This window comes from Agarilytica rhodophyticola (genome assembly GCF_002157225.2).
Taxonomy (GTDB): domain Bacteria; phylum Pseudomonadota; class Gammaproteobacteria; order Pseudomonadales; family Cellvibrionaceae; genus Agarilytica; species Agarilytica rhodophyticola.
Genome location: NZ_CP020038.1, coordinates 3205109 through 3320451, shown reverse-complemented (window position 1 = coordinate 3320451; position 115343 = coordinate 3205109). Strand labels below are relative to the sequence as shown.

Annotated in this window: 83 protein-coding genes (2 of these 83 running past the window's edge); 29 read left to right on the top strand and 54 right to left on the bottom strand. The window is 39.6% G+C overall.

The window, feature by feature from the left end; genetic code table 11:
• The 7 genes from BVC89_RS13880 to BVC89_RS13850 form a co-directional block, all read right to left on the bottom strand.
• Positions 1-1054 carry the beginning of a TonB-dependent receptor gene (locus BVC89_RS13880; RefSeq protein ID WP_086931760.1) on the bottom strand. It extends 1415 nt beyond the left edge of the window, so 1054 of the gene's 2469 nt are visible here — the first part of the coding sequence; its start codon is at positions 1052-1054; the stop codon falls past the left edge of the window.
• A 108-nt stretch (positions 1055-1162) separates the two neighbouring features.
• Positions 1163-3166 carry a hypothetical protein gene (locus BVC89_RS13875; protein WP_158657934.1) on the bottom strand — a complete coding sequence of 668 codons (2004 nt, stop codon included), beginning with the start codon at positions 3164-3166 and terminating at the stop codon, positions 1163-1165.
• Positions 3167-3171: 5 nt separating this feature from the next.
• Positions 3172-4254, bottom strand: coding sequence for a glycoside hydrolase family 88 protein (locus BVC89_RS13870; RefSeq protein WP_086931758.1), 1083 nt, complete (start codon positions 4252-4254; stop codon positions 3172-3174).
• A 14-nt stretch (positions 4255-4268) separates the two neighbouring features.
• Positions 4269-5660, bottom strand: coding sequence for an MFS transporter (locus BVC89_RS13865; protein WP_086931757.1), 1392 nt, complete (start codon positions 5658-5660; stop codon positions 4269-4271).
• Between the two features lie 57 nt (positions 5661-5717).
• The gene (locus BVC89_RS13860) at positions 5718-6944 is read right to left on the bottom strand and encodes an aminotransferase class III-fold pyridoxal phosphate-dependent enzyme (protein ID WP_086931756.1); all 1227 of its coding nucleotides are present in this window, start codon (positions 6942-6944) and stop codon (positions 5718-5720) included.
• Between the two features lie 107 nt (positions 6945-7051).
• Positions 7052-7720, bottom strand: coding sequence for a class II aldolase/adducin family protein (locus BVC89_RS13855; protein WP_086931755.1), 669 nt, complete (start codon positions 7718-7720; stop codon positions 7052-7054).
• A gap of 33 nt (positions 7721-7753) precedes the next feature.
• A complete protein-coding gene (locus BVC89_RS13850) occupies positions 7754-8695 on the bottom strand; it encodes a carbohydrate kinase family protein (protein WP_086931754.1) in 942 nt (313 codons plus the stop codon).
• Between the two features lie 219 nt (positions 8696-8914).
• Here BVC89_RS13850 and BVC89_RS13845 point away from each other — a divergent pair, with 219 nt between their 5' ends.
• Positions 8915-9922 carry an AraC family transcriptional regulator gene (locus tag BVC89_RS13845; RefSeq protein ID WP_086931753.1) on the top strand — a complete coding sequence of 336 codons (1008 nt, stop codon included), beginning with the start codon at positions 8915-8917 and terminating at the stop codon, positions 9920-9922.
• Between the two features lie 38 nt (positions 9923-9960).
• Here BVC89_RS13845 and BVC89_RS13840 read toward each other — a convergent pair whose 3' ends face one another.
• On the bottom strand, positions 9961-10518 hold the full coding sequence (locus tag BVC89_RS13840; RefSeq protein ID WP_086931752.1) for a DUF6817 domain-containing protein: 558 nt from the start codon (positions 10516-10518) through the stop codon (positions 9961-9963).
• 43 nt (positions 10519-10561) lie between these two features.
• Entirely contained in the window at positions 10562-11176 is a 615-nt protein-coding gene (locus tag BVC89_RS13835; protein WP_086931751.1) for a TetR/AcrR family transcriptional regulator, read from the bottom strand.
• Between the two features lie 156 nt (positions 11177-11332).
• On the opposite strand from BVC89_RS13835, the gene BVC89_RS13830 reads away from it, so the two are divergent.
• The 4 genes from BVC89_RS13830 to BVC89_RS13815 all read left to right on the top strand — a co-directional run bounded on the left by BVC89_RS13830 (position 11333) and on the right by BVC89_RS13815 (position 17445).
• Positions 11333-11962 carry an HD domain-containing protein gene (locus BVC89_RS13830; protein WP_086931750.1) on the top strand — a complete coding sequence of 210 codons (630 nt, stop codon included), beginning with the start codon at positions 11333-11335 and terminating at the stop codon, positions 11960-11962.
• Entirely contained in the window at positions 11962-13425 is a 1464-nt protein-coding gene (locus tag BVC89_RS13825; RefSeq protein ID WP_086931749.1) for a 2OG-Fe(II) oxygenase, read from the top strand. The genes BVC89_RS13830 and BVC89_RS13825 overlap by 1 nt, the downstream gene beginning before the upstream one ends.
• A gap of 850 nt (positions 13426-14275) precedes the next feature.
• Positions 14276-16051 carry a DUF1800 domain-containing protein gene (locus BVC89_RS13820; protein WP_086931748.1) on the top strand — a complete coding sequence of 592 codons (1776 nt, stop codon included), beginning with the start codon at positions 14276-14278 and terminating at the stop codon, positions 16049-16051.
• 23 nt (positions 16052-16074) lie between these two features.
• Positions 16075-17445, top strand: coding sequence for a DUF1501 domain-containing protein (locus BVC89_RS13815; protein WP_086931747.1), 1371 nt, complete (start codon positions 16075-16077; stop codon positions 17443-17445).
• Positions 17446-17589: 144 nt separating this feature from the next.
• On the opposite strand, the gene BVC89_RS13810 is transcribed toward BVC89_RS13815, so the two are convergent.
• Positions 17590-18270 carry an AraC family transcriptional regulator gene (locus BVC89_RS13810; protein WP_245929396.1) on the bottom strand — a complete coding sequence of 227 codons (681 nt, stop codon included), beginning with the start codon at positions 18268-18270 and terminating at the stop codon, positions 17590-17592.
• 306 nt (positions 18271-18576) lie between these two features.
• Between BVC89_RS13810 and BVC89_RS13805 the strand changes: the two genes are divergently transcribed.
• The 6 genes from BVC89_RS13805 to BVC89_RS13780 are packed head-to-tail and all read left to right on the top strand — an operon-like array spanning position 18577 to position 25402.
• Complete coding sequence (locus tag BVC89_RS13805) at positions 18577-19746, top strand: Gfo/Idh/MocA family protein (protein ID WP_086931745.1); 1170 nt, start codon at positions 18577-18579, stop codon at positions 19744-19746.
• A gap of 18 nt (positions 19747-19764) precedes the next feature.
• Positions 19765-20820, top strand: coding sequence for a sugar phosphate isomerase/epimerase family protein (locus tag BVC89_RS13800; RefSeq protein WP_086931744.1), 1056 nt, complete (start codon positions 19765-19767; stop codon positions 20818-20820).
• Positions 20821-20825: 5 nt separating this feature from the next.
• Positions 20826-22091, top strand: coding sequence for an MFS transporter (locus BVC89_RS13795; protein ID WP_086931743.1), 1266 nt, complete (start codon positions 20826-20828; stop codon positions 22089-22091).
• 16 nt (positions 22092-22107) lie between these two features.
• Positions 22108-22725: a gluconate 2-dehydrogenase subunit 3 family protein gene (locus BVC89_RS13790; RefSeq protein ID WP_086931742.1), complete on the top strand. Its 618-nt coding sequence runs from the start codon at positions 22108-22110 to the stop codon at positions 22723-22725.
• 56 nt (positions 22726-22781) lie between these two features.
• Complete coding sequence (locus BVC89_RS13785; protein ID WP_086931741.1) at positions 22782-24515, top strand: GMC oxidoreductase; 1734 nt, start codon at positions 22782-22784, stop codon at positions 24513-24515.
• An 11-nt stretch (positions 24516-24526) separates the two neighbouring features.
• Positions 24527-25402 carry a sugar phosphate isomerase/epimerase family protein gene (locus BVC89_RS13780; protein WP_086931740.1) on the top strand — a complete coding sequence of 292 codons (876 nt, stop codon included), beginning with the start codon at positions 24527-24529 and terminating at the stop codon, positions 25400-25402.
• A gap of 5 nt (positions 25403-25407) precedes the next feature.
• On the opposite strand, the gene BVC89_RS13775 is transcribed toward BVC89_RS13780, so the two are convergent.
• The 4 genes from BVC89_RS13775 to BVC89_RS13760 all read right to left on the bottom strand — a co-directional run bounded on the left by BVC89_RS13775 (position 25408) and on the right by BVC89_RS13760 (position 30260).
• Complete coding sequence (locus BVC89_RS13775; RefSeq protein ID WP_086931739.1) at positions 25408-26331, bottom strand: ABC transporter substrate binding protein; 924 nt, start codon at positions 26329-26331, stop codon at positions 25408-25410.
• Positions 26321-28444 (bottom strand): TonB-dependent receptor plug domain-containing protein, encoded by a 2124-nt coding sequence (locus BVC89_RS13770; protein WP_086931738.1) that lies wholly within the window; start codon positions 28442-28444, stop codon positions 26321-26323. Before BVC89_RS13770 ends, BVC89_RS13775 begins: the two co-directional genes overlap by 11 nt.
• A 142-nt stretch (positions 28445-28586) precedes the next feature.
• Positions 28587-29450: a hypothetical protein gene (locus BVC89_RS13765; protein WP_086931737.1), complete on the bottom strand. Its 864-nt coding sequence runs from the start codon at positions 29448-29450 to the stop codon at positions 28587-28589.
• Between the two features lie 3 nt (positions 29451-29453).
• Positions 29454-30260, bottom strand: a complete 807-nt coding sequence (locus BVC89_RS13760; RefSeq protein ID WP_086931736.1) for a citrate synthase family protein — start codon at positions 30258-30260, stop codon at positions 29454-29456.
• 239 nt (positions 30261-30499) lie between these two features.
• Between BVC89_RS13760 and BVC89_RS13755 the strand changes: the two genes are divergently transcribed.
• From BVC89_RS13755 to BVC89_RS13740, 4 genes are all read left to right on the top strand, one after another.
• Entirely contained in the window at positions 30500-31405 is a 906-nt protein-coding gene (locus BVC89_RS13755; RefSeq protein WP_245929395.1) for a transposase, read from the top strand.
• Between the two features lie 538 nt (positions 31406-31943).
• The gene (locus BVC89_RS13750; protein ID WP_158657933.1) at positions 31944-33545 is read left to right on the top strand and encodes a methyl-accepting chemotaxis protein; all 1602 of its coding nucleotides are present in this window, start codon (positions 31944-31946) and stop codon (positions 33543-33545) included.
• Positions 33546-33691: 146 nt separating this feature from the next.
• A complete protein-coding gene (locus tag BVC89_RS13745; RefSeq protein WP_173780731.1) occupies positions 33692-34120 on the top strand; it encodes a type 2 periplasmic-binding domain-containing protein in 429 nt (142 codons plus the stop codon).
• A 17-nt stretch (positions 34121-34137) separates the two neighbouring features.
• Positions 34138-35256 carry a porin gene (locus BVC89_RS13740; RefSeq protein WP_086931733.1) on the top strand — a complete coding sequence of 373 codons (1119 nt, stop codon included), beginning with the start codon at positions 34138-34140 and terminating at the stop codon, positions 35254-35256.
• A 181-nt stretch (positions 35257-35437) separates the two neighbouring features.
• On the opposite strand, the gene BVC89_RS13735 is transcribed toward BVC89_RS13740, so the two are convergent.
• Positions 35438-36127, bottom strand: coding sequence for a GntR family transcriptional regulator (locus BVC89_RS13735; RefSeq protein WP_086931732.1), 690 nt, complete (start codon positions 36125-36127; stop codon positions 35438-35440).
• A 416-nt stretch (positions 36128-36543) separates the two neighbouring features.
• Between BVC89_RS13735 and otnK the strand changes: the two genes are divergently transcribed.
• The 8 genes from otnK to BVC89_RS13695 all read left to right on the top strand — a co-directional run bounded on the left by otnK (position 36544) and on the right by BVC89_RS13695 (position 46451).
• Complete coding sequence (gene otnK, locus BVC89_RS13730) at positions 36544-37815, top strand: 3-oxo-tetronate kinase (protein WP_086931731.1); 1272 nt, start codon at positions 36544-36546, stop codon at positions 37813-37815.
• A complete protein-coding gene (gene otnC / locus BVC89_RS13725) occupies positions 37812-38447 on the top strand; it encodes a 3-oxo-tetronate 4-phosphate decarboxylase (protein WP_245929394.1) in 636 nt (211 codons plus the stop codon). Before otnK ends, otnC begins: the two co-directional genes overlap by 4 nt.
• Before the next feature lie 74 nt (positions 38448-38521).
• A complete protein-coding gene (locus BVC89_RS13720) occupies positions 38522-38806 on the top strand; it encodes a putative quinol monooxygenase (RefSeq protein WP_086931730.1) in 285 nt (94 codons plus the stop codon).
• A gap of 100 nt (positions 38807-38906) precedes the next feature.
• Positions 38907-40001, top strand: a complete 1095-nt coding sequence (locus BVC89_RS13715) for an isocitrate/isopropylmalate dehydrogenase family protein (RefSeq protein ID WP_086931729.1) — start codon at positions 38907-38909, stop codon at positions 39999-40001.
• 174 nt (positions 40002-40175) lie between these two features.
• Positions 40176-42854, top strand: coding sequence for a TonB-dependent receptor plug domain-containing protein (locus tag BVC89_RS13710; protein ID WP_086931728.1), 2679 nt, complete (start codon positions 40176-40178; stop codon positions 42852-42854).
• Between the two features lie 208 nt (positions 42855-43062).
• A complete protein-coding gene (locus BVC89_RS13705) occupies positions 43063-44355 on the top strand; it encodes an MFS transporter (RefSeq protein ID WP_086931727.1) in 1293 nt (430 codons plus the stop codon).
• A gap of 28 nt (positions 44356-44383) precedes the next feature.
• On the top strand, positions 44384-45451 hold the full coding sequence (locus BVC89_RS13700; protein ID WP_086931726.1) for a Gfo/Idh/MocA family protein: 1068 nt from the start codon (positions 44384-44386) through the stop codon (positions 45449-45451).
• Entirely contained in the window at positions 45444-46451 is a 1008-nt protein-coding gene (locus BVC89_RS13695; protein ID WP_216825139.1) for an SMP-30/gluconolactonase/LRE family protein, read from the top strand. The genes BVC89_RS13700 and BVC89_RS13695 overlap by 8 nt, the downstream gene beginning before the upstream one ends.
• Here BVC89_RS13695 and BVC89_RS13690 read toward each other — a convergent pair.
• The 34 genes from BVC89_RS13690 to BVC89_RS13525 all read right to left on the bottom strand — a co-directional run bounded on the left by BVC89_RS13690 (position 46448) and on the right by BVC89_RS13525 (position 104756).
• Positions 46448-47317 carry an AraC family transcriptional regulator gene (locus tag BVC89_RS13690; RefSeq protein WP_086931724.1) on the bottom strand — a complete coding sequence of 290 codons (870 nt, stop codon included), beginning with the start codon at positions 47315-47317 and terminating at the stop codon, positions 46448-46450. The genes BVC89_RS13695 and BVC89_RS13690 overlap by 4 nt on opposite strands.
• A gap of 29 nt (positions 47318-47346) precedes the next feature.
• On the bottom strand, positions 47347-47721 hold the full coding sequence (locus BVC89_RS13685; protein WP_086931723.1) for a hypothetical protein: 375 nt from the start codon (positions 47719-47721) through the stop codon (positions 47347-47349).
• A gap of 121 nt (positions 47722-47842) precedes the next feature.
• Positions 47843-50584: a response regulator gene (locus BVC89_RS13680; protein ID WP_158657932.1), complete on the bottom strand. Its 2742-nt coding sequence runs from the start codon at positions 50582-50584 to the stop codon at positions 47843-47845.
• Between the two features lie 215 nt (positions 50585-50799).
• Entirely contained in the window at positions 50800-56052 is a 5253-nt protein-coding gene (locus BVC89_RS13675) for a VCBS domain-containing protein (RefSeq protein WP_086931721.1), read from the bottom strand.
• A gap of 251 nt (positions 56053-56303) precedes the next feature.
• The gene (locus BVC89_RS13670; protein ID WP_086931720.1) at positions 56304-57698 is read right to left on the bottom strand and encodes an HlyD family type I secretion periplasmic adaptor subunit; all 1395 of its coding nucleotides are present in this window, start codon (positions 57696-57698) and stop codon (positions 56304-56306) included.
• Between the two features lie 45 nt (positions 57699-57743).
• Entirely contained in the window at positions 57744-59435 is a 1692-nt protein-coding gene (locus tag BVC89_RS13665; protein ID WP_086931719.1) for an ATP-binding cassette domain-containing protein, read from the bottom strand.
• A gap of 43 nt (positions 59436-59478) precedes the next feature.
• A complete protein-coding gene (locus tag BVC89_RS13660; protein WP_086931718.1) occupies positions 59479-60846 on the bottom strand; it encodes a TolC family protein in 1368 nt (455 codons plus the stop codon).
• A gap of 192 nt (positions 60847-61038) precedes the next feature.
• Positions 61039-63963: a mechanosensitive ion channel domain-containing protein gene (locus tag BVC89_RS13655; protein ID WP_086931717.1), complete on the bottom strand. Its 2925-nt coding sequence runs from the start codon at positions 63961-63963 to the stop codon at positions 61039-61041.
• 56 nt (positions 63964-64019) lie between these two features.
• Entirely contained in the window at positions 64020-65288 is a 1269-nt protein-coding gene (locus tag BVC89_RS13650; protein ID WP_086931716.1) for a hypothetical protein, read from the bottom strand.
• A gap of 402 nt (positions 65289-65690) precedes the next feature.
• Positions 65691-67040, bottom strand: a complete 1350-nt coding sequence (locus BVC89_RS13645; protein ID WP_086931715.1) for a hypothetical protein — start codon at positions 67038-67040, stop codon at positions 65691-65693.
• Between the two features lie 465 nt (positions 67041-67505).
• Complete coding sequence (locus BVC89_RS13640) at positions 67506-68477, bottom strand: transposase (protein ID WP_086931714.1); 972 nt, start codon at positions 68475-68477, stop codon at positions 67506-67508.
• A gap of 233 nt (positions 68478-68710) precedes the next feature.
• Positions 68711-69769 carry a hypothetical protein gene (locus BVC89_RS13635; protein WP_158657931.1) on the bottom strand — a complete coding sequence of 353 codons (1059 nt, stop codon included), beginning with the start codon at positions 69767-69769 and terminating at the stop codon, positions 68711-68713.
• 420 nt (positions 69770-70189) lie between these two features.
• Positions 70190-70567: an eCIS core domain-containing protein gene (locus tag BVC89_RS13630; protein ID WP_245929393.1), complete on the bottom strand. Its 378-nt coding sequence runs from the start codon at positions 70565-70567 to the stop codon at positions 70190-70192.
• 55 nt (positions 70568-70622) lie between these two features.
• Positions 70623-71375, bottom strand: coding sequence for a hypothetical protein (locus BVC89_RS13625; RefSeq protein WP_086931711.1), 753 nt, complete (start codon positions 71373-71375; stop codon positions 70623-70625).
• Positions 71376-71481: 106 nt separating this feature from the next.
• Positions 71482-75354: a contractile injection system tape measure protein gene (locus BVC89_RS13620; RefSeq protein WP_086931710.1), complete on the bottom strand. Its 3873-nt coding sequence runs from the start codon at positions 75352-75354 to the stop codon at positions 71482-71484.
• Positions 75355-75426: 72 nt separating this feature from the next.
• Entirely contained in the window at positions 75427-80379 is a 4953-nt protein-coding gene (locus BVC89_RS13615; RefSeq protein WP_086931709.1) for a hypothetical protein, read from the bottom strand.
• Positions 80380-80463: 84 nt separating this feature from the next.
• Complete coding sequence (locus tag BVC89_RS13610) at positions 80464-83334, bottom strand: hypothetical protein (protein WP_086931708.1); 2871 nt, start codon at positions 83332-83334, stop codon at positions 80464-80466.
• Between the two features lie 391 nt (positions 83335-83725).
• Positions 83726-86929 carry a baseplate J/gp47 family protein gene (locus tag BVC89_RS13605; protein ID WP_086931707.1) on the bottom strand — a complete coding sequence of 1068 codons (3204 nt, stop codon included), beginning with the start codon at positions 86927-86929 and terminating at the stop codon, positions 83726-83728.
• 70 nt (positions 86930-86999) lie between these two features.
• A complete protein-coding gene (locus BVC89_RS13600) occupies positions 87000-87392 on the bottom strand; it encodes a GPW/gp25 family protein (RefSeq protein ID WP_086931706.1) in 393 nt (130 codons plus the stop codon).
• Positions 87392-89029: a phage baseplate assembly protein V gene (locus tag BVC89_RS13595; protein ID WP_086931705.1), complete on the bottom strand. Its 1638-nt coding sequence runs from the start codon at positions 89027-89029 to the stop codon at positions 87392-87394. The genes BVC89_RS13600 and BVC89_RS13595 overlap by 1 nt, the downstream gene beginning before the upstream one ends.
• A 24-nt stretch (positions 89030-89053) precedes the next feature.
• Positions 89054-89620 carry a CIS tube protein gene (locus BVC89_RS13590; RefSeq protein WP_086931704.1) on the bottom strand — a complete coding sequence of 189 codons (567 nt, stop codon included), beginning with the start codon at positions 89618-89620 and terminating at the stop codon, positions 89054-89056.
• 3 nt (positions 89621-89623) lie between these two features.
• The gene (locus tag BVC89_RS13585; RefSeq protein WP_086931703.1) at positions 89624-89905 is read right to left on the bottom strand and encodes a protein kinase family protein; all 282 of its coding nucleotides are present in this window, start codon (positions 89903-89905) and stop codon (positions 89624-89626) included.
• A 14-nt stretch (positions 89906-89919) separates the two neighbouring features.
• Positions 89920-90390 carry a phage tail protein gene (locus tag BVC89_RS13580; RefSeq protein ID WP_086931702.1) on the bottom strand — a complete coding sequence of 157 codons (471 nt, stop codon included), beginning with the start codon at positions 90388-90390 and terminating at the stop codon, positions 89920-89922.
• Between the two features lie 101 nt (positions 90391-90491).
• On the bottom strand, positions 90492-90938 hold the full coding sequence (locus tag BVC89_RS13575) for a phage tail protein (RefSeq protein ID WP_086931701.1): 447 nt from the start codon (positions 90936-90938) through the stop codon (positions 90492-90494).
• 48 nt (positions 90939-90986) lie between these two features.
• Positions 90987-92417 (bottom strand): phage tail sheath family protein, encoded by a 1431-nt coding sequence (locus tag BVC89_RS13570; protein WP_086931700.1) that lies wholly within the window; start codon positions 92415-92417, stop codon positions 90987-90989.
• 100 nt (positions 92418-92517) lie between these two features.
• Positions 92518-94260 (bottom strand): phage tail sheath family protein, encoded by a 1743-nt coding sequence (locus BVC89_RS13565; protein ID WP_216825138.1) that lies wholly within the window; start codon positions 94258-94260, stop codon positions 92518-92520.
• 31 nt (positions 94261-94291) lie between these two features.
• Positions 94292-94702, bottom strand: a complete 411-nt coding sequence (locus tag BVC89_RS13560) for a hypothetical protein (RefSeq protein WP_086931699.1) — start codon at positions 94700-94702, stop codon at positions 94292-94294.
• Positions 94703-94802: 100 nt separating this feature from the next.
• Positions 94803-95420, bottom strand: a complete 618-nt coding sequence (locus tag BVC89_RS13555; RefSeq protein ID WP_086931698.1) for a Pvc16 family protein — start codon at positions 95418-95420, stop codon at positions 94803-94805.
• A gap of 54 nt (positions 95421-95474) precedes the next feature.
• Positions 95475-97595 (bottom strand): ATP-binding protein, encoded by a 2121-nt coding sequence (locus tag BVC89_RS13550; protein ID WP_086931697.1) that lies wholly within the window; start codon positions 97593-97595, stop codon positions 95475-95477.
• 285 nt (positions 97596-97880) lie between these two features.
• A complete protein-coding gene (locus BVC89_RS13545; RefSeq protein WP_086931696.1) occupies positions 97881-98531 on the bottom strand; it encodes an RNA polymerase sigma factor in 651 nt (216 codons plus the stop codon).
• 49 nt (positions 98532-98580) lie between these two features.
• Positions 98581-99360, bottom strand: a complete 780-nt coding sequence (locus BVC89_RS13540; protein WP_086931695.1) for a hypothetical protein — start codon at positions 99358-99360, stop codon at positions 98581-98583.
• 544 nt (positions 99361-99904) lie between these two features.
• The gene (locus tag BVC89_RS13535) at positions 99905-102544 is read right to left on the bottom strand and encodes an ATP-binding protein (protein WP_158657930.1); all 2640 of its coding nucleotides are present in this window, start codon (positions 102542-102544) and stop codon (positions 99905-99907) included.
• Between the two features lie 392 nt (positions 102545-102936).
• Positions 102937-103224: a hypothetical protein gene (locus BVC89_RS13530; protein WP_086931693.1), complete on the bottom strand. Its 288-nt coding sequence runs from the start codon at positions 103222-103224 to the stop codon at positions 102937-102939.
• Between the two features lie 452 nt (positions 103225-103676).
• Positions 103677-104756, bottom strand: coding sequence for an NAD(P)/FAD-dependent oxidoreductase (locus BVC89_RS13525; protein ID WP_086931692.1), 1080 nt, complete (start codon positions 104754-104756; stop codon positions 103677-103679).
• 123 nt (positions 104757-104879) lie between these two features.
• Between BVC89_RS13525 and BVC89_RS13520 the strand changes: the two genes are divergently transcribed.
• Positions 104880-105227: a MerR family transcriptional regulator gene (locus BVC89_RS13520; protein ID WP_086931691.1), complete on the top strand. Its 348-nt coding sequence runs from the start codon at positions 104880-104882 to the stop codon at positions 105225-105227.
• Between the two features lie 34 nt (positions 105228-105261).
• Complete coding sequence (locus tag BVC89_RS13515; RefSeq protein ID WP_086931690.1) at positions 105262-105528, top strand: LysR family transcriptional regulator; 267 nt, start codon at positions 105262-105264, stop codon at positions 105526-105528.
• Here the strand turns inward: BVC89_RS13515 and BVC89_RS13510 are convergent.
• Positions 105525-106415 carry a LysR family transcriptional regulator gene (locus tag BVC89_RS13510; protein WP_086931689.1) on the bottom strand — a complete coding sequence of 297 codons (891 nt, stop codon included), beginning with the start codon at positions 106413-106415 and terminating at the stop codon, positions 105525-105527. The genes BVC89_RS13515 and BVC89_RS13510 overlap by 4 nt on opposite strands.
• Before the next feature lie 131 nt (positions 106416-106546).
• Here BVC89_RS13510 and BVC89_RS13505 point away from each other — a divergent pair, with 131 nt between their 5' ends.
• Positions 106547-107281, top strand: coding sequence for an SDR family oxidoreductase (locus tag BVC89_RS13505; RefSeq protein ID WP_086931688.1), 735 nt, complete (start codon positions 106547-106549; stop codon positions 107279-107281).
• Positions 107282-107291: 10 nt separating this feature from the next.
• Positions 107292-107780, top strand: a complete 489-nt coding sequence (locus tag BVC89_RS13500) for a DUF1097 domain-containing protein (protein WP_086931687.1) — start codon at positions 107292-107294, stop codon at positions 107778-107780.
• A gap of 486 nt (positions 107781-108266) precedes the next feature.
• On the opposite strand, the gene BVC89_RS13495 is transcribed toward BVC89_RS13500, so the two are convergent.
• The 3 genes from BVC89_RS13495 to BVC89_RS13485 form a co-directional block, all read right to left on the bottom strand.
• A complete protein-coding gene (locus BVC89_RS13495) occupies positions 108267-108968 on the bottom strand; it encodes a hypothetical protein (RefSeq protein WP_086931686.1) in 702 nt (233 codons plus the stop codon).
• 249 nt (positions 108969-109217) lie between these two features.
• Positions 109218-109547: a hypothetical protein gene (locus BVC89_RS13490; protein ID WP_086931685.1), complete on the bottom strand. Its 330-nt coding sequence runs from the start codon at positions 109545-109547 to the stop codon at positions 109218-109220.
• Positions 109548-110000: 453 nt separating this feature from the next.
• Positions 110001-110795, bottom strand: coding sequence for an SDR family NAD(P)-dependent oxidoreductase (locus BVC89_RS13485; RefSeq protein ID WP_086931684.1), 795 nt, complete (start codon positions 110793-110795; stop codon positions 110001-110003).
• A 108-nt stretch (positions 110796-110903) separates the two neighbouring features.
• On the opposite strand from BVC89_RS13485, the gene BVC89_RS13480 reads away from it, so the two are divergent.
• A complete protein-coding gene (locus BVC89_RS13480; RefSeq protein WP_086931683.1) occupies positions 110904-111782 on the top strand; it encodes a LysR substrate-binding domain-containing protein in 879 nt (292 codons plus the stop codon).
• Between the two features lie 208 nt (positions 111783-111990).
• Here the strand turns inward: BVC89_RS13480 and BVC89_RS13475 are convergent, their stop codons facing one another.
• A complete protein-coding gene (locus BVC89_RS13475; RefSeq protein WP_086931682.1) occupies positions 111991-113415 on the bottom strand; it encodes a hypothetical protein in 1425 nt (474 codons plus the stop codon).
• A gap of 773 nt (positions 113416-114188) precedes the next feature.
• On the opposite strand from BVC89_RS13475, the gene BVC89_RS13470 reads away from it, so the two are divergent.
• Positions 114189-115343 carry the 5' portion of a hypothetical protein gene (locus BVC89_RS13470; RefSeq protein WP_158657929.1) on the top strand. 51 nt of this gene lie beyond the right edge of the window, so 1155 of the gene's 1206 nt are visible here — the first part of the coding sequence; its start codon is at positions 114189-114191; its stop codon lies off the right edge, out of view.

The window sequence follows — 115343 nt, the reverse complement described above, 5'->3', positions numbered from 1 at the left end:
TATAAAAAATATTTGAATCTTCAATATTATCCGTATCAAGATATCGAGTAACATCTATTGTTCCATCTTGATCAGCACGATTGGTGGTCTCGAAATCTCGATAGTTAATGATATAATTCATCGACCATTGATCATTAAATATATGATTGATTTTACCACTTACAGAATACATATCTCGTGTTTCTTGTCCATTGACAACGTCATTGGCTACTCGATCATTAAAAGGATCTGTACTCAAAGCAAAGGCACTCACACCAATGGCTTGTGGAGGTGCCTGATCAACATGATCCCAATCATAAGAAATCTGCAGCTGCGTTTGTTGTGATATATTCCATAAAACCGAACCACGTGCAGTAATAGAATCCTGATTGCCAGGGTCACCTCCCGATGGGCCAATATTATCAATAAATCCATCTCGTTGATTACTCAAGATATTAAAGCGGGCATAAACTTCATTACTTATGGGAATATTTAACATCCCTTCAAACCGGCGTAAACCTAGGTTAGCAATTTTCGCACTGATAAAACCTTCGGGCTTATCATTTGGTTTGTTGGGTATAATATTGACAACACCCAAAGCGGCGTTACGTCCAAACAAGGTTCCCTGCGGCCCCTTTAATACTTCAATCCTTTCTATATCAGAAAATGCGACTGTCGCACTTGCCCTTGGCACATAGGCACCATCGTAAAAGGTGGCAACAGAAGGATCACCACCGACACTGATGTTGGATGCTTCAATTCCACGAATTGAGATACCCGCTTGTGTCACCTGCCCTTCTTCAATCTCTAGACCAGGAATATAATTATGAATATCTATTAGAGAGAGTGCACCCGTTGTTTTAATATCTTGTGTACTAAAAGTATTAATAGCAATAGGTACATCCATCTGACTTTGAATACGCTTTTGTGAGGTCACCAGTACTTCTTCTAAAACAAAACTTTCAGTTTCTTGTGCATCAACAATAGCAGATAAAAAAATACACATGCCGATCATGACATTCAATAATAGTGGCTTACTTCTTAAACTTTCCTTATCATGAAAGAGAATAATCATTGAATTTCCCACCTTTATTTTTATTGTTTATTATTTTTTAAATATTAAAACATCCGTATACATCCTCTATTTTTCTACAACCATCAGTGTGAACAGGCCATAGCAAACCTAATATTTTAACAACAATTCTTCATCGTTATGCTTGATATATATTTCTTTAGCGCCAAAATCTGTAACACTGGATTCATTGTCATAACGCCTATAATTTGACGTGCTTATCACCTGACGATTAACTTTTAATGGCCGCGACCAACCAGTATCTATAACACCTATGGAAGGAGAATAGTAATGTATGTTCAACCCCCTAAATATCAGGGTCGCTTGCTGTATTAGATAAACAAAATTATTAAAACAACCATAATCCTGCTGTCTTCCCATCTCTACTAACCATATATTCTTATAGCCATGAGAAATTATCTCAGCACCCCGATATTCGCCTTCTTGTTGCCAAAAATAAGGATTACGGGAATATAGTGCGATATAGCCTTCATCTTTTTTACCAAATATCCAGCCATTTCTCTCAATCACATGATCAAACCTGTTACTGGGGAAAAAAGCATGAGTAAATTTTATTTTCTTTTGCAAAAGGATTGTGGGAATACAAGGTGTATTATAAATAACTACAACAACATTTTTATGCTGAATCGCCTTGGGCATGAAACCATTACCATGCCAGTAGGCATTAGGTGCTTGCATCCCGTAGCCTCCTGGATGGGTAGTAAAGCAGACAGCCTGATCGTTAAGGGTTGCCTGCCATATGTGCTGTTGATCGCCGCCATAACCCTTGCGATAGTTTTGGGAGGTGCTAAGCATGTAATCAGGAGTGCGATAAGTATAAATATTGTTTTCGCTCAAAACATTACGCGACATATCCTTACGTAATAGCCAAGCAATTATTGTAGTAAGACCTATTTTATCACCAAATTTTATTGCTTTCTTAAAGGGAACAAACTCTAAAAAGAATTTATTCTTCCACCAGTTGAATTTATCTAACAATAAAACCATATGTGAGAAAGTACGTGGATGACAATAACCACCGAATAAAAGTAAGCCCATGGCACTATCAAGATCTTTGTTACCATATCCCCACTTCGCCGCATCTTTGAAATTAATACTCACGCGTTGCTTATTAATCCATTCTTTTTTTTGATTGTCATGTGCAATATCAATAATAACTTTAGGAACACGATACCCTGTGCTAAGGGTGAACATAACCGCACTCATATTATCCTTATTAGCGAAACACCCCATACCAAATAATAATTTAGCAGTATCACTGGTAGACTCCACATAAGGGTTTATTTTTTCCTTAGTGTAGGTGCGTCCATGAGTGCAGGAAAACATTCCATAATAACTATTGATCGCCATATCATAGAGCATGAGATCAATTATTATTTGTGCCCGTCGGGAAACTTCATAGTCATCTGAGAAATCCACTAAATTTAATAATGGTGCAAAATCTTCATCATAGTAAACATTGGAAAGCCATTCACTAAAACCAGTAAAAAAACGCATCTCCAACCATTTTTCAATACGTTTTTTTGCCTCTTGCTTTTTATCTTTCCCTAGTTTATTAGAATTTTTAAAAATACTATCGGGAAATAGCTGACCTGCCAAAAACTCATTAACACTGAAAATAATGTGGTGATTCTCAGTCCAATAACACATAGAATCAATACCGGGTTCATCAGGCCAATATTTAAAGTTTAAAATTGTTTGTTTAGACTTTTCACGAAACTCATCAGACAATAGCCCATTATCGAAGAATTGGTAGTACAAGCGAATAACACCTGTCAATAAAAAGTCGGCACAATCACGTCGTTGATCAATATAGTCTAAGGTAGAAAACAATAAGCGTTCGTGTATAGGTTGATGATATTGCTGCAGCCTTATTAATTCATAGAAGAAGCATTTAATGGAGTCAGCACCGGGATTCTTCAACACATGAGAAATAAAACATGCCTTCCTTTGCTCATAAGGTTTAGCAAAAACACTCTTCGAATATCGATCTTCTACTCTGTATAGGGGGTAACCTTCAGGTGCTTTACCTACGTTACTTAACTTAAAATCTTGGACACTTGTAGTGGCAATAAAGACCTTATCTCGTGACATGGTATTCATGCCGAGAGAGATAAATGTGTTCTATTATTAATATATTCTTCGTAGGCGATAGCAGCAAAAATTAACGCGGCTATACCATAGGAAATATTCTCTCCTTTTTTAACATATTTATAGCCAGGATAAGGGCCGTATTTTAAACGATAGGGCATAAGAAACATGGGAATTGTCCAGCGACTAATTTCTGTCATATAACTTCCGTCGCTCTGATGGCGGACATTATCTAATACTGCACGAAATGCTTTTATCGCAGGTGTCGCAAATTCTTGCCCGAGATAACCTCTGCTTACTCCATTTAACCAACCCGCAGCGATAAGTGCCGTAGCACTAGATTCTCGATAATTATCGTTAGGTTTATTAAGTACAGTATCAAAGTAATAATCCGGGCGCTGGTAAGATAATAAAGCATAGGATACTTCATTTAATATTCTTGTAGCATAGATATCATCAACATAGTTTAAAAACAATGACAAACCTGCAACCACCCATCCGTTACCCCTTGCCCAGAAAATATTACGAGGATAAGGTCTACGTAATATTTTCCAATAGGAATGGTGGAATAATTTGCCTTTTGGATCTTGTAAGTAGTTGGCAAAATCGCGTGGTTGAGTTAATGCAAAATTCAATAAATTTTCATCTTTAAAATCTTTTGCTGCAATAGCACTGAAGACGCCGCTCATCATAATAGAGTCCACCCAAATGCTTTTGGGGTAGTCTTTAGCATCCTGACTATGCCCATTATGATTAATGAGATTACCGATAAGTCTCGGTTCGTATTTTAAGTAATGAATACCTTGCTGTGTCATGGCAAGATATTTAATATCAGCTGTTTTTTTATATAATTCATTCGTGATTAATACTGGTGCACAGGTGTCCGACTGATCCACCACGATACCTTTTTTGTAGTGGCAATCAACATAACTTTGATAAAAATGAAAATACCTTTCGTCACCTAGTAAATCGTCTAGTAGACTAAGGCTATACATAAGCAAAGCCTCCCCCCAATTCCAATTTAGGGATTCGGGCTTATGTTCTACAATATAGGTATCAGCGACTTTTGTCACACATTCTAAGTGGTGCATAAAAGCTCCAAATATTATTTTGTGTAGGTCAAAATCTCTTTTTCATCGTAGTATATTAAAAATACAACACCAAGTAGCGAAACCACAGCACCAACCATAGTAGCGAGACGGATTCCCATATCGTCTCCGATATCCTTGCCGAACAAAAGTAATGAAGTAAATATAATCATTCCAAGGCTACTACCACACTTGATGCAAAAGCCATTAATACCAATATACATCCCCGCTTGGTCATCACCATTTTTATAGGTGTCATAGGCAGCACAATCGGATGTCATGACATTAGGCAGGATACCGAAAGACGCTTGTGCAAATGGTGAAAATAAAATAACCAGAAGAAATAAAATATAGGGATGAATATCTGTCATACCAAAGCATGAAATAACCACGAAAGTCGTAGCAAATAGCAACAAACTAATTTTTAAAACATAGCTTTTGCCTTTGCTCTTTGCTAGCCGATTAATTAGTGGGTAACATGCGAGTGTTAAGCCGCCTATAACAACTGTCAAAGGACCTTGCACAAGGCCAGCATCCAACACCGCTAATACCGTAATAAAGTAGATCAAGCCCGCTTCGAAAATATATGTTGCGATGGTATAACTGGCATTACTCGCTAAAAAAAAGCGAAAACTCCGGTTTTGCATGACCTTCTTTAATGAAGGTAACATTTTGTGACTTTTTTTAATCGCGCCACTGGCAAAATCCCGTTCATCTATAAATAGCGCCGGCACCATTAGCGCTATGAAACCTAAGCATGCTGTGATTGAAAAAGTGATACGTATCGCCCAAATCTTTGAGACGCCGAACAAATTCATAACCACATCCCACATAGTGGGTGTAAAAGAAACAAGCAAAAATCCAATAAACCAAAATGCGCTGCTAATAGTACCCAAATCTACTTTATCGTCACTGGATTTGGCCAAATCTACCATGAGAGAATAAAAAGGTATCATATAAGACGTGAAAGCGACGGCACTCAATAGCAAGCAAACAAACAGCCAAACGACATTGTAATAACTGACTGCATTACTTATAGGAACGAAAAATACTAATACATAGAAAAAAGCAAAAGGCAGCGCAGCGCAACGCATGATAGGAATTCTTTTACCGAGAGGATGATTTAGCCGGTCACTAAAATTGGCTAGCACCGGGTCAAGCATGGCATCGAGAATACGACTAAGGGACATGATGACACCTAAGACCGTTAAACCAATAAAGAAACTTGTTTGCGGGATAAGATAGGCAATTCCCGCCTCTTTAGGTGGAAAAAAGAAATACACGAGGTAAAACATGTGCATAACAGTCAGCATGCCAATACCCATATTTCCCATGGAATAGATCAATTTCAGCTTCAGTGGCAACCCATTTACCTCTGTCGACACTGGTAGTGATACAGAAAAACTCATGGTTGCCGGCACACTAATGGCGAATTAAGCAATATTATTTCCCCCAGCGGTAAGCCGCTATGCAAACTTTTTTCTTAAAGCACTAAAAGCGCCATCCGTTCTTTCTAAAGCTTCGACAATATCATTGTGATGATGGGCTGCACACATAAACATATTGTGCCAAGGATGTAGGTAAACGCCTCTCTTAGCAGCTTCATTACAAAAAAAGTTATTTTTTTCCCACATGGGATCATTGTCAATCAGCACGAGAGGCATTTGGCAGGGCCCCGTCTGCCTTAGTTTAAAACCGTGGGATTTGGCTTGTTCATCGAGTCCAGCTCTAAATAGATCTCCCGCTAGCTTCATTTTTTCTATAGCCCCCTCTTCTTCAACGACCGCGATCGTTTCCAAACATGCGGCAAATGATACTGAAGCAAACCAAAAAGATCCTGTGGTATAAATATCTCCAGCGCCCTGTCTAAAATTGTTATTTCCTGTGACAACAGCAAGGGGATAACCATTAGCGATAGATTTACTCATGGCGCATAAATCAGGAGATACGCCAAGGGTTTCCCAGGTTGCTCCTAAAGTGAAACGAAAAGCGCAACGAACATCGTCGAGGATAAGTGCAGCATTTTTCTCATCACAAAGCTGGCGTGCAGCGTTAGCAAAAATGTCGGTTGGCCATTGCTGATCAACAAATACGTCATGTTTAAATGGCGATACCATGATGGCGGCTAAATCATCACCAGCTTGTGCCACTGCTTTACGCAAACTCGTCACATCATTGTAGGTATAGCTAATTTGGTTATCCCGTTCGCCCGCAGTGAAACCGACAGGCCCAGGAGTGCACCAACCACTAGCTCCATGGTAAGCACCATCGGCAATAACAAGAGTATTTTTACCCGTTTGTGCACGTGCGGTCATAACGCAGATACTCACAGCGTCGGTACCGTTTTTGGCAAAGATAACCCAGTCGGCATGCGCTATGTTAGCCTTTAGTTTTTCCGCAAGTTCGAGCATTAATTCAGAAGGGCCCGTAGCACAATCTATTTGTTGTTGTTGACGCGCGGCTGCCGCGTCAATCCGCGAATGGCCATAACCGAGTAAATTAGTGCCATAGCCGCACATAAAGTCAATATATTCATTGCCATCGGTATCCCATAGTCGACACCCTTTGGCCTTGGCAAAAAACTGGGGATGATTGGGCGATAAAGAGCTGGAGGCTTGATGACCGTATATACCCCGAGGAAAGGCTTTATTGGCTCGATCACGTAAACGTAGGTCATTATCTAGTTGCTGCATAGAAAACTTCCTTTCAATATTTTATTATTATTTCGCCAGCAGATATGGGTTATTAGCTTCCTTGCCAAGCGATACGCTAGAGCCAATTGATTACGCTAAAGCTCTAATTATTCGCTATCCTTGTGGTCTTGTTGCCCATAAGTTAGATAGGCATCAAGCACATGATTCATTTGAGAAGAGTTCAGCAGTTCAGGGCCGCCAATCGCAAGTGTCCCCCAGTAGCTATGTGCCATCTCCTCTACAATCGCCGCTAGTTTCATAGCGCCATCCAAATCAAAACCAATCGCCAGTTGTCCATGGTTAGCCATTAGACAAGCAAGAGATGTATCTAAAGCTTTTAAATTAGCTTCAGAAAGTTCTTTCGTTGCAAAGGTTGCGTACTCAGCCAGTGGGATCTCAAAACTGCCGCAAGCTGCAATCATGTAGTGCAAAGGCGGTATCGCTTTTCTTGCACAGGCCAAAATAGTGGCGTAAGGCGAATGGCAGTGAACCACCGCATTAATTCCAGGTTTATTGCGATAAATATCAGCATGCATCTGCCATTCACTTGACGGTTTCAATTGATCGGCTGGAGCTTCACCATTTAATTTCATATACACAATATGTTCAGGTAAAGTCTGATCGGGTGTCATACCTGTTGGCGTAATTATCATGCCCTCATTAACACGCAAGGATATATTGCCTGAAGTGCCACTGGTCAGTTTATTATCCACCAATGATTTTAATGCATCGATGACACGTAGGCGGTCTTGTTCGTTATTTTGGTAAGTCTCCATTAGCTCTTTCCTGCACTGGACGATGAGTTTGACCTACATCGTACCAGATTGCATGATTTTAAATGTAGTGTCATAGTCCTTTACCCCAGCATCTGAGCCGACGCCAGTTGCCACTTGTGCAGCAGTAGCGCATGCAAAATGGGCGGCCTGCTCGGCATTCATTCCGCGGGATAAAGCGACATGAAAACCCGCACAAAAAGCGTCACCACAACCACTGGTATCGACTACTTCTACATTTTTTATAATCGGGATATATTCACGTGCACCAGATCGTGTCGCTAAAAAAGCGCCCTCGCTTCCACACTTTATTAGACAACCTTCACACCCCTGCTCTAAAAATACACTGGCAGCTGCTTCGACTGTGGTTTCACCTGAAATTTCTATTGCTTCATCAATGGAGGGCATAAAAAAGTTTAAGTAAGGCGCTAAGGCTTTAACAGCTTCAGGCGTTTGCGAGCCAGGGGCAATAAGGTCGCCAGTTATTAGCGCACCGTTTGCACGTGCTTCAGCGAGTATATCTGCGGCGACGGCGCCATCTAAATTAAATAATAAACCTATCCCACCCCAATGGAGATGCTCAGCACTGACAATACACTCTCGCGCACGCGGGTCTATTTCCATCATCAAAAAGGCGCCAGGCATGTGCCAATTTGGACGCTTGCCCTCACGATTTATCGGCAAGATTGTAGCTGCGCTTGGTAAGTCACTGCGACAGGTGACTAAGGAGATGTCTACCTTCTCACGTTCCAACTTTAAACGGATCATATGACCTATGTCATCGTCAGCAATCGCGCCAACAAGTGTACTTTGCATTCCCATACGAGACGCAATAACCGCTGGAGCAGCAGCGGTACCGGCGGCACATACATGAATTTTTTCTATAACCTCAGTATTTTCTTGGTCAGGGATAGATGAAATCGGATAACCCAGTATATCTAAAATAGTGACGCCCACACTTACAAACGATGTACTCATACTGCTCTCCGGTCAAGTGTAATTTTGCCTGCCATAAAGCCATTGTAAAAAGTGATTCAATAAAAAAGTAGTTCCAAAAAAGGCAAAAAGTGGTCAATTTCAGCCAAATTATTTAAACTGCAATAGCGCATTTTAAGAGATGATTAAAAAATATCTTAGCGAGGAATTTTTGTCTGCTGAATTATAAATAAAATAAGTAAATAATTAGAAGAATAATAAATGAGTATTGATAAAAAATGCATCGCACCATTTATGTTTAACCTTGTGGTCAGAGTATTTGATAACAAAGGTTTAGACACAGAGGGCCTCGTACATGAGCTCGATCTCCATTTGTCAGATTTGGCAAATCAAGATACACGCATATCCTATAGTGATGCTTTAAAGATTATCGATAATGCTTATGCGATTAGCCAAGACCATAGTCTTGGCATCACTATTGCCCAAGAGCTTAATATTAGCGACTGGGGTATGATGGGCTACGCTGTCATAAGCTGTGACAACTTGTGGGACTCTTTAATTGTTGGCCAACGCTATAATCGCGCAGCAACACGCTTAACTAATAATATTGTCAACCAGGGAGCATCTGAATTCAGTCTCCAATCAATGCCACTATACAAGGCCTGTGGCAAGGAGCGTTTTTTGATAGAAGAAGATCTAGGTGGTGTAGTGGGCATGCTGCGCCGTTATTTAGGGGATAACATAAGCCCCAAAGAGGTTCATTTCAGCTATCCAGCGCCTGAGTATATACAGCGTTATCATGCACATTTTCGCTGTCCGATAAAATTTGAACAAACATATAATCGCATTATTTGGCCTATTTCAGACCTTAAGCGCCCTCTTCCCCTACGCAATCCCGCGGCCACTAAAATGGCAATTCAGCACTGTGAAAAATTAATTGCCGAAGATGAAGAGCCGGGAGGCATTGCCGAACAAGTACGCGCACAATTAGCGCAAACACCAGGCGAATATCCTTCGATAAAAGAGATTTCTTCTCATTTCAACATGAGTGAAAGTAGTCTGCGCCGTGCACTTAAAACGTTCAATACATCATATCAAGAAATACTAAATAATGTACGCAAAAAATTAGCCATTGAATACCTAAGTACTTCAAATCTCAAATTAGAAGATATTGCCCTACTTCTGGGATACAGTGACCTTAGCAATTTTAGGCGTGCTTTTCGCAGCTGGACAGGAAAAGCGCCGGTGGAGTATCGAGCGAAGAAATAAATTTATACGCTACTTTTATATATTGACATAACAAAGCCCTAGTTATCTTGAATGTTAAGATCGTAGTTGTCAAAAACCTCTTGGTATTTTGATATGGCATTTACACTTAAATAAGGTGTCATTTGAGCTAACAGTTTACTAATGCCTTTACCATGTTCGGCAATAAAGGCGGGATTATCAATGGCAATTTCGGTTTCGTTAGCCGCGGTTAATTCACAAAAATTTTTCACCATTGCAAAAGGCAAATGATAGTGCTCGCCAGTGAATCGATTTTTAAAAAGCGGATTATCCTCAACACCTATTCTAGTGAAATAATATTCACGGTCGCAGGCACAGTATTGATAAACAATTTCTTCTGCTTGTTTACCAATAATAACCGCAATTGTATTTCGCTGGTCGGTGCCAACAAAATTCTCATCGAATCCTGCTGTTCCATAAGCAGCATGGTATAGCCCCGCATCTTGTAACACTGAAGATGCACCCCATTGTTGCAACAATTGCTTCGTGCCTAATAAGTGCTCGGTTAAAGTACCGTCAAGATGTTCAAACTCTCCGGCGCCTAGTTCTGCAAGCTGATTAAATTTTTGATTTGTCATTTTTTACCTTATTTTGTTTATACCCTAGGCTCTTTCTTATAATTTAAATAGTCTCTCGCTGTTCAAGCAAAGCAAATATAGTCGACTTAAGAATTTGTGCTGCGTAGTTTTGTGGCATTACCTCTTTGGTGGTGACGGCTAACTGATAAGCTCCAGCGATGGCAGCAAGAGCAATACCCGTAACATGCTCCAGGAGTTCTTCAGAGTACTCTTGTTGACTATGCTGAGCGTAGGCTTGGAATAAACTGATTAATTGACGTTTATTTTTTGCCACAATTATCTGGTAGTGAGCCTGAATTTCTTTCTGTCTTATTGACTCCGAGCCGACGATCACCCAAGCCACCACAGCATCTTGATCCGCGCCTTTTCCCATACCCAAGGCAGCATCGATATAGGCTTCAATACGCGCTTTAGGTGTATCTGCCTGCTCTGCCAAAGAGCAATAGCGATGCTGAGCTTTTTCATCCAAGTACTTAATAAGCTCTATAAAAATCTCTTGCTTGGTTTTGAAATGATAATGAATGAGACCACTGCGAAGTTCTGCTTCTTTGGCAATCAGTTGAATAGAAGCGCTTTCATAGCCACATTTAGCCATTACTCGCAGCAGCGCCTGTACAATTTCTAAACGACGCTGAGCCTTGTTCGAGGGACGAGGCATAACATTTACTCTCAATAAAAAATTTTAGATCTATCTTACCACAGTAAATTGGTTATATGCCCAAAATACCTTGACAGCAAAGACCCAAAGACGTATAAATTGGTTAAACGACCAATTTATACGTCTTAAGGCCACTTGTACTTAGGTATTGAGCCAATGCAACAAGCGATAAAAGCAGAACTAAGAGATGAATGGATAAGCCTTTGTGGTGAGCTATCAGAGCACAAAGGGTGCGCTCAAAGATGGTTTAACACACTGTGTAATGCCTATGAAAATCCGCAAAGAAGCTATCATAACCTTGCGCATATTAAGCAGGTGCTCGATATTGCCAAGGCACATAGAAGCTATTTTTCACAATGGCATAGCGTGTTTTTTGCTAGCTGGTTTCACGATTTTATTCAAGGACGTGGACAAAAAAACGAAGTTCTCAGTGCACAGCTTGCTACCCGAGCATTGTCGGAATTAGCGCTGTCACCGGAGCTTATCGAAAACACTCGTCAGATGATATTAAGCACTAAAGATCATCTCGTAAAAGAAAATTCAGACTGTGCGCTTTTCGTAGACTGTGATCTCTCAATTCTTGGGGCAACACCAGAGTTGTATGAAAACTATAGTAAGCAATGCCGTTTAGAATACACCGTCTCTAATTTTAAGTACAAAATAGGACGACGTAGGTTTTTAACAAAAACTCTTGCCAAAAAAAGTATCTATCAAACATCATTACTTGGTGATCAATTGGAACACAAAGCACGAGTCAACATTATCAATGAATTGGAGAATCTATAATGACACTGTGCGTCCCTGCTACAAATACAGCTCTCTCAGTAGTTGATCTCTTACCTCAGCTGAAAGAAACATGCCTTATTGTAAAAGGTTTATTTACACCAGAAGAGTGCCAAAACCTTAAAAAGCAAGCGATCAAACACGGTTTTGCCAGCGCTCACCATAAGTATCCCACAAGTTATAGAAATAATAGTCGAATTGAAAAAGATGATCCCTTACTTGCCAATATTCTTTATAAAAGGTGTCAAACATTCTTACCTAAAAAACTTAAGATTATAGACCAAGAATACACTCCCAACGGCCTTAACCCACGTTTGCGTTATTGTCGATACTCTCGCGGAGAACAATTCTCGATTCATCGAGATGGTGTCTTTTATCAAGATGACAATCATCAATCAAAATTAACATTTTTATTATATTTAAATTGCACCAATGAATTTAAAGGAGGTGCAACCACATTTTATCAAGATCAGTACGGGGAAAAATTATTAGCTAGCTACACTCCAGAAGTTGGTGATGTGGCTATTTTTGATCACGGCATTTGGCATAGCGGCAATACAGTAACCCAAGGTAGTAAGTATATTCTCAGAAGTGATTTTATATACAAGCAGTGTATCAACAAGAATTCTATAGAGAATACATCATCGCAACATAAAGGCTATATATGGAATACTCTCGCAGTTGATAAAAATGTATTTGCCTCAGCATCAAGGGACAAAAGTATAAAATTATGGGATAGACAACTAAAATGTCTACAAACTTTAAGGCAGCATAAAAACTCGATTTTTAACTTAGCCGTTGATGTAAATAAAAATCTCTACGCCATTTCAAGAGATGGTTATATGACAAAATGGAAAAAGAAGAATAGCCAGTATCAACTCGACTGGAAAATTAACACTCTACATCCTAGCGTATTAGACGTTATCGCGTTGGATAATAAAAATATTCTTACTTCGGGCTCCGATGGCATTATTAGAATGTGGCAAGAGCAAAAACAAGTGTCATCATTCAAATATCACAGGCAATGGTGCTGGTCATTAGTTGATCGAGATGGAAAAAGTTTTATCAGTTGTGATGCAGGCGGAGTCGTCAATATTATCAATATTGCAACAGGGGAACTAATCTCTAGTCAACAACTAAGCTGCGCGCTCAGATGTATGAAAATCTATAAAGACGATATTTTTATAGGAGACGAGAAAGGAAGAGTTCATCAACTGAGTACTAAAGATTTGGTGATAAAAAACACACAACAATTACATAAGGGGATTGTGAGAGACATAGTTACAAACGATAACGGCATCATAAGCTGTGGCGAAGATAATAAGGTGCTCTTATCTGATATAAAACTAAATAACGTGCGGGAACTTTATACTCACGATGATTTCGCAACTTCTCTAACACTCATAAATAAAGATGAGCTAATTTCTTCATCATATAGCGGTACTATAGTCAAAATATGCCTGTGAAAGAGAGAATGCTTTTCTACTTCTATCCATCGCGAAATAGTAAATTCCCGATTAAAGTGCCACACCTTACTTTTCACGCCAAAAAACCAAATTTAAGAAAATACAAAGCCCTACAATATTAACATAATACTTCTATCTCGTATAAACCGTCATATATGCATGAATATAGCAAATGCTTAATCTTATATTAATGCATTTCACATTGAGTAGTTAAATGCATTAAAACTTTCGCTTTTGTAGATTCACAATTTTTAACAAAATATCTTACTGTTTAGTTTAAGACAAAATAAATAATTATTTAACACACTTAAACAGATTAGATCTATAGAAATAGATTATATTAACAATTACTTAATACTTGTTAACATTAATTTTTAGCACAAATAAAACGATAAAATAAATATAAACTAAAAAAACAAAACATAGTGTCAGATTTTTTTACACAAAAAAATTTATTAAATAAAAGGCCATATGCACCCTATTGCTGTTATTAAGATGCACTTAACAATACGCACTTTATAAAGCAGATATAATTAATAAAAAATAATTTTATTCTTAACATATCTAGTAATTATCTAATAATTTATAAAAATCAAAATTGATGGCACCCTATTGTTTTATTAAAGCATTTAGATTATGCGAATTTGATACAGTACTCACTAAGACGTTAAGTATTGTTAACTGTTTTGCTTATATAAAACTACTGTCATAGCATTTGATTGCACTTAGTTATTTTTTAATAGCTAATTATCCAAGGAGATGTTTCTTTTCATAATGGAGGACACTATCAGTGAAAAATAATGTATTTGTTTTTTAAAATCTAACTCATCAATAAATCAAGCCAAAAACTATGACTAAAATTAAACTATTATTCAAAAGTTGCACTTCGATTTTTGTACTTTTCGGCTCAATTTCTTACGCGACGGAGGTGAATACTGCTAATGCTCCACCCGATCCGTCGGTGCCATCATTACCTTCAATAAAGCCTACATTACTGGCGGCTGCATCCAATAATTCGGCTGTCAATGCAGCGGCAGCAAATGACGAGCTTGTTAAAGCAGCAACCAAAGAAGATGCCGTCAGATTTTTAATGCGTACCACCTTTGGCCCTAAGGCAGAAGAAGTTGATGCTCTTATGGCAACGACCTATGAGACGTGGCTGGAGGAGCAATTCAATGAATCGCCTAGCTATCAAACCCGACCTGTTAGTAGATTAATCGATAACACCAATACCCCCGCCAGTGATCCGGGAGTACGTCAACGCTTAAGAACTGACGTTTGGTTTAACACAGCAATAAGAGGCGACGATCAGCTTCGTCAAAGAGTCGCCTTTGCACTGAGCCAAATATTAGTGGTCTCAGAAAGAGATACCAGTATACGTTTTCGCACGACCGGCTTAACCAGCTACCACGATGTCTTGATCCGTAATGCATTTGGCAACTTCAGGGAATTGCTTGAAGAAGTTACCTTACACCCTGCCATGGGCGATTACTTGGATATGCGTAGTAATCGAAAAGCCAGCGACGACGGTAACGTACAACCTGATGAAAACTATGCACGCGAGATTATGCAGCTATTCACCATCGGTCTAAATGAACTCAATAAGAATGGCACTAATAAGTTACGTAACGGAAAAGTAATTCCTACCTATAGTATGGATGAGGTTATCGCTTTTGCCCGTGTATTTACAGGGTGGAGTTATCCCGGTGTTACGATTTCCCGCAAACGCCCATTTGCTACATTTGCTAGAGCCAAAACAAATGATCCTAATGCCGATACAAAACCTATGGTGCCCTATGAAAGTATGCACGATCAGGGCGAGAAAAAGTTATTTAACGGCACCGTACTACCAGCAGGTCAAACTGCACGTGAAGACTTGGAAATGGCTCTCGACAATTTATTCCAGCACTCAAATGTCGGGCCTTTTATTAGTAAACAACTCATCCAACGTCTCGTTACCAGTAATCCATCACCCGCTTACGTAGCACGCGTAACTTCTGTATTTAATAATAATGGCAGTGGTGTAAGAGGAGATTTAAAAGCAACGATTAAAGCAATACTATTAGACCGTGAAGCACTTCTGGGTTATAAGCGAGCTAATTTCGGTAAGCTAAAAGAACCCGTACTAAAATTAACGCATATTTGGCGAGCGTTTGATGGACGCGGTACCGACAATCGCTTCCGCTACGACCAAGGCCCCGATGAATTAGGTCAGGAAATATTATCAGCGCCTTCAGTATTTAATTTCTACTCACCCTTCTTTTCAAAACCCGGTGCACTGGAAGATAGAGGTCTCGTTTCTCCAGAATTTGAGCTTTATGATGAAGGTAAAACTATCAGCATTCAAAACCGTCTTATCAGTTACGTTACAGATATGGTTAACGCGAATCCTAACGTGAATAAAATCGCATTGCGTTTTAACGATGAAAGACCTTTGGCGAGTGATCCCGCGGCACTAGTTGATCATTTCAATGAATTCTTATTTGCCGGCCAGATGTCTCGTAAAACAAGAGATATTATTATTAATTATATTACCCAAATACCACTCAACGACAACGGCACAACGCGTGTGCAAGAAGGCTTACTTTTTGCCGTTTTATCACCTGACTTCGCCTACCAACGTTAACAGAATATTTAAGGGTTATACTAATGTCTCAATTTAAATCAAAACGACGTGATTTTCTAAAATCTTGCGCTTCAACCACACTTGGAGGCGCAGGTGCTTACGCCAGTTTATCAAGTCTGGGAATGATGAACGCCTTCGCCCAGTCCAATAATGATTACAAAGCCCTGGTTTGTTTATTCCTTGGTGGTGGTAACGATGGCTACAATACAATTATCCCAACAGATAACAGCGCGTATCAACAATACTCTGATGCTCGTGGCCCACTGGCCATTCCTAAAGGACAAGTGCGTGCTATACAAGGTAGAGCATCCGATGGTAATTCCTATGGGGTTCACCCCAGTATGAGAGAAGTACAGGAATTGTATAATAATGGAGATTTGTGTTTTATTGGTAACGTCGGCTCGCTGATTGAACCAATCACACGTGATAATTTCATCAGTAAAAATAAGCAATTACCGCCCTTTTTATTTTCTCATAACAATCAAACACGATTTTGGCAGAGTTTAGATATCGATGTTCCCAGACCCCGTGGTTGGGCAGGAAAAATGGCTGACGCGATGATGGCGCATAATCAAGATTCACCTATCTCCATGAATATTTCTGTCGCCGGACAAAATTTATTTCAGTCAGGCAATAGAACTCAACCCTATATCATGTCCCGTAAAGGGGTCGGCAGGATGAATTTATTCAACCGCGACAGACGTCGAGATGAAGCACGTATTCCAGTGTTTGAAGAAATGATGTCCAATTCTTATCAAAATATTTATGCTAATGAATATGCTAAGACGGCACGTCGCGCAGAAGAGTTAAGTGTTTCTGTCGGTGCCGCGTTGGATGAAGTACAAACGTTCACCACACAACCGGCACAACCATCGGCATTAACAGATACTTTCTCTACTATTGCTAAAGTTATCGCAGCACGCTCTACTTTAAAAATGTCACGGCAAATATTTTTTGTGAGCCTTGGCGGCTGGGACACCCATAATGATCAACTCTCTCGCCACAGCGAATTGCTGTCTAATTTAAGTAAAGGGCTGAAATATTTTTATGATTTAACGAAAGAACTTAATGTTGCTAACAAAGTAACCACATTTACTGCGGCTGACTTTGGTAGAACGCTGAGCAGTAATGGTAGTGGTAGTGACCATGGTTGGGGGAATCATCAGTTAGTAATGGGTGGCGCTGTACGAGGTCGTAGAATTTATGGTGAAATGCCAGAACTAGATTTTGGCGGATCACTGGATGCTGGCCGAGGTCGCTTAATCCCCACTACGTCAATCGATCAATACGCCGCAACACTCGCAAGCTGGTACGGCTTATCAGCATCAAACGTTGCAGAAATATTTCCTAATTTAGGTAATTTTAATAATGTTGACTTGGGCTTCATGCGCTAGCGCTTGATTGTTTTGATCAAATGAAATAGATCATGGAAGGTGTTATTGACCAAGTAATCCAATAGTTCGCCCTGAACTATTGGATTAACCAAGAAAACATCATCAACAAGTTTGCCTGGCTAATTTAACTCTATTTTGTTGAGGTTATTCCTGCGTGCGTATGGCCAATCTTAATTCTGATGGTAACTCATCAAACAAGGCTTTAAATTGTCGACTGAAATAACTGTGGTCGGAAAAGCCGCTGCGATAAGCGATTTCTGAAATAGTGAGAGATGTATCAACAATCAAACGGCGAGAATTTTCCAGGCGTACTTCATTAATAAATTGATTGGGAGTTTTTGCCAAGTATTTACGAAAACGTCGTTCTAATGCGCTTACAGATAAATGGGCATGCTGGGCTAGCTGTTCCACTGTAATATTGTGTTGAAAATTTTCCCGAATAAAATCTACAGGACCTTTGATTTCTTCGATATCAGATAATATTTTTGCACTTGGCTCAAGATAACGAGTAATACCATACGAACCAACAATTTCACTTATATCGTTGTACACAGGCCTTTTAGATGTAACAAACCAAGCAATTCCTCCATCATCGGAAGTATTCATTTCCAAGCGCTCGGTCACTAACTCACCGGCCATCACTTTTTGATCATCCGTAATATATTGCTTCGCTAGATAAGCCGGTGAAAAAGCATAGTCTGACTTACCCTGAATATCTTTTAGGGATTTAAAACCAAAGCGCTCAATATAAATTTCATTGGCATGTACGATACAACTATTCTTATCTTTGATCCAAAATAATACATCAGGTAATAAATCAAACATCGAGATTAGTTGCTTAACCCCTATTTGCTCTAAGAATCTCGTGATATGGCTTCTGTCTGTCATGGCACTTTTAAATCAATATTTTTGATGTGTACAAAAATAACACAAACGCCGATTTTATTGCAATGAATGGCCGATTTTTTCATACTCTCTTCACATTAAATGGGTATAGGATGGCTGCAGGTAGTGAAATACATATCGATAGAAACAATCTCGATAATGGCGTTATTATGGTTTTGAGATAACTTCTAGCTAATTGGCGTCATTTCACACAATTATTATTATAAAAATAAATAGCAGCTTAATATGTCTAACAAAAAAATCCGTATGGGAATGGTTGGCGGCGGAGATGGCGCATTTATTGGTGCAGTACATCGCATTGCAGCACAAATCGATGGCGAAATAGAATTAGTCTGTGGCGCTTTTAGTTCTGACCCTGCAAAAAGTTTAGCCTCAGGGCGCAAATTATATTTACCCGAACAGAGATGTTACCAAAGTTACGAGCAAATGTTTGCAGGTGAAACAAATTTACCCGCCGCCGAAAGAATGCAGTTCGTAGCTATCGTCACGCCGAATCATTTACATTATCCCATTGCCAAACAAGCACTGCTCAGTGGTTTTCACGTACTGAGCGACAAACCTGCAACCTTTAATTTACAAGAGGCGATAAGCCTATCTGAAATTATTGTGCAAAGCGGTAACTTGTATGGTTTAACACATACTTATACGGGCTATCCGCTGGTTAAACAAGCTAAGCATATAGTGGCCAGCGGAGAACTTGGTAATATCACAAAAGTGGTTGTGGAATATTCTCAAGGTTGGCTAGCTAACAAAGAAAATGAAGACGGCAAACAAGCAAGCTGGCGACTAGATCCTAAACAAGCAGGCATTAGTTGTTGTGTGGGGGATATTGGCGTTCACGCAGCTAACCTTGCAGAATATGTATGCGGCGCACAGATTCATTCTATTTGTGCTGATCTCGGTTCTGTTGTTGCAGATAGACAACTGGACGATGACGCCATGGTATTGCTGCGTTTTGATAACAACGCTCGCGGCGTATTGCTCGCTAGCCAAATTTCCAGTGGTGATGAAAACGACTTGCGCTTAAGAGTATATGGCGATAAAGCAAGCCTTGATTGGTGCCAATTAGAACCCAACAGTTTGTGGTTAAAGTATAACAACAAACCCGCTCAACTTATTCGTTCAGGTGTGGGAGATTTTTGCCAAGCGGCCTCTTCTGCTATGCGCACTCCCGCCGGCCACCCGGAAGGTTATCTTGAGGCCTTCGCTAACATTTATGTCAACTTCGCTGCGCAGATTAGAGCTTTTGAAGCAGGACAAGTGAGTGACAATGACACATTTGACGTTCCAGGAATACAGGAAGCCATAAGAGGTATGGCATTTATAGAAAACACCGTAGAAGCAAGCCAATCTTCGCAAAAATGGCATGTTATTAATATTGATTCGAATAATTAACCATAAGGCAGTGAGTCAATGAAAAAGATACAAGGTCCTGCAATTTTCATCGCACAATTCGCAGGCGATGAGGCACCGTTTAATACACTGGAAGACATTTGTGGTTGGGCTGCTCAACTGGGCTTTAAAGGTATTCAAATTCCCTCATGGGATAGCCGCTACCTAGATTTGCAAAAAGCTGCGCAAAGCAAAGACTACTGTGATGAAATTAAAGGCATCGTCAATCAAGCTGGGCTAGAAATTACCGAATTATCAACCCATCTGCAAGGTCAGCTGGTTGCCGTTCATCCCACCTACGATAAAATGTTTGATGGCTTTGCTCCGGAGTATGTTCGCAATAAACCTAAAGCGCGTACCGAGTGGGCAATTCAACAAATGTACTACGCAGCGAAAGCCAGTGAGCACCTCGGCCTTAAAAATCATGCGAGTTTTTCAGGTGCCCTACTCTGGCCAACATTTTACCCATGGCCACAACGACCTGCAGGCTTAGTGGAACAAGGATTTGAAGAACTCGCGGAACGCTGGTTACCAATACTTAATGCATTCGATGACGCAGGGGTCAATGTCTGCTATGAATTACATCCAGGCGAAGACTTACACGACGGCATTACATTTGAACGCTTCCTCGACGCGGTAGATCAACACCCTCGCGCCAATATTTTGTACGACCCCAGTCATTTTGTTTTACAGCAGTTGGATTATTTATCTTTCATCGACTTTTACCACGACAGAATAAAAGCTTTTCATGTTAAGGATGCAGAATTTAATGTCTCAGGTAAATGTGGCGTCTATGGTGGCTATCAAAGTTGGGTCGACCGACCTGGGCGTTTTCGCTCTTTAGGTGACGGACAAATCGACTTTAAAGGCATTTTTAGTAAGTTAACTCAATATGACTACGATGGCTGGGCAGTTATGGAATGGGAGTGCTGTATTAAGCACCCTCTTACTGGTGCAGCTGAAGGCGCAAAATTTATTGCTGATCATATTATCACTCCCACAGAAAAAGCTTTTGACGACTTTGCCAGCGTTGATGCTGACAGCGCACTTAATAAACAAGTACTGGGTATAGGGTGAAACACATGAACGATCATTCTACCAATAGCTTAAAAGTATTTAACTTGTGTTGTATTGCGCTGACAGTCACGTCTATGACCTTTGCTATCCGGGCAGGTATTTTGGGACAGTTGGGTACACAATTTGGGTTAAGTGATACAGAATTGGGCTGGATTAATTCTATGGCCTTTTTGGGCTTTCCTCTGGCAATGATGGTTGGAGGTGCTCTTTACAACATGCTTGGCGCCAGAATGCTTGTTTCGTTGGCGTTTATATGTCATTTGCTCGGTTTAATACTTACCATTATTTCTGATGGCTTTTGGGGATTACTCATTTCCACCTTCCTAGTAGGGTTTGCCAACGGAGCTGTAGAGGCCGGTTGTAACCCGCTCGTAGCAGAGCTTTATCCTCAGGAAAAAACCCGTATGTTAAATCGCTTTCACGTATGGTTCCCCGGAGGCATCGTGATCGGCGCACTGTTATCAAAAATAATGACCAGCATGGGCCTAGGCTGGCAATGGCAGGTGGGAATCATTTTACTGCCGACTTTGCTCTATGGTGCCCTATTACTAAGAAGTACCTTCCCACAGTTTGATGCTGCAGAGCACTCGACAGTTTTAAACTTTAAGCACTTATTTTCGCCTATCTATTTATTCTTGGCATTATGTATGACGCTCACTGCTACCACAGAGTTAGGTACCCAACAATGGATAGAACGAATTCTTGGTGCAAGTGGTGCATCACCAATGATTATTCTCGCTATGATCACTGGGTTGATGGCCATCGGTCGCTACTTTGCAGGGCCGTTAATACATCGCCTTAACCCTGTGGGTGTTTTGTTAGCTTCGTCCATCTTTGCCGCAGCGGGAATATTTGCCTTAAGCCAAGCACAGGGGCTTATGGTGTATCCTTCCGCTATTTTGTTTGCGATTGGTGTTACTTATTTTTGGCCAACAATGATTGGTTGCGTCGCAGAATATACCCCTAAGACCGGCCCGTTAGGCTTATCTATTATGGGGGGCTTGGGCGTATTCGCCGTGAGTATTTGGAATCCGATTATAGGTAGTTGGATAGACACAGCCCGCAATCACTCCCAAGCACTTAACCTAAGCCCTGAAGCTGTGGAATTAGCTACTGGCCAAGCAGTATTAATTAAACTCTTTATTTTTCCTGTTATTTTGATCGTTGCCTTTTCTATTTTTTATTGGTGGATGAAAAAATCAAAGATTTTTTCATCAGAAGATACGCAAGCTGAGCACGCCACAAGCTCTGTTAACATGAATATTAAATAACTCACAAGGAATAAATATGTCTAAGAATAATGATCTTGTCGAGGATGCAACGAAACGTGAATTTTTATATCGCCTCGGAAAATTAGTGGGAACTGCCACCGCAGTAAGTCTAGTAGGCGGCTGTGGACTCTCTGAAGCGGCGCGCTATCGCCAAGGCTTAGTGGCTGATGAAGACAAAGGCCAAGTATTTAATCAAAGTGAAAGAGCTATCTTACATAGTGTCTGTGACGCTATATTACCGGAAACAGACACTCCAAGTGCCAGCCAGCTAGATTGCCATGGTTTTATCGAACACCAGTTAGCCCATTGTCATCCGATAGAACAGCAAAATAATTGCCGCAGCATACTACGTAAAATTCAACGCTGCAGTCGACGTCAGCATAGCAACGACTTTGTAAACTTGAGTCAAGATCAACAGCAGAATTTACTTAGAGATGTAGAAAATAAAAAAGGCTTCAGAGCGTCCGATAAAAGTAAGTTTCAATTTCTAAAAGCCCTACTTATCTATGGCTATTTCACATCAGAAATCGGTGCAAGTAAAGTGCTTAAATACGAAGCTATTCCCGATGGATTCAAAGGTTCCATCCCGTATCGCGAAGGTGATAAAACATGGGGCTCTTTAGGCTTCTATTAAAGTGCGTGTTTAAAGGCAATGTATTTTGTTTAACATAATGTATAAGAATTAGAACAATGACCAAAGTAAGCTACATAGAAGAGAGTAATGAAGAATTCGACGCTCTAGTTATTGGTTCGGGAGTTACCGGTGGCTGGGCGGCAAAAGAATTTTGCGAACGCGGATTCAAGACTTTAATGATTGAACGCGGCGGTATTGTAGAACATCGGCGCGACTACACCACAGAAAATAAGGGGCCTTGGGAATTTGCTAACAGATTGAAGGTCGACAATATACTAGTCGATCAGCAATATTCCGTACAGAAACACTGCTATGCATTTAATGATGCTACCAAACATTTTTTCGGTAACGATCGCGACCTGCCCTACACCACCGAAAAAAATACTAATTTCACATGGGTAAGAGCTAATCAATTAGGTGGCAAATCTTTACTCTGGCATCGGCAGTCTTACCGTATGAGCGACTATGATTTTAACGCCAACAAAGCAGATGGCTACGGCATCGATTGGCCAATACGCTATAAAGACTTAGAAAAGTGGTACCGTCACGTGGAAACACATGTTGGTATTAGTGGCACAGCAGAGAATTTACCTGAGCTACCAGATGGTGAATTTTTACCTGCGTTCGACATGACAGCTCCAGAGCTTTACATGAAAAAAATCGTCGAAACACATTATCCTGACCGAACAATGACGATTGGACGCTCTGCTCATTTAACAGAGCCTACACAACTTCATATTGAACAAGGAAGATCGCGTTGTCACGCCAGAAACGAGTGCCAAAGAGGTTGCTCTTTCGGTGCCTACTTTTCCACGCAAAGCTCAACCCTTCCCGCTGCTGCTAAAACTGGCAATTTGTCTATCGCTGCCAACAGTGTTGTACACAGCCTGATTTACGATGAAAAAAATAATCGTGTTAAAGGTGTTCGTATCATCGATAACGAAAATTTATCGACACGAGAATATTTTGGTAAGGTAGTTTTCCTTTGTGCCTCCACTTTAGGCACAACCCAGATTATGTTGAACTCCATTTCTAAACGTTTTCCCAATGGCATCGCCAATTCATCAGGTGTGTTAGGTCATTATCTAATGGATCATAATTATAATGCTGGCGCTATAGGCCGTATGGATGGGTTCAAAGACGAGTATTACTCGGGTAGACGCCCAACCGGCATTTATGTTCCTAACTTTCAGTACGAACCTAGACGCTACCGTAAAAACTATGTGCGCGGATATGCACTGGCTGGAGGTGCGCATCGAACCAATTGGCAAGGTGCTCGCTTTGATGAAGGTATAGGTGCCGATTATAAAAAGCAGTTAACCGAAGCTGGTGATTGGTGGTTTCGTTTTGCAGCGCAAGGAGAAATGCTACCTCGCTATGAAAATCAAGTAACTTTAAATAAAAACAAGACCGACAAATGGGGTATTCCGCAGCTACACATTAATTGTAAATGGTCTGAGAACGAAATTTTAATGATGGAAGATGCCGCTCAAACAGCAACAGAAATGCTAGAAAAAGCAGGCTTAAAAGATATCGAAAGTTATGTCTCCACAGATTCCACCTATCCCGGTCTGGCGATCCATGAAGTGGGAACAGCCAGGATGGGAAAAGACCCTAAAGATTCAATATTAAATGGCTTTAATCAATGTCACGATGTGCCGAATTTGTTTGTCACAGATGGTTCAAGCTACTGCTCTAGCGCCGTCGTTAACCCTTCTTTGACATTTATGGCGATGACAGTACGCGCAGTGGATTACTGCACAAAAGAACTCAAAGCACGACGAATATAAAGGTAATTATTATGCGACGCTATATTGTTGTTATGTTATTAATTCTGGGCGTTTTTGGCTGCTCAGAAAAAAGTACAATTGAAAATACAATAGAAAACAAATCGAGTGGTAACACTATGCCACAAATTAGTGTGCAGCTGTGGTCAATAAAAGAAGATGTCAAAAAAGATATTAAAGGGACACTCACGCAACTTGCAGAGATGGGATTTGATGGTGTTGAATTTGCCAATGAGTTTGGCAACTATGCAGATAAGCCAGAAGAACTTAAAAGCTTGCTAGACGAACTAAAACTTGTAGGCAGTGCAGCCCACGTTTCTTTTGAACAGTTAGACGATACAAATTTCGATAAAACCGTGGCTTTTTATCAGAAACTAGATATTAAGTATTTGATTGTTCCCTGGGATGAGAGAGCTTGGAGCCCCGATGGTATCGATACCGTTACCAAGCTTTTAAATGAGCACGCCGAAAAGCTTGCACAATATGGAATGCGTGTTGGCTTTCATAATCACCAGTATGAATTCGCTGATTATAAGGGTACTACCTATTGGGATTATCTGGCCAAAAATACGAGTGATAACGTTATTCTCCAGTTGGATGTAGGTTGGGTCATAAATGTAGGAAAAGATCCTGTAGACTATGTGAAACGCTATCCGGGTAGAACTTTGACGACACACTATAAGATTTATCGTTCGGAAGAAGAAAAGGACATGCCCGTTATTATTGGAGATGATGAAACGGATTGGTCGGCATTAATCAAAGCGAATATGTCTGTTGGTGGAACAGAGTGGATTGTCATCGAACAAGAGCAGTACCCTAAAGATTTAAGCCATATACAATCGGTAGCTAAATCTATGCAGGGACTACAAAAGATTATTAAAAAACTTTAGTAGACTTAACGAGAGAGCGGATATAGCAATGCGTACTTCGCTCTCTCGGCATCACTTATTTCAATACCTAAATGTTTAGCAGTACGAATATTTATAGCCCGATTGAGATTTTTCGACAACTGTACTGACGAATTATCTTCAAGTGTATTTTTACGACTTTCCATAAGTTCGAATAATTGCTTTCCCGTCGCGTTGTGATCGGCAAATAGAGAAAACAAGATACCTTTATTCACATCTGACAGATTGCTAGAAAAAACAATAAGCTTTCGCTTCCACGCCGCTTCTAGAATTTCTTGACGTAAAGCTTTAGGCACTGACTTACCGCTATAAGGCAACCATAAAGCTTCTTTAGATGCCACCTGCTCTAATGTAATTTCTTTGTATTTTAAGGCCGTTTGCGATATATCTTCAGCCGGATGCATAATCAAATTTAGGCCTAGGTTTTCCGCAGCTAAACGGGCCCTGTCCATCAACCATTGCTGATGAGCAGGGTTATAAATAACATGGACATGGCTAATATGCGGGGCAATATGTTTTAAATGTTGAAACAACTCTGCCGGTGATGGTGCCATAGATACACCGGAAATATTAGGCATTTTATCAGGATTAATAAAGGTAGCTCCGAGCACAAAAGAAATATCGTTATGCTGTTTGTAAAGTTTCTTAGCCGCTTTTTTTCCAAGAACAACAGCACTTCTGATCTTCCTCTGGTCTATCCAACTGGCGAGTTTGTTATCGTCACCACTTTTATCAATATATTCTTGATAAACCCCGGAAGCTTCACTTAAGCCAATAACTTTTTGTGAAATACTACGGTAGAGAGAATTCAAAGGCTCTTTTGATTGAGCATAAATAACACCTGTCGATGATGCATTAACATTCGACGTTATTGTAATGAAAAGAATTAAGTATACTGTTTTAAAACGCATACTCTAATCCAGCAACCGCATGTCGACCGGCTAAAGGTAGATCATTGGGGATTGAAACTGCGGTGCTGGGCTCTCTGGCGTCGCTGTCAAATAGATTTCTTACAGTTAGTGAAATATGAAACTTGCTGCTACTAAAAGTATAACGCGCATTAACATCGACCAAGGTATAATCATCGACCTCCTCTCGAATATCACCGTTTAATCGTTCTCGGCTCATGACTCGGTTCGCCTGAGCATATAGCTCCAATTGCTGTGTTACATTCCAGCGTGCATTAACAAAGAACTGATGATTGGGGATATTAGCGGCATCAAAGCCATTTCTGTCTTCGGCATCGATAAATGAATAGTTACTGGATATGTCTAACGATTTAATAGGAGACCAAATTACCTCTAACTCAATACCATTGCCATTTTGCTTGCCAATATTCTGGCTCGTGCTGGTGGGCTCTCCAACATCAGGGACAAATTCAATAATATCGTCCCAGGTATAGTCAAAGATATTGAAAATTAAATTAAGGTGATCGTTGGGCCGATAGTCAAATGCGAGCTCAATACTCTGCATTGTCTCAGGGTCTAGTTCAGGATTACCAAGAGCAACCGGATTATTAATTTGACGAGTCTCAGCAAAGGACGGGGCTCTAAATGCCTGTCCATATAAAACTTTTGTGGTTAAGTCGTAAGAAGTTGACCAGACTAAGGCAATACGCGGATTGGTGGTTGAACCGAAATCAGAGTAATCATCATAACGTATACCCGCGGTTAACTCCCAATCATTCGCTATTTGCCATATATCTTGGATAAATACATATTGGTTCTTTCGATCATCTTCAGGCAAAAATACAAAGGGCGTATCGCTGACATCCACAAGAGGACTTCCGGGAGGCAAAACAGTGCCTGTCCTAGGATCGATGCCGAAGTTTTTTGTTTCTCTAACACGATGAACATCACCACGGTAGGCACCACCGCCTACACGTATCTTATGACGCGAAAAACCGGTATAAAAACCGGAAATACTGGCACGGTAATGTCGCTCAAAAACTTCTGGATTACCAATAAAACCCTCAGGGTATATACCGCCCCCTAGATTGGTTCCCGGAGGAAAGATAATTAAATCCTCGCGTACTTCGTGAGTCGTGTCGTAGTAGGAAACTTGTCCTGTCATATCCCAATACTGAGCTACTGTATCAGACCAGGTAAGATCTGCATTAATACGATCGGAGTTGTAGCGATTATTACTATCGAGTGCATTAGCAACACCTGCTCCAACCCCCCAATCTCGCCGACTTTGCATGCCTGTCCTAAAACGCCAGTGCTCATTACTAATATCTAAACGTAAGTCTAAGTTTTGTCGCGACAACGATACTGGCCCTGGCGCTAGCGAAGCATTGGTTGCGAAAACTTGATCTAAACCCGTTTGCGCATCGATATCAATAATCTCTCGCTGACCATCTGTGTTGTAGTATTCAGCAGCAAATGCGATATCAAATTGTTGTAATTTCCCAGAACTTAAAACAGCGCCATTACGAGTATTAAAACTACCTGCTCTCGCAATTATTTCAGTGCCACTAATCTCGCCGGCTTGCTTGGTTACAATATTAATCACCCCTGCGAATGCGTCAGCACCATATACTGCAGAGCCAGGACCACGAATAACCTCAATGCGAGAAATCGCTTCCACCGGCATTCCTCCCCATGACTGTCCACGATCACCTAGATGTAGGTTACTTAAAGGAATTCCGTTGAGTAGTAAGAGCACTTGAGGGTTAAATGTGGAAAGTACACCTCGAAATGTGTACAAGGGGTTATAGCCAATGTTACTCCGGCTCACATGCAGTCCCGGTACTCGCTCCAGTACATCATCAATATCTATCGCACCCATAGATTTGATCATATTGGCGGTAATTACTGATGCCACTGCGGGCGCTTTGGCAATGGATTGCTTTGTTCCCGTCGCTATACTAATAGTTTGTTCATCACCATATAATGCTAGTAAAGCGTCCTCATCTTCTTCCCATTCTTCGTCTTCTTGAGAGTATGCTGAATTGCATATAAATATTAAGGCGTAAAACCAACACGGTAATAAGCACAAAGCGTATGATCGCTTGCTTGTCATGAAAAGCTCACTCGATAACATGTGTTATAAAAAATACTTTTATCTACATGTGTAGCTGTAATACTAAACTTCGTCAAACAATAGGCGACAAAAAGCCTAGCTAACAAAAGTTATCGAGAGTATCAATGATTGTGAACAAGGCCTAAGATCCAGATTTCCACTGCCGTTCAGGAGGCCCTATATAATTAATTTGATCACATCTTAAAGGGAAAAATGCCCCTTCAGCATGCTCACTTGCATCAGCATGACAAGCCAATAAGCTTACGCAAAAGCAATGACTTATATAGTAGTAGAACTGTTGCTGTGTTAACTTTTGATCGAGACAAAAGGCAGCAATTAAACCCCCTGTGTTTAAGCGTAATCCATGGCCGTTTTCCTGAAGATATTGCTCAATTTCAAATGCTAATGACACCGCCGCTTTATTGTGACAGTCATACTTTTCGGCGATTTCCATAAGAGGTGGGATACGCTCATCACCACTTGCCACTGGACGCCCATAACCTGCAACACGGGCGACAGCCCTACCCTTTCCCTGACCTGGCTTACCGATAACATTGTTCCTAACTTTAAGGCGTTCTTCTATTTGTATGTGCCTGTCTGCTTCATCCAGATGTGACAATGATTCCAACATTGTGAACGCCGCTACCATGGGTTGAAAACCGAAGATAATTGCGTCGGATATTGCCATGCCTGCACTTGCGCCCAGCGCAGAGGTACTGCGGGAAGTGCCCGCTAGAGCTGACACCCGATTATTCCACAAGCGCGGATCAGGAATACAGCCTGACATTGCCAAAACGGCATCGAGAAACTGAGCTTGTTTTTTATCTGGCACTCTTTTGGTAACGGCAAACAATATCATTTCCATCCAAGTACACCCCGACATATGCGATAGAATATTTTTGCCATGCATTACTACCCTTTCCCCAGCAAACCAACCTCCAGTTTCGGTTAACCATTTTTTCGTCCATTGCTCTAAACTTATTTGTAGATCTAATTCTTCAGCCATAACTTACTCTTCTCCCGGGTCATTAGTGATATCGAGCCCATCTCTATGAAAAATATAATCCCTCCATCCACGTTCATGTTGTTCAAGGGCAAGCGCCGCAGCACCAGGTAATCGGAGCAACAAATACAACATTTCCCCTTGTTGAGGGTCGAAACCCAGATCATAAAAAGCAGCACCAGCAAGACCTGTCATCGCTAATGGCATGCCCGCCTTTTCTTCTAAGGACAGTCTATTCTCCATCAACCATTGAGTGTGGGTGGCAAAGGAAATAACTGATAACTGCTCTAAAGTCTGGATGATTGGCGTTGAACATACCGTTGCCAAGGGGTTAAAACCCGGAGGATGTTCCAATTGCGGCCATACAGGTTCAACGTTTCGATCCTCAGCAAAGCATTCAATACGAGACAGCCACTTCTGCTTATCTAGCTGACAGGCTTTCCAATCCGTCAAAACATGACTCACCTCATGAGCTCCTCCTAATTGACCAGCTCCCACCGAAAGCGAAGCAATTAACGTAGATGCTAATGTTGAACCAGCTGCAGCCGCGCTCATAGCTGCTTGCACACCATGATCTCTCTGCCCGGAGCAGGCAATAGCAACCGCCAAGTGATTCAACATATCAGCTTCTTCTTCTGAGGGTGCCGCATGCTTGAAAAGAAGATATAAATATTCAATCCAACGAACCTTACCCAATAGATCACCGTAAACATCATAGCCCGCTAACAGGCACTTATCAGCTACATAAGGATGTCCTCTTAACGATGACTCCCCCCAAACTTCGCTTGTAATACTTTCCAACTCTTTTGGCATTTATATCTACACTCCAATAATAGATTCGATAGAAATCAAAATTTAACTAGAGACACCAACAAAAACAATAATTAAGACAGTCATATAATTATTTGCGTCCCATATCATAACAATTGACCAGAAACAAAAAACTGTATAAAATCACAGTTAAACTTAAGGATGAGGTACCTATGCCAACGCCCAGAAAACGGCTCATATCGCCAGATGTTACTCCATATTACCACTGTGTATCCCGCTGCGTGCGTCGTGCTTACCTATGTGGTTTTGATATTTTTACAAAGAAAAGCTACGAACATCGAAGAAAATGGATTGAGAATCGTATTTTTTTCTTGTCTAGAGTTTTTGCTATAGATATATGTGCATATGCTGTTATGAGTAACCATACGCATTTGGTTCTGCATATTAACGCCACCGAAAGTAAAAATTGGAGTGACAAAGAAGTTTGCCTGCGCTGGCATAAGCTTTATAAAGGCTGTGAGCTAAGCCAAAAATTCGCTAATGGAAAAGAGTTACTTCCCTTAGAAAAAGATCAACTAAAAATCAAACTAGAACGCTGGAGAACTCAATTACGCAATATAAGCTGGTTTATGAGAGCATTAAACGAACCAATAGCTAGAAAAGCTAATCGGGAGGATGGATGCACTGGAAAGTTTTGGGAAGGTCGATTTAAGTCTCAAGCATTGTTAGATGAAAAGGCATTACTCGCATGCATGGTATATGTAGATCTTAATCCTGTAAGAGCGGGTATAGAGAAAGAGGTCAAAAGCTCGAAGTTCACTTCTATAAGACAACGATATAATTGCCACAAAAGATATCAGTTAAATGAACAGCCCAATACTTTAATGCACTTCTCTACCGTTTTAGAAAAAGATAGATCTAACGCTATGCCTTTTCAGCTTGTTGATTACCTTGATTTAATTAACTGGACTGAAAAAAATATCCAAAATGACATAAAGAAAAAAATATCGCCTTCACTTTTAATAAAATTCAATATAGATATTAATAAATGGTTTCTCTTAACCACACAATTAGAGTTCCACTTCAATAACTTTATCGGTTCTTATAAAAGCTTTAAGTTAGCAAAAATCAAATTAGGTTTAGGGAGGGCTGTTGGCATAAGTAAATGTATATGGCTATTGCAATAAGATATAAATAATCTGCCAGCTTTATATTAGCAACAGCTTCTCACGAGTCTAATTGAAATATACTTTTTTAAATATAAAAAAACATTCTTATACAAAAAGCCAATATCAAAGAAAACAATCTTTTTCTTAAATCGCAACGCCACTTCCCAAAAAACCCTCTTAACTCGAATAAAGCTCGAATGTTCTTATTTCTTTAATTTTGCACAAAGCGAACTTATGATATTGACTTAAATATGACAGTCACCGGGTTCCTGTTGAGTATGACATTCACTAAAAAGCTAAGATGACAGTAACAAGCTAAGATGACAGTCACTAAGATGGCTGTCATTAGGAAATCTAGGGATGTCAGCAAAATCTACTTTAATAGATCTAAATCAATTGAAGACGTTATCATGTGTGTGTCTGGCATAAAAAGAAACAAAAATTAGCGTTTCCACAAAACCTGAACTATACCTATAGACGTAAAAATAGTTATTTCTGATTCAGAATAGCGCTAATCATTATTATAAATAACGATGATTCGTTTAGGGTAAGTTCCTTGAGATTGAACATTTATCAAAAGATACTACTAATTATTGCTGTCGCAGCACTAGGGTTTGTCATTTATATTTTCGCAAATGTATATACAAAAAATGTAAATAAAGAGAACCTAAACCAACTGAGCAATGTACAATTTCCCCTCGTTATAGAAACACAATCGGCGAAGAACTTATTGCGCCGTATCCAAGACCAGTTAGAACAGGCTGTTATTACTGGCGACGCTGAGCAAATCGATATTGCTGAAAAAACTAAAGTAGAATTAACAGAATCCATAAGCAATATTCGTAATCTATCGAGAGGAATAGACACAGAATCCATTACTGACCTTTTTAATAGCTATTACTCTTTGGCTAAGGAGATCTCTCAATCGATGGTTGAGGGTACTGCTGATTTTAAAAATATCGGAACCAAGGTTAGTCAAAAAGAAGAGCGTTACAAAAAAATAAGTGACACTCTTGCAAACCTTAAAAACACTCAAGAAAATGAGCTTAAAGCGATCATACTAAAGGCCGATGAAAGCTCTCGTACAGCATTACAATTAGGTATTGGCATTGGTGTCGCGACAATAGTTCTATTATCTTTAGTATCTTTTCCAATAGCTAAGAGTATCAGGTATCAACTTAACTTTGTTACAGAATCATTGCAGGAGATGTCTCAAGGTTCAGGGGATTTGCGCAAACGTATCCCCCAAGAAAGCGATGATGAAATTGGAAAATTAATTAATGCTTTTAACAGCTTCTTAGAAAAATTACATACCATTATTGGCGAAGTAATCAAGACAGCTGACCCCCTTAGTGACATCGCCACCGAGCTTAACAATATTGTCACTCAACTTCATCAGCATATGGGTGAGCAACGTAGCGCAAGCAATGGATCATCACAGGCAGCTTATGAAGTCAATGATAACATTGGTATAGCATCGAAAAATACTGAAGCCGCTACCAATGAAGCCATACTTGCAAATGAAAAAGTATCGGAAGGAAAAGATATTGTAAATAGGACGGCAGAAAACATTGAAAAGCTTGCCAGTGATATGGAGTCAGCCTCGAATGCAGTATCGCAATTAGAAGCTGACACTGGTGCCGTAGGAATGATATTAGATGTTATTAGAGGCATTGCTGAGCAAACTAATTTGCTTGCATTAAATGCAGCAATAGAAGCCGCTCGTGCTGGTGAACAAGGGCGAGGTTTCGCGGTAGTAGCTGATGAGGTGCGTTCACTGGCATCAAAGACTCAAAATAGCACAGAAGAAATCAATACACTTATCGCCCAACTGCAGCAAAACTCCACTAAAGCTGTAAGCTCTATGCAAACAGGCACTCAACAGGCTCTAGACTGTGTCACCGAGGCGAGACAGGCGAGTGAGCAATTTTTATCGATTGCCAACTCCATGGCTAACATTCAAGACGTTAGCGCTCAGGTATTTAACGCTGTCGAAAGTCAAAAAGACTTAGCTCAAAAAATTCTTCAACATACCGAACTTGTCGATTCGATAGCAAAACAAACAGACCAACAAACAGAATCTCTAGCACATTCAAGTCAAGCGCTTACAACTCAGGCACAACAACTTGGCAAAATTACTAATCAATTTAATGTGTAGAAGCTCTACCCCACATTAACAGGCCACTCAATTTTAAAAATAGAAATTACAAAAATCATGAGAAAAAATTAATTTCAATAAAAATTGCAGGTCATTATTTTTCATAAAAACATTATTCATCCAAAACCATTTTAAAGGATGTAAATATGCTCGTTAAAAACATCTCAAAAAAACTCACAATTTTATTTGCATACGGCGTTATTTCTATACCATGCTTAGCCGATGTGGTTCTTGTCATTCACCCATCAAATGATTCAACACTCGACGCCAAAGAAGTAAAACGAATATTTTTAGGAAAAGCCAAAAAGTTTTCCAACGGTAAAGAAGCTATACCAATTAATCAAGTAGAAGGCAGTGCAGCCAGGGAATCTTTCGACTCAACCGTCCTTGGCCGTAGCTCCAATCAAGTATCGGCCTATTGGTCTAAATTGGTTTTCACCGGGAAGGGAATTCCTCCTAAAGAGGTAGAAAATGATGCCGCTGTTATTGCTCTTATTGCTGAGAATGCCAACGCTGTTGGTTATGTCGATGAAAGCTCAGTCAGTGCATCTGTTAAAGCTATCAAACTTAAATAAATTGGGGGAAGAATACTATGAAAAAGATATTTTTATTTTCAACAATATTAACCACATCTATTTGTGCCCATGCTGAAATTAGGATCAACGGGTTTGCCAATATGATTGGCGGTCTTACAAGTAATGAAGATGTTTTATTTGATTACGACGACGACTTATCATTTGACCAAGACAGTTTGTTTGCTGTACAGGTAAGTGGTGATGTTAATGATTCCTATACTGCTACAGCACAAATTGTCGCACGTGGTGAGAATAGTTACGAGGCTGAATTCGAATGGGCTTATATTACTCACGAATTTAATGATAGTACGAGTGTCAGTCTTGGCCGAATACGTGTTCCATTATTTAAATATTCCTCTACCCTAGAGGTGGGTTACTCGTATCACTGGATTCGTCCCCCCGAGCCGGTGTATGACGTTTCATTTAATACTATTGAAGGAATTAGAGTTGATCACAACGGTTATAGCGGAGACTGGGAATACAACCTTCAGCTCTTTACTGGGTCATTTAAAGGTAATGTTGTGCTTGGAGGCTTAGATTCCCCGCAAGATATACGCAATATCATAGGGGGGTCAGCCGTCCTACAAAGAGATTGGTTCAGCGCAAGGATAGCGCTTTCAAGAGCGACACTATCCATAGATGCCCCTGTTTTTGACCCTCTATTTACAGGCTTAACACAAGCAGGCTTTGGAGATTTTACTGAAACACTGCGACTTAGAGATGATAGCGGGCAATTCGCTGAGGTGAGTATTGAAGTAGATAAGAATAGCTGGTTTGTCTCTGGTGAATTCACCAGAAGAGGCGTAGACGATTCATTTCTACCAGAACAGGATTCCTATTATATTACAGGCGGACTTCGTATCGGCTCATTCACGCCTCACCTTACCTATATCAAACACGATGGTGATCCGAAATTTATTACCGAAGCCTCTACGTTACCAGAACCTCTGAGAACAATAACAATAGGGGCATTGACCGGACGCGGTATCGATACTACAACAATTACCGCAGGCCTAAGATACGATGTGGACACCAGCGTGGCTTTAAAAATAGACCTTACACAACAGGACAATGATTTCAATCGCGCGGATACTAGCAGTACGCTGTTGCGCTTTGGCATCAATTATATTTTCTAGGGATTTATTTACAGATGAAAAACAAGGATGTTATTACTTGAAAAATCAGGTTAAAAAACTAAATTAAATTTCATTAATTATCAAAACCTTAAAATGTATATTTTCATACAAAAAATAAAAATATATAAGCGAAGAAATGTAGTTGATGTCAATAAATAGACTGTTTAAAGATAAACAACATCTATAACTGCGGCAGTTTATATTTTTCTAAAATTTCCATTAGTGTTATTTGTGAGCGTATGCGGTGTTGATAGTGAGTATCCCGTGCTAACTCGGCATCCCCTTTGCGAATCGCTTCCAATACCATTTGGTGCTCTTTGCTTGATTGTGTGGGTTTCGGCCTAAGTCTCAATGTAATCAAACGTGCGCGATGCACCTGATCCCAGACATTAAGCGCAATTGTCGTTAAGCGTCGATTACCACACATTTCTAACAAAGAGCGATGAAAATTCTCATCGGCTTTCGCCCACGCGTCTAAATCATCTTCCAGCAAAGCGTGTTCCATGGCCAACACAGCGTCTTCCATTGGCTTAAGATCCTTTGGCTTAAGTTCCTTTTTCGCCGCCAACTCGGCAGCCATAGCCTCTAAGCAGGTGAGCAGTTGATAAATTTCTCGCATATCATCAGGCACTAGAGGCACAACCCTCATCCCCCTCCTGGGCACAAGCTCAATTAAACCTTCTTTTTCCAAACGTATGAGGGCTTCTCTCACTGGTGTACGACTCACTCCCAGCAATTTCGCCACCTCAGGCTCTAGCGCCTGAAACCCTGGAGGAAAAACGTTGTTAAGGATGCGGCTTTTCACCTCATCGTACACCCAGTCCACACGGGAAATATTACCTCCCTCTTGCTGCTTACTTATCTCTTTCATTGTTTCAAAGCCTTCTAGGGCAAGATCTTTATTCTCAACTGCTTATCTATTACAACCACAGTAATCACAACTGCCAGCCGTAGCCTTCGATCCATCGACTGGCTTAGTGAATAACGCATGCATAAAAACTGTCGCCAAGCCCATGATAAATACAAAATAACAATGCGCTAGAGTATCGATGAAATCCTCAGCTGTATACATTTATATACACCAAAACAATGATTTAACTTACCCAGCCACTGATTGGTATGACCTCTAGAGCACTTTTTTACACAGCAACTTAACTTAGTGGCACTTAGAGTGGCTGCTCAACAAAAATTTTACAAATAATTTAATGTATACATTAATGCGTAATTTAAATTATACTTAATGGAATCGACTTACCGCTAATATCTGATCCAAAGGGGGATTAAACCATGTCCTTACTTCTCGGTTGTATCGCCGACGATATCACCGGCGCAACAGATATTGCGTTGAGTTTAAAACGCCAGGGAATGCGTGTTGTGCAAACTTTGGGAGTGCCGACCACTGCGCTCATGGCGACAGCTGATGCGGTTGTTGTTGCACTAAAGACACGCTCTATAGACCCCAAATTAGCTGTAGAGGCTTCGTTAGAAGCCATTGACTGGCTACATACGCTAGGAACACAACAGTTTTACTTCAAATATTGTTCGACATTTGATTCTGATTCACAAGGTAACATCGGTCCTGTAGCAGAAGCACTACTGGAATATTTAGACAGCGATTTTACTGTTGTTTGTCCCTCATTTCCCACCAATCACAGAACGGTGTATCAGGGGCACTTGTTTGTTAAACAGCAGTTATTAGCAGAATCCAGTATGCGTCATCACCCTATTACCCCTATGTCAGATTCAAACCTTGTGCGTCTACTCGATCAGCAAATATCAGACAAAGCGAAAACCGGCTTAATCCCGTTAAATAGGGTAATCGAAGGCTCAGAGGCTATAGCGCAGGATATTGCTCATTTAAAAGAAAAAAATTATCGCTTTGCTATTACCGACGCAATATCCGATACCGATTTGCTTAATATTGCTAAAGCCTGCAGTGATCTGCCACTCGTCACCGGCGGTTCTGCTCTGGCAATGGGATTAGCCAATAATTATCGACAAAAGAATTTATTATCAAATAATAGCGACGACGTTATTTTAAATAGTGTCGAAGGTCATGTGGCTATTTTAGTCGGCAGCTGCTCTAGCTCTACGCAACAACAAGTAAAAGCAGCCTCAGCGCACTACCCGGTTATATCAATTGATCCCATAGCATTAAGTAATCAATCATTAACGATTGAAGAGCTGACACAACAAGCACTAAAGATACTGGAAAAAAGTACGGTCATTATTACCTCCACCGCAACTCCAGAAATCATTGAACGAATGCAATCAACACTCGGCAAAGAACATGTCAGTACATTGCTAGAAGAAACTTTTGGTCTATTAGGTAAGCGCCTAGTAGCAGCGGGAATAAAAAAAATAATCGTTGCCGGTGGAGAAACTTCTGGCGCGGTTTCTAAAGCTTTAGCCATTAGACAATTAAGCATTGGCCCGCAAATCGACCCGGGCGTTCCATGGACGCACCACTTGGGCACTGATAAATTATTTCTCGCTTTTAAATCGGGCAACTTTGGCGACGAAAACTTCTTTCAAAAAGCAGTGGAGATGATAGCTTGAAGACAGAAAACCAATGGCGTGAACGCATCGTTATGCACGGCCAATCTTTATATCAACGAGGGCTAGGGCCCGGCAGCTCGGGTAATATCAGTGTGCGCCTAGAAGACGGTTTACTGGTTACTCCCACCAATTCATGTTTGGGGCGTTTAGACCCCGATCGCATTTCAAAGATAAATATGCAAGGCGAACATATAAGTGGCGACAAGCCCTCAAAGGAAGCCTTCTTACATTTACTCATGTATCGCCAGCGACCACAAGATAGTGCAGTAGTACACCTACACTCGACCTACTCTGTTGCCGCATCCTGCTGCAGCGATCTCGATCCAGATAATGTGTTGCCAGCCATAACGGCTTACTACACCATGAAAATTGGCAAGCTACCATTAATTCCCTATTTCAAACCTGGTGATAAAGCTCTAGCAGAAGCAGTAGCGAAAGTAGCCGATAAGCGTCATGCAGTTCTGCTGGCCAACCATGGGCCGGTTGTCGCGGGAAAAACCCTAGATAATGCTGTTTACGCCATGGAAGAATTAGAAGAAACTGCCAAGCTATATTTTCTTTTGCAAAATCATAAGACACGTTTTTTATCTCCTCAGCAAATAGAAGAGTTACTCGAGGCATTTCCTGACTAAATCATTCACTAACATTTGTATTACTTTTTATAAAAGTTACAGCTTTCAAAAACGTTCAATAGGTGATCGACACTATGTTTGTTGTTGCAGTGATATTTACTATCAAGAGTGAAAAAATAGAAATATTTAAAGAAAAAATAATGCAACAAGCGAAAAACTCACTCGAGCATGAAGATGGGTGCCATCAATTTGATATCTGTACTACTACAGAACAGCCCAAAGTATTTTTCTTGTACGAAGTGTACAGCACTAAAGAAAGTTTCGACGTTCATCTAAATTCACGACACTTTCAAATCTTTGATGACGAAACCGCCTCTTGGGTCGAAGATAAAAAGGTTAACACCTGGACACGCATATAACACACACATTATCGTTTTTAATGGCTCGCGCCCTAAAAACGAAATCATTATTTTAGCGACAAGATTTCAAGTAATAAATAGCTAGCATAGGAAATACAAAATGACTGATTTGCCAAAGTTTAATATAGCAGTATTGGCTGGTGACGGAATCGGACCGGAAGTAATGCAACCATGTATCGAAATACTTGATATTGTTTGCAAAAACGTTGGTGGATTCGAACTGAGCTACACCCATATTGAAGCGGGAGCGGGATACTACCAAAAAAGTGGCGAATCTATTTCACAAACAGCATTATCGCAAGCACGCCAAGCGGATGCTATTTTATTAGCCGCGATGGGACTGCCAGATGTACGCTACCAAGATGGCACTGAAATTTCGCCACAAATAGAATTACGAGAAAAACTAAATCTGTATGCCGGCGTTCGCCCTATTAAAACGATGCCGGGATTAACACCTGTACTCAGTGATAAAAGAGCAGAAGATCTCGACTTCGTTCTTATTCGTGAATCAACCGAAGGCCTTTTCGCCGCGCGCAATACAGGTGTGGTTGAACGAGACGAAGTTGCATTGGATACCATGAAAATTACTCGCGCTACCAGTGAGCGCCTTTTTGATTTCAGCTTTCGTTTAGCACAACGTCGCAAGTCTCAAGGTAAAACTGGGCGTTTAACCTGTGTTGACAAAGCTAACGTCATCAGCGGCTTTGCTTTTTTTAGAAAAATATTTGATGAGCGCGCCGTTAGCTTTCCCGATATCGCAACAGATTATTCTTACGTCGATGCCATGGGTCTTAACTTTATTAAACGCCCCTGGGAGTTTGATGTATTAGTCACGGAAAATATGTTTGGCGACATACTTTCGGATGTGGGTGCCGCTCTAATGGGGGGTATGGGCATGGCGCCATCGGCAGATATAGGTGACACACATGCAGTATTTCAACCTTGTCATGGCAGTGCTCCCGATATTGCCGGACAAGGCAAAGCGAATCCTACGGCAATGTTTCTCTCTGCTAGCATGATGTTGGATTGGCTCGGCGACCAACATAATTGCCAGGCCTGTATCGATGCTTCAAAACAGCTTACAGACGCTATCGAAAATACTTATCGCGAAGGTTGTGTTCCTTACGAACTAGGGGGCAGCAATGGCACAAAAGACATTACTAATGCCGTCATAACACAATTACAGCGCCAATAATTTCATGTTGCGACTGATCAATACTAACAAAATTTTAGGTCCTCCTAGATACGATTGACTTATGTTTTTTTCTATGTGTTAATAATTTAATGAATTCATTAAATAATACATAAAAATAATTTCTAACATCACAACATCGAATCAAATCCAATTTAGGTCTAGAGGAACCACACCATGAACAAGTGTGTTGTTTATCGGAAGTTACGTTTGCGTCTGCTCATAAGTGGAATTCTTGCCGCTCAGAGTGCTGCTTACGTGCAGGGAGCTTGGGCACAAACAATTAACGAAGAGGCACTTAGCAGCGAAGAAGAAGTTCTTGTGCTTGGTTCCCGTCGCGCAGGCCGAGATGTTATCAATTCTGCGGTGCCAGTAGATGTAATATCTGCTAGGGACATTGAGCGCACCGGTTTCACTCAAACCGTTGAGTTATTGCAATCGCTTGTGCCTTCCTTCAGTACATCTAAAAATAGTATCACCGACGCAACAGACTATGTTCGCCCTGCACAATTGCGAGGACTGGGCCCTGAACATGTTTTAGTACTAGTTAACGGCAAGCGCCGGCATATTTCATCTGTAGTTCACGACAACGAGCAAGCGCGGGGGTCTGTAAACGTCGACCTCAACAGTATTCCCCCCTCTTCTATCGCCAGTATAGAAGTATTAAGAGATGGTGCGGCAGCACAATACGGTTCCGATGCCATCGCAGGTGTGATTAATATTAATTTAAAAAAATCTACCAAGTTAGAAATGGGCGCGACTTTTGGTAGCAACTTCAGTAGCGAAGATCGTGGTTACAGAGCAGGTGAGTCACTCAATGGCAATAATACCGATGCCTCATTACTTACCAGCGGGCCAGGTGGATTCGCTTTAGACTGGACAAATAACCCTTCTAAAAAAGATCATCGAGATGGTGAGACCGCTATTTATCATATTGCCAAAGGATTCGAAGTGGGTGCAGAAGGCATCTTACATTTATCTTTACAATACTGGCACCAAGAAGGTTCAAGTCGTAATGGTGTCGATCCAAATTTTCAATATTTTGGCGTCGACCCGGACGGCAACTTAACATTTGATCGTGCGGCAATCGCCGCTACCAACGCTGATAATGACCCAAGCAATGATATTCGAATAGATCCGAGAGAAATTGGTTTTGATCGCGATGAAAATTGGTGGTTCGGTAAAAGTGAACTGACCGACGTTAGTTCATTTGTTAACTTTGACTTACCCATAGGCGACAATAAAACATTTTATACCTTCGGCGGTGTTAGCCGAAGAAAAGGCCGCGGTCCTTGTTTTTGGCGTGAACCTGCAAGTAATAATAATGTTCGCTCGATCAACCCCGATGGCTATCTACCCAATGTAAAACCGGTTATTAAAGATACTTCTTTAGCTGTTGGATTAAAAGGTAACTTCGGCGAATACAATTACGATATTAGCCAGACTTTTGGGCACAATGATTTTAATTTCAAAGGTTCTACATTAAATGTGTCCTTAGGCAATGACTCGCCTACAGAATTTGACGGTGGTGGAACTAAGTTTAGGCAACTTACCACCAATATTGATATCACCCGTAGTTTTGATATTGGTGCAGCTTCTGCATTGAACTTTGCCTTTGGTTCTGAGTATCGCAACGAGCAATATGAGATCTACGAAGGGCAACCAGAAGCCTATACCAATGGCGGTGTACCTGTTTTGGACGGGCCTAACGCCGGCGCCACCGCCACGGTTGGAACTCAATGTGTACAGTCTTTCCACCGTGTCGACAATATTAAAGAAGGCCGTAACAACGTTGCTTTTTACATCGATGCAGAAGTGGATTGGACCGAGAATTTTACTGTTGGCGCAGCTATTCGATTTGAAGATTATTCCGATTTTGGCAGCACTACCACAGGTAAGCTTTCCAGCCGCTACGCACTTACCGAGAATGCTGGGTTGCGTGCAGCAATAAGTACAGGCTTTCGAGCACCAGCACTACAACAACAGTTTTATTCTAATCGATCTTTACAATCGACACCGGCAGGTAATTTATCGCAGACAGGCACCTTCCCCGTGAATACTTCGATTGCTCAGGCATTGGGAGCACAACCTCTTGAAGCCGAAGAATCGCAAAGTATTAGCCTGGGTTATACCTATGAGCGAGATAGTTTTTCCTTAACGGTGGACGCTTACCAAGTAACCGTTGATGACCGTATTCTTTTATCTGAGCAGTTTGCAGGTACGGGCTTACCAGAGTTTCTGGACTCATTGACTACTAATCCTGACTTACAAGGCATTCAACGCTTAAATTATTTTATTAATGGTTTAGATACCACAACACAAGGGCTAGATGTGATTGCCAAGTACCAACCAGCGCTTGATATCAACGGCACTGTTGACTTGACTCTCGCGTTTAATCGTAATGATACTGAAATTGATAGAATTGCTGAAACGCCTTCACAGCTTCAACCTTTTACTGAGCAGGCAATTCTAGGCCATACGAATATTAATAATATTGAGCAAGCGGCACCTAAAACTGCATCTCATTTTACGATTGATTACCAGCAGGATTATTTTTCCGTAGTATGGCGAACATCATACTACGGCTCCATTATTGCAGCTGAACGTTTTGCCGGAGATGATCCAGTGAACGATCAAAAATACGATGGCGAGTTTATTCATAACGCCGAATTTAGCATCAGTGGCGACAATGGTTTAGTGTTCTCCTTGGGCGCAAACAATCTACTGGACACTTATCCTGATAAACGTTTTAAATCCCAATCTCGCTGGGGCATTCTGCCCTATTCTGGTTACGTTCCGTATGGCTTCACAGGCCGCTATATTTACGGAAGAATAAACTGGAGCTGGGACGGTTAATTTTTAAAATATTCTCTCCTAACCGGAGCCTTTCCTGGACTGTCACTTTTGACAGTCCATTTTTTAATATTGAGCCTACAAATATTTAGCTAAAAGAATTTGGGAAAATAAATGTGCAAAGCTCAATTCAAATGAGATGTTACAGCGATTACAAAATGCCAAAACGATTTAAAGATGTTACAACTACTAGTAAGGAGTCACAGGTGTTATGAATAACACTAAAACACATTCTGTCGATCATAGTAATGAAGTAGCACCAAAAGTGCCATTGCGCTACTGGATCGTGGTTGCTACATTTTTATTATCTGTTTTATTGTATATCGATAGAATTTGCGTCTCAGTGGCGAAAGAATCCATCGTCAGTGATTTGAGCTTAACAGATAAGGAGATGGGTTGGGTGCTATCGGCATTTGCCCTCGGATATGCACTTTTTCAAGCGCCTTCAGGCTGGCTAGCGGATAGATTCGGTCCACGAAAAATTTTAACCACTGTTGTTATTCTGTGGTCGTTATTTACCGCCTTAACCGCAGCGGCCTATAATTATATGTCGATGCTGATCGTAAGGTTTTTATTTGGCGCCGGCGAAGCTGGTGCATTTCCATCCATATCACGTGTTAACTTTTCTTGGATACCCATTGAAGAAAGAGGCCTTGTTACAGGCATTAACTTTTCAGGCTCACGCTTAGGCGCAGCTTTTGCTCTGCCAACCCTCGCCTGGCTTATCGCCGTTATCGGTTGGAAAGTCACCTTCGTAGTGCTGGGATTAATCGGTGTATTCTGGGCTTTATTATGGTTTTGGTTTTTTCGTGATGAGCCACAGTCTCATCCATTTATAAGTACCCACGAAAAACATCATATCTTGGAAAAAAGGCAAAAAAACACCACCACAACATCAAGCATAAATGTCTCCACATTATTCGGCTCAGGCAATATGTGGTTGGTGATGATGCAATATTTTTGTAGTAATTTTATTTTCTATTTCTCTCTTACTTGGCTCTACCCTCACCTCAAAGCCAAATATGCTTTAGATTCCGTTTCAGCGGGCTTATATGCTTCATTACCACTAATTATGGGCGCTTGTGGTAACTGGTTATCAGGCTGGTGGGTAGATCGTATCTATGCAAAAAACCAATGGCAACTATCGCGCCGACTGCCCGCCATGGTCGGTTTTGCTTGTGCCGCTATCGGTTTGGTATGTAGTTTATATATGGAAAATGTAATCGGTGCAGTTTTATTTTTATCACTTGCAATTTTTGGCGCAGATATGACCTTAAGTCCCTCTTGGTCATTTTGTGTAGACATTGGTAAAAATAATGCAGGCACAGTTTCAGGGACTATGAATATGGCGGGTAACGTGGGCGCTTTCGTTACATCCTTGGCCTTTCCTTATTTAAAAGATTGGTTTGGTTCAGTCACACCTTTCTTCCTTATAGGCGCTGGTTTATGTGTTATGGGAATACTATGTTGGTCCAAGATGGATGCTGAAAAACCTTTAACCTGATGTGCAAAATTATTGTTAGGAATAATAAATGAAACATCACAATATCGCTATTATAGGTGTTGGCGCGGGCTATTTTAGTCAATTTCATTACGACGCTTGGCAACGAATTCCCGAAGTCACTCTGGTGGGTACCTGTGATAACAACTTAGAACAAGCACGCGCCTGCGCCCAACAGTATGATATTCCCGCCTACACTGATGATCTCGCTAAATTTTTAAAGGAATATGTAAAAAGTCACCCTACTGTTAAAGAACAGCCTTTGATACTTGACGTTATCACACCATCTGGCACCCACCTGGACTACGTAACAATTGCCGCGCAATACGGCTTAGATGTTATCTGCCAAAAACCTTTTGGCGAGAGTATTGAACAAGCCAAGCAAATGATAGATATAGCCAAAGCGGCCAATATACAGCTGATTGTGCATGAAAATTTTCGCTTTATGCCATGGTATCGCCATATAAAAAACATCATTGGTCATGGTTTTATTGGGGAGCTACTAGAAGCACAGTACAACTTACGACCAGGTGATGGACAAGGAGATCAAGCGTATCTATCACGCCAGCCATACTTTCAAAAAATGGAGAAGTTTTTAATTCATGAAACAGGAATTCATTTTATTGATACCTTCCGCTTTTTGTTTGGCGAGGTATCCAATGTATTTGCCAAACTCCGTCGCTGTAACTCAGTTATCCAAGGAGAAGATGCTGGAATTTTAATATTTGAATTAGCCAATAACGCGCAGGCAACATTTAATGGTAATCGTCTGTTAGATCATGGCTGCACCAACCTGCGTCGAACCATGGGAGAAATGTTAATAGAAGGGACGGCAGGAAGTATTTATCTCGATGGCAACGCAGACATATGGTTGCGAGCTTTCGGTGAAGAAAAAGGCACTCAATACGATTATAAATGGAATGATAGTAATTTTGGTGGTGATTGTGTCTATGAATTCAACTCACACATTGTCAGACATTACCTTGAAGAAGGCCCACTGGAAACCAGCGCTCAGGATTACTTACGTAATCTTGTAATAGAAAATGCAGTATATCAATCGAGCAAAGAAAAAAGAGTAATAGAGGTGGCTGGTGATTGATATAGAACAGATTAAGTTTATTGGTCGAGAGTTGGATCGCCCTGAATGCGTGCTTGTAACCCAAGCTGGCAATATCTATACCTCTGATTTTCGCGGCGGAATTACACATATAACAGCCAGTGGCGAGCAATTTTTTTATGGCGGAATTACTATAGAAGGCGACGAAAAACTCAAACCCAATGGTATTGCACTATTGAAAGATGGGAGTTTTTTAGCGGCTCACCTGGGAGATAATCGAGGTGGTGTATATAGAGTAGAACGCAATAACAACATTACACCCTATCTTACATCAATAGATAATATACTCCTACCACCGACCAACTTTGTTTACCTCGATCATCAACAGCGACTATGGATTACTGTCAGCACCCGTACACGGCCTAGAGCTGATGCATATCGGGCCGATGTGCGAAACGGCTTTATTATAGTAGTAGATAAAGACGGAGCGAAAATTGTAGCCGATAATATTGGCTACACCAATGAAGTATATGTTCCTCCAAGTGGCGATGTATTATTTGTGAATGCAACTTTTAGTCGTGAACTCATAAGCTATAAAATAAGTGAAAATAATACACTACACTCTCCTAAAACGGTGTGCCACTTTGGTACCGGCATTTATCCTGATGGCCTGACGATGGATGTCGAGGGTTACTTATGGGTAAGTAGCATTGTCAGCAATCGTCTTCTGCGTATCAACCCTCATAATGGTCAACAGGATATTATTGTTGACGATAGCGATCCTGAATTTATTGATTGGGTAGAACAAGCATACCAGCACAATACTATGTCCAGGGAGCATCTTACTCAAATTAAAAGTCGCAAGCTCGCTAATATTTCTTCATTGGCTTTCGGTGGTAACGACCTATCCACAATGTATCTTGGTTGCTTATTGGGAAAAGAAGTTGCGATAGTTCCCCCTGCTACTCACTCAGGTCTTAATAACTTGGCAATACTGCCCATTGCAGGTCAAGCACCTGCGCATTGGGAATTTGATAACTAAACGACAGGTATAGCATAGTGAATAATAGAGTCTTCTGAAGAAGGATGATATTGGTCACCATAAATTTCTATATCGGGACCTAGCGTATGGCGTCTACTTGAATTTAACAGCCAGCTAGAATAGATATAATTCACCGTATTATTCATATCTTGGATGGGGCCTTTATGTGTAAACCTCGCGTATTGAGATGAGGCCAAATCAAAACTCACCATACCTTCGGGTAAACTGTCAATACGACTCACTTCAATAGCGGCATAATACTCAAGCTGATCCGTATCATCACTTATCTGATTGACAATGCCATAGCAAATACCTGGCACACAGTGAGAAATTTCATTGAGGCGTGCTAAAAACGCTTCCCACAAGACAGGCAAGGTTTGTGCAATATTATTTTTTTCAGAATCGACACTATAAAAGCGTGTTCGCAAACCCACAAGTTGCATATTCTCTTGTGTATATATGTCAGGCACCAGAGAGACATTACGATTAATGTGTGTTAGATAATCATGATTAAACTCAATTTTCTCCATAAATAAGCTTTTATCACCTAGTTGGCGATATTCACCAGGTGTTAGCCTAAAAGCTTTTTTAAACGCACGAGTATAACTTTCTTGTGATTCATAACCTGCAGCTAAAGCAATATCAATAATCTTTTGATCACTATATAACAGTTTACTTAATGAATTAGATAAGCGTCTCGAACGAATATAGGTTTTTAATGTTTCATTGGTTAGCGCTTTAAATATACGTTGAAAATGCCATTGGCTAAGACCTGATTCCTTCGCTACTTGAGCTAAATTGATGCCATATTCTAAATTAGCCTCAATATAATTGATGCCTTTTTGTACATTTTCGAGATAGCTCATAGTTTATTGATGCCTGTTCACATCGACTTTTATAGTTCTGCAGGTAATCCTGTTGTTTCAAAGAAGCCTGTCATAGTTAACAATTTCCCGTCGCTAGTATAGCTGCCATGACTAACGCCCTCACCCATCACAGTATTGCTAGCGTCTTTCATCTGCCATTTAGCAATACTTTGATTATTATGTGCGAGAAAGTAATAAGTTTCAAAATATCCGCCCGGTAGCATCTTATGGAAATCAAGCATATAGTTAAGTAGTTCGCTCCAGCCCCGTGTTTTGATTAAAGGATCTGTATACTCGCAATCTGTATGCAAGCACTGCTCAAACAGCTCGCGTTTTTGCTCTGCTGTTTCAAGCTTCCAAGAGGAGGTGTAGGTTTCCCATATGGTGTTAAAGTCGCTATTCATAATATTTGCCCTGAAGTTCTCTATTGTTGTATGGCAAATATTCTATAGCGGCGCGCTAACAATCATTTGATATTTTGTGCTTTTTGTTATTAATCCAACAACTATTTATATATGACACAAGTTAAAAGGACTTCAATACATTAGAAAATTGCTGGGAGGCATCAACTACTGCTCGCATCAAGGTCGTATATTCATTGCTCAATTTATGATGAGCAGCAGACTCTAAGTCCGCCGCTTTATCCTGGAGCTGTAATGCCGATAAATTAGCCGCAACGCCTCTTAAGCTATGGGCATGGCGATGAAGTGCCTCACTGTCTGCTTGTATAGCTGCTTGCTGTAGTTGCTCAATTCGCTCAGACTCACTTTCAAGGTACATATTAACTAATTTCTCAAGCCTGTCTTCACGGCCACGTAGCCTCTTAAGTGCACCCTCCCTATCCCATATCGTCTCAGCGTTAAGTATTGTCTCAGTACCGCCATCGATCACTTCTACACCATTTATCCACTTGTTTAAGGTGCAGACTAACTTATCGGCATCAATGGGCTTGGACAAATAATCATTCATTCCAGCATCGAGACACTTCTGCATATCACCCGACATGGCATTGGCCGTCATAGCAATAACCACTATGTGTTTATTTGATTCACCGGCCTCCCCACTGCGTATTTTTCGTGTTGCTGTAAAGCCGTCCATCTCCGGCATCTGACAATCCATAAGCACGACACTATATGCTAGAGCACTTTGCGCTTCACTAAGATACAAAAGTGCCTCTTTACCGTTGGTTACACAGCTCACGTCTAGTCCACTGTCTTCTAGAATGGCCAGCGCAACTTCTCGATTAATGAGATTATCGTCGACTAATAGAATTCGAGTATTAATGGGCCAGGTAATAGCGGTGCTGTTGTTTATGCCGCTATTTATCCCTCCGTCTATATTGTTATCAACCGCTTCTATATTTTCTACAATTTCTGGTGGATCTTGATTGACTGCGGATACACGACTTCCCGCTTCTTGTAGATTACTACCAATGAGCGCTAAACTCGCTTGTAAGTCTGCTGCCCAAATAGGTTTAGAAAAGTAACCAACAAAACCAAGATCGGTATAGCCAACATAGTCAATGGTATCAATAACAGAGTGCATTAGCACCAGGTCTGCAGATCGAAAACGGTGATCAGACTTTAGTTTTCTTGCCAGCTCTTCACTGTTTAGCTTTTCCCCTTCTATGTTCTCACTTTCTATTTCCTCACCTTTTAATTCATCACTGCCTATGTAGGGTATATGAGAGTCTATGAGAATTAGATCGAAAGCAAGCGTATTGTTTTGCTCATAGTTATTTTCACATAATGTTAGAGCTTCGCTGGCAGAGCACGCCTGTAAGGCTTGAACGCCCCAAACATTAAGTTGCTTAACTAACATTTGGCCATGGGTTTTATTACTATCGACGATTAACACATGAAGGTGGCTCACCTCGTTATCGGGCAGTGTGAAGGTAGACTTAGCAGAAACACCCACTAGAATATCGCAGGTGAAACAACTACCTAATCCACAGGTGCTATTGACAGCAACATCACCTTGCATCTTTTCACACAGTTTCTTAACAATTGCCAAGCCTAGGCCCGTGCCACCATATTCTCGTGTAGTGGATGCATCTACTTGGCTGAAAGAGTCAAACAAGGTAGTCAATTTTTCTCTCGCAATACCAATCCCGGTATCAGTAACACTAATAATAAGTTTATGATGTTCACTATCATGTTCAACTAAAGCGGCTCGTATCACTATTTCCCCATGATGGGTAAACTTAATCGCATTACTGGTTAAGTTTGTTAATATTTGGCGAATTCTATTAGGATCACCGACCACCTTAGAATGCCTGACATCCACTGCATCTAAAATAAGCTCTAACCCCTTGTTGTCTACTTCTGGTGCCATCGACTCGGCAAATTCTCCGAGCATTTTATGCAAGTCAAAGTCCAGCGCCTCAAGTTGTAGTTTGTCCGCTTCAATTTTTGAGAAATCTAAAATGTCGTTAATTAACGTAAGTAAGGAATGAGCACTGGATTGAGCGACGCTGGCACGATGAAACTGTTCCTGTGTTAATTTTGAACGCATTAATAACTTGAGCATACCAATCACAGCGTTCATTGGTGTACGAATTTCATGACTCATATTAGCAAGAAATTCGCCTTTGATCTGAGTCGCTTTCTCAGCCTGAAGCTGCATCTTGTTAGCATGTTGTTTTTGTTTTTCCAATTCTAAAAAATTGGAAGAAATTATTCTTTCCATGGGCCTAAAGATAACTAACACTTCAACCATTAATGCTAGTAGAGATGCTAACCAAATAAATAGCTCAAGCTGGGATAAAGTGCTAACTCGCTCACTCGCCTCATATTCGTACTGCGCCACAATCCTATTAAGTTTAAAAAGCAATTGCTGCACAAAAAATGTGTCGAATATTTCTAAATCCAATTCTTTAAGTTCAGAAGATTGTTTTATCTTAGAGAGTTGTAAGGCACTTTGAGTATAGAGTTTGACATTTTTATCAACATTGAAATCACTGCCAAAATAAAATACTTTTAACGCTTCTGTCATTGACAGCTTAAATTTCTCGGCCGTAAGGTATTGATGGTTCTCTTGCATCGCTTTTGCTGCTTCGAAAAGCTCTTGTATAATAACCGGATCCATACGATTATTTTCCAAGGCTTTTTGATGATACAAAGCATATAAAGAAATTTTTTGCGATAGCATTCTCTGATAGCCAGCTTTATTAATAATGGATGAATCCATTTTTTGCGTTATAAGCACCTCTTTAATAAGCCAAAATGAGGTACTTACAAGCGCGGCGATCAGGGTTAACGCTATCACATATCGAACCCTGAATACCTTTACTAGCGAGTGCAGTTTTGAATTTTCAAAGCCTGTCATATTCTATCTATATTCCATGGATTCCCCATGAAATTTCGGCGAATGTATTTAAGTTAAGCTTAGCTACTGTGGCGAGGTAATCAACGTGAATGCGATTTAGATGAGGCTTAAATTAAAATAGTTATAAACTTGGCAGGCCTTAGAATATACTATTTTTATATAGCAGAATACGCGGGCTGATCCGCTAGAGAAAAGCCACTATATATAAAGTCGTCGCTGGTAAATATTTCCTCAGTCCCCTCATAATTATTAGCTTTGGCATAAAAATCACCATGAAAACTGTAATTTTCCTTATCATCAGCGTCTATGTGAGACAATAGCATATGAGAAGATACAGTAGGCTTAGATTCAAATTCTCTAATAACCTCATTTTCAATAGTGATATTGAAAGGGTTCGACATATTTGCTCGAAGACTATTGTCTTCATCCACACCATGTATAGTGATATCAATACTTGCTGTTGTTACACCATCAGCGTTAGTAACGGTAAAGTGCTCGGTTAATGTTTCCCCTAAGTTTAATTGCTGGATCGCCGATTGAGTATTGTCCGCGAGATAATGCCAACCACCACCGTTATACATAATCAAGATACCATATTCCCCTTCAAACCCTTGAAAGATAAACTCATCTTCACCAGCATCACCACCAGTGGCGTAAAGTCTGCCTCGGACTTGTAGAGTATTCGCCGCATCTTCAAATACTTCACCTGAAGTATCACCAGAAATAAGAGGGATATCATTAGAACCATAAATAGTAATCACAATATCCTGGGTCGTCATACCATCCGCATTAGCCACGGTAAGCGTATCTGTCAGAGTTTGCCCAAGGGTTAACGCTTGAATTGCCGTTTGTGCATTATCGGCTTCATATATCCACTCGCCCTCTTGGTTAATCTCAAGCTCGCCATAGATGCCCGTGAGGATAACAGGCGTAAATTGATCTTCACCGGCATCACCGCCATTGGCATTCAGAGCACCGGTGCTTATAAGAGTCACTGCGTCATCTTCGGTGATCGCGCCCGATATGTCGCCAGTGATGATGGGGATATCATCATTACCGTTGATAGAAATCGTAATATCTTCGGTAGTGACGCCGTCGCCACTGATGAGCGTAAATGTTTCTGTTAGCACATGCCCTGGTGCTAACGCTTGAATTGCCGCTTGCGAATTCGCAGCCTGGTATTGCCATTGGCCTTGAGCACTGATGGTTAAAGTACCATAAATACCATTTAGTGTTTCGGCATTAAATTGATTCTCCCCTAAGTCGCCGCCGGTAATATCGAGGCTACCCATAGTCATTAATGTTGTGGCAGTATCTTCTATAACGATACCCAATACATCTCCTGTAATTATAGGTACATCATCATTACCATTAATGGTGATACTGATATCTTGTGTCGTCACGCCATCGGCATTGGTCACACTAAAGGTTTCTACTAGGCTTTGGCCAGGTGCTAAATCTTGAATGACAACGAGGTTATTATCCGCTGTATATGTCCACTCACCTGCCGTATTAATAGAAAACTCACCATAAGCGCCTCTATTGGTATCAGAAATAAATTCACCTTCACCCGCATCACCACCAAGCGAAATTAAGTTACCAGAGGTGATCAAGGTTGGCCCATCATCTTCCATCACCAAAGCCGATGTATCCCCGGTAATAACAGGAATATTATTATTACCATTAATCGTGATTGTAATTGCTTGCGTGGTCACCCCATCCATATTGGTGACGGTAAATATTTCAGTTAACGTTTGGCCATCACTTAAGGCTTGAATAGCTGCCTGGGAGTTAGCAGCACCATATATCCATTCTCCGCTGCCGTAAATGGAGAGCTGACCGTAGTTTCCTACGAGCGTCGTTGCGATAAATTGGTCTTCTCCTAAATCGCCATCCAACGCATATAACTGGCCACCGACACTTAAAATTGCGGCATCATCTTCTGTGACTGAACCTGCAATAGTACCTGCAATAACAGGCACATCATTACGGCCTTCAATGGTGATACTAATGTCCTCGGTGGTAACCCCATCACTATTAGTCACGGTAAAAAGATCGATCAGCACTGCATTTTCAGGAAGCTGCTGAATAGCGGTTTGTAGACTGTCCGCTCGATAATGCCACTGGCCATCCACATCAATAGACAGTTGACCGTAACTACCATTGTAAGTGGCAGCCACAAATTGATCTTCTCCTACATCACCACCAAGAGCATTCAAGTCTCCGCGCGAACTTAAGATTGAGGCATCATCTTCCCTTATCGAACCTGCAACACTGCCAACAATAACAGGCACATTATCACGGCCTTCAATGGTGATACTAATGTCCTCGGTGGTAACACCATCACTATTAGTCACAGTAAAACGATCGATCAGCACTGCATTTTCAGGAAGCTGCTGGATAGCTGTTTGTGAACTATCGGCGCTATAATGCCACTGGCCATTTACATTAATAGAAAATTCACCGTACTCTCCTATCAAAGAGGTGGCTATAAATTGCTCCTCTCCTCGGTCACCACCTTGCGCCGTTAGTTCGCCACTGGTAAGCAATAACCTCGATACCCCATCATGCAAACGGGCACTGATATTTCCGGAAATAATGGGGGTATCGTCTCGGCCATTAATAGTTATTAAAATAGACTGTTCGGTGACACCATCGGTATTAGTGACGGTAAAAGTTTCAGATAAAATATCTCCAGGCAATAATGTTTGCAGATCTTCCTGATTATTATCGGCACGATAAAGCCATGTGCCATCCGCCGCGATACTTAAAACACCATAATGTCCATTTATGTTTTGAGCAATAAACTCTTGTTCTCCTGCATCGCCACCGCGAATAATAAGTTGACCTTGTGCTTGTAAAACAGCAGCCATATCTTCTTGCAAAGACGCACTATCATCACCCTCGATAAAAGGCACATCATCTTCCCCAGTAATAATAACAGTCACTTGCCCTTGTCGGCTACTTGCATTAACTTCACCGGAATCATCAAGCACACGATATGAAAAGCGCATAATCTCTTCTTGTCCATCATTCAGCATCTGATAGGCAAAGTCAAAACGAAAGTTAAAAATACCGCTGAAATCACTATTAAATATTCCCACCGTAGGTAAATTTGAAAATATAAATTCGTGGTTATCAGAGATATCACTATCCTCAACGCTGAGTTGAGCATTGATAAACCCGCTATCTTCTGATACATAAAAAATTAAGTCATCAATACTCGGCTGCCTATTAGCGAAAACGCGGTCGATATTATCAAATAAAGGTGGGGTATTTTCTGGCGGAGCAAAGGTAGTTTGTTGAAATAGTTTTGTATTATGGGTATTTTGATTGTTCATCACCAAAGATGAAAACACATCTACCGATACTGGCGGGATATAATACTGAGATGAATTAACATTAATGTCTACTACGAGGTTTTGAGTAAGTAAAGTTGTAGTGTCTATATTATCCGTTATAATTTCTTGACTATGTATTATTTCGCCAGTATCTACTGAATTTTCACTTATTAGCTGAACGCTATTTTCTATCAGCCTCTTAGCTGAAGCATCATGATTATTAACGTAATGCGTTGTGTGGTTATGGGACATTTGCACCGCTGCAACTGCGGCGACATTAATAGCATATGCCTCATTAGCCGCTGCAATGCTAGCAGTTATCGATTGTCCCTGTGCCAAAGAGGATAGCAAAGAACTATAAAATGCCTGCAAGGATTCGTTGATATATGCCGCCGATTGCGAGGATTCTAACGGCGTTTGAAATAAAGTCGTAGATGGAACCACATCTGTATCATCTAAAGTATACAGTACAGGCGCGACACCATCGCCTGAAGCTAGCGCTGAAGCTAAGAATATTGTTCGATCTGTTGTAACCTGTACATCAGGCTCAGCTAGTATCGCCGCGCGAGTATTACTAATGGACGTCTCTAATGCAGCTCCCGCTGCCAAATTCTTTAGTAACAATTGAGGAGCAGACTTGCTCGTCCCCGCAGAATTCGATTGCAGAGAATCTCCCGCAGAAAGTGTATCATCTAGTGCGTTTTGTACAGCTATATCCAGCTCTTTTCCCGAAGCCAATGTACTTAACAAAGACTTATCCCCTATACCAAGCTGTATTTTGTCTGAAATTTTCGCAAGCTCAATTGTTTGCTTCTGTACCTCTTTAAGACTTGTTTCCAGCTCATGCCCCTTGGCTAAAATCGTAATTAATTGTTTTTCGTCAACAGCATCTAAAGAAATATCAGAAGACGAAGAAAGTACTTGTAAAATATCGGTAACCGACACTTCTGTACTTTTATTTTCCTTTTCATTTGTCTCTTCATTTATTCCTTCATATACCCTATTTTCATCTTCATTACTTCCTTCGTCTCCGCTTTTATTTTTACTGTTTTTGCTGCTTTGCCTAATACTGTCGCCAATAATTTTACCAGCCAAAACGTCAGTTTCTGTTTGGATATTATTTAACATATCTTCTAACGTTACTGCGTTTACTTCAGCATTCGACATAGCCTGCAATAAAATACTTTGTAATTTTCCGTCAATATTTAGATCAGCAAGAGAGTCGGTAAGATTTCGGCCTGAAGATAAGGCATGGAGTAATGTTTGATAGATACTCCCAGATTGAAAGCTACGGTCGAGAGAAGTGCTATTGTAGGCCTCATTTATTTGTTGAGTAGCGGTTAATGCATCAGTCAGTGCACTATCGATCGACTGTCCATTACCAAGAGATGTTATTAACTCATCGCTTAATGTCGACGAACCTTGGTTAAGGTATTGAGGGGTATGATTGGCTAATTTAGCCTCTATAGATGAATTAAAACCACCGAACAGATGCGAAATACTTTCGCCATTAGCCAGCGCCGTAAGCATATATTCTTTTGCACTTATACTAGTATCGGCCAGGATACTGTCGGATGCTGTCTGATACTGTGAAACAGCCATAGAAAAGGCTTCTTCAAAGTTGTTCGTATCCGCTAACAAATTAAAAATTTGCTGCTGTATCTCCTCTATAGAAAAGTGCTGTTCGTTGGGTAATATATGAGAAAAAAAATCATCCTCTAACTTATCAATATTTCTTCCTGACGCTAAGGCTTGCAAAATATTTTCGCTACTATTTTCTTCATTTTTTTCAACTTTTTTAATTTCTTTACCATTGACTCCTATACCACCTTCCCCTACTACATCATGGTCGGATAATAATGTTAGCAGTTGCTTGGTATTTGTTAGTAATTCAGAAGCCGGCTCACCCTGCGCTATATGTTCAAACAGTCTTTCGAGTAGTTGGCTACAAGCTTCTGGGGTTTTGTTAAGGGTGGCACAAGTGGCATTTAATTCGGAAGAAGTAAAATCACCAGAGGCGAGGTAACGGATAATACTCGCCACATTATTTTCTGTTAAACTCGCCATATTTCTACCTCTTCATACACAATTAAAAATTTAAAATAGACACACTACCAATGCATTTGGAGAGAATATACATCAATACGAGGTGTGCTATGAATACGCCCCTGCACACGCTACATCGAACTACCGTCAAGCGATATCAAGATCCTACCTTCCATGGTTTGATGGTGATATGTACTCTTCATTCCTGTACCGTTAGTATCTGTGTAGTGATTGTTTATTTAATGAATATGCCTTGAGTATATTAATAAGCATTAGCGTTCACGCATTGCCAAGTGAAATGGCCTAATAAAAGGTTGTAGAATATAGTCCATGATAGTTCTTTCACCAATCAAAATTTGACATTGAACCAGCAATCCGGGAACCCATCTAAATGCCTCACCGCTATTATTAACAAAATATGATTGAGGAGCGCGAATACGTACCCGAAAATATGCTTTACCTTCTTCTGTGACTAAAGTATCGGGACTTAATTGTTCCACAATACCGTCAACGGCTTTAAACCTTAAGCCTTCAGCAGAGGCGAGCCTTAATAAAACCTTCTGTTGTGGAAATACATAACCAACATCTGCGATGGCGAGCCTCGCTTCAACCACTAGCTCATCATTCAAAGGAACGATATCAGCAATAACAGCACCTGCGCTAATAACACCACCTAAAGTGCTAACATAGAGAGATTTAATAACACCTGTTACCGGCGCGGTTACTGTAGTCCGTTGTAGGCTGTCGGTGTTTTTTAAAAGGCGTTGTTCCAGTACATGCAATGTTTCCTGCGTTTCTTGTAGAGCTTCGCGAACCCCCAATAAAAACACGTCGCTGAGTAAGGCTAAACGCTTCTTTGATTCTTCTGCCATTGCTTCGGTGCGTTTTAAGGCTGCCTTATCTTCAGCGATTTCACCTTTTATTTCTGCTAAACGGCGCAATAAGTCAATGTGACTCATACGGTTTGACAGACTCTCTTGAAGTAGATGGTCACTAATATTAACTTGTTCTTGAATAAGCGTAATACTCGCGATATTTTTAGACAAGCGAGCAGCTATTTCCTCATTGTGAAAGAGATGTTGTGCAACAAGTTGCTGTTGAACAGCCTGCTGCCGCTGTAGTTGTTTACGTCGAGAGTAGAAGATATTTTGTTCCTGTTGTAGCCGAGTAGCAGGAAAATTCTCTATTAATAAAGACTGGCGTGGACTACCCTTATTATCCGTATGAATAAGCTTGTGATAGTGCTCAATAAAATCGAAGGTTTCATATTGTTCGAGCTCCGCCAAAAGGCGAGTTTCCTTAATATACAATGAGTAAAGCCTTTGTTCTAACTCAGCAACATCAGCATTTTGAATAGTGGGGTCTAAACGCAGCAATACTTGGCCTTGCTTAACAAAGTCTCCTTCTTTAACATCTATACTACGAATAATACCCCCTTCCCTGTGTTGCACCAACTTAACGTCGCTCGCCGGCACAATTTCGCCATCAGCTAAGGCAACAATAGACAAGGATCGAAAAGATGCCCAAAGATAAAAAATAATCACCGTTAAAATAAATAACATAAGTAAAGTGCGAGAAGCACAAGAGAAATAACCAATACCTTGATCAATAAGTCGATGTATAAATATTTTTTTCTCAATGATAGAGTTCTTACAGAGAATACTCATAACTCAACAACCTATTACATGTTAATTTTACTATTATCCGTTGCTCTAGCGCAGGTTTTTATAAAACCTAGGTGAGGGCTTTGTATTGAGATCAAGAATATAGTGTGCAGCATTCACTAGTTTCGGCTCTTGGGACATAACAATCACCGTTTTTCTTTGTTTTGAGAGATCTAATAATAATTGCACAATATTATTTTTTGCAATGTCATCTAAACCTTCCGCAGGGTCATCGGCAATCACCAAATTGCCATGTGTCACTAAACCACGAGCAACCGCAAGGCGCTTACGATAGCCCAAAGAAATCGACATTCCGTTATTATTTATTAAAGTTTCTAAACCTTCTGAAGTCTGGTCAATAAAATTATCCAAACCTACCGCATTAATAACGTGGCTTACTGTACTTGCCTGTTGTCGATGAACATCGTCAGCAATAATATTATTATATAATGTATCATTAAAAAAACTGGGTTCTTGGGGAAGATAAATAAGCTGGCGTCGCCACCACGGTAGTGCCAACTGTTGTAAATCAACACCATCGACTAAAACTTGTCCTCGTTGAGGCTCTAACAAACCTGTAATAAGGCGTGTTAGTGTGGTTTTGCCCGTTCCATCGTCACCGATAACGCACAACATTGCCCCACTCGGAAGCGCAAAATTCAATGATTCAAATAGTGGTACGGTTACATTTTTTACCTCATTAATATTATTAGGTAAACACTGAGTGGCATAACCAAAAGACAGGTTTTTAAATGCAATGCGACCTGAATACTTACCTATTCGTATGCCTGATGTGTTCTCTTTACTTAACTGTGAAAATTGTTTTAAGCCCTTTAACGCTTGATTTGCATGAACAAAGGCAATACTTAAGTGACTCACCCTGGTGATAGGCCCTAATGATCGGTTAGCGAGGATATTGGCACCTATCAAGTTGCCCACACTTAGAGTATCTTGTAATACTAAAAAAGCCCCCACTGCATAAACGGCTACCGTTAACAAAGCCTGCAAACTTTGTGTACTTGACTGTAAAACACCATGGCTTTGTACCATAGCATCTTTTTTAGTCAATATGTTGTCGACAACAGCACACCAATCAGCCATTAATTTTTGCTGATAAGAAAAAAGCCTTAGAGTTTCAACATTAACAATACTATCATTTAAGACACCCTGCCCCTTTTGATTTTCTTGAGATACCTGGTGAATAAGAGTGGAATCTCGATAGCGATGAACAATAGAGATAGCACAAGTGAATATAAGAAATAAAAGGGTTACTCCGCCCAAAACCGGCGATATAAAAAATAGTGTTAACACAAATAAAAAAGCAAAAGGAATGTCAAAACACATCGCAAGATTAATAGGGGTATAAGCACGCTCCACACAATCCAGCCAATACATAAGCTGTTTACCAATGGTATTCTCATTGCCGTATAATGTATCAACTTTCGTAGTAAGTAAGTTTTCGAAAGTTGCAAGCATCAGTTGCTTATTTCGCTCGACGGTAAGATTTTTTGCCAAACGTAAGCGTACAAGTCGAAAACCAAACTCTAACGCGACAGCGGCGAGCACACCGAGAGTTAAAGTAACTAGGGTATCATGTACGCCATAGCTAAGATAACGGTTAAGCACTTGTATTACATATAATGACGAAGCAAGGCCAAGTAAATTAATAAAGAATGAAGATAATAGAAGCTCACTAAAAACCAGAGGGTTGTGCTTAAATCTAAAGAGTAGCTCGTGCATAGATGTGTTATCGGTTCAATTTTATTCGGACTTATACAGATGGTTATTTTTCAGTCTTCAGCGTTAGTTGGCCAATAATCTCCAACAGTGCGATGGTAGCGATTAAATTATCAGCCTGTGCAGATACACTATCGCTACGGGCGTTGACGAGAGCTGTTTCCGAGCCAAGTAAATCTATTAAAGAACGTTGCCCTAGCTTCCTTTCTTTTCTAGCTAACTCTAAAAATGCCAAGGAAATTTCCGCTTGCTGGTTAAGGAAACTGACTTGTTGTTGTGATGTTTGTAAATCTTGCCAGCGATCACGCACTTGCTTTTCAATACTGCGTCGCTGAGTGCGCAAATCGAAGTTCTGACGGTTCACTTCCAAGGTTTGAACTCGGAGACGGTTAACACCTGCCAGGCCAAGGTTAATGGGCATACTGATTTCTACTTGTGAAGTCAGCTCATTATTAATACCAAGGTTACCGCGCAAGTTTTCATCAAAAGTACGTTCAAAAGTCAATTTAATTTGTGGATATAAGGTTTTTGCTTTTATCGAGCGTCGAGTTTGTCGAGCAATGTCACCTTCTAATACAGCCCTTCTAAGCACGGTATTATTGTTATTTGCCAGTTTTGTTGCTTGCTTAATATTCTGCGGCAATGGTGCCAAGCGCAATGCTTTTGACGAAATGACAATGATATCTGTTATCGAAATATTACTTAACTTTTGCCATTCCTCCTGCGCTAACATATGAGCTGTTTCAGGGGTATCGCCCACAACACCAAACACTTGCCAAAAGCTATTCTCAGCACGCCTAAGCGCGCCCTCGCTCTGAATACGGCGAGATATAGCACCGGCAAGCTGTGCTTTCGATTGTAGAACGTCGCTAGAATAACCAGAACCTCGTGCCACCCGAATTTGCTCCAAACCCGTTTGCCGACGTATATTATCTTCTGAAGCGCTAGCATACTTTAAAATTTCCTTGGCGCGTATAAGGTTGATATATACAGAAACAGCTTCTAATAGTAAAGTTTGCCTGGTCTGCTGTAAGTTAAGCCGGTTAATTTCCAACTGTAAATAAGCTTTTCTTAATTCAGCATTACTAGCACCAAAATCCCAGAGCAATTGTGAAATGCGCCCTCGCCCTTGTTTAAATCCTATTTTGCTGCCGCTGTTATAATTATTGTGGTGGCCTTTAGCAACACTAATATCTAGTTCTGGATACCACACACTTCTGGCAATTTTTAATTGCTGATAAGCAATAGATAGCTGAGCTTTGGCACCCAAAACCCTTTCATTTTTTTCTAAAAGGGCATGGAGTAAAGCGTTAAATTTAGCTTCATCTCTTACACCATCGCTAGCTACAGTCAAGTGATGAAATAAACAGAAAACTATAGTAATGGCTGCGGCCGACCTTTTTATTAGAGCCATCCCCCCTCCCTATTAAGCTGGTGACTAAATATATCACCCTGATATATTTAACCATCGTCCCTTAATATACAAAGTCGTTGTGCGAAACGACTTGATTTTAAGGGGCCCGCACGTGTCTATCGACACGCGGTGGCGCATCCATGCACCGTTATTAACAATGCGTAAGTATCTAAAATTACATTTATATCTACATTATAAATTTAATGAAAAAGGAATTTCCTTAACATGAAAGTGACGCTGTATGCTGGCAAACAACTCTTCTTTAACAGTGTTCTTAGGATCAAATTCTCGCAAAAAGAATACGACCTCATATTCGGCTAGCCAAGTAGATCGATAAAGAGAGGAGCCAATAAAACTATGATGTGGCGGTTGCACATCCGATATCCCTTGCACACTATCCAATGCTGTTTGCATTACCTCTGCGACTACTTCAGCAGAATACTCTATTGGTACTTTCAAAGTAAAATTAGTGCGGCTACTATCTCGAGACAAGTTGACGATAATAGAATCAGATAACAAACCATTAGGAATACTAATGAGATTATTATCGATATCTTTAACTCTCACGGTTCGCCAAGTAATATCCATAACCGAGACAACACCTAAGTCGCGAACGTTTAAATATTCTCCGATTACAAAAGGTTTGGCTAAATTGATAACAATACCAGAGAAAACATTAGAAATATTACTTTGGATAGCCAAACCAACAATCATAGCAAACAGTCCGCCAGTGGCTAAGAAACTGGTTAGCGGCTGTTTTAATATAAATGCTACAACACCAAAAAATGCCAGCAGGTAAATAACAAAAAATGAAGACAGGCGAATGATATTAGGAATTTTCTTACCACTCTTATTTTCTAATACCTGCCAACAAAAGCGCTCACAGAAAATAACCAAGAGCGTTGCCATCAACAACCACCATAATACATCATAAGAAACCACTAAGTGATCAATGGTTTTAATTGGTATAGCGTAACGAATAGCGAGATCTATCACGATATTACCACCGGCAAGCAATAATAATGGCCAAAAAACCAAACGCAGAAACCATGAGGAAACGGACCAAAACCTACCACGCCAATGTTTATCTACCCAACGAGCAGCGAAGCTACCAACTAGCCCAAAAATACCTATAAAATATAAAAATTGTAATGGCACCAAATGGTATATTTTAAAACGGTTCTCATGGATAACAACGCCATAGTCAATACGAGAAAACTCAGGCTCAACCGTTCCATGTCCTGTATAAAGTGGCCGCCCCAAAAGAGACGCGTGAATAATATCTTGGCCGATCCAAGCACGCTCAATACGGTGATTGTGAATTTGTTCCAGAGAATAAATCCTCTTAAGTTGGCCTTTTAAGTTACTTTGTTCATTAAAACCAAAACCAATTTCATCCACGACATACATCGCGTTATTTTTATTGAGTTTCTTATGATGAAAGCTAAGCCCTAATAGATGGCTACCGTAGAGGCGTTTAATATCAAGAAAATTTAAGTAAAACTTCCCCTCTACACGATAAAGACGATAATTGTTACCCTCTTCTACAATAGGGTCTTTCAGGACAAGCGGGTCAACCGCATTTAAAAAAGTGATATCTTGTGGCTGAAAGCTGCCGTTATAGCGAAACCAGATATAAAAATCTAATAATGCTGTACTTTGTTGCCAATCAATATCCACTACATCAAGTAAATCAATGCCGGTATATATAACATTTGTTTTATACATAAAGCGATTATTGACATAAAGCATTTTGCCGCTCTTAATCTCATTAAGATAATCTACCTCAACGCCAGGTTTGAGCGGTTCAAGTTGTGTTGGTGCAGCAATCAATTGTTCGCCATTGTATTCGCCCATTTTAACTGGGCGTAACGCTTGGCTTTGATCGTTAAACATATTTAAACCAAGGACTCCATCAACTTCTAAATTGCCTTTTCTAGCATCACTAAAAAGTTTATTAATGGACGATCGCATTGTATCAAAAAAGCTATTTTTTCCTTCAGATAGGACATGCTGAGCTACACCTGTATTATCTACAGTACTATTTTCTAAAAATTTAGTATAGCGCTTATTATTCTTCAACAATGCGGTGCCCAATATTTTTGCAGACTCATAGGCATAAATAGCCAACCAATCGGGCTTTGACTGATATCGCTTTATATAGCGATCCCGAAAATCTTGCGCGGCCTCACCCTCAGTATCAAAAAGCAAGGGTGTGGAAAGCAAAATATTATGGGTATAATCAGCAAGTTGTTTTGTGCGTATCGTATTTTTATGGCTATGTTTGCTACCCCCTATATAAGAGGCAGAAGAGGATTTATTATCGATCATTACACGTAAAGACTCAGAAAAACCGCGGGTAGCCAAGGTATCGAGCCCAACAATGTCATTAGTTATACCTGCATTGCGAGCATAGAAAATAAACTGCGCACAAAATGTAGCATCGCCTGCGATAAAAATTGTACCAAGATCACGACGTACCTTAAAGGCCGCCACTGTTTCGATAATAGATTGATTAATATTAAGCTTGGATAGCTCACGACTTAAATGTATTTTAGTACCAAAACGTTTATATACCTTAGTAAACTCATCAGCAGCTAATAATCCATCAGGTGAATCTTCATGGATGATAGTGACAAGCTTTTTGCCAATAACATTGCGTACATAATTTGCTACAAACTTCGCCTGCTCTTGAAAAGAAAACATCATTTCCAGCTTTTTATAGCCCACACCTTCCTGTTTAAAGGGATAAATATTAATAACAGGTATATCGCTAGCGGTTATGTCACCGATAATAGCTAATAAAGACTTTTTAGCTTTCTTATTCCCATATTCCGTATTGTTAGGGTTATTATCCTCACTCGTCACAACGGGTATCGCTTTTAATGTATAACCTTGCAAAGCTCGGGAGCGTTTAAGTTCTTCAAAGTACAAATTCGCGCCTTGTAATAAAGAAATAGGTACAACATCTGTTTGATCACCTCGACCGCTAACCCCTACATATAACATTTTATCATTGGAATCGTTGAACCATGTTAGTCTTAAGAAAGACGAGACTAGCGTCCCTGAAATAAAAATACAGATTAATACGACCAATAGATTATTTCTTTTTTTCATTCACATCCCTTATTGCAAATACGTATTGTTAAGTATAAGGATCAGTGTAAAACTCATTATATTTTTACTATTGGATCCTCTGGTGGTATTTCTGGTGGTATTTCTGGTGATATTTCTGGTGATGTTTGCTGAGCAAGTATATTCGCCACAATATTCTGTATCGTGTTAGTAAGCCAAACCGTATCTAATGAAATTTCCAGGCCATTAATTAGCACACCGGTACCGGCGCTATATTGGTTAAGATCATTGCGTTTCTTCCATACAAGACCATCATTCAACGAAGTAAGCCGCCAATAGGTATTTTTATTGTATTCACCATATTTAGCTTCCACAGTAATACCAATATAAAGGTTACTTATCGCACTATCATTAAAATCTGTTGCTAACTGCCATGGAGCATTTTCTCTGGCAATCCAGATTCGATTATCATTCGAATCTGCTTGCTGAGTTAGCAATACTCGGTCCCCTTCCTGCAGTTGATAGCCATCCACTACAGTCAAAGTAACTTGAGGCGTGCTGGTATCAATAGGGCTTTGCGCTACCGCAGCAACATCCATTTTAAACTTAATCATTGCCCTTAAGCGATTAATTCTTTCATCAACATCAGCTATAGCCGCCTTCTCATCAAGCTTTAGCTGAATAGCAGAATGCTCAGTATTCAACATAGAAGCGACACCTGAAGGACTTACAGCAATACTATTGTGTGTTGCTTGTTGCAGTTCAGTAGCAGTAGCGAGACGTATTACACCAGCTAGCTGTTCTGTAGATGTTGGCAAGCGCTCTGTAGCTAAGGTTCCTGTAGCTATCGAATCTGCATTGATATTGGTAATTGAACTACCGTCACCGCTAAAACTTATCAAGCTAAGGTTTTGTGGGAGACGCTCAGAGGCAATAGTTCCCGAATATATATTACCCCCATCCAACTGTGTTAACGCACTACCATTTCCACTAAATGACGTAGCAATAATATCCTCAGGCAACTGTTCATTACCTAGGGTTCCCGCCACAACATTATCGGCATTAAGATGGGTTAATGCCCGACCATCACCGCTAAAAGATAAGGCGGTAATATTCTGTGGCAACCTATCATTACTCAAACTTCCCGTAGTTATATTTTCCGCACTTAAATTAGTTAACAAACTACCATCACCGCTAAAGCTCGCTAAAACTAAATCCTGCGGTAAATAGTTGGCACTGATTGTACCAGCATCAATATCCGTGGCATTAGTTGCCATATCAATTAAGTCGTCAAAATCCTGAGATGTAGGAATATCCCCAGGGTCAAACTTGGTTTTCAGCGTTTGCTTTTTATTACTGTCAGGCATGGTGATGCACTCCTGGGTTATATGCAAATAGCGTTAAAGAAATGCTTAGAAGATAGGTGACTTTAGAGCATCTTTAACAAAGTTAGCGCTTTTTTATACTTGCTAAAGTTCTAACGATTGTAGAAGGGTTTTGTTCCGATTTTTTTGGTGGTGGGAAATATCATAACCGCTACTCTTGAGGATATTACCTATCGTCAGCCCACTCGTTGTATAAAAGCTAAGGCGTAGTAAGCTGATCGGGACTTATGAGAGCTTCGTATTCTTCGCTGTGTCTGTCCTACTTATACATCTACTTATCCTTTGTGCTTGTGTTGACCAATGGTTAGTGTGTAGTGGTTTAGCGTGTATCCTGGGTATTAGTAATTAATTAGGAACATAGTCTTTAAAAAGAAATAATGCAGTTTATTTTTTAAAAAAATTCATCCTGGCATGTATACCATCTTTACGGTTTCGAATAGCACCTAAAGTCATATTTATACTTCCATCTAACGAAGACTTTCTTTCTTCTAAAAGTCCATGTAAACTCTCAACAGCATCTTTTAATCGTTTATTCCTGGCGACATCACCTGTGCTTTTTTCCTTAAAATAACTATAGAAGCCATAAACAACAGATAGAGCAAATATGCCTAGACCGATATAGGGGGCTGCAATACTTATCATTCCACCCAAACCGGCAAGAGTTATTAGGCCACCTTTTATAAAGTTAGATTTTGCTGATTCTAAAGATGATGCTGTCTTAAGAACTTCTTTTCCATTATCATCTTCAATAGTTTGGCTACCCCCGTAAAAATCCGGTTTAATTCTTTTTAAAGTTTCACCAATTTCGGAAAACTTCTTATTTCCTTCCTTAAATTTATCAATGGTAATTATCTTTTCAGGAGTCAATTCCGACTTTCCGGCAAGCTCTGACTTTAGATTCTCCATAGCTTCACGAATAGCATCCTCCTGCTTTGACAAAGATTCTCTTTGGACATCAATTAGTGTTTTCTCGATCATATTTTGTTCCAAATATGCCCCCCCAAAAACCTTATCTTTTTCTGCTTCACTAAACTTTTCGACCTCATTCATTAATTCTTTAGTACGGAAATCACTAACAATATCAATCTCCTTGACAATATCAGACAGATTGTCGTAATAATTAAAGGCTTGAAATTTATTTCTTAATATATTGACAACCTTATCCGAATTCAATTTTTCTGTTTCATCATCAGCTTCATATTTTATTTTTCGACCAGAAAACTCCTCTGCAATCGGAGGTAAGTTATTTTTAAGATCATCATGGTAATTCAAAGCCAAAGGCAAATAGTCCTTGACGTATTTTTTTGCTTCGCTTTTAACCCAGGGTTGTTTTTTATTTAAATAGATAGATTTCATACCCAACCATTTAGGGTTTTTAGTGCCATGCTGTTCTCCTACGCCATACACTATATTACTCCAACGGTCTAAATTGTTAACAACCCGTTTAATCCTCGCTTCGTTCCCAGGAGTAACTTTTTGTTTTTCCAGATCATTGCTTCTTTCACCGTTGACGACAAACCCTAGGTAACCCTGCCATGGCTCTAGTGCAAGAAAATTCAATTTATCCCATGATTCAAGATTAAGAGATGCATGATCTCGCCAAGCATTGATAACTACATCTCTTTTGGAAACGGATGTATTAAGAAGATTGTTAGAAGAAAATTCGCGATGTTTCTTAATAACATTCTCTGTTTTCATTGAAACTTCATCTCTAGCCTGTTTTTGAGTATACATAAAACCGCTCTCATATTAAAAATAACGTATAAGACACAAAAAACTAACGTATAAGACCCACACTCTCTAAAAAACAAAGTCTATTTTCTCCCAACCCAAGCTCCGAACTTTGAAATTAGGGTAAATTAAAATAAGGTTATAGAATAAAACAGTTAAATCGCTATTTTAATCGAATGAAAACCCTGAACATAAAAACTCAGTTTAATTTTTAAACGATGTTTAACATAAGGATTAAGAAGCCGTTTTCAAGCTTCTAGATGACCGATAGAAACGGAAAGGAAACATAGGACACACACTCTCTAAAAAAACAAAGTCTATTTTCTCCCAATCCAAGCTCCGAACTTTGAAATTAGGATAAGTTAAAATAAACTTATAGAATAAAATAGTTAAATCGCTATTTTAATCGAATGAAAACCCTGAACATAAAAGTTCAGTTTAATTTTTAAACGATGTTTAACATAAGGATTAAGAAGCTGTTTTTAAACTTCTAGGTGACCGATAGAAACGGGAATAATAAATATTTTCAAAATATGTAACATTTCTTAACCATTCTTTCTGGCTTAAATTTAGTCTTTCCAATATCGGTGGTAGCAACGCAGAAATTTTACCGCGTTTATTGTGGCGAATAATACGACCAGTATAATCCACTAAATTTAGATACTCCTTCAAACTAAATAGAATACCTATCTGGTTTTGGTTGACTATATTGCCTTCAAACTGACAAAGTGCTTTAACAGGCAGGTTAAATGTCATGAGAGCACCTTGGCTAATTTGCTCTTTAATCATTTGAGATAAATTGATCTCTTTTACAAGGCGTTGTTTGATACTTGTATATTCGGAGGTTTCAGGCGTCTTAGCCATCTTCGCCCTAACAGGGTTTAGATCTTTGTAAGCCATAGCAGATAGCAATGCTTCTTCTGTCAGCAATGCTTGAGAGGTATAACGCGCTTCCCAGAAGTGGCCTCGGCACTCATCTTCTTTATTCGCTTGGCGAGCGATGGGTTCATTTAGGCATTTCATAAACCACCCCAAACAACCGAGGCGTTTTCGGTAACAGGTGATACACTCGCCCACAACATCCTGTTCTGCTTGAGTTAAGCTAGTGTCACGTAAACATTTTTGAACGAGTAGCGGGCCTTTAAATACACTACACCAACGCTCTAGTACTTCCTTATCAGACCACGTAAGCGTTTCATCAGGATTAAGTTTAAGTACCAAATGATAATGATTACTCATCACGCTATAGGCGCAAATATCAATAGCAAAAATAGAGCTTAAAATACGAATTCTAGCTTCAATCCAATGACGGCGATGCTCATACGAGCGACCACTTTTTCGATCAAACCCACACAAAAATGCCCGACGCACGCAACGAGACGTAATATGGTAATAGGGAGTATCGTCAATACAGACAAGTTCCTTTCTTGGTCTTGGCACAGTGAATTCCTTTCACCTGATGTTTATTTTTTATGCTATTGAAGTTCTGACGGGTTGTCAATGGTTGAGTGTGTGTCTTAAATATTTCTCGTGTGTGTCTTAAATATTTCTCTCGGTGCCTGTCCTACTTATCTCTACTTATCTAGGTCTTCTACTTATCATCTTTTTCCCTTCTATTGGAGTCCTGATAGGTTGTCAATAGTTGAGTGTGTATCCTAGATATTTCATCCTTCTTAAAGCGGAACCTTTCCGGCTTTCGGAGATGACAGAGAGTCTATTTTAGTATTTAAATCCTCTAACTTTACATATCCCCATGCTGCATTCAGACCATCTGACCATTCAACCGGTATTTCATATTTATCGCCTGAGAGAGATGTACTAAGACGAAAACGTTTTACAATAGTCCCCTCTCTGAGGTCTACCTCACGACTATCATCGACCCATGTAAAGGTTGAGTTTATCCATTTTTTTTTCATTTCAATAGTCACATCTTTGTTTAGGACAAATTCCCTACCTAGCGTTTTATCTTGCTCATTCCACTTCTCAGCGGCAGCTGTATAATTAAGGGAAGGTGTAGAGTCTGTTGATATTTCAAACTTATTCATTTTCACTTTTTGACCTTCTTCCCTAGTAAAACCCCATTTAATACTTCCAAGGTATTCATCTTTGTCTGCTCCCTCAATCACAATAGCAGCTACTTCGAATTCCATACTCCGCCTGATGGTGGTAGGAAACCTAGGGAGACGAGGCATATCATAAAGCTCCGCAAATTCGATATGTCTAGGAGGGTATTTATTGCTGTCAGTAATATCCTTTCCAATTTTATATTTTCCCTGATCCTTGTATTCGTATGACTCAGTTTTCAAAATATCTCCATCGATTGGATCATCCGCCCCGAATATAGGATTTGCAGCACCGCCAACGCGATCAACTCTATATCCAGTGTTTTCATCAGTAGTTTGCTCATGTTGTGGTTCTAGATTTTCCTGCAGACTACCTTTTGTCTGTTTAACCACCTGAATTAAAGCAATTTTCTTTGCATTTATGTCTTTTGCCTCATCCCATCTTGTTTTGAATTCAATTTTAACATCAGCCCCAATTAAACACTCATCAACTACAGGTTTGTACTTGGTGTTTTTAAAAATTCCTTTTTTAGTTTTTATTTCAGCCATTTGCATTATTTTCTCACGATTATCCACAACACTAAAACCTTGCATTTTAACCCTTCTCTCATGAGTGACAGAATTAATACGCATTTTACTTTTATTTTCTTTCTGTTTCTCTTTTTGCACATACATATCTCAATTCTTTTTAATTAGCACTTAGTGGATATTATAGGCTTTCACCTATTGTCTATAACATGGTTATAAACACCTACTGGACTTTACTTCAGATATATCCATTTTCTTATATGAACTTTAACAAATATATTAGGTTTTAAATAGCCATCTCTACCCTTACAATACCGATATACATAAATCAAAATTTAGATTAATCTATATAATTTTCTCCTATAACAAAAACTCTACAGCCAACAACAGATTTTAATTTAGCGATCGCGCTTTTGTAATCGAGCCATGAACACATCAACAAGCTGTGAATAGTCCACAATAATTTATCGGCTATCTACAATTTAAATTGATCCAAAGGCGAACATATCCCCTCGAATCCTTTGGCCGTCTCGTGACTATAAATTTTAGTAGTCAAGGCATTTAAACCAACCCCCGCCCCAAACTCTCCGCCCTCGCCCCCATTACATCTGCTTCCCTCTCCAGTTGTGCATTATCATTTATCGCTTGCCCGGCAAATTGTGTTGTTGGTGCTACTCGACCTTGGGCCTGCTGCACAATATGCCAGGTTTCATGGGCGATATGTTGGCTTTGTCCTGGGGCCATATGAATATCGCTTCCCTGGGCGTAGGCGTGGGCGTTGAGTTGTGCGGGTTTGTCTGAGTTGTAGTGGACTTTTACATGATCGAGGCTGATGCCGGATAGGTGTTCGGCGCCAGCTTTTATATGGTCGGGGATGCCGGTGTTATTCTTACGTTGAAGAGGCGTTGTTTCTTGTTGTTTTTCTCGGGATATGTACATGGTATTTTTACCTTTTAACATTATGATATTGGTTTAAATAATATTTAATAGAACATTAAACTACATTCACTACACCCAAGCGTCGATTCATTAATACAATATTAATAAAATCAAATACCAGAGCTTCCGTATTGGCGATGGTGTAGTTTTCATCCCTTTCGTCTAAGGTAAGGTAGAATAATTTACTGCGAGTTTTACTGGTGGTAAATTGACATTCTATCTCTCTGCCATTCTCCATTTTAGTAAAGCGTATTTGATTGTTTGCTTTGGAATTTTTACTCGGAGGTGTGTCACCGCTCACCGGTACGTCATTAAGGTGAAGGCTTATGGTATCAACGAAGCTTTCATTAGCATCTATTACGTTAGCAGCAGTGCTGCGTTCTTCGTATATACCTGTGTTATAACCGTAATGATAGAGGGATGATTGGCTGCACTCCAATACACTGCGCACAATGTTATCTAAAAAGTAATCAATACAGTTTAATAAATGTAGACGTTCATTACGTTGGTGTTGTTCAACGTGAGCTTGGTAGCTTTGATAAAAATTGTAACGTTGTTGGTTATTTTCCAGTGATTGACTTATATTTTCAGAAAAATGCTGATAATAGCCTCGTGGCTTTTTACCATAGTGGTTGTCATGATCACGATAATAATTGTGCGAGTGTGGTGGCTTGGGGTATTGAGAGCTAGAATAATTAGTAGCCGTATTTTTATCACTCAGATAATTTGTTTTCGAGTACTGAGGATGATCTTGGGAGTAGTTTTGAGCGTGCGCTTGAGAGCTTTCGTGAGGGTTATCTTGTGTCATAAGAACCACCTTTGCTATTGAAGTGATAAGATGTGGTTGAGTATGTAAAAACTGCACTTCCCTATCAGCAATAAATGTGTACTCCTTGTGTTAACACGTATGCACACTAAAACTCACCATACTTCCATATTACTTCGATTAATGTTTTACCCAACCAGGGCAAGGAAATATAACCCAGTCCCCAGGGATATTTGGTCAATAAAATATCTTCAGCACGGGGTTCTACTTCTATGAAAAAACCACTATCGTTCATAGAGCAGCGAGCATTGCGCAGTAAAAACATTGATTTAAAGCTGTTGGGGGCCATATTTTTTAGCGCGGGCCAATTACTGATAAGGGTGTGGACAAGTTGATCGGCACTGGCACACTGCTCTTTGCTTAGTACAACTGTCTGTTCAACAACAGCTTCGGGTGCCAGCCCTACAAGGATATTGGCCACTGAACCCGTGTTGTTGTCGTCATTTTCACCCAATACATTGCCTGTTATGTAATGTAATAAAGCGTGAGCAGTAAGTTGTGCTACCTCGTCAATAAAGCTGAGGCTTTTATTGCCTTCTAACAAATTATTTTTAATAAAAAATATTTTTAAATAAGGCCAGAGTAAAATTATACCAGCATCGCCACAGTAAAAGCCTTCGTGTATCCGCTGTTGTCTTACTACCAAGTTCTTTAGGTCGTTGTTTAATTGCTGTGATATGGTGCTTATTTTTTCTATATCATCTTTGCGCTCAAGACCTTTCTCATAATTTTTCAATAAATTAAGACTTTTTTTAATCGCTAAAGGATTAATAGATATACTGTGTGTTTTTCCCCCACTGTGAATTAATCTTCTACTAAGTCTATCGCTTACTTCTTTAAGATCTGAGTGCCATATAAGTCGATGGGAATGCATATCTGAAATATGTCGTATTTTAGGGTATGAGGTAATAAAATGTTGATACTTTGAGTCCATCGGCCGTTTTTTTTCAGCTTTATATAAGGATATTTCGGGCCAGTCCATGTGTGTTTTTGCTAAAGATTGAATACTAGCCTTTAAGTTATCGAGGTGGTTTTTTTGCCAGGTAGAGACCTTAGTGATTGCATTAATTTTCCTAATCCCCTTCAATAGGTAGTGATTGCGCTTACCATTATTATCGCTTTTACTCTCTTTATCAAAAAACCTATCCCAGTATAGTAAAAGACACGCTGTCCAAGAATACAAAGCACTCTTAACATCATTATTGATAGGCATTGATGATGCTTTATCTATAATATTATCTTCAATGCTATCTATTGTGAGATCTATATCAGTGAGGCATCTGTATACTTCCATCACCAATAAAATAGTCGATGTTTTTATGGGTGAAATAGCTTTATCGGAAGAGTTATCACTGTCTATATTCTTTTTATTAATACGGCTATTGCCTTTATCGTTAATATTACTTGCACTTACGTTCGCACTATGCCCCACACTATCTGTCTCGATAAGAGTCGTCTTAATTTTCGCTTCTGAATTAGTAATACGCTCTATTAACTGTCGCAAATAAATATCATGCTGTTCTCGTCGAATATACTCCACTTCATCCTCAACAATAGGTAACCACCAATATTCACTCATTGTTTTAGATGATTTTAGTGTTTTATCTTCTTGTAACATCTGATTTTTTACTTGCGTTAATTTTCTAATTGCGGTTTCTAGTGCCTCACTACTCTGCTTATTTTCTTGTGCTGTAGTATCAGAGTGTAACCATGCATGGAATAACACCAACAGCTGTACCACTTGAGTGTAGACTTCTTGTTTATTTAATTCTAAAGAAGAAATGGAAATAGACCTGGAAAGAGATGAATCACGATAGAATAATTCAAAATTAGACTCAAATTCTAATAATATATTATTCACCTCTTTTTGCAAGTCGAATTCTCTTTGAAAGCACTTGTAATAAGGACTGTCTTTTACAGAAACTTGATAATCTTGTTGGCCTGTATTTTTTGGCAACCAGGTAAGTATTTGATTTTTTAAATTATCTGCCGCGAATGCATCACTTTGGTGAATAAAATGGTGTATTGCAGGCTTCATATCGAAAGAAACAACGTCGCAAATACGAATTAATTTGGAGGCAATAAGATGATAAAGTGTCTGTTGTTGAATATGTATATCTTTTTCAACTAACAGATAGTTTTTATCCTTATTATGCCCACTTATACCAACAAATTGGTTAAGCAGATCCGTTAGCTGTTTAAATATACTATATTCCTGTGGTGATAATCTACGCACACTGTTTAGTTGCTGTTGATGAGTGAACTGCACTAAGAAATCACCCCACGCTAGTAAGCGCTGATGAAGCCCATGGGTATTGTTGTGTTCGAACATTGTTTCTAAGACTTCAGGCTCTGATGATTTCTTAGCAACAAGACTATTCGCGAGTGATTCTAATTGCTTTGTTAGTGTTATGGGTAGCCAGGAAAACGCTATCAATGCATTGAGGTGACTCAATATATCCTTAAATCTGTGGTCGAATATATGCTGTATTTCGTTATTAGAAGTATCGCCTTCTTTACTACTATGAGGATGGCTATGAGAGTGGTTATAAAAATTTGAATAAGCATAATCATGCTTATTATTTATAGCTGCCTTACTTTCGGCCTCAGGCTTTCTACTGAAAGTTCTATGAAAATCTTTAGTAGAACTCTTATTGGCAAGCTCTGCTATAGCCACTTTCTTTTTATGGGTACGTAATGCTTTTGACAGTTTCGCTAACCGTGTATTCACATCAAAAGTTATAATATTTTGTGCTCTAATTGTAAAAAACTGAGGGAAAAGCGCCTGTTTGATGGGGATAGTAGTCGTTATTGGCAAGGCTTTCTCAGCGTATAATAATTGCTTTAATTTCGTTATCTGCTGAAATCGATCAGCCTCTTTAGCATAATAAAAATGAGCTTGACAGAATGGCTCTAACAATTGAATTAATGCTTTAAAAGCAGAAATTTCTTTGGCAAAACTAAATGTGGCATCTGATATAAGCACACGACTGTTATCTTTCTTTAGTTCGTCTTTCCTTGGTTGATTTATATTAAACCACGAATTTCCATTAGCCCGTTTGAGTATGGCATCTAAACCTAAAAAATCTGACACCTTGAGCGTTTTATGGGTAACAATATTAAACCAGTTTTCACAAGCCTTTAGCCAATAAACGGATTGATCCATAAGCAAAGCTTCCTGCACACACTTTACATAATAGCTAAAATTCGGCTGTGCCATTTCACTAGGCTTAACTAATGTGTGAGCCCTTAGCAATAGTTTTGATGATAACTTAAGCGCACTATTATTATCCCCTTTTTTGCCTAAGTTAAAAAGCTGAATATACGCACCCAGTATGTGTTTTTTTTGTAAAAGTGTAAATTTTTCATCTGCCAAATAGGACATTAAAAAGCTGTGGTCTTTACTAGGCAGAAACAGCTGGAGCTGCTTTTTTACAGAGCTAAAATCAAGAACGCCGTTGTTAACAAGCGTATTAAAAAACTTTGTGTACTCTCTAGGAGAGACCACATTATCAATACAATACTCACGCTCTTTTACTAGTTGCTGAACTAAGTAATACTCCTTTTTTTGTGCCACGCTATCACTTGACTCCCCCCATGCTTTATTAGCCAGTAGATTGCTAGAAGCACGTGTTAAGGCTATTTTGGATAAGGTATTAGAAAACGATGCAAGCAGTGCGGGTAAAAGTTGCTGTTCAAAATAGCGCTTAGTATCATTTAAAAAGGCTTGAGCATCTATATTAGGCAAAACTATTTCAATATCAGGAATATGTAATAATCTGACATTCTCATATTCTGGAGCAAAGTTAGGCAATTGTTCCGCATTTATAGCATTGTAAATCAGCTCTTGTAATCTTTGCTCACACTCGGCGATACGAGCGCGAGAAGTTTGTGGTGATATGCCATTAGTTTTGCAATGATAATCTATATCTAATAATAAAGTATCGATATTGAGGCTCATAAAAAGAGACCTTAAAATAAATAACTGGCAAGAGTGATCACAGAAGTAATGGGGATTTTAAGTGTTAATGATCTATTCGTTATGACTACGCCAAACACTGCTGTCATCATCAATACGACGACCAATATAATCACCTTTCCAGTAGTGTCTTTCTTCTGCTTCACCTGTTAAGTGATTAGAGGCATATATGTGAGGTGCTTCAGCCGCATTATTACCAACCCATACACCTTCGCAGATAAGGTCGCTGCAAAAATAGGCACCGCCGCCTTTACCGTGACGCATATCTGATTTGCAATCACAGGCAAGTAAACGTAACAGTTTGCAACGATAAGCGCCACCGCCACTGCGGGTCGCAGTGCAGCCATGAGCCTGCACCACACACTCTTTACATTTAGCTACCGCACCACCCCGCTCAGCTCTGCAGTTATAGGCATGAATTGTCGAGCGATATAAACCATAGGCCGCGCCCCCTTCATTAAGTTGCGTATCAGAGCCGGAGCCTTGGTCTAGAGCACTACAATTATAAACATGCAGGGCTTCAATCATACTCACATTGTAAACGTCGCTTTGCCCTAGCGCTGCGTAAATAGCGCCACCATCCCCCCAAGTAATATGATTTTTAATAACGCAATTTAACCGGCAGTTAAGTGCATGTTCTAAGTAAAAAGCACCACCGTCTTTGGCCGATTCCATATTTTTTCCGTCGAAGGTAAAACCTTCAAGATGGACATTTTCTATCGCTTTTTTAGTAGTGCCGATAATTTCGAAGCGGGTATTAGGGTTTTGTTTAACAACGCGAGTACTATCGGTATTAAAGCCAATAATAGAAACGCCTGAACGTAAGCTGACCGAATTACGCAGTTGGTATTCCCCTACCCCTTGATGACTTAAGGGCAGCAAAATAATGGTGGTATCTTCTGCAATGCTGGTATGGGATGAGACATTAAATATTGCATCAAAATCCCGCTGGGAACTAATAGTATAGGTTCTGCCACCGCGACCAAAAGGCACCGCCACGCTTTCTACATAGGCTTTTACTGCTGCTTGGGTGGGCAAGACACTGTGTAAGGCATCGTCACCGCCCATGGTGTAATCATCAGAAATGGCAGTAATTTTGGGGCTATGGCCAAGGCTAAAACTATTATCAATGGTGATATCACGAGTATTAAGTGTTGAATCAAATATGCCAGACTTAGCACGTAATTGCTCGCTGATCTGACAAGAACCAGACACATCCAAGGCCTCCGTGGGTTCATTTTTACCAAGCCCTAAATAACCTTTATCGCTAAGGGTTAATAAACGTTGCGCCATGCCTGAGTTTAGCTTGGTATCGATAATAAACGCAGCTTCTTGCGCTGGGCTTTGTAAATGCAAAAAAGCTTGTGGCTCTTCTACTCCAGAATGGATAGCACCAGCAACGTATAAATCCTGTTGAACATGAAGGTTCTGCTCAACCCGTAGGTTATGATCAACGCTAAGATCGTTTTCTAAATGTACGTCGCCAGCCACATCTAAGGTATTGGCTACCGCCAATTTATGCATAAAAAGCGCATCGCCAGCTACTTCCAGTTTGGCCCCTAAGGTCGTATTATTTTCTACTTCAAGATCAGCTTTTAAAAGAGTGTTTCCAGTAACACTTAATTCTTCGTCAATATCCGTTTTATCTTCAACGCGTAAATCTCCTTTAATTAACATATCACTACCGAAGGTGGCTTTTTGTGCGATATGCAAACTGCCTTCACCTTCAATATTATCGCGCACGTTAACAACACCATCCACTTGCACATCAGCGGCAAAGGTGGCTTGCTGTGAAACCCTTACTTCCCCTGATACATCTAAAGCAACTCTTGGGTCTGCTTTACCTAGGCCTAATTTGCCTTGGCTAAAGACTAAACTGGCATAATCTTTTGAATCAATACGAAAGGCTTCTTTGTAACGGGTGTCGGCAATATATAATTGTGCATTGGGGGTTAATTCTGGATCGATCTCACTCACTTGCCCCAACAGCGTTTGGCCAACTAATTCACTATCCTTGTGTACGGTGAAGTCCGACTTAAACAGCGCGTCTTTATCCACATACAGCGTGTGTTCAAGTTTGGTTTGCCCCATCACAGTTAATTCATCAGAAATATGTGTATCACCTTTAACATCTAATGGAACTCTCGGATTATTTAATCCAACACCGAGCATACCCTGCTTAAAAATTAAGGGAGATTCTGCGCTATTAAAATGACTGTCGATACGCAAAGCATCCTGCTCGCCGCTGTCATGAATATGAATTCTCGCTTGAGGCGCATCAATAGAAAAGCCAAGGTTTTTACGAATAAAAGTGGTATCGTTGAATACACTTTCCCCGTCGACATTGAAGCTGCTTTGCACACTTAACGCTTGAGAAATCCTTGCTGAACCAATAACATCCATCTCGTATTCAGGGGCATTGGTATTAATGCCAAGCTTGCCTGACTGCATGCCCGACTTAACCAGCAACACCGGCGTTTCTCCTTCGGGGGGATCAACCCTCATAGCGGTTTGCGTGGCGAGGGATTGGCGTAGATGAAAATCGACGGCAGGATCATGATCTAAAGTATTAAATCCCACAGTATTTTGTACATCAATATGGCCATTAAACATTGAAGGCGCATTAACAGCCATAGACTGACTAACATTTAATGCGTTAATTGAAACATCCCCGGCAAGATCAGCGTTGCCGATCAAATGAAAATTGACTTCAGGGTCAGATGGAATATTGCCCGTATTAATGCTGAGTTTATTGGGACGAAGCTGAATGCTGTGATCGGCATTCTCTCCCTGAATATTAATCGCGGGATGTTCACCCTGCTGCTGTAAGTTTAATGTTTCATCGCTTATGGTTAATAAGGCATTAATAGATGCGGTACCTGCGATACTTACATCTCCTACTACATCCAATGCAGATGTAGGCGAACTTGTATGAATGCCAATACTATCACCATCAATAGTTAACACTGGATCTTCGGCTTGGCTGCCTTCCACCTGTAAGGTTTTACCCATATCCCCCAGGGCAATATGTAGTCGATAATCGCTAAATTGGGCGCTTTGTGTGGTTTCGCCGGTTGCAATTGTACTCACTATCCCTAAGGCTAAGCTGCGATCAAAAAGTACGTGATCGTGGGCTCGCATATTGCCGTTAATATCGAGATCAGCACCTAACAAGGTTGCACCATCAACTTTGGTTTCGCCAGCAATATGAAAATCATATTCAGGCTGCGTACAAAGAATCCCAACTTTATCATGTTGAACGGTAAGCAGCCTCTGTTGTATACCTACATCGCTTTCGTGATTAATGGTTAAGGGTGTGGCGCTATCACCGTTAGTCGTAATATTTAACGCCGGCGGTATATTTTCGCCAGTATTATTTATTGTGTTTTGCTGAATATTCAAATGATGGGCAACATCGGCGCCAGCCGAAAATACCCCTTCTTGCTTTACCCTCAATGATTGTTCAACGGTTGTCTGACCCTTTACTGTGAGATGGGCAGGCGCATCGCTTGTGCCCATCTCAATAGTGCGATCATTAACAATGAAGGCCTTGTCACCGTCGGCACTATCCACCCGTAAGGCGGGCGCATTGCTCTGTTTAATATGCAACGCTGCGCTGGCATTGTGGTTATCGTCGATACCTAAGCCAATACCCACCGACTGGGCATACTTGGCATCACCTTCGACAATAATTTGTTGCCTAAACCTTGCATTGTTGGCCGTTGTAAGTTGATGGAGAACCGTTGCTCCGTGAACACTGAGGTCGCGATTAAAATTAGCAGAATCATAAAAAGTGGCCACCTGCCTAGAATTAAACGCGGCGTTCACCGTGACAACGCCGCTAAAATCACTTTCTCCACTGACATGAACCGTTTGCTCAAAGCTGGCCGGGCCACCACTGATTAATTGAGTATCTTCATCACTGGTCACTCTGCCACGACTAATAGTCAGAGGTGCTTGCTCCCCGTAGTGAAAACTGGCGAGGGTTTCTTCACCCTCTGCCCGCACTTCTAATCTTGCTTCCGGATTTTCGGTACCGATACCAACTTTATTTTCCACCGACAAACTATTATCTTCATGCACGGCTGCAACTGTACGTCCAATTCGTACGGATCCGGCAATATCTAATTCATTTTCAGGTGCAGCGGTAGCGATCCCAACACGCCCATCACCTTTTATAATAAAAGGACGTGCATCATCGGCACTATCATCCACTTTAATAATGGCTTCGGAGTTACTGCCCCGATGGTAAATATGTAATTGCGCTTGTGCCAACCCCTCATCCAAGCCCAGCGAGAGACGCCCTTGTTGATCTAAGCATAGCTGTGTATTGGAATGCATCCCTTCATTTAGATGATTTACTACCAGGCTTGCATCGTCTCCTTGATGATTAATCTGTAACTTCCCAGCATCACCCAGGTTATCCACATCTGAACCCAGCAAGAGCGCTTGCTTAAGGCTAAGGCCCCCTTCTATATTTTGATCGCCTTGCACATCCAGGTTTGCAAGCATCGAGACATTGTCATTAACATCGAGATTACCGTCGATTAGAGCATCACCATTAACTTTTAAATTAACACTGGGGTCAAGCTCCGTACCATTAATTACGGCCGCGCCCTGTATAACAGCAGAGTCATTAACATGTATACCACCATTAATACTTAAGCCTTGAGTTGGGCTAAAGCTGAGATCCTCTCCTACTTTTAGTTCTTGTCCAGAGAGCAAAGCATCATCATTATCAAGGCTTAGTGCCGTAGCACTGAGTTCCGTGCCTTCTCCTACCCTTAGGCTGTTAGCTACCTGCAATTGATTATTGATAATCGTGGTATCACCTTCTATGGTAATGCCATCATCACCCTGTATTACAGCGGATTCTATAAACTCGCGAAACTCATCACCTGATGGTGTTTCGTTGTCGGCAAAATATTCAGTCAGTGTTTTTCTTTTCGTATCAGACGTATCGCCTTGTGTTGCAGAGGCATTAGCTGGAGCAGATGAATTGGTCATGCTTTTTATACCCGTAATAAATTATTTACAATATTTTTATTCGAACATTCCAAGGCCTTATAGAGCGGACTGACTCCAGAGGCCTTAGATCACTAAAGGCTGCTTAATACCGAGGGAAAAGGCAGAGCTATCGGGTTGTTGCGCGTTTATTTCAGCGCTGCAAATGGGATAGGAAGGTTTTAGATACTGTAACGGCTGATAACCCACTCTAAAGCTGCTACCGATGACACCCCGTCGTATAGCGTTAGGCCGCGCAATAATATCCAGTTGTTGCTGACAAATAGTAAAGAGTATTTGATAGCTTAGATTTTTGGCATAAAACTCTGACTTTTCTTCTAATGTTTGCCAATCGTCGATTGTGTTGCTACTACTGGCGTTATTCGGACGTGTAAAGCTACCTTGTGTATGCTCGCAAGCGTCAAGATCTTGATAGCGAGCATATAAGATGTCATATAAGTTTTCTCGTAGCACAGATATTATGTCCGCGATATTAGCGTCTGCAACATCCGTTATATCCTTGCTCAACTCGTTTATTTCGGACTCGTTGCGTAACCACAACGTTATTTTTTCTCGCAAGTTTTCATAATTAAAACTTTGTAAGATAATATTAAGAACACTTTCTGGTTTAGCGAAGAATTGCCTCAACAAGGTGGCTAATACTATTATTAATTCCGATTGCTCTGTGCCTATCTGTGTGTCATTACTTGGATTACTATCGACATTTTTTATAGATTCATAATCATAAGTTAATTGTGTTAGCGCATTTAGCCAAGCATAATATAAACGTTCAAACAAGCTCATTTCTTCTCGACACAAATAGATAATATGGCTTTGCTGATATACCGGACTGTCACAACTAATTTGCTGCTCTAATAAAGATCGAAATTCCGCATTGGCAAAACGTGCAGGCCACGCTGGTGCAACAAAATATAACTGATTAGGTTGATATTGATCCATGCTATCAGGTGCATTTAAATACGCGCCAAAACGAATAAGCTCGCTTTCTACTAGGTAAATGCCTTCTTTATTATTAACTGCCAAAGGTATTTGACCTGGTGTTGAGACACCAAGGAAACGTAGAATCCTTTGGCTTAAGCCACCTAAATGATTGTGTTTGGGCTCCTTCGCTAAATAATTAACCCCTCCAGTACGAAAAGTACTGATAGTAGGATAATTGTTAATAAGCATTACCAAATCGACAATTTGTTTGACCGCCACTAACTTCTTAATATCTATAGATAAGGCATTTTTTGTTTTTTGAATAATAGGTAAGTAGTGGTTAAAGACATCTTGATACTTTAGCAAACTAACGTCTAATCCTGTTTCAGAAAATCGGCTGAGTAGGTGTTCGACACTTCTTTTTAATCGGTCTAGTTGCTGCTGACTAAAGATGGGCTCCGCGTATTCTTGAAATGCATGAACACGGTACTGCTCAAAATAATCACCTAATAAAGGCGCCATACCGCTTATTCCTTCAACGGCTTGACTGATTTGTGTTTTTGGTAGCGAGCGAATATCTTGCCAAAACTGTGTTACGTCACGCGGGGTAAGAGACTCACTTGCCAACATTTGAGAAAAAGTGTTTGCCAGACGCGTAAAGACATGGTGATCTGGTAAGGCAAGTAGCGTTTTCAACATCTCCAATTGAGCAAATTGATCGGCTAGCACTTGATCAAATAGACTTAAATAGCCTTTAAATTGCAAAATTGATGCTATCTCTTCATCAGTAACAGGATCATTTAAGCGCTTATCAGTAAGGCGATAGAGTTTTGGCAAATCATGTTGTAAGGAAGTATAGTGTTGTAGCTGCTGATACTTGCCTTCAATATATGCTGTCATCCTATTGGGTATACCACTACCCTGGCTAATAGTATCATTGGTGAGCAGCGACATACATTGTTGTTGGCTCAAGCTAGGTAACTGAAACGCTTGTCCATCAATATCCAGGCTTAGTAAAGAATAAGAATTAATTACATCAAAACTGGCAATAAACCCTGAGGGGATATCAATACGCCAGTATAAGCTCTCCTCTTCCTCGACATCCGTATTATTAGAATCTACATCTAGAGGTAAAAAGTGAAAACTTTTAACATGATTAATATCTGTAAGGCTATTTATATTGGCAAGAATATCTGAGGCATACAGAGTAGCGGGCAAGGATAATTGTTCCACATCCTTAGCCCTAATAAAACCTTCATAAAGTAGAGGGCCGTCGAATGTTTCATTGCCGCTTAGGCCTTGAGCCACCATATCGCTATAATGATATTTTGTAACTGCCGGTGCGATACTCTCATTTATTTGACTGAATAGCTTAGATATGAGCAGCATCGGGTCAACAGACTTGTCAATGGATACATGCATAGCAATGGAAAGCTTCTGCTTGGGAATAATACTAATTGAGGCAATATCTTCATTAACATTGCGTTGGCTAACAAAAACTTGCTGCACCTGCTTGAGTAAGGCTTCTTTTTTAGCGTTTAAAGCCACCTCATCTTGCTCTAAGAGTAAATGATCATCAAGATCAATTCTGATATCAAACAAGCCCGTTCTAATTTTACTGTTGGGGTCGTTTGGATCTCTTAACAAAGAGCAAGGCGCTACATCAGCATTTTTAATTCCAGGAATATCGATTAATGAGCGACGATGATCAGCCAGCGTTACCGGGTTCGATGGCAATACATCTTGTGGTAAAAAGAATTGTTGTATTTCGGATGAAAGTTCGGGATTTGGTAGTAATAGCTGTTCTACAGGCAACGCTAAACGAGAACTTAACTCTTGAATAATAAAGGCTAATACTTCTAATATGGTGATGCCTGGATCACTGCTGTTGTGATCCGTCCATGTTTGGCTACAAATTTTTTGAATAAGTGCTATGCCTTTATTTTTAAGATACTCAGCCTGCTCAATATCGGCAACACTATAGTTTTTGGTGAGGGGTTCGATAACCTGTGTCATAGTTATACCACGATAATTAACAAAACTATTAACCTAGTGGTAAAATAGATCATCCTGATCTATTTTACCGTCGCCCCATAAAATTTGGCGGCATTGTACGAAATGCCTTTATTTTATGGGGCTCGCATTGGCTTACACCCAATGGCGATGCATCCATGTATCGCGTGTTAACCTAGTGGTAAAATAGATCATCCTGATCTATTTTACCGTCGCCCCATAAAATTTGGCGGCATTGTGCGAAATACCTTTATTTTATGGGGCTCGCATTGACTTACACCCAATGGCGATGCATCCATGCATCGCGTGTTAACCTAGTGGTAAAATAGATCATCCTAATCTATTTTAACGTCGCCCCATAAAATTTGGCGGCATTGTGCGAAATGCCTTTATTTTATGGTGTCTTATTAGGAATTTCGAAATCATCTTCAATTTTCCATTTGCCAATACCTTCAAAGATCTCCACTTCTTTATTGAGTAGGCTTATCTTGTGATCAGCGACAGGAACTAAAATTGCAGCATTGGATGAAGGAATAAGTGAAATATCTTGAAAGACTTTTTTAACTTGAGCCCGTAAAGTATAGATGACTTTAACTCCAGGATGGCGCTCTAAAGCGGCGGCAACTTCTGTTAGGTATATGGTTTTTACAAAGCTCTGGTTCTTTTGTTCCGTATTGTTTTCTGCTCGCCGATTCCAAGGCGTCATAAAATCAATAAGAATTTGATTAACATCAAGAACAGTACTATCTAAATCATAGTCTTGAGCAATATTGAGGGTGACATCAAAGGCGACCTCCTCGTATTCTGGATCAATTACTTGAACGTTAACACCAGGAGGTGAAATAGTATTTAAAAAACGCTGAATACGGCGCTTTAAAAATAATGGCACTTTGGGTTGTAGTATAGTGGGATCATAATTGACCGGCACAACTACAAGATCGACACTATCTTGTGTATTGTTACGATAGCATCTCGCCATAAACAACTCAGGAAATTCAGCAAGTACTAAGTGTTCAAAGTCCCATGCAGTTAACGCCCTATTTTTGTGTCTGAGTCTTTCACTGGCGCGGATTTCCAAAGTATCTGATGTCTCCGATTGCTTTCCCGAAAAAGATCCATAAGGTTGCGAAATGGCGGCAATTTGTGAGTCTGGCTGCAACAAACTGCTAATGCTTTCTTGCGATAATGGTTCAGCATAATGACTAGGATGATAATATTTAGGAACATTGGAAGATACGCTTGCTTGTTCGTCTAACAAAGCTTGGTCAATAGGTAAGTGCATTAATTCAAGCATAATGCCCTGAGCCAATACATTTTTTATTTGTGAATATTTCGCAACATTATCTGCCGCTGCATCATCATCGCTTATGGATACGCGTATCCATAGTAAGTCGTCACCGGTAAAATTAGACGACAAATCCAGCTTAGGGAGTTCAAATGCCACAATTCCACTATCGAGTAAATTGAAAGTAGAATCCTCAATGATGCGCCCGCGCTGAGCAACTCTCCCCCCTTGACTACGGGAAAAAGCAGTCCACCCTGAAGAATCAAGATAACTCCATTCTAAGATAGGGTCATTAGATATATTGCTGCCATCCACTGGGTCGAGTTGAAAATAAAGTCGAAATTGCCCAGGTGTTTTAACATTTGCAACACCTATATACAAATAACCTTGCTTAGTAAAATTTGGAACTAAAGCAATATGTTTGCTGTTAGTTGCACTCATATTGGGCCGACCTAACGGATGAATATGTTGCAAAGCACGTCTGTACTTTTTACTCTCAGGAGATTCTAGAAGCGTATCAGTTAATGTAAGCTGGGTATGACTCTCATAGTTAATCAACAACTGATTAAGCACGGGTGTATAAGGTGGTGGTACTAATGTGTTTTCTGCATCCGGATTGTTAATATTTTTATATGCGATGTATTGTGCAACCTGGGAATAATCACCGTGCCCAAAGTCGTTATTGGAAAGTGTTATAGAAAACCATCTTGGCCACTCTACTGCAGAATTTGAAGTAAAAGGTAATTGGAAATATTCCTGTCGTAGTTTTTGATAGTTTGTTTCTTGGCTAATAAAACCCATTGCCATTCTATCAATATTGTTAACAGGTTCGTTGTCACTAAAAAGTGTTAAATTTTCGATACAATCGGGTTTATCAGAATAACATACCTGCGCCAAATTAGGCGCCCAGATAGCACTTTCGTTTTTGTCTGGATCTCTATATTCTGCGTAACTGTCATAGTGTTCTCGCAAGTTGCTGGGACGTCCAAGCCAGTGAAAATCCAATGAGGCTTGTGTTATGTTTTTAATTAGCAATTCCGGATGGGTAAAGTTAAAAGAAGAACTTATACTTGGAGAAAAAGTAAAAGGCTCAAAAGGCTTACTGGTATCAATAGCACCAATGTCGTTACTAGCAATAGCGCCACTTAAACCTGAAACCTGTATGGTCATATCAATATTTATAAAATTTCCACGAGATAAAAGCTCTAATTTATCGTGGTGCTGTTCTTTTAGTGTGAAAGATAAATAAGGTAATATAGGGATTAGTGGTTGATTTTCATCTAGTAAAGGAGCAATTACAGGGAAGAACCTATCGATCGTAATCGTAATATTAAGGCTTTCCTGTAGCGTATTATTACTATCTAAGTAAGTGACAAACTCTTCCGTAAGTTCAATATCTAGAGTTATCAGTTCCTGTTCAGTAGAAATACTCACATCAAAATAATCACTGATACTACCTCCGATCCAGCTATGATTTTCCTTAAGCCGAAAAGCTAACATTATACGACGTTCACCACTGGACAAATACAATTCAGGTGAGGCAAGTGTAAACCCCAATGATGGTGATAATTGTCTTTCACCATCATTGATATCCGCTTCGCCAAAACTAAGTATGCCTTCGGGAGAAAATTCTAAACCTTGTTCTCGGTTATACGCTTGGGTTAAAAGCAAACGGTTTTTCTGGTTATTTGGATCTATCGGCTTCTTCGATAAGGTAAATAACTTATTAACTTGGCTATGATTAAGTACAGCATTATTAAGGCTCTGATATATTAACTTACGGCCATCTTGATCCTCTCCACCATCAAACTGAGTACCTCGGATAAGCGTTTTTGATGAAGTGGAATCGCTAAGTGTAATCACCACGTGAACTTTATCAGCTAAGGCTGGCTTTTCCTTAAAACCTAGCACCTGGCGATAATAAAACTCTTTGTGCCTGGCTGTGAAGCCATCAAATTGCTGCTGTGGAGTATTTAACATCTCAAAAAAAGCCAACAACAAGCCCATATCTGGTCGCGAAATCAAGTTCCTAGTATCTTCATCAACCTCTGTACCTTCAATAAGATGGGTAAATAGTCTCGCTTGTTCAATATTTGCCAACGCACCTTGCCAGCTGCCATTTTGTTGCTGTTTGGTATAATCAAAAAAACCAATGTTTTTCGAAAATAAGTACATGTAATGAAACCATTCAGCTAAACTACGCTCTTGAGCAGAAAAATATTGATGGGTAAGCTGCGGTAAATTACGGGATGTTTGGGTGGTACCATTGGTATGCTGGGTCAAGAGTATTAAACTTTGGTCAGATTGCGCCATAGTGATATCCAGTAATAGGGGTAATGGATAGCGTAATGCATGTAATACAGATGTTTTTTTGCTTTCAATACTAATTTAGGTAATAGGGAAACACCATATTTGAACTGGTATTAGTTTCTAAAATCGTATAATGAAGAGAAATTTTTAGTATGCCATCATAAACTTCAGTGCTATCAAACTGTACATCTTGCAACTCAACTCTAGGTTCATTCAACATAAGTGCGTTGGCAATCTCTTCTTTCATTTCCGCTAAAACAAACGGATCAACACTGTCAAAATTAAAATCACCTAAACGGCTACCGAAAGTTGAATGAAGTGCACGTTCGCCAAATAAGGTATGCATGAGAATATAAACCGATTGTCTAATAAGTGCATTTTGTGTAGCCATTATAGGGCCTGATTCTGCTGACTTTCTTTTTGGAGGAAAAGACCAACCAATACCGATAATATCTTCTTCAATCACTATTCAATCTCCGTTGAAGTTGCAGAAATAATGAACTTTGCTTTTGAAGTGAGTGCTATATCTCTTTCACATTCTAGGGCAAGAGGGTCGGCACTTATAATGTTTATAGCTTTGCTAATTGCTATATTAGACTCACCTTTTTCGACACTCACACCAGCCTCATCACTTAATATTGCTTTTGTTTCCTCACCTGCAATTAGAGACATACTGGTATTTTTTTTATCAAAACTCAAGTTTATCAATTTATCCTCATTTTTGATGAAAATACCTTGATTAACTTCATCGGGACCAAATTTCCCTGGTGGTTTTTGTTTACTATTGTGTGTGGAGCCTAATATTACCGGATAGCGGCAATCTCCATCGATAAAACCCACCATCACTTCGTCGTCTTCATTTGGGGGAAAAAACACACCTTCTTCATTGCTGGCAAAAGGAGACAACAACCGCGCCCATATTTTTTCCTCCCCGGTTATAGCCGGTAATTTTACCGGGATACGCTGTAAATTTTCGCTTTTATCTTCTTCATATTTCATAACTTTGCCAACGACGATAGGTAATGGAGATAGGTTGGCGTAATCAGATTGTAAGGTTTGACGTAATGATAGACCCAAAGTAATATCCATCATCCACTGTCCTTGGTAAGTTCGATGAGTAATAGCTGTTACCATATAATCACCGGCAAACTCCTTACCTGCACCGGCTAGGCTTATTTGATTCATAAGAGCAATAGTCGGTGCACTACTTTGTGGCTGTATCACTAAGCTTATTTCGCCAGAGTATAGATCGATTGCCCGGTAATTATTCTGTGCCGTTGCCTCGGCTTTTAGCTCATCTGGAGACTTTGGGATGTTTGCAAACAAAGTCAGATCAGGTGTCGCCATCACTTTATCAACATCTTTAATCGTCTTATAACCAGCAAGATCACCTGTTACATCTTTGTCTAATTCTTGTTTCTCTATACTCCATGTACTGGCACTTACTTTTTTAATTTGTGACCTAGCATCTGTATGCAAATAAAAATGTCGAACTTCACTACGATTTAGATTTAATGTTACTTTTTCAGCTTTAAAAGTTTGTAAATCCACAATGTTATTTGCTTCTACCTCGGGCGAAAAAACGGCCCCGTTTGCAATGGTTCTGGCCATCATTACTCGCCAAGGACTTTGCTGAAAACAAAAGTACTGATGATGAGGAAATTTTCCTGCCGCTATTTTACCCAATTTAACTCCGGCATCTGTCATCAATTTTTTAATAATATCCTCATCCGTAGTTTCGGCTTTAAATAAGGTAGTTATCTTACCTTCCGTCATTTTTACTATATCACCATGTGCTGTAATATGATGAAAGACTTCGCCATCAGCACCAACACCTATACCAACACCGGTGATAATACCTTTAAATAACGCTACCTTCTTATCAACACTTGTAACACTAATAATCTTGCCAATTTCAAATATTTTTTTATCCGCAAGTTCGAATGTGTCTTTATCTGGGATATATCTATCTACAAGCTTTAATTCCAGAGTCGGGATATCATTGACTCTATAACATATATTGAGGGACAAAATCTGGATATGGGCTTTTACCTTACTGCCAGCACTGCCATCATCAGATACGGATATATCAAAGTCACTCATATTCAGATACCCAGGTTAAATGTATTACTTGACAGTTGCTTGTATATATTTTTTTAGCTCTTCAGGAGGCAAGCTTTCTTTAAATGAGCACTCCACCTTTGCTTTAACTCGGTTTCCTAATAAATTAATAATTTCATTTTTTACACTCATATTTAACAAGCGCCCTTTAAAACCACCGCCAACGCTATTAACCAAAGGCATATTAAGCGCCTGAAGCAATACATAATTAGGCTCTTTAGTAGAACTATTGTGTGTATAGCATAGAGTTATTAACTTCTTAACAAGTTTATCTACACTATCAGGTATAAGCATGTTAGGTAGTGCATAAGCAATCAAATTACTATAAGTTGTATCATCAAGTAAGAAGTTAATGTTTAAGTCAGATGAAGGTGAACCTTTATAACGATTACTACCACTCACACCTTCTTTTGGATCATCTTCAAGTAGTGTATTGGTATAAGTAGAGTCTAAGGCCGAGGTATCATAGGGTAAATATATACTGCCCTCCTTCTTAGTTCTCTGTACGTCGCTAAATGCAGTAACTTTCATAATCGGCAAGAAAGCGCGGGTGGGATCGTTAATGATCGACATGGACTAAGGCCTTTTTCTTAAGGTTTCACGAGTTAGTGCGCTATGAATTGCATGAGTCAGGTTGTCTCCATCAAAATGTAACAATCTATCCAGTCTTTTATTCATTACACTAATTTGTTTTTTTAGGGCGTCGATATCTTTATATATTTTTGTTTCGTAACTATTCGGTAAAAGAGGCTTATTGTCCCCCACCAATTCTCTAGGTGTGGATTCAGAGTGTTCCACACCTTCTTGTTGATCTGTGATATGTGTTTTAACTTTTACTTGTGCGCAGCTAATATCCATAAATACACCCTCTTTTAACTGGAGCCGGTTTTAACAAATTTTAGGGGTATGTACTTTATTCCCGAATATTTAAAGCTCATACTTTCAACCAAAACATCACTGCTAGAGGCATTTAACCCATCCCAATCCCAAGATTCTAGATAGGCATTAGTTACTAACCAAGCGTTAACGGGTATGTCGTTTTCACTTAATACGTTAATCATAATATCTTTACGTAGAAGCCTTGTATCCCAAAAAAAAGACTCCACAACATTAGCTATCATTAAAGGGCTTGGAGAGGTAAAAACACCACGCTTTAAAGTTAAAGTTTGAGTAGGTAATTGATTATCCAATGTTGTCATAGTGGCATTGCGACTAATACCTCGCGCCATTTTTAGCCCACTCACTTCCCTAAATTGCATATCAACAGGATTAGGGATACCAGCGCTAAAGATAACAACAACAAAACGATAGCCCACTAACGGGAGTCCACTATCTATAAACATAGTTTTGAGCCGTAAGGATAAGAATAAATAGAGCAGACCTAGAGCTGGTAAATCAATACCAAGCCCTAGGGGTATTGGAATGTATAAATAATAGATAAAAACTAATGAAATTCCATCTTCACATCATCGGCTAGTAGTTCTAACGATTCTACACTCGCTTCATTGGAGGAGCCATTAATCGAAGGGGCAGTTAGCTTCTTAGGAAAAGCATTAGTTACCTTCCATGTGACTAAAGGTTCATCTCCTGTTTCATTGGTCAAGGATACCGTAATATCTTTTTTATCCACGAGATTTAAACTAATAGTGGAAATCCAGTCATAGAATTGACTTTTCTTACGCACTAGACCTCTTTTCAAAGTGATATTTACATCGGTTTTTTGGCCGGGCATATGCTTTTTACTAAGGCCGTCTTTATAGGTAATTGTTTCAACACCAATATCCAAGCCCGATACTTCAGAAAATGGAATACTTTCTTCACCGTAACTCACCACAAAACGATAGACGGGAATGGGATATTCATTGGCAATATCTTGTGCTGTAGTAGCCATAGGTACTATTCTCCAGAGATTCTATAGGGATAAATGTAAAGTAGTTAATTAGCCTTCAAGGGATTTATGAGAAAAGGTTAATACAATAAATTCCGCGGGACGTACCGCAGCTAAACCAATCTCTATATGCATAATGCCATTGTTAATGTCATCCTCCGTCATCGTTTGACCTAGGCCAACATTAACAAAAAACGCTTGGGCGGCTGATTCACCAAAAAGTGCACCCTGCTTCCATAGATTCTCTAAGTAACTTTCAATCATGGTTTTTAATTTTAACCATGTAAAGGGAGTGTTGGGTTCAAAAACAGCAAAACCAGTTGCTTTTTGTACCGACTCTTCTACCATATTGAATAGACGACGAACTGAAATATAGCGCCATTCATTATCATTACCAGCAAGGGTTCGCGCTCCCCAAATAAGGTTTCCCTTACCGGTAAACTGGCGAATCGCGTTAATAGATTTTCCACTGCCGCTATCAACGTTTAAATCGTCTTGGTCACTACTTTTAATCATTTTGCTGGGCTGTTTTACCATCGCTAATGCTTCATTAGCTGGTGCCTTCCATACTCCACGAGAACCATCGACTCGTGCTATTACTCCGGCTACCGCTGGCGAGGGAGGAAGTAGTAAAAAGTTTTTCGCCAGTGCTTTCTTAACTGCATTGTAGGTAGCTGTATTGGCACTTTCCATTTGATCCAATGTTGTTGCAGGGCCTTCATTGCCGCTGCTATCGATTTCAATAACACTGATCGATGTGTCAATATAGTGGCGAGGATAAGAGGTAAGGACATTTGGATAATAAGCGGCACCGTATTTTAGATCACCGGTGACGGCAGCGCGCAAGCTTGCCGCATCTGCTGCTATTTGAGCAGAAACAAGTGTACTTGTATCTGCTTCAATCACGTCCATTAAGGTAAATCTATCTTGTAATTTACTGCACTGGGCCAACGCGTCATTTTGTAGATTGTAGTAGTTATCCATCGTCAAGCTATGGGCATCAACCAGACAGATCAAAGTGATTTCATCGACTTCTTCAACCACTTTTAAGCCAGCATCAAAATCTGCTTTTGCAGGCATTGTCATACCACTGCCACTCGCATCCATATAAGCACCGACACTGACTATATAACAAGCCCCTCCACCGTTAGCAAAGAAATGCTCTATCGCATGGGCTAACATAAATGTCGGCATCTTCTTAGCACCGTCTGCAGCGCTATCGCCAGTGCTGAGGATATGGGGTTCCCGTCCTTCGGCGACATTAACGGTAAAAGATTCTGCCGCTTTACCACCGAAAACCGTTTGGTATTCCGCCATATTTGTTATTTTTGTCGGTTTTAGCAAAATAGATTGTTGTTTTGCATTTTCGACTTTTTCTGTATAGCCAACAAAAACCGGTATTGCCGTTGGCACTTCAGCAACAGAAGGAGGTAGTGTGGATTTTTCCCGTACATAAACATCAGGAGTTTTATATTGAGCCATAATAATTCCTCAAAGGGATGAAAGATTAGCCTGGGAGCATCTCCAGTAATCGGTTTTGACTTCCAATTTAGAAATCGATATCCAATTAACAGCACTGCCCTTATAGGCTGTTGTGAGAAAAGGTCAAGATGATAAATTCTGCGGGGCGAACAGCAGCGAGTCCAACTTCTACATGTATTAACCCATTATTAATGTCTTCCTGTGTCATGGTTTGGCCAAGTCCCACATTAACAAAAAAAGCGCTGTCTGGTGTTGTCCCAAGTAAGGCACCTTGTTGCCAAAGACCTTCTAAGTAATTTTCGATAGTGACTTTTATTTTTAACCAGGTAAATGGAGTATTACTATCAAACACAGCAAATTGCGTGGTTTTCCTTAAAGTTTGCTCTATCATATTAAATAGACGTCTAACGTTGATATAACGCCATTCATTATCATTGCCAGTTAACGTTCGTGAACCCCAAACCCTGGTTCCCTTACCAATAAAACGCCGAATAGCATTAATGGATTTGCCTGCTTTTGGGTCGTAATTGAGGTATTCTTGTTCGCCACTGTCTATATCTATAACCGGTGCCATTACTTTTTCTAAGGCTATATTTGCAGGGGCTTTCCAGACACCAATAGTTTCATCAAGCTTTGCTATCATCCCTGCCACCACGGCGCTCGGAGGAAGAATAAGGGGATTATTAGACAGTCGCAGCTTAACATCATTGTAAATTTTTAATGAAGCTAAATGGCCTTTGGTATTCGATAGATATTCTAGATTTTGTCGTAATTTTAAATTTTGGTACAGAATCTCTTTTTTAACTCTGCCATTTACCGTATCGATAGAATTTGAGTGTATTCCAGATGTCACGAAACCATCAATATTAATGTAACTACTCTCTTCTTCATCAGTAAATATCCCATACGGTGGGGTTTCTTGTTTACGTTGCCCGTCCTTTTCAATGGCATAGCCCATAGTATCTACTAAAGTTGTCTGATCCAACGCAATATATACAGTGTAAACATCTTGTTTTAGATCGTCTGACAAGAGAAAGCCGTATTGATCCAGCTTTCTTCCATCCAATGAAAAAAAATTTTCACTATAATTAGGGTGTAGTTTTCTCAATGATAATTCATAGTTAACTGTGATCTCTGAATCTCTATAGCTTCTTGCACTAGTGCTATACAAATAAGGATAATACGTCGCACCATAATTTAACCCTTGTGATAACTCTTCTCTCATAGTGTTACAATCTATGTGAACATCACCTTTATAAAAACCATTTACCTGTAAGACATCGACTAAAGCAATTCGGTTCTTCATATACTTACAATGCTGTAATGCATAATTTTGAACCACATAATACGGTGTCGTATCTAACAATGCACATTCCGGTAGGCTCAATAGACTAATCTCTTCGATCTCTTGAAGAAGGTCAATCGCTTCAAGAAACATTGTGGATGTTATATCTTGCTTTAAGATATCATGGCCGCCAATACTTACTACATAACAACTGCTACCACCATTTTCAAAAAAGTGTTCGATAGCTTGATGCAAATAAAATGTGAATGGCCTATTTTCAGTGTTTTGTAATTTGTCTATGTCTTCAATATCATACACTTGTCTTATAGAGTCATAAGTGACGGTAAAAGACTCTGTTTGCGCGTACCCAAAGTTAGATTGGTATTCCTCTATATTGCTAATTTTTATAGGCCTTAGTAAAAGAGACACTCCCTGCTCTCCTCTCGTTTTCTCCGTAAACCCGATAAATGCAGGTATTGCTGATGCAATTTCAGTGTAATTTTTCGATGACTGTGAATTCTCCTGATAATATATATCAGGGGTTTTGAATTGAGACATAGGAAACTCGCGATCAGTATTATTTAAACACTTACTTTGATCCAGACTTTGCCTGGATTGCCTTAAGTTCTATGGTTACTTTATATTCACTATTGGGATCAGCAGCCTTTGATACGGGATCTATAGCCGGAGGGGATGGAATAAGAGTAAACTCCATAGTTCCTTCTGTTACTAGTGGTTTGCTCTTTTTCTTACACTTTTCAGAAAGTGAGACTTTATCTAGTTGCGAAAACTTAAGAACACCATTAGCGTATGACTCACTCACATAAGGAACTGCGGCAAAGGTCTTTGTTAATGAATTTTCTATATCATCTTGCGTTGCCACTTCTTTACCCATTACCAGTAAACCTTTACTATTAACTTCTATCACAATATTTATTGGCATCGGTGGCTTTACTGGAATGTTGGCAACGACAGTGGTTGTGTGTGAGATTAAAAGCATAATGGACTATACCTTTTTTTCCTTTTTGAAATGTTTAGGTACCCTTTCTATACTTTTTCGACACTGTTTATAAATAAATGCCGTATAGCTTATATGGCATTTACTTTTTCCCTAAAAGCCTTTCAATTTCTTGCACAATCGGTACATGTGTGGGCTCGTGTACATCAATAGGTACAGAAAGAGATAACATTAAACAAGGTTTTGGTGTAGACCCCATTGCTTGCCATATTTGTCCACTAATTTTATCACTGTGTTCAGTACCAAATAGTGTAAAACGCACGCCAAAGGGACTGATGTTAATATTGAATCTCTCCAGCATTTCTTCCGGCATAAAATCAAACGAACCCAAACCACTCAATAAATATCCTAAAACTAAATGTTCAATCTCTGCACTTCCCTGTTTATCTTTACACCAAATAGTTATCATATAATTGAGATCGATAAAACGTGGTTCACGGTAAACCACTCTCTGGGTTTTTTGTGCGTTAATAATGCTGCGATGAGACTCGCTTTTGCGCCGAACTTTATCTTCCATAACACCGATAAGATAACAGTTAACCACTGGATTATTACCAAGTTCAGTAACAAATTCACTATTAGGCGCCAAGAAATTTATCTCTATTCCAATAGAATTTCCACTTACATTAAATGCAAATATTTTTTCCATAACAAATGCTTTTAAGGCTTGCTGTAGCTTTTGCAAAATAAGAGGATCCATACAGCACCTGCTAATTTATTCGCCGTTTAGGCAACTTGTTTAGTTAATCTACTTTCAAACAATAGTATTTAGCCAGTCGTTAAGTTTTTTATCTGCAAGATAGCCTGCGTTTTGCTTTTCAAGTTCACGGCGAATAGATTTGGCCAGCTGGACTTTACTGATAAGCGTATTATTTGAGGAAACAGCATAAAGAGTTGCTCTATGTATAATATTATTAATTTGTGATGGGCTAAATTCAAATTTTTGACCAAGAGCTTCGATATCGATAGAATATTCGAGTTTAATATCTCCAAGCCAGGCATTACTCCATAATTTTTTCCGCTCAACCACATCGGGTAAAGGAAACTCAATAACATTATGAAAACGTCTCAGAAAAGCATCATCTATGTTGGTTTTGAAGTTTGTACTCAACAAAAGTATGCCGGTGTAACGCTCCATTCTTTGAAGCAAAAAGCTTACTCCTAGATTTGCATTTTTATCATGACTTGATTCTACTTCACTACGTTTGGCAAATATGGCATCCGCCTCATCAAAGAGTAATACAGCATTTTTACTCTCAGCATCATCAAACAGTTTTGCTAAATGCTTTTCAGTTTCACCTATCCATTTACTGGCAACATTAGATAAATTTACTTTGTAAAGCGGCAATTGAAGTTCGCCCGCAATGGCTTCTCCAGCCATAGACTTACCCGTTCCTGGTTTACCCCATAATAATGCCTGTATTCCGGGTAACACATTGGGAATTAACCTTCGCAAAGGTTCTCCATAGCGAACCCGTTCAATCAATTCCTTTAATTGATCAAGAGTATTTTCAGACAATACCATATCTCTTAAGCTATAACGAGGTTTACAAAGTAACGCAATTTCACCCACGGTTTGACTATTAAAGCGTAAACACAATTTTTGAAATGTTGTAAATATATCTATCTGAGCCTCTTTAACGAGTAAATCATATATTACCCTTTTGGTACTTTCTGCTATTTCAACTATTGCAGAGGGGAAAAGAGGATACAATGTGGCTAACAAACGGGCTTTTTCATCATTCAAACCTATAACTTTATTTTTATGTTGATTTTCAAGATCTCGAGATATTGATAACCAAGCATAAACAATTTGATCAAAATTAGGGCTTGTTAAAGTATAAGTGTATTTATCATCATTACCCAAACATAGGCTATAAAACAAAACGGTATCGAAAGTATTACTAACACGAACCATACACTCTTGGTCATATGGCTCAGTCTTTCTACTGTCACAAAAAATAACAATATTTTTCTTTGAAAAGATCAACTCAATAACATTTTTGTACACACCAAAACGCTCAAGGTAATTTACCATATTCGGCCAATACAAATAGCAAACATCACCTTCTTGTGTTATTAGCATATAACGAAATACAGTAATTAATTGTTCTGGTGAAATTATTTCATTTTCCGGCTCTACTATTTTATACCATCGCTCAACTTTTCCTACAGCAACCTCCGAGACAAAGCAATGCCGATCTTGCTTGTTATCTCCTTCAACTATATTAAGTTTTTTTGGTTCTTTTTTTAACAAATGGGAATAACAATGGGAAACAACACTGTTACTTTCAGTATTTATAGCGATGATGTAGTGGGGGCTAACATTGGCCCCTTTTTCTCTAAATGGTGTCTCTTTTTCTCTCTTTGGCGAAGGTAGAAAATGATAAAAAACCTCTTTTACTAGAGAGTACGAATGAATGAGAGATATTGAACTTTTATCGTCATTTCTTTGAATTAACTGCCAACGAAACAACTTGGACTCTGACAATAGAAATCTTATACTAGCTTCTTTTGAATCAATATTATTGTGGCATAAGAGCAGCATTCTTTCTAAACTAAGCATTGGCCCCTGCTCATACCAACTTAGTTGAAAAAAGTTTGAAATCACATCTGGTTCGAGTTGGCTAATATAGCACAGCGACAGCAGCTTAACTTCTAAATCGTTTAAATCAAACCATTCTTTAATATCTTGAACATTATTAATTAATAAAAACTGATCTAAGCAATCATTAAGAGTGTTGAGACAATTAAGGATTTTTTCTTTTTCTTCACCTTTTTGTATAGCATATCCAAGATCAAATAAACTTTGTGTCAGATTATGTTGATATTGTTTTGCATCTGCATGGAGTAAGCTAACACTTTCTTTTTGCATATTTTGCTCATTTATCTTAGCACTTTCTATATTTTTATTCGATTAAATGTTTCCAACATACTTTATTAACGCACAACAGGTTTTTTTGTTCCTTTTTAATTAGACCTTATGAGTTCGATTACATAACTTCAATCTTTCCGATTAATATCTAAACCACTAGTATTTATTTATCACCTTATAGTACTGATATATACGTATCGGTTATTTCTTTGTTCCTATTTATTTTGTATTTCAGGATGCGATGTAAACAGGCACGATGCGAGGCGCTTTGCGCGCCAAAAAATATTAGTAATCATTCATGTACCGTCTGCATGCCGGTATCAAATACCCCCTAACTTTGAAAATCTGTTTTCTTACATAAGCTTCTGTGCAACCTAATTCTCGACTTATTTCACAATAACTTCTCTCTTCAAAAAAATATTGTCGACTAATGTAGCTGGCCTTCTCAGGAAGTAAGTCTATTACTTTTTTAATATAACAAATTGTTGCGATACTCTTTTCTTTTTGAAAAAAGTGACTCAGCTCTACTATAACCACCTCTTCTTCGAGCTCTTCCACTATCTTATTAAAAATCTTTTTCCTGCGCAGTAGGTCAAAATATATATTCCTACATACCTTTATAAGCCAAGGATAGATGATAGTCTTTGTACTGACATGAGGTAATTTAAGGTAAGCACGCAGCATGGTTTCACTACACAGATCTTCCGCATCATGATAATTTGACGACAGTCTGTACAAACAATAGGAAAATACTTTTTTTTCATAAATTTTCCATAAATCCCAGAAGTGATTTGTGTTTTCTTGTAATTTTAGTAAGTGAAATTCATCTTCGGATACATTTGCACTCTCTTTTTCTATTGTAAAATTTTCTGTGACGGGTTTTTTTTTATTATTTAATTCCGGATGTTTTTGATAGCGAATAGATGGAACAGGCATAGTTATTTTCCAGCATATAGTAGGTAAAATTTGTGTTTTCACACTTAATTTAGTTTTTATTATGTCTATTGAGCCATTTTTCAGAGTGATCGCAGTTCATCTCTTTACGCATTTTTTCTACGACATAAATTAAGTCATTACCATTGCTGTGATTGATCTTGACACTCCAAGAATCAAGCTGGTCTACTACTTTTAGTAGACGAGGATGTTGATTAAACACCCATGCGCCACACTCGAGTAGCTGGCCTGTTTTTCGTGCTTCTAGGGTTTCATCCTTACTTAACCTTATATAAATTCTGTATTTTTCATCGGTTGCCCAAGCATCAGCCCATTGGATGATATCTTCCTGTGCTGCTATGTTTTCTGGAGATAAGGGATTCGTTAAATTGACAAGATTCATCCAGTTTTGGAAACTTTGGCTTTCTTCCAATGCTATTAAGGAAGACTCAATGTTTTTGGCATATCCGTAAGCACTTTCAAGAGCGAGAGGTCTCTCAAAATTAGAATACCCTTGGTCTAAATCTATTCTCTGTATTTTGTCTGGCCCAGGGATTGAGTTTCCTAATGACCATATAATTCTTTCTATTACCAAGAAAAAATTTTCTAAAATATTCTTCTCTTTTTTTCCAAGTCCTTCCCCAATAAAATTATCCACAATTTCTATTAACACAGAAGGCTCGGTATTAAAGACAGCATAATTTATATACTTTTTTATTTTTTCCTTCGAAAGAATCGAATGAAGATCATCGACATTTAGATCACATAGCGACCTTGTAGAAGCTTTTACTCTATCGGCCCACTGCATAACTTCTTTTGGCTTATTTACCATTTATCGCATTCCTTCTTGTATTTTTTAAATCTTATCTTTTAAAAATTGCTCAATTTTTATTAATGAAAATATGATTTTTTTGATAAGTAAAATATACAACTACAGAGAAATACGACCGTATTAGTTTGGTATCAGTGTGAGATCGACAAATAAATTAACTTCTAACAAATGACAAAATATTACCTAGATACAACAATCTGCTACTAAAGTGATACCTTTTGTCTTATTAATAAAAAGCCAAAAGGGCTCATGCGTCCTTGTTTTTCACCACCCCAGTCATTTAAAACATTAATTTTTCGCGTTAAGAAATATTGAACAGATTGCGATTTAGTGAAAATTAACAATAATAAAATTGTCACCTATACAATCATTATGGGATATTTTAGTGTACTACAGACCTAACAGGAATTATCTTTTATATTTTGATTAAGCACTCAACAAGGTAGGGAGTTAATTTAATAGACATATGACGTAGTAAGTGAATCACAAGCAAATGAAACACGAAGCGCCAGCAATACTATTTTTGCCGGCGCAATTCAACAAATTATTTATTAATGTATACACTCAAACGTGATGACATCTTACCAAGTTCAGTCGCCCTACTATTGAAGTTTGTTAGCTCCTTAACGGTCGCAACTCCGTTTAATATATCGATCATTAAATTCCCTCGTTGAAGGTAAAACTCACTTTTTAATGATGGGTTTTTATCGTGAATTTTTGACAACTCATAATAGTATTCAACTAACATATCAACATCTTTTTTTTGCCAACAAAATTGCATTGCTCGCTGATAAAACACGATAGAATGACTTTTAGATTCCATCATCTTGTTAATTCTTTCAGCTTTTCTGAGAGCTCTTCTAGCATAACTTTCATCACTCAGCACAAGTGCCTGAATAGTATATATACTGCCGCCTATAAACCAATCAAGATTATTAATTTTCATTAGTTTGACGGATTTTAATATGTTATTTTTAGCTTCATCTCGATTTCCTTCGAAATAATGAAGCTGAGCATACTTCCCTAAAAATAGCGACTCATAGTAAGGCGTTTCTACTTTTTTAGCCAAGTCTAAAGCATATAGAATTTCATCTCTTACCTTTTTTAGAGATAGATTCTCTAAAAAAATGTCACATATTAATAAACGCGTATCAAGCTCAACCTTTACTTCACCTGTCGCCATTGCCGCATGTAGCGCTTGAAGAGCATACTTACTGATATTTTTAAAATTAAGTGTTTCTATCTCTAGTATGGCCTGCAAGTATAAAACTTCACTGCTTAGTGAAAGAGCACTGTTAACCTTAATATCTACGGTGAGTTCCTGAGCTACTTTTGTCGCATATGTAATATCATTTTTCAGATGTGCAATATGGCTAACACTAATTTTAGCTTTATTTGCTAACATTTTATTTCTTATTTTACCACTATTAACAATGGATTTTTTTAAAGAGTCTTCTGCTTCTTGCAATTTCCCAATAGAGATTAAATAATCTCCTTTTTGTTGAAAAATTTCTGATAAAACATGCCATTTCCGACATTTTTCTCCATAATGCTCTGCCAGATATAAGTATTCACTCACTCTATTTCTTGATCCAATTAGGCGGTATAATTTCACAAGACCGATGTAACAGGTGGCTAACATTTCTTTTATTTTAGATTGTTCTATTATTTTGTTATAAATACCAATAGCTTCTTGAATAGAGTATTTTGCAACGAAACATTGTGCTTGAATTAACAAGCTTTTATGTATTAAATCTTGATGTTTAATATCAGGTTTTATATCTAGTATTTCGTTTATCAACGTTGAAGCGGCATTAAACTGATAAGTATTATTGAGCTTACTCGCTTCTTCTAAGGCAAGAATGATGGATGAAAGATCTCCGGTTCGTATTTTAAACACCAGTTCTGTAGTAAAATCAATACCCTTAAACCATTGTGCACAATATTGATTTAGATATGTTGTTTCCAGATCTGATAAGGTATTGACAATAGCAGTCCTAACTGAACTATGATAGAAATGGTATACCTCTTTTGATTTGATAAAAAACCCACAGTTATCAGGAAATTGTTGTATATCCAACCATCCACTTTTGGATGCTTCCCCACTTAATTTCAGACTAAGTGCTTGTATAGATTTCACCTGCTCAGCGTTAACGCTGTTGCCAAATACGGCAGCAAGCTTAATAGCTACTCTTACATTGGGAGAGAATTGCTGGAGTATGAGATTCATTTTATCTTTTAGCGCGGTAGATAAATCCTGATTTAACAGTCCACATAACACACTCTCTACAATAACTCCAGGGAGCCCCATAGCTGTTTTAGCACTAAAGGCTCTAATTGAAGGTGTTTTATCTGTTCGTAATGTGGATTCTCTAAGCGCGACACTATTACCAACAGCTATTGTTTGATCTAGGTCAAAATAACATAATTCTAAAAAATGAATTTTCCTATTGGGCTGCGGGACTACTTGAAATATATTTTTACTTTTCGAACTGGTCAGTAAAAACACTTTCTGGTTATACGTCGCATTTATTAACATATTTAACTGTTTTCGGTATCTATTTTTATTCTCCATCTGCTCAACAGACTCTATATCGTCTATCGCTAGAACTAGTGCCACACCACTCGTTAGTAAGGAAATTATTTTTTTTATCGCAGATGTTTCTACTTTTTCTCTATATGCTTCGGGTAATTCACGGTATATATCCTTCTCGCTATCTTTCAATTCTACGCTTGATAAATATAGGACTGGAAGGTGAAGTTCTACCGGTATAAGTATGTTGTGTAATGCTGTTCTAAAGTCATTATCTTCGAAGTCTTCAGGTAACCCTAGTAAACAGGACATCAATTTTCGCACTAAGGATAGCTTACTGAATATACTATTTTCTTTCGCATTAATTTTTATTACCTGAATGCTATCAGATTTTATTGATTGTCTATTTTTACCGCTGCTGGATTTTTTATAGTCGTTTACAATTATCTCTATAAAACTATCGATTATATGTGTTTTACCGATACCTCTTACACCATTAATATGTAATGTGAGTCCGGGTTGCGGACTATCCTTGTGACGTAAGAAATAGCCTAGCAAGTATTTCATATAGTCAAGTTCGTCTTCACGACAAACAAGACTATTATCATTGGCGGTTATAGATGCGAGAAACCAATGCTTTCCATTATCCACAAATATCTTATTTAAATGATAGCAATAACCAGAAGTGGCTATGTCGAGACACACTATCAAACTTCCCCACGGTATGGATGGAAGGTTCTTCTTTACTCTATGTAAGGTGTTTTTATCATTGTTTAGTACTAATTTTGCCAGCTCATGGCTTTGATTAGAGAAATACTGCTCGGCATTAACTTCGCTCGAAAGCAAATTCGCGATAATACATATTTTGTCACCAAAAATTCTTTGCAGATGTAAACAAATTATCTTGAATATATCAAAGCTATTAAGATTCGTTTCCGTCCCACAAATTAACAAGTGAAAGTATGTACGTTTTTTGCAATAATAGATCTCAGATTGGTCTAGTATTTTTTTCACTCGTGAGAATACATGCGGCTCATTGGCAATTAAAATAATAGATATTCCAAAATATGTATTTTTATTAAAGTGCTGCAATTGGCTGATGAGGTTATTTTCTTCCAGTTCTCTGTTTTTTTTTCGAGTGAGTTTAGATCAGCTTTCTTCTCTAACTTTGCAGTTGCAAGTATAGAGGTGTTTTGAGTAACGTGGGGATTATAGGTATTATGAACATCAATGCTACGATCACTAGCAACACTATGATGATCATCTGGATAAGACATATCACTTAGATATTCGACTGTCACGCCGTAAAAACGAGATATGGCTGTTGCCACTCGGTACAGTACCTTATGACCGGTTTCAGCCCTTTTTATAGATGCAATGGATACAGCTATTTTTTCATCAAATAACTGTTGTGCAAGAGTATCTTGGGTTAAGCCTTTTTTTTCTCAAAGCTTTAAGTTTAACTGCATTCAGTTTTATACTGGCATTTTCTCTTTTTTTCATACTATTCTCTTTTTAGAGTTTTTGTTACATCGGTATTATGTCAACTTTCGTTTGAAACATATCATTATTACTTTACCTTTCTTAGCCTTTTTCGAAGCTATTACAACTTGATTGGGCTACTGTTATTTTATTTCTATAGCGAAACTAAAACAATAATTAATCACAATACAAAATGCTTGAAAGTTTCGATAAAACCCTTTACAGCCAAGGTAAAACTTCGCAGAAAAATAGCCATATCATAAAGAGGTTTTTGCACATAACATAAAAATAAGTACTAAATTCACTGGCGACCAAAAATCCTATTGTATCTAGTAGTAAGGTCTTTACCTTTTAGCATACGCGTTAAAAAATTACCGGCAGTAAACACTCCCAAGTACGAATTACCCCTGGTAGGCCCAAGGGTGACTACAATGGGAGCTTTCTCGCCCCACGGACGATAAGGTCTTAACTTTTCTAATGATTCTCCCCTTGTAAGAGCCAGTAGTGTCTTCTTTAACCAGGGTACCTGACGAGTGATGGCTGCAATTGTCATGGCATCACCACTATCTGCAACATCGCCCACGGCGAATACCTCGTGATACGACGAAGGACGCATCCATTGATCTACTTTTATTCTATTGGCCGTGCTTTTTTGGGCACCAGGAAGGTTTTCAAGTAAACTTGGACATGCACGTGAACCGATACTTGGAAAAATTAAATCAGCGCCAATCCTCTGACCATTTGATAAAGCAAGCTCTCCTTGATAAGGCATTGTCGTACTTTCAAGATTTTCAGCTCTTACTCCCAACAAGATTTCCACTCCTAGAGCTTTTAACTTATCTATAAGTTGGAGGCCAAGCTTATCCGGCTGACTTGGGAAAAGTGCTTGCCGGTTAGAAATTAAGGTCACCTGTTTGTTTGGCATAAAGTGTTTAATCTCACCAGCGAGTTCAACTCCAACAGCCCCCGCACCGACAATAGCAATAGTTCGAGCTTGCTTTAAGTGGCTATGAATATGGGCGTTGGCGCGCCGTAGGCCTTCAATATCAGCGCCCTTTGCTTTAAATGGCATAGCATTTTCAGAACCTGTGGCCACTACAATATAGTCGGCGTGGATACACCTGCCATCGGCAAGCAAAATACTATCTTCTCTCACAGAAACAGCGCTTCCTCGCACTACTTTGCCCTGTTTGAGGAGTTTATCGTAGGGAATCAATGCTTCGTCCAGAATGGATGGGTCAACAAGTGCACGGATCAAGGCGGAGGCATGAACAAAATGGCTGCGTTCCTCAATCAATGTGATGCGAGCTTCAGACTCCAAGCCTTTAGCCAGCTGAGCTCCAGCATAACCGCCGCCAACTATTGCAATACGTTTTGTCATTTGTTTGTTCCTAGCTTATGCTTTTCAACGTTTGTTTAACACCAACGTAGATGGCATATTAAGATACATGAAAAGAAAAAACAATACACAATGGTTCATGGTTTATAGTTTCGAGGTGAGATAATGCGTATTGGCGATTTAGCAGAGAGAACAGGCGTCAGCCTATCCACAATCAGATTCTATGAAAGAAACGGCTTGATCAGTTCTATTCCCAGTGAGAGCGAAACCAACAACTACCGGCAATATCCAGAAGAAAATATCTTATTGCTACAGTTCCTCACAAAGGCCCGAGAGGCAGGTATGTCTGTGGCCGACCTTAAAAGCTTAATGTCGGCTATTGGCAATGGCTGCGATGAAGTCCATGGTCGCAAGGTGGTAGAGGAAAAAATTGCCGAGCTAAAAGAACGCGCCACGCAAATTCAGAAGGTTATTGAGTTTTTAGAAGGCCAATTGGCGGCGGAGAAAAAATAAACGGCTGGAGGTAAGAGCCTGACGATAATTACTTATGTCTACTGAAAAAATTCAAGAACTCGATGTTAGCTTGCTCGTAACACTGCAAATTTTGCTGCGCGAAAAAAATGTCACTCATATTGCCAAAGCTCTCTCACTGTCACAATCTGCATTATCTGGCAGGCTCTCTGGCCTGCGGGAAATCTTTAACAATCCTCTCTTAGTCGCCTCTACTTCAGGCAGAGGTATGGTGGCAACTGACTTAGCTCTGCAACTTGAGCCTGAAATTAATGGCATTATTAACCAAAGTGCCGACAGCTAGATTTGTGCGTGAAAAATTTCATTTAGCCATTGCACAAAAACTCGTGTACGAGGAGAAAGATGTGCTTTTTGCGGATAAATCACCGATACAGGCATGGGTGGTGGTGGATGATCAGGGAGTATTTCAACAAGTTGTTTCTTACTCAATTGTTCGGCAATACGATATTTAGGAACCTGTATTATTCCTAAGCCCGCCAGTGCAGCACCGGTGTACAAATCTGCACCGGCAACATAAATTCTCGCGGGCAGTACGACTTCACGATACTGCTCCTTGTGGCGAAATTCCAGGGTATTCGGTTTAGCCGCGGCATCTAAACTATAGCCAACGGCAAAGTGACTTTTGAGTACTTCTAATGAGTCTATAGATCCTAATTGTTTTAGGTATTGGGGACTCGCCACAGTCACCTGTGGCATCAGTGCAATAGGTTTGGCAATGAGGCTTGAATCCTGCAAATTGCCGGCTCGTAAGGCACAATCAAAGCCTTCCCCCACTAGATCAACCAGCCTGTCGTCTTCCGCCAGTTGAAGGGTTACATCCGGATAGCGAACCAAAAAATCATTGAGTTTTGGTACAACAAAATGCTTCGCTAACGTGCCCTGTAGATTTGCCCGCAATATACCTTTAGGCGAAGTATCGGAAAAAGCCGTATCCATTTCCTCAAGGTCACTAAGAATATTAATTGCTCGTTGGTAATAGGCCTCACCCTCATGGGTCAAACCCACCTTACGGGTGGTGCGCTCCAGTAATCTTACACCTAACCTCGCCTCCATACGTTTAACCAGATTAGTTACAGTACTTCTGGGTATCAGTAAATCCTCCGACGCTAACAGGAAACTGCGTCTTTGCGCCACACGAATGAAGACCTGTAACTCTTTAAATCTATCCATAAGCCTGTCTACTTTCTTTACTGCATTGTTAATCTAAATGGAACAATGATGTTTAAAATATAGCAATTATTAATGCAAACATTAACACTATACTTAAACACCTTATTTAAACAACTGTTAAGGGGTTCTATATGACTATTCAAAAAGTGGCTCTGGTAACCGGTGGTTCCAAAGGAATAGGCGCAGGCATCGTGAAGAAACTAGCCGATCAATCGTTTGCTGTCGCCATCAACTATGTTTCAGGGAAACAAGAAGCGCAGACACTAGCCAACACCATACAGGCCAATGGTGGAAAAGCGATTGCTATTCGATGCGATGTATCACAACTCGAAGACGTTGCACATATGTTTGAAACCGCTGAGAGTGAATTGGGCGCTATTGACGTAGTTATCAATAATGCCGGTATTATGAAGTTAGCCGCTGTCACACAGAGCAGCGATGAATTGTTTGATCGTCAGGTGGCAATTAATTTTAAAGGCGCATTCAATGTTTTGCGTATGGCCTCAGAAAGAACTCAGAGAAACGGCAGAATCATCAGTATTTCCAGCAGCGTTGTGGGATTAAAACTGGAAGGCTATGGTGTCTACGCTGCTACTAAATCTGCTGTTGAAACTATGTCTACAATACTTTCAAAAGAATTGCGCGGTAAGTCGATAACGGTCAATTGTGTTGCGCCTGGACCGACAGCAACACAGCTTTTTTTAAACGATAAACCCAAAGAAGTAGTGGAAAAACTTGCTGCTATGAGCCCGCTAGAACGGCTTGGTAAGGTGGAGGATATTGCTGAAGTGGTGGCATTTTTGGCAAGCCAAGACGGTGATTGGATTAATGGCCAAGTGATCCGAGCCAATGGTGGAATAATTTAAGGAAAAGCTTATGTCAGCGCATTCTTCAATGGTTAATTTCTCCTCAAGATACCACCAACACACGTTTATTGCCGCACTTATAGCAGCTATTGCTGCAACAATTAGCGCTTATTTCTCCATGACCCCATGGGTCATGTTTATTGGCTGGGTAGCGTATTTTACCAATCCCGGAACCATTAAGGGCACTATTTCTAGTGCCTTATGTACATGCCTGGGTGTGCTATTAGGAATTATTGCTGCAAGTTGTGTGAAGTTACTTATTGTAAAGGCCGGCGTAATGGCATTTGCAATAGTGGTTTTTTTTGTCGCTATATTTGTGGTTTCCATGCGAGGGTTACGGTGGGTAGGTAATATTGTTGCGTGGTTTTTAGGATTAATCACATACTTTGCGATACATACACAACCGACGCCCTACTCTGTTACTTTAGTAGTTTTAACCATTATTCTAGGCAGTATATCGGGCTATATTGCACACCAGCTTCAACAATATTTTAATTAACAGCATTGCGGGTATTATTTAAAATTTTAACATTGGTGGTGAAAGTGAAGCGCACAACCTGCGACCAACAAGCTTACCGCAGGTTGTGTGCTTGATCTACTTATGTTCTATACCTTACTTGCAATGCTTTACTGTTATCACTATTAACGAATACAAGCCTTGCTTAAAACAATAAAAAACCAGAAGAAAATAGGTGGCAGATCAATGCAAGCTTTGGTATGTATAGCATGGCGGAAGTTCAAGGCTCAGATGAACTGGATATTTTTCTATTTCCTTTTTTTGATGGCCTAGGAGGCTATCTTTATAAGGGGCTATCTTTATAAGGGTAATGGCTTGAGTATCAAAAGTAGTATAGGTGTTGGTGTTTTTGCAACCTACCGATTTTAAGCTAAAGCCTGTTGATACTAATAGAAATAGGCCCTAGGTAACACTTACTCACAGGCATAAATAAATTAGTGCAAACATCGCCTATTTAAAAGTCTTATATTACACCCATAACAACTCTATTGCAGTTTTTAAATCATTTTTTTTCCAACCAAGGTTATCAATAGATGTATCAAAATACCCATTATCAATAACTTTTAGTATGCTTTTTTTCGATACTGCACCGTATTTTTTATGGCTAGTGTATTTCTTCATCTGATTGATTCCCCATTGTAGATGGTTTTTTTGAGGAATGTGAAAATTTTCAGTATAGGCTTTAGAAGCCATCTTAGCTAAGATTTCATTTAAAAATTTCACAGCAGGTGTATTTAAATAGTCGAGCGGCTCATCAAACGGTCGGTATGATTTTCCTTCAATACTGCCAAGAATAGAATTAGTTATATCCCCATGATATATTTCTTCAAGCATACTCCTACACTGTTCAGAATTATTAAGGTCAATTTTATTTGGGTATGCTATTTCAAAAATATCACGTCTGTTGGTAATATTTTTGAAATAAAAAGGAGAAGAAATTTTAGCCCCATGTTTATGAATAAAGAACTCTAGTGTCGACCTACTCAAGCGGTTTAGTACACTTTCTGGCATATATTTTTTATCTTGATCTGCCCCCCTCAAAAAATGTGTTATATTTCTATAGGGGTTTCTTACATTCCTCCTTACATATTTTGCACTACCATATTTTGTACTACTTGTATTTTTTGCAGTCCATGCAAGCCTCATTTTACTTACGCAATATATCCCCATGTTCATCTCCAATGTATTACTCTGCCATAAAAAAGTCTATAAATACTAAAATTTATTAAACAAATAAATATCTGACATAACACTGTGCCTAATAATAAAAAAACCAAAGGCAACAACACTTCGTAGTGTAAAACCTTATAGGTAAAAAACTATTACAACACATTACAAGGAAGTGCATGTGGAAAAATATGAAGATAATACCGAGCCTATATGTGTAAGGCTCGGCGACAAAATGAGGCAATAAACTAATTAAAAATGACGGCAGGTGATCGAACGGAAGATGGGATAGCACTGATTCTTGCTACCCGTTGACTGACGGAAGAATGTTCTGCTTGAAAAATCATAAGCAGCATAAGAGGACTCATCTTCACCACACATCATTTGGCCATCAACAATACGATCGCGAGTGTTACCTGTTTGTGCTACACAAAAGCCGCTACCATTAGTTGCAGTGACAAAGATATACTCATTGCCAGAGCCAGGGATCGACGCTTGAGGGAGGTTGTAAGTTCTTACAGAACTTGCTGAAGCAAATGCACTAACAAAGATCAAAGATAAAACACAGGCTATTTTTTTCATGGGTTATTCCTTTGATGTTAAGGGTTTAAGTGTTGCAAAAGTATTAAGACAAAAACTAAATTACAAACATAATAGCTACTAATTTCTTAAGCATGTAACTTTTTAAGTATGTAACTTTTTAAGTATGTAACTTTTTAAGTATGTAACTGTATAAATGCGTAACCTTTTAAACGTACAACTTTACGAATATATAACCTTACAAATATCTAATTTTTCATATATAACCCAGTAAAACCTCTTAGTCTTTTCTGGGTTAATGACGTAGGGAAAAGATGCCCCACCATTGGCGTAGCCGAGGAAAAACATAATAAAAATATGTTGCAAAGATATTAAGACAAAATGACAGACAAACATTAGATTAAATTTTGTCGTGTGTTTTTATATTAGATACAAACGAGCATTTAAAAGTATTTATTTTTACTTAACTTATTTCCATTTTAATTAACTTACTTATCAAAAAACACTATTAACCAAACCACCTTCGGCGCGAATATTCGAGCCATTGATAACACTCGCTCGTTGGCTACAGATAAAAGCCACAATGTCACCAATTTCTTTTGGGTGAATAAAACGACCAATTAACGATCCTGGACGATTTTGTGCCATAAACATTTTTTCTGCTTGTGTAGCCGGAATATTGGGATATATATCGGCAATAAAAGCCTTCACGCTAGCGGTTAATGTAGGCCCAGGAAGCACAGCATTAACGGTAACTTCCGTGCCTTTTGTCAGGCATGCTAGCGCACGAGAAATACCCAGCTGCATTGTCTTAGTGGCACTGTAGTGCGTCATTTCAGGCGCGGGCGATATACCAGATTCGCTGGATATAAAGACAACACGTCCAGCTTTAGCTTTGTTAGCGAGCATGATTTGTAAATAGTGACGTGCCAACCTCACACCAGACATAATATTAACTTCGATCACATTTTGCCAATGCTCATCTGTCTCATCAAAAAAACCTAGCGCCTCATATATACCCAAATTGTTGACTAAAATATCCACACTTGGTATTTGCTCAATCGCTTTATTACATCCTGCCCGAGTACCAATATCAGCAACAAGTGGCGTTAGAAGCTCTGGTGAGACACTTTCACTTAACGCATCAATCGCCTTGTCGACACTGCTAAGAGAACGACCATTGACGATCACTTTCGTTCCTTCAAGGGCAAGTGAACGCGCTATTTCTAAACCAATACCATTGGATGATGCTGTGACCAATGCGGTTTTACCTGTCAGTTCTAGTTTCATAGTTTTCACCTTAGCGTTATCAAAAATAATATTTAAATGATAAGCAGGGCGATATCTGTTAAAAATACAATAATCAACAAATAACTTTTGACAAAAGTACAATAAGCTATGCTGAAAACTGAAGATTTGAACTATTTTATGCTAGTGGCAAAACACGGCGGTTTTTCGGCAGCCAGTAAGGTAAGTAACGTTGACGTGGCAACCTTATCCAGAGCGATTGCCCGTTTAGAAGCGGAGCTTAACTGTAGCCTTTTTAGGCGTACAACACGCAAAGTTGAACTCACACCAGAAGGAAAAATTTTTGCTAGCGATGTGCAAAAAAGTTTGCAAACACTGTCTGACGCTAGAGAGAAAATAAATAATTTAAAAGACACACCTCATGGTAAGCTACGAGTAAATGCAGCTAGCTCATTTATTCTCCATGCCCTAAGTCCATTAGTTAAACCGTTTTTAGATACCTACCCACATATTGAGATAGAATTAACCGCTGATGATACGGTTGTTGATTTACTGGAAAAAAAATCAGATGTGGCTATTCGCATTGGCACATTAGAAGATTCAAGCTTAAAGTCTAAACTTATTGGTCGAAGTCCCCTATCCCTTGTTGCCAGCCCTGAGTACCTGAGCAATTACGGTATGCCGCAAACAGCAGAAGACTTGTTACAACACTGCTACTTAGGTTTTCAAAATGCCGCACATTTAAATATTTTGCGCTTTGACAAAGCGCCAACACTCACACCCTATATTCTCGCAAGCAATGGCGAAGTGCTGCGACAACTTTGTCTTGCGGGCAATGGTATCGCCTATTTATCTCACTTTATGATTTATCAAGATCTAGAGCAAGGTCGACTGGTGCCATTGTTGCAGAATCTTACAAGGGAACCCAACGACCGAGAACGAATACAAGCGGTTTACTACAACACAACCGTACTACCCACCAGAATTAGAGCGTTTATAGATTTTATAAGCCAACATGTAAAATTGTAAGGAAACTTTCAAAAACAAAAATATTGCTATTAGCCATTACTCATATAAGCCATATTATTTTACCTGGGGCAGTATGTATCCGGTTAAACGCGGTACATGGATGCACCGCCGCAAGTTGCTTAACATCAAGTGGTTTCACACAATGGCGCTGTGTTTTAAGGGACGATATATTTAACCATCAGGTTAATGGTCTTTTTGATAATCGCTACTAATGCTGTGTTGTAAATGCGCGGGCGATGCTTCTTGTTTCATTATCAGACAAGTTGACTTCAGCGAGCATCTCGTGAGCTTTATCTATATCGCTACGAGCGACTTCCATAAACACTTTTCTACGCGCATGAAATTGCACTTGTGATTGTGAAATGTCTTCGATCATCGCCAAAGCTTCTTCAGGTTGGTCAAAATTATATAAGCCTTCGGTCACTATGCGATAAATGGCAGAATCTTTTGTGCTGCCAGAAGGTAACCCATTGACCCACTCTTTAGCTTCTTGATAATCAGAACTAATCCAGGCATTTGCTATTTTACCCACGATTTTGGGATGCTCCTCTTCAGGGAAAGCAAACAAGCTATCGGCCAGTTCTTGACTGTCTCGATTAGCCAATAATTGTACAGCCTCATTAGTAATGGCTTGTCTTACATTTTCATCCGACTCAGAAAGGATTAAATCGATAATTTTATCTGTGCTGACATCATCTGTTGCCCAATATTTAAATGCTGCACTTATGGTAAGCTGACGATTACCTGGGTCTACCAATGCTTGTGCCCATTCAATGGCAAGTTCTTTATCCATATTAGCGAGATGCTTTGTTAAACTTTGTAATAACAACGTTTTATCTGCACTAGGCTCGAGTGCCAATATTTTATTTTCTGCCACCGAATCATTTTGCTTAATTAACTTCATTAACAAAGTCACTTTAATCTGCATTAGCTTATCAGCCATCTGCGGATTTTGTATTTGTTTATCTTCAATCCATTGGATAGCTTGGTTAGCATCTTGCTCGGCCCAGTGTTCAAGAGTCGAAGCAAGTATCACATCACGCTCAGAAGCCTCCATACTGCTAATCGCTATAATATCTTCTAATGCCGATTGCGGGCCAATATCCACTAAACCGCGAAAATATGCTTGTTTTATATCAAATACTTGCTCTAAATTTTCACTTTGTATCCATCGTAAAACAGTGTGAGAATCTATCGTTGTTGCTATTTGTACAGTAGCAGGTAACACATAAGGTTTTAACTGTTCACTCAAGTTTTTGGCAAAGCTAAGCGCATCCGATATATTGATATGAGCCCAGAGTAAAATAAGTTTTTTAAGTGCATCGATTTCTGCTTTTTCTTTTTTAATAACACTGTCTATACAGTGACGTATTTGCTCTACGCTATATGCCTTTTCTTTTGGAGTACGATAGGAAATTAACGAATTACATGAAGAACTTAAATTTAGCGACTTTTTTCTGTGTGATTGGTTAACATTAGCGGTAACGGCAGCGCCTATTTGTGAGGGTTCATCAGGCACTTGAATATCAGAGATAGGATCACTTTGACCGGTATAACTAACCGGCCGATTAAGTTTAAGAAATAGTGCAATGCCGCTGAAAACAATAACTGGGATGATATATCGTGTTTTCATATTTTTTAATGTTGATCGTTAATTATATTCGCCGCCAATGCTAGACATTATCTCTGAATAATAAAAAAAAAACAGGAACAGACACTCAGCATTAGAGTGTTAATTTTAGCACGGTTTTTTCATGTTAGATTTAGACACTATCGATATATATTAAAAAATATGGCATAGATAGAATCATGTTTTCAGTTAGAAATGTGTGAGCTATCGCAATAATCATGATAAAGCGGCACATAATAAAGCTGATTACTTCATATAATTACATTTACCTTATTTTTTTCTTTTTTTGTTTTTGTTATCTTCCTGCGTGGTTGGCTGGTGCAGAGAATTGAAACCGGCATCAGGGGGCGAAGGATAAGGAATATCTTCTCGGTAGTAAAAATGAAGCCAGTATTTATTTTGGCTTTGCCACAAGCGGTTTTTTGGTAATACACATTAACATTAGCGCAATAGCTAGATAAATAATGACGGCCTTTGTCTGCGATTATATCGAATAATTTATTTCGTTTATTTTTATTGTAGCAAACTGTAACCGAATGTGGTTTTTTCCATCAATTGGCTCTGGCCTTGGATGGAAGCTCATTTATTTTTCTTACGTTATTACGCTTGTTATCAACTAAGTTGATGACACAGTTATATCGTGCCTTACCTTTTAAATCACTCATTCTATAGATATTGCTAATTTTTGGAGAACAGAAATAATGCATTCAAAGATAAAGTTTAAGACGATTAAAGGCCTTGTTTCGCCTTTGGTATTATTGTTGGGCATGTTTAATATGAGTAACGTCTACGCGATGGATCAGTGTAATACTACCCAGCAATGTAGGACTACCTTCGGCAATAGGGCGACCGATTGTCTTAATAGCCAAAGTAATAATAGCGTATGTATGTGTGGCTCCCAGCGTTGCGACGCCGGCTCCAACCCGACTCCAACTCCTAATCCTGGCGGTTCAGGCAGAATAGGTCAAGTGGACAAATCTAAAGATGCGGTATTTTTCTTTTTCGATAATAAACCCGATGCTGACGATATTCACTCTCAAGCAGGTGTAGGTACCATGCTTAGAGATCCACGTTTCAGAGGGCTTAATTATTGGGGCGTACTCGGTACTACAGGCCAACAAAGAAGCGCCTTCCTCAATTCAAACACCGTTATGGATCTGTGTCTTGGTGCTGGTAATTGGGTACTTTCCCACCCTATCACTTCAGGCCCAACAGGCAGCCCACGTGGCACATCACAGTGGAACAACGCCCTTAACCAAACACAATCGCGTGCACTATCTGTATTAAACGGCGGTGGTGATATTTTTATTGTTGAAGCTGGCCAATCTGACTTTTCAGCAGACCTTGTGCGCAGAATTAAGCAGCGCAACGGTAGCATTAACACCAAACAACGTATTCATATCTACCAACACAGCACACTGCCTCAGTTTAATGAGCGTCAAACACGGCAGGCAGATCTCACTTATGTGATGAATAACACCGATTATACTCGCGTACCTAACGGTAATTCTGGTGGTAATGGCAGCCCGCAGTTAAAAAGCAACTCAGGCGCACAATTTAATAAAGCTATTTCATTAGGTGCCGGCGCTGGTGCCTGTTGGCGAGAAGCTCGTCGTGTTGCTAATGCGAATAACTTCGGTGGCAACGGCCACTACGAGAACCCTTCCATCGAAGCCGGTGGTTTTGACTTCTCAGACGTGGTGGAATTTACCTATTTCACCGGGTTTAACAGTTTGAGAAATGTTAACGATTTCTTTAACGAGTTTGATAATCCAGTAGCACTTAATAACTCTAACCCTACTCCAGCACCTACACCTGCTCCTACCGCGACGCCCGATCCTTTCCCAGGCAATGTTGATCAGTGTGATTTTACACAACAATGTAAAAACATATTCGGCAATCGCGCTACCGACTGTGCCAATAGCCGTAGC

Coding starts and splice junctions, on each gene's coding strand:
- BVC89_RS13875 (WP_158657934.1), bottom strand. CDS start 3,166: ATGTCACGAGATAAGGTCTTTATTGCCACTACAAGTGTCCAAGATTTT.
- BVC89_RS13870 (WP_086931758.1), bottom strand. CDS start 4,254: ATGCACCACTTAGAATGTGTGACAAAAGTCGCTGATACCTATATTGTA.
- BVC89_RS13865 (WP_086931757.1), bottom strand. CDS start 5,660: ATGAGTTTTTCTGTATCACTACCAGTGTCGACAGAGGTAAATGGGTTG.
- BVC89_RS13860 (WP_086931756.1), bottom strand. CDS start 6,944: ATGCAGCAACTAGATAATGACCTACGTTTACGTGATCGAGCCAATAAA.
- BVC89_RS13855 (WP_086931755.1), bottom strand. CDS start 7,720: ATGGAGACTTACCAAAATAACGAACAAGACCGCCTACGTGTCATCGAT.
- BVC89_RS13850 (WP_086931754.1), bottom strand. CDS start 8,695: ATGAGTACATCGTTTGTAAGTGTGGGCGTCACTATTTTAGATATACTG.
- BVC89_RS13845 (WP_086931753.1), top strand. CDS start 8,915: ATGAGTATTGATAAAAAATGCATCGCACCATTTATGTTTAACCTTGTG.
- BVC89_RS13840 (WP_086931752.1), bottom strand. CDS start 10,518: ATGACAAATCAAAAATTTAATCAGCTTGCAGAACTAGGCGCCGGAGAG.
- BVC89_RS13835 (WP_086931751.1), bottom strand. CDS start 11,176: ATGCCTCGTCCCTCGAACAAGGCTCAGCGTCGTTTAGAAATTGTACAG.
- BVC89_RS13830 (WP_086931750.1), top strand. CDS start 11,333: ATGCAACAAGCGATAAAAGCAGAACTAAGAGATGAATGGATAAGCCTT.
- BVC89_RS13825 (WP_086931749.1), top strand. CDS start 11,962: ATGACACTGTGCGTCCCTGCTACAAATACAGCTCTCTCAGTAGTTGAT.
- BVC89_RS13820 (WP_086931748.1), top strand. CDS start 14,276: ATGACTAAAATTAAACTATTATTCAAAAGTTGCACTTCGATTTTTGTA.
- BVC89_RS13815 (WP_086931747.1), top strand. CDS start 16,075: ATGTCTCAATTTAAATCAAAACGACGTGATTTTCTAAAATCTTGCGCT.
- BVC89_RS13810 (WP_245929396.1), bottom strand. CDS start 18,270: ATGTTTGATTTATTACCTGATGTATTATTTTGGATCAAAGATAAGAAT.
- BVC89_RS13805 (WP_086931745.1), top strand. CDS start 18,577: ATGTCTAACAAAAAAATCCGTATGGGAATGGTTGGCGGCGGAGATGGC.
- BVC89_RS13800 (WP_086931744.1), top strand. CDS start 19,765: ATGAAAAAGATACAAGGTCCTGCAATTTTCATCGCACAATTCGCAGGC.
- BVC89_RS13795 (WP_086931743.1), top strand. CDS start 20,826: ATGAACGATCATTCTACCAATAGCTTAAAAGTATTTAACTTGTGTTGT.
- BVC89_RS13790 (WP_086931742.1), top strand. CDS start 22,108: ATGTCTAAGAATAATGATCTTGTCGAGGATGCAACGAAACGTGAATTT.
- BVC89_RS13785 (WP_086931741.1), top strand. CDS start 22,782: ATGACCAAAGTAAGCTACATAGAAGAGAGTAATGAAGAATTCGACGCT.
- BVC89_RS13780 (WP_086931740.1), top strand. CDS start 24,527: ATGCGACGCTATATTGTTGTTATGTTATTAATTCTGGGCGTTTTTGGC.
- BVC89_RS13775 (WP_086931739.1), bottom strand. CDS start 26,331: ATGCGTTTTAAAACAGTATACTTAATTCTTTTCATTACAATAACGTCG.
- BVC89_RS13770 (WP_086931738.1), bottom strand. CDS start 28,444: ATGACAAGCAAGCGATCATACGCTTTGTGCTTATTACCGTGTTGGTTT.
- BVC89_RS13765 (WP_086931737.1), bottom strand. CDS start 29,450: ATGGCTGAAGAATTAGATCTACAAATAAGTTTAGAGCAATGGACGAAA.
- BVC89_RS13760 (WP_086931736.1), bottom strand. CDS start 30,260: ATGCCAAAAGAGTTGGAAAGTATTACAAGCGAAGTTTGGGGGGAGTCA.
- BVC89_RS13745 (WP_173780731.1), top strand. CDS start 33,692: ATGCTCGTTAAAAACATCTCAAAAAAACTCACAATTTTATTTGCATAC.
- BVC89_RS13740 (WP_086931733.1), top strand. CDS start 34,138: ATGAAAAAGATATTTTTATTTTCAACAATATTAACCACATCTATTTGT.
- BVC89_RS13735 (WP_086931732.1), bottom strand. CDS start 36,127: ATGAAAGAGATAAGTAAGCAGCAAGAGGGAGGTAATATTTCCCGTGTG.
- otnK (WP_086931731.1), top strand. CDS start 36,544: ATGTCCTTACTTCTCGGTTGTATCGCCGACGATATCACCGGCGCAACA.
- BVC89_RS13720 (WP_086931730.1), top strand. CDS start 38,522: ATGTTTGTTGTTGCAGTGATATTTACTATCAAGAGTGAAAAAATAGAA.
- BVC89_RS13715 (WP_086931729.1), top strand. CDS start 38,907: ATGACTGATTTGCCAAAGTTTAATATAGCAGTATTGGCTGGTGACGGA.
- BVC89_RS13710 (WP_086931728.1), top strand. CDS start 40,176: ATGAACAAGTGTGTTGTTTATCGGAAGTTACGTTTGCGTCTGCTCATA.
- BVC89_RS13705 (WP_086931727.1), top strand. CDS start 43,063: ATGAATAACACTAAAACACATTCTGTCGATCATAGTAATGAAGTAGCA.
- BVC89_RS13700 (WP_086931726.1), top strand. CDS start 44,384: ATGAAACATCACAATATCGCTATTATAGGTGTTGGCGCGGGCTATTTT.
- BVC89_RS13690 (WP_086931724.1), bottom strand. CDS start 47,317: ATGAGCTATCTCGAAAATGTACAAAAAGGCATCAATTATATTGAGGCT.
- BVC89_RS13685 (WP_086931723.1), bottom strand. CDS start 47,721: ATGAATAGCGACTTTAACACCATATGGGAAACCTACACCTCCTCTTGG.
- BVC89_RS13675 (WP_086931721.1), bottom strand. CDS start 56,052: ATGGCGAGTTTAACAGAAAATAATGTGGCGAGTATTATCCGTTACCTC.
- BVC89_RS13670 (WP_086931720.1), bottom strand. CDS start 57,698: ATGAGTATTCTCTGTAAGAACTCTATCATTGAGAAAAAAATATTTATA.
- BVC89_RS13665 (WP_086931719.1), bottom strand. CDS start 59,435: ATGCACGAGCTACTCTTTAGATTTAAGCACAACCCTCTGGTTTTTAGT.
- BVC89_RS13660 (WP_086931718.1), bottom strand. CDS start 60,846: ATGGCTCTAATAAAAAGGTCGGCCGCAGCCATTACTATAGTTTTCTGT.
- BVC89_RS13655 (WP_086931717.1), bottom strand. CDS start 63,963: ATGAAAAAAAGAAATAATCTATTGGTCGTATTAATCTGTATTTTTATT.
- BVC89_RS13650 (WP_086931716.1), bottom strand. CDS start 65,288: ATGCCTGACAGTAATAAAAAGCAAACGCTGAAAACCAAGTTTGACCCT.
- BVC89_RS13645 (WP_086931715.1), bottom strand. CDS start 67,040: ATGTATACTCAAAAACAGGCTAGAGATGAAGTTTCAATGAAAACAGAG.
- BVC89_RS13630 (WP_245929393.1), bottom strand. CDS start 70,567: ATGTACATATCCCGAGAAAAACAACAAGAAACAACGCCTCTTCAACGT.
- BVC89_RS13625 (WP_086931711.1), bottom strand. CDS start 71,375: ATGACACAAGATAACCCTCACGAAAGCTCTCAAGCGCACGCTCAAAAC.
- BVC89_RS13620 (WP_086931710.1), bottom strand. CDS start 75,354: ATGAGCCTCAATATCGATACTTTATTATTAGATATAGATTATCATTGC.
- BVC89_RS13615 (WP_086931709.1), bottom strand. CDS start 80,379: ATGACCAATTCATCTGCTCCAGCTAATGCCTCTGCAACACAAGGCGAT.
- BVC89_RS13610 (WP_086931708.1), bottom strand. CDS start 83,334: ATGACACAGGTTATCGAACCCCTCACCAAAAACTATAGTGTTGCCGAT.
- BVC89_RS13605 (WP_086931707.1), bottom strand. CDS start 86,929: ATGGCGCAATCTGACCAAAGTTTAATACTCTTGACCCAGCATACCAAT.
- BVC89_RS13595 (WP_086931705.1), bottom strand. CDS start 89,029: ATGAGTGACTTTGATATATCCGTATCTGATGATGGCAGTGCTGGCAGT.
- BVC89_RS13590 (WP_086931704.1), bottom strand. CDS start 89,620: ATGTCGATCATTAACGATCCCACCCGCGCTTTCTTGCCGATTATGAAA.
- BVC89_RS13585 (WP_086931703.1), bottom strand. CDS start 89,905: ATGGATATTAGCTGCGCACAAGTAAAAGTTAAAACACATATCACAGAT.
- BVC89_RS13580 (WP_086931702.1), bottom strand. CDS start 90,390: ATGTTTATAGATAGTGGACTCCCGTTAGTGGGCTATCGTTTTGTTGTT.
- BVC89_RS13575 (WP_086931701.1), bottom strand. CDS start 90,938: ATGGCTACTACAGCACAAGATATTGCCAATGAATATCCCATTCCCGTC.
- BVC89_RS13570 (WP_086931700.1), bottom strand. CDS start 92,417: ATGGCTCAATATAAAACTCCTGATGTTTATGTACGGGAAAAATCCACA.
- BVC89_RS13565 (WP_216825138.1), bottom strand. CDS start 94,260: ATGTCTCAATTCAAAACCCCTGATATATATTATCAGGAGAATTCACAG.
- BVC89_RS13560 (WP_086931699.1), bottom strand. CDS start 94,702: ATGCTTTTAATCTCACACACAACCACTGTCGTTGCCAACATTCCAGTA.
- BVC89_RS13555 (WP_086931698.1), bottom strand. CDS start 95,420: ATGGATCCTCTTATTTTGCAAAAGCTACAGCAAGCCTTAAAAGCATTT.
- BVC89_RS13550 (WP_086931697.1), bottom strand. CDS start 97,595: ATGCAAAAAGAAAGTGTTAGCTTACTCCATGCAGATGCAAAACAATAT.
- BVC89_RS13545 (WP_086931696.1), bottom strand. CDS start 98,531: ATGCCTGTTCCATCTATTCGCTATCAAAAACATCCGGAATTAAATAAT.
- BVC89_RS13540 (WP_086931695.1), bottom strand. CDS start 99,360: ATGGTAAATAAGCCAAAAGAAGTTATGCAGTGGGCCGATAGAGTAAAA.
- BVC89_RS13525 (WP_086931692.1), bottom strand. CDS start 104,756: ATGACAAAACGTATTGCAATAGTTGGCGGCGGTTATGCTGGAGCTCAG.
- BVC89_RS13520 (WP_086931691.1), top strand. CDS start 104,880: ATGCGTATTGGCGATTTAGCAGAGAGAACAGGCGTCAGCCTATCCACA.
- BVC89_RS13515 (WP_086931690.1), top strand. CDS start 105,262: ATGTCTACTGAAAAAATTCAAGAACTCGATGTTAGCTTGCTCGTAACA.
- BVC89_RS13510 (WP_086931689.1), bottom strand. CDS start 106,415: ATGGATAGATTTAAAGAGTTACAGGTCTTCATTCGTGTGGCGCAAAGA.
- BVC89_RS13505 (WP_086931688.1), top strand. CDS start 106,547: ATGACTATTCAAAAAGTGGCTCTGGTAACCGGTGGTTCCAAAGGAATA.
- BVC89_RS13500 (WP_086931687.1), top strand. CDS start 107,292: ATGTCAGCGCATTCTTCAATGGTTAATTTCTCCTCAAGATACCACCAA.
- BVC89_RS13495 (WP_086931686.1), bottom strand. CDS start 108,968: ATGGGGATATATTGCGTAAGTAAAATGAGGCTTGCATGGACTGCAAAA.
- BVC89_RS13490 (WP_086931685.1), bottom strand. CDS start 109,547: ATGAAAAAAATAGCCTGTGTTTTATCTTTGATCTTTGTTAGTGCATTT.
- BVC89_RS13485 (WP_086931684.1), bottom strand. CDS start 110,795: ATGAAACTAGAACTGACAGGTAAAACCGCATTGGTCACAGCATCATCC.
- BVC89_RS13480 (WP_086931683.1), top strand. CDS start 110,904: ATGCTGAAAACTGAAGATTTGAACTATTTTATGCTAGTGGCAAAACAC.
- BVC89_RS13475 (WP_086931682.1), bottom strand. CDS start 113,415: ATGAAAACACGATATATCATCCCAGTTATTGTTTTCAGCGGCATTGCA.